General features: G+C 68.4%; 97 protein-coding genes and 2 pseudogenes (1 of these 99 running past the window's edge). 57 read left to right on the forward strand and 42 right to left on the reverse strand.

Annotated elements, in window-relative coordinates; translation table 11 throughout:
* Positions 1-129: 129 nt before the first annotated feature.
* The 3 genes from ACO2Q0_RS20430 to ACO2Q0_RS20440 form a co-directional block, all read right to left on the reverse strand.
* Positions 130-1,089 carry an O-antigen ligase family protein gene (locus ACO2Q0_RS20430; RefSeq protein ID WP_423353364.1) on the reverse strand — a complete coding sequence of 320 codons (960 nt, stop codon included), beginning with the start codon at positions 1,087-1,089 and terminating at the stop codon, positions 130-132.
* Positions 1,090-1,742: 653 nt separating this feature from the next.
* The gene (locus ACO2Q0_RS20435; RefSeq protein ID WP_423353365.1) at positions 1,743-2,549 is read right to left on the reverse strand and encodes a glycosyltransferase family 4 protein; all 807 of its coding nucleotides are present in this window, start codon (positions 2,547-2,549) and stop codon (positions 1,743-1,745) included.
* A 383-nt stretch (positions 2,550-2,932) separates the two neighbouring features.
* Positions 2,933-4,093: a hypothetical protein gene (locus ACO2Q0_RS20440; protein WP_423353366.1), complete on the reverse strand. Its 1,161-nt coding sequence runs from the start codon at positions 4,091-4,093 to the stop codon at positions 2,933-2,935.
* Positions 4,094-4,339: 246 nt separating this feature from the next.
* On the opposite strand from ACO2Q0_RS20440, the gene ACO2Q0_RS20445 reads away from it, so the two are divergent.
* On the forward strand, positions 4,340-5,182 hold the full coding sequence (locus ACO2Q0_RS20445) for a glycosyltransferase family 2 protein (RefSeq protein WP_423353367.1): 843 nt from the start codon (positions 4,340-4,342) through the stop codon (positions 5,180-5,182).
* 251 nt (positions 5,183-5,433) lie between these two features.
* Positions 5,434-6,777 carry a hypothetical protein gene (locus tag ACO2Q0_RS20450; protein ID WP_423353368.1) on the forward strand — a complete coding sequence of 448 codons (1,344 nt, stop codon included), beginning with the start codon at positions 5,434-5,436 and terminating at the stop codon, positions 6,775-6,777.
* A 508-nt stretch (positions 6,778-7,285) separates the two neighbouring features.
* Here the strand turns inward: ACO2Q0_RS20450 and ACO2Q0_RS20455 are convergent.
* The 4 genes from ACO2Q0_RS20455 to ACO2Q0_RS20470 form a co-directional block, all read right to left on the reverse strand.
* Complete coding sequence (locus ACO2Q0_RS20455; protein WP_423353369.1) at positions 7,286-9,211, reverse strand: acyltransferase family protein; 1,926 nt, start codon at positions 9,209-9,211, stop codon at positions 7,286-7,288.
* A 158-nt stretch (positions 9,212-9,369) separates the two neighbouring features.
* On the reverse strand, positions 9,370-10,281 hold the full coding sequence (locus ACO2Q0_RS20460) for a glycosyltransferase family 4 protein (protein WP_423353370.1): 912 nt from the start codon (positions 10,279-10,281) through the stop codon (positions 9,370-9,372).
* Positions 10,282-10,475: 194 nt separating this feature from the next.
* Entirely contained in the window at positions 10,476-11,450 is a 975-nt protein-coding gene (locus ACO2Q0_RS20465) for an NAD-dependent epimerase/dehydratase family protein (protein ID WP_423353371.1), read from the reverse strand.
* Positions 11,447-12,274, reverse strand: a complete 828-nt coding sequence (locus tag ACO2Q0_RS20470; protein ID WP_423353372.1) for a glycosyltransferase family 2 protein — start codon at positions 12,272-12,274, stop codon at positions 11,447-11,449. Before ACO2Q0_RS20470 ends, ACO2Q0_RS20465 begins: the two co-directional genes overlap by 4 nt.
* A 159-nt stretch (positions 12,275-12,433) precedes the next feature.
* Between ACO2Q0_RS20470 and ACO2Q0_RS20475 the strand changes: the two genes are divergently transcribed.
* The 4 genes from ACO2Q0_RS20475 to ACO2Q0_RS20490 all read left to right on the forward strand — a co-directional run bounded on the left by ACO2Q0_RS20475 (position 12,434) and on the right by ACO2Q0_RS20490 (position 15,262).
* Positions 12,434-13,315, forward strand: coding sequence for a glycosyltransferase family 2 protein (locus ACO2Q0_RS20475; protein ID WP_423353373.1), 882 nt, complete (start codon positions 12,434-12,436; stop codon positions 13,313-13,315).
* 15 nt (positions 13,316-13,330) lie between these two features.
* Complete coding sequence (locus ACO2Q0_RS20480) at positions 13,331-14,047, forward strand: acylneuraminate cytidylyltransferase family protein (protein ID WP_423353374.1); 717 nt, start codon at positions 13,331-13,333, stop codon at positions 14,045-14,047.
* Complete coding sequence (locus ACO2Q0_RS20485) at positions 14,047-14,973, forward strand: phosphoglycerate dehydrogenase (RefSeq protein ID WP_423353375.1); 927 nt, start codon at positions 14,047-14,049, stop codon at positions 14,971-14,973. Before ACO2Q0_RS20480 ends, ACO2Q0_RS20485 begins: the two co-directional genes overlap by 1 nt.
* 82 nt (positions 14,974-15,055) lie before the next feature.
* Positions 15,056-15,262 carry a hypothetical protein gene (locus ACO2Q0_RS20490; protein ID WP_423353376.1) on the forward strand — a complete coding sequence of 69 codons (207 nt, stop codon included), beginning with the start codon at positions 15,056-15,058 and terminating at the stop codon, positions 15,260-15,262.
* A gap of 4 nt (positions 15,263-15,266) precedes the next feature.
* Here the strand turns inward: ACO2Q0_RS20490 and ACO2Q0_RS20495 are convergent, their stop codons facing one another.
* On the reverse strand, positions 15,267-15,857 hold the full coding sequence (locus ACO2Q0_RS20495; RefSeq protein ID WP_423353377.1) for an NUDIX domain-containing protein: 591 nt from the start codon (positions 15,855-15,857) through the stop codon (positions 15,267-15,269).
* A gap of 142 nt (positions 15,858-15,999) precedes the next feature.
* Here ACO2Q0_RS20495 and ACO2Q0_RS20500 point away from each other — a divergent pair, with 142 nt between their 5' ends.
* From ACO2Q0_RS20500 to ACO2Q0_RS20520, 5 genes are all read left to right on the forward strand, one after another.
* Positions 16,000-19,005 carry a glycosyltransferase gene (locus tag ACO2Q0_RS20500; protein WP_423353378.1) on the forward strand — a complete coding sequence of 1,002 codons (3,006 nt, stop codon included), beginning with the start codon at positions 16,000-16,002 and terminating at the stop codon, positions 19,003-19,005.
* A 307-nt stretch (positions 19,006-19,312) separates the two neighbouring features.
* Positions 19,313-20,206: a hypothetical protein gene (locus ACO2Q0_RS20505; RefSeq protein WP_423353379.1), complete on the forward strand. Its 894-nt coding sequence runs from the start codon at positions 19,313-19,315 to the stop codon at positions 20,204-20,206.
* Positions 20,203-21,450: a methyltransferase domain-containing protein gene (locus tag ACO2Q0_RS20510; RefSeq protein WP_423353380.1), complete on the forward strand. Its 1,248-nt coding sequence runs from the start codon at positions 20,203-20,205 to the stop codon at positions 21,448-21,450. Before ACO2Q0_RS20505 ends, ACO2Q0_RS20510 begins: the two co-directional genes overlap by 4 nt.
* A complete protein-coding gene (locus ACO2Q0_RS20515; protein WP_423353381.1) occupies positions 21,447-22,373 on the forward strand; it encodes an NAD-dependent epimerase/dehydratase family protein in 927 nt (308 codons plus the stop codon). The genes ACO2Q0_RS20510 and ACO2Q0_RS20515 overlap by 4 nt, the downstream gene beginning before the upstream one ends.
* A 10-nt stretch (positions 22,374-22,383) precedes the next feature.
* Positions 22,384-23,283: an NAD-dependent epimerase/dehydratase family protein gene (locus ACO2Q0_RS20520; RefSeq protein ID WP_423353463.1), complete on the forward strand. Its 900-nt coding sequence runs from the start codon at positions 22,384-22,386 to the stop codon at positions 23,281-23,283.
* Here ACO2Q0_RS20520 and ACO2Q0_RS20525 read toward each other — a convergent pair.
* The gene (locus tag ACO2Q0_RS20525) at positions 23,249-23,812 is read right to left on the reverse strand and encodes a histidine phosphatase family protein (protein WP_423353382.1); all 564 of its coding nucleotides are present in this window, start codon (positions 23,810-23,812) and stop codon (positions 23,249-23,251) included. The two genes, ACO2Q0_RS20520 and ACO2Q0_RS20525, sit on opposite strands and share 35 nt — an antisense overlap.
* Here ACO2Q0_RS20525 and ACO2Q0_RS20530 point away from each other — a divergent pair.
* The 4 genes from ACO2Q0_RS20530 to ACO2Q0_RS20545 all read left to right on the forward strand — a co-directional run bounded on the left by ACO2Q0_RS20530 (position 23,801) and on the right by ACO2Q0_RS20545 (position 27,713).
* Entirely contained in the window at positions 23,801-25,051 is a 1,251-nt protein-coding gene (locus tag ACO2Q0_RS20530) for a glycosyltransferase (RefSeq protein WP_423353383.1), read from the forward strand. The two genes, ACO2Q0_RS20525 and ACO2Q0_RS20530, sit on opposite strands and share 12 nt — an antisense overlap.
* A gap of 832 nt (positions 25,052-25,883) precedes the next feature.
* On the forward strand, positions 25,884-26,972 hold the full coding sequence (gene galE / locus ACO2Q0_RS20535; RefSeq protein ID WP_423353384.1) for a UDP-glucose 4-epimerase GalE: 1,089 nt from the start codon (positions 25,884-25,886) through the stop codon (positions 26,970-26,972).
* A complete protein-coding gene (locus ACO2Q0_RS20540) occupies positions 26,969-27,226 on the forward strand; it encodes a helix-turn-helix domain-containing protein (RefSeq protein WP_423353385.1) in 258 nt (85 codons plus the stop codon). The genes galE and ACO2Q0_RS20540 overlap by 4 nt, the downstream gene beginning before the upstream one ends.
* A gap of 85 nt (positions 27,227-27,311) precedes the next feature.
* Positions 27,312-27,713: a hypothetical protein gene (locus tag ACO2Q0_RS20545; RefSeq protein WP_423353386.1), complete on the forward strand. Its 402-nt coding sequence runs from the start codon at positions 27,312-27,314 to the stop codon at positions 27,711-27,713.
* A gap of 128 nt (positions 27,714-27,841) precedes the next feature.
* Here ACO2Q0_RS20545 and ACO2Q0_RS20550 read toward each other — a convergent pair whose 3' ends face one another.
* The 4 genes from ACO2Q0_RS20550 to ACO2Q0_RS20565 form a co-directional block, all read right to left on the reverse strand.
* On the reverse strand, positions 27,842-32,572 hold the full coding sequence (locus tag ACO2Q0_RS20550; RefSeq protein WP_423353387.1) for a glycosyltransferase: 4,731 nt from the start codon (positions 32,570-32,572) through the stop codon (positions 27,842-27,844).
* Between the two features lie 142 nt (positions 32,573-32,714).
* Entirely contained in the window at positions 32,715-32,879 is a 165-nt protein-coding gene (locus ACO2Q0_RS20555) for a hypothetical protein (protein WP_423353388.1), read from the reverse strand.
* Positions 32,880-34,149: 1,270 nt separating this feature from the next.
* A complete protein-coding gene (locus tag ACO2Q0_RS20560) occupies positions 34,150-36,840 on the reverse strand; it encodes an AMP-binding protein (protein WP_423353389.1) in 2,691 nt (896 codons plus the stop codon).
* A gap of 186 nt (positions 36,841-37,026) precedes the next feature.
* On the reverse strand, positions 37,027-37,983 hold the full coding sequence (locus ACO2Q0_RS20565) for a diguanylate cyclase (RefSeq protein WP_423353390.1): 957 nt from the start codon (positions 37,981-37,983) through the stop codon (positions 37,027-37,029).
* 709 nt (positions 37,984-38,692) lie between these two features.
* Here ACO2Q0_RS20565 and ACO2Q0_RS20570 point away from each other — a divergent pair.
* Both ACO2Q0_RS20570 and ACO2Q0_RS20575 read left to right on the forward strand, forming a co-directional pair.
* On the forward strand, positions 38,693-38,842 hold the full coding sequence (locus ACO2Q0_RS20570; protein ID WP_423353391.1) for a hypothetical protein: 150 nt from the start codon (positions 38,693-38,695) through the stop codon (positions 38,840-38,842).
* Between the two features lie 87 nt (positions 38,843-38,929).
* Complete coding sequence (locus tag ACO2Q0_RS20575; protein ID WP_423353392.1) at positions 38,930-39,142, forward strand: hypothetical protein; 213 nt, start codon at positions 38,930-38,932, stop codon at positions 39,140-39,142.
* Positions 39,143-39,522: 380 nt separating this feature from the next.
* On the opposite strand, the gene ACO2Q0_RS20580 is transcribed toward ACO2Q0_RS20575, so the two are convergent.
* From ACO2Q0_RS20580 to ACO2Q0_RS20610, 7 genes are all read right to left on the reverse strand, one after another.
* Positions 39,523-39,786, reverse strand: a complete 264-nt coding sequence (locus ACO2Q0_RS20580) for a hypothetical protein (RefSeq protein ID WP_423353393.1) — start codon at positions 39,784-39,786, stop codon at positions 39,523-39,525.
* Positions 39,783-40,256, reverse strand: a complete 474-nt coding sequence (locus ACO2Q0_RS20585) for a lytic transglycosylase domain-containing protein (protein WP_423353394.1) — start codon at positions 40,254-40,256, stop codon at positions 39,783-39,785. The genes ACO2Q0_RS20580 and ACO2Q0_RS20585 overlap by 4 nt, the downstream gene beginning before the upstream one ends.
* 313 nt (positions 40,257-40,569) lie before the next feature.
* Positions 40,570-41,865, reverse strand: coding sequence for a type II toxin-antitoxin system HipA family toxin (locus ACO2Q0_RS20590; RefSeq protein WP_423353395.1), 1,296 nt, complete (start codon positions 41,863-41,865; stop codon positions 40,570-40,572).
* Complete coding sequence (locus ACO2Q0_RS20595) at positions 41,862-42,095, reverse strand: helix-turn-helix transcriptional regulator (protein ID WP_423353396.1); 234 nt, start codon at positions 42,093-42,095, stop codon at positions 41,862-41,864. The genes ACO2Q0_RS20590 and ACO2Q0_RS20595 overlap by 4 nt, the downstream gene beginning before the upstream one ends.
* Before the next feature lie 45 nt (positions 42,096-42,140).
* Positions 42,141-42,341 (reverse strand): hypothetical protein, encoded by a 201-nt coding sequence (locus ACO2Q0_RS20600; protein WP_423353397.1) that lies wholly within the window; start codon positions 42,339-42,341, stop codon positions 42,141-42,143.
* Between the two features lie 65 nt (positions 42,342-42,406).
* A complete protein-coding gene (gene trbB, locus ACO2Q0_RS20605; RefSeq protein WP_423353398.1) occupies positions 42,407-43,360 on the reverse strand; it encodes a P-type conjugative transfer ATPase TrbB in 954 nt (317 codons plus the stop codon).
* Complete coding sequence (locus tag ACO2Q0_RS20610) at positions 43,357-43,839, reverse strand: hypothetical protein (protein ID WP_423353399.1); 483 nt, start codon at positions 43,837-43,839, stop codon at positions 43,357-43,359. The genes trbB and ACO2Q0_RS20610 overlap by 4 nt, the downstream gene beginning before the upstream one ends.
* Before the next feature lie 69 nt (positions 43,840-43,908).
* Here ACO2Q0_RS20610 and ACO2Q0_RS20615 point away from each other — a divergent pair, with 69 nt between their 5' ends.
* The 3 genes from ACO2Q0_RS20615 to ACO2Q0_RS20625 all read left to right on the forward strand — a co-directional run bounded on the left by ACO2Q0_RS20615 (position 43,909) and on the right by ACO2Q0_RS20625 (position 50,419).
* Positions 43,909-44,739: a FecR family protein gene (locus tag ACO2Q0_RS20615; protein ID WP_423353400.1), complete on the forward strand. Its 831-nt coding sequence runs from the start codon at positions 43,909-43,911 to the stop codon at positions 44,737-44,739.
* A gap of 118 nt (positions 44,740-44,857) precedes the next feature.
* Entirely contained in the window at positions 44,858-47,920 is a 3,063-nt protein-coding gene (locus ACO2Q0_RS20620) for a TonB-dependent receptor (RefSeq protein ID WP_423353401.1), read from the forward strand.
* Between the two features lie 6 nt (positions 47,921-47,926).
* Positions 47,927-50,419, forward strand: coding sequence for a prolyl oligopeptidase family serine peptidase (locus ACO2Q0_RS20625; protein ID WP_423353402.1), 2,493 nt, complete (start codon positions 47,927-47,929; stop codon positions 50,417-50,419).
* Here ACO2Q0_RS20625 and ACO2Q0_RS20630 read toward each other — a convergent pair.
* From ACO2Q0_RS20630 to ACO2Q0_RS20645, 4 genes are all read right to left on the reverse strand, one after another.
* Positions 50,337-51,929 (reverse strand): asparagine synthase-related protein, encoded by a 1,593-nt coding sequence (locus ACO2Q0_RS20630; RefSeq protein WP_423353403.1) that lies wholly within the window; start codon positions 51,927-51,929, stop codon positions 50,337-50,339. The genes ACO2Q0_RS20625 and ACO2Q0_RS20630 overlap by 83 nt on opposite strands.
* Positions 51,930-52,124: 195 nt before the next feature.
* Positions 52,125-52,715, reverse strand: a complete 591-nt coding sequence (locus tag ACO2Q0_RS20635) for a lasso peptide biosynthesis B2 protein (RefSeq protein ID WP_423353404.1) — start codon at positions 52,713-52,715, stop codon at positions 52,125-52,127.
* Between the two features lie 104 nt (positions 52,716-52,819).
* Entirely contained in the window at positions 52,820-52,942 is a 123-nt protein-coding gene (locus ACO2Q0_RS20640; RefSeq protein ID WP_423353405.1) for a hypothetical protein, read from the reverse strand.
* Between the two features lie 96 nt (positions 52,943-53,038).
* On the reverse strand, positions 53,039-53,659 hold the full coding sequence (locus ACO2Q0_RS20645; protein WP_423353406.1) for a GntR family transcriptional regulator: 621 nt from the start codon (positions 53,657-53,659) through the stop codon (positions 53,039-53,041).
* A gap of 207 nt (positions 53,660-53,866) precedes the next feature.
* Here ACO2Q0_RS20645 and ACO2Q0_RS20650 point away from each other — a divergent pair, with 207 nt between their 5' ends.
* From ACO2Q0_RS20650 to ACO2Q0_RS20675, 6 genes are all read left to right on the forward strand, one after another.
* Positions 53,867-54,295, forward strand: a complete 429-nt coding sequence (locus ACO2Q0_RS20650; protein ID WP_423353407.1) for a hypothetical protein — start codon at positions 53,867-53,869, stop codon at positions 54,293-54,295.
* Positions 54,296-54,349: 54 nt separating this feature from the next.
* Positions 54,350-55,270 carry a DUF7146 domain-containing protein gene (locus tag ACO2Q0_RS20655; RefSeq protein WP_423353408.1) on the forward strand — a complete coding sequence of 307 codons (921 nt, stop codon included), beginning with the start codon at positions 54,350-54,352 and terminating at the stop codon, positions 55,268-55,270.
* Between the two features lie 157 nt (positions 55,271-55,427).
* Positions 55,428-55,553 carry a hypothetical protein gene (locus tag ACO2Q0_RS20660; protein ID WP_423353409.1) on the forward strand — a complete coding sequence of 42 codons (126 nt, stop codon included), beginning with the start codon at positions 55,428-55,430 and terminating at the stop codon, positions 55,551-55,553.
* Positions 55,554-55,570: 17 nt separating this feature from the next.
* Positions 55,571-55,813, forward strand: coding sequence for a DUF3606 domain-containing protein (locus tag ACO2Q0_RS20665; RefSeq protein ID WP_423353410.1), 243 nt, complete (start codon positions 55,571-55,573; stop codon positions 55,811-55,813).
* A complete protein-coding gene (locus ACO2Q0_RS20670) occupies positions 55,813-56,100 on the forward strand; it encodes a hypothetical protein (RefSeq protein WP_423353411.1) in 288 nt (95 codons plus the stop codon). Before ACO2Q0_RS20665 ends, ACO2Q0_RS20670 begins: the two co-directional genes overlap by 1 nt.
* Positions 56,101-56,597: 497 nt before the next feature.
* Positions 56,598-56,843: a hypothetical protein gene (locus ACO2Q0_RS20675; protein WP_423353412.1), complete on the forward strand. Its 246-nt coding sequence runs from the start codon at positions 56,598-56,600 to the stop codon at positions 56,841-56,843.
* A 200-nt stretch (positions 56,844-57,043) separates the two neighbouring features.
* Here ACO2Q0_RS20675 and ACO2Q0_RS20680 read toward each other — a convergent pair whose 3' ends face one another.
* The 4 genes from ACO2Q0_RS20680 to ACO2Q0_RS20695 all read right to left on the reverse strand — a co-directional run bounded on the left by ACO2Q0_RS20680 (position 57,044) and on the right by ACO2Q0_RS20695 (position 60,064).
* Complete coding sequence (locus tag ACO2Q0_RS20680; RefSeq protein WP_423353413.1) at positions 57,044-57,283, reverse strand: response regulator; 240 nt, start codon at positions 57,281-57,283, stop codon at positions 57,044-57,046.
* A gap of 198 nt (positions 57,284-57,481) precedes the next feature.
* Complete coding sequence (locus ACO2Q0_RS20685; protein WP_423353414.1) at positions 57,482-58,072, reverse strand: mobile mystery protein B; 591 nt, start codon at positions 58,070-58,072, stop codon at positions 57,482-57,484.
* The gene (locus tag ACO2Q0_RS20690) at positions 58,069-58,542 is read right to left on the reverse strand and encodes a mobile mystery protein A (RefSeq protein ID WP_423353415.1); all 474 of its coding nucleotides are present in this window, start codon (positions 58,540-58,542) and stop codon (positions 58,069-58,071) included. Before ACO2Q0_RS20690 ends, ACO2Q0_RS20685 begins: the two co-directional genes overlap by 4 nt.
* 457 nt (positions 58,543-58,999) lie before the next feature.
* Positions 59,000-60,064: a serine hydrolase domain-containing protein gene (locus ACO2Q0_RS20695; RefSeq protein WP_423353416.1), complete on the reverse strand. Its 1,065-nt coding sequence runs from the start codon at positions 60,062-60,064 to the stop codon at positions 59,000-59,002.
* 294 nt (positions 60,065-60,358) lie between these two features.
* Here ACO2Q0_RS20695 and ACO2Q0_RS20700 point away from each other — a divergent pair, with 294 nt between their 5' ends.
* The 7 genes and pseudogenes from ACO2Q0_RS20700 (at position 60,359) to ACO2Q0_RS20730 (ending at position 72,131) form a co-directional block, all read left to right on the forward strand.
* Positions 60,359-60,709 (forward strand): hypothetical protein, encoded by a 351-nt coding sequence (locus ACO2Q0_RS20700; protein WP_423353417.1) that lies wholly within the window; start codon positions 60,359-60,361, stop codon positions 60,707-60,709.
* Positions 60,710-60,821: 112 nt separating this feature from the next.
* Positions 60,822-61,121 carry a hypothetical protein gene (locus tag ACO2Q0_RS20705; RefSeq protein WP_423353418.1) on the forward strand — a complete coding sequence of 100 codons (300 nt, stop codon included), beginning with the start codon at positions 60,822-60,824 and terminating at the stop codon, positions 61,119-61,121.
* Positions 61,122-61,132: 11 nt separating this feature from the next.
* Positions 61,133-62,827: a PepSY domain-containing protein gene (locus tag ACO2Q0_RS20710; RefSeq protein ID WP_423353419.1), complete on the forward strand. Its 1,695-nt coding sequence runs from the start codon at positions 61,133-61,135 to the stop codon at positions 62,825-62,827.
* Positions 62,828-62,830: 3 nt separating this feature from the next.
* Complete coding sequence (locus tag ACO2Q0_RS20715; RefSeq protein ID WP_423353420.1) at positions 62,831-63,127, forward strand: DUF3325 family protein; 297 nt, start codon at positions 62,831-62,833, stop codon at positions 63,125-63,127.
* Positions 63,128-63,253: 126 nt separating this feature from the next.
* Positions 63,254-65,368, forward strand: coding sequence for a TonB-dependent siderophore receptor (locus tag ACO2Q0_RS20720; RefSeq protein WP_423353421.1), 2,115 nt, complete (start codon positions 63,254-63,256; stop codon positions 65,366-65,368).
* Positions 65,369-65,600: 232 nt separating this feature from the next.
* Complete coding sequence (locus ACO2Q0_RS20725; RefSeq protein ID WP_423353422.1) at positions 65,601-67,610, forward strand: ParB/RepB/Spo0J family partition protein; 2,010 nt, start codon at positions 65,601-65,603, stop codon at positions 67,608-67,610.
* Positions 67,611-67,885: 275 nt separating this feature from the next.
* Positions 67,886-72,131: pseudogene (locus ACO2Q0_RS20730) on the forward strand (strawberry notch-like NTP hydrolase domain-containing protein).
* Here the strand turns inward: ACO2Q0_RS20730 and ACO2Q0_RS20735 are convergent.
* Positions 72,128-72,430 (reverse strand): hypothetical protein, encoded by a 303-nt coding sequence (locus tag ACO2Q0_RS20735; protein WP_423353423.1) that lies wholly within the window; start codon positions 72,428-72,430, stop codon positions 72,128-72,130. The pseudogene ACO2Q0_RS20730 and the gene ACO2Q0_RS20735 overlap by 4 nt on opposite strands.
* A gap of 149 nt (positions 72,431-72,579) precedes the next feature.
* Between ACO2Q0_RS20735 and ACO2Q0_RS20740 the strand changes: the two genes are divergently transcribed.
* The 6 genes from ACO2Q0_RS20740 to ACO2Q0_RS20765 all read left to right on the forward strand — a co-directional run bounded on the left by ACO2Q0_RS20740 (position 72,580) and on the right by ACO2Q0_RS20765 (position 78,940).
* On the forward strand, positions 72,580-72,939 hold the full coding sequence (locus ACO2Q0_RS20740; protein WP_423353424.1) for a single-stranded DNA-binding protein: 360 nt from the start codon (positions 72,580-72,582) through the stop codon (positions 72,937-72,939).
* Between the two features lie 29 nt (positions 72,940-72,968).
* Positions 72,969-73,373 (forward strand): single-stranded DNA-binding protein, encoded by a 405-nt coding sequence (locus ACO2Q0_RS20745; protein ID WP_423353425.1) that lies wholly within the window; start codon positions 72,969-72,971, stop codon positions 73,371-73,373.
* A gap of 854 nt (positions 73,374-74,227) precedes the next feature.
* A complete protein-coding gene (locus ACO2Q0_RS20750) occupies positions 74,228-75,253 on the forward strand; it encodes an IS110 family transposase (RefSeq protein ID WP_012520537.1) in 1,026 nt (341 codons plus the stop codon).
* 475 nt (positions 75,254-75,728) lie between these two features.
* Positions 75,729-76,199 carry a GcrA family cell cycle regulator gene (locus ACO2Q0_RS20755; protein ID WP_423353426.1) on the forward strand — a complete coding sequence of 157 codons (471 nt, stop codon included), beginning with the start codon at positions 75,729-75,731 and terminating at the stop codon, positions 76,197-76,199.
* A gap of 264 nt (positions 76,200-76,463) precedes the next feature.
* The gene (locus ACO2Q0_RS20760) at positions 76,464-77,396 is read left to right on the forward strand and encodes a DUF2493 domain-containing protein (RefSeq protein WP_423353427.1); all 933 of its coding nucleotides are present in this window, start codon (positions 76,464-76,466) and stop codon (positions 77,394-77,396) included.
* 245 nt (positions 77,397-77,641) lie between these two features.
* Positions 77,642-78,940 (forward strand): type VI secretion protein, encoded by a 1,299-nt coding sequence (locus tag ACO2Q0_RS20765; protein WP_423353428.1) that lies wholly within the window; start codon positions 77,642-77,644, stop codon positions 78,938-78,940.
* A gap of 83 nt (positions 78,941-79,023) precedes the next feature.
* Here the strand turns inward: ACO2Q0_RS20765 and ACO2Q0_RS20770 are convergent.
* From ACO2Q0_RS20770 to ACO2Q0_RS20785, 4 genes and pseudogenes are all read right to left on the reverse strand, one after another.
* Positions 79,024-79,188, reverse strand: a pseudogene (locus tag ACO2Q0_RS20770) (hypothetical protein); the annotation flags it as partial.
* 338 nt (positions 79,189-79,526) lie between these two features.
* Positions 79,527-80,201 (reverse strand): hypothetical protein, encoded by a 675-nt coding sequence (locus tag ACO2Q0_RS20775; protein ID WP_423353429.1) that lies wholly within the window; start codon positions 80,199-80,201, stop codon positions 79,527-79,529.
* A gap of 141 nt (positions 80,202-80,342) precedes the next feature.
* Positions 80,343-81,692, reverse strand: a complete 1,350-nt coding sequence (locus tag ACO2Q0_RS20780) for a GGDEF domain-containing protein (protein WP_423353430.1) — start codon at positions 81,690-81,692, stop codon at positions 80,343-80,345.
* A 203-nt stretch (positions 81,693-81,895) separates the two neighbouring features.
* Positions 81,896-82,579, reverse strand: a complete 684-nt coding sequence (locus tag ACO2Q0_RS20785; RefSeq protein ID WP_423353431.1) for a sugar transferase — start codon at positions 82,577-82,579, stop codon at positions 81,896-81,898.
* Between the two features lie 219 nt (positions 82,580-82,798).
* Between ACO2Q0_RS20785 and ACO2Q0_RS20790 the strand changes: the two genes are divergently transcribed.
* On the forward strand, positions 82,799-84,955 hold the full coding sequence (locus ACO2Q0_RS20790; RefSeq protein WP_423353432.1) for an AGE family epimerase/isomerase: 2,157 nt from the start codon (positions 82,799-82,801) through the stop codon (positions 84,953-84,955).
* A gap of 54 nt (positions 84,956-85,009) precedes the next feature.
* On the opposite strand, the gene fba is transcribed toward ACO2Q0_RS20790, so the two are convergent.
* Positions 85,010-86,095: a class II fructose-bisphosphate aldolase gene (fba, locus tag ACO2Q0_RS20795; protein ID WP_423353433.1), complete on the reverse strand. Its 1,086-nt coding sequence runs from the start codon at positions 86,093-86,095 to the stop codon at positions 85,010-85,012.
* A 183-nt stretch (positions 86,096-86,278) separates the two neighbouring features.
* Here fba and ACO2Q0_RS20800 point away from each other — a divergent pair, with 183 nt between their 5' ends.
* The 7 genes from ACO2Q0_RS20800 to ACO2Q0_RS20830 all read left to right on the forward strand — a co-directional run bounded on the left by ACO2Q0_RS20800 (position 86,279) and on the right by ACO2Q0_RS20830 (position 94,945).
* Positions 86,279-86,842, forward strand: a complete 564-nt coding sequence (locus tag ACO2Q0_RS20800; RefSeq protein WP_423353434.1) for a hypothetical protein — start codon at positions 86,279-86,281, stop codon at positions 86,840-86,842.
* A 523-nt stretch (positions 86,843-87,365) separates the two neighbouring features.
* Positions 87,366-88,388 (forward strand): DUF1612 domain-containing protein, encoded by a 1,023-nt coding sequence (locus ACO2Q0_RS20805; RefSeq protein WP_423353435.1) that lies wholly within the window; start codon positions 87,366-87,368, stop codon positions 88,386-88,388.
* A gap of 847 nt (positions 88,389-89,235) precedes the next feature.
* A complete protein-coding gene (locus tag ACO2Q0_RS20810) occupies positions 89,236-90,393 on the forward strand; it encodes a replication initiation protein (protein WP_423353436.1) in 1,158 nt (385 codons plus the stop codon).
* 1,145 nt (positions 90,394-91,538) lie between these two features.
* Positions 91,539-92,744, forward strand: a complete 1,206-nt coding sequence (locus ACO2Q0_RS20815; protein WP_423353437.1) for an AAA family ATPase — start codon at positions 91,539-91,541, stop codon at positions 92,742-92,744.
* Between the two features lie 91 nt (positions 92,745-92,835).
* The gene (locus tag ACO2Q0_RS20820; protein WP_423353438.1) at positions 92,836-93,855 is read left to right on the forward strand and encodes a ParB/RepB/Spo0J family partition protein; all 1,020 of its coding nucleotides are present in this window, start codon (positions 92,836-92,838) and stop codon (positions 93,853-93,855) included.
* 467 nt (positions 93,856-94,322) lie between these two features.
* Positions 94,323-94,478 carry a hypothetical protein gene (locus ACO2Q0_RS20825; protein WP_423353439.1) on the forward strand — a complete coding sequence of 52 codons (156 nt, stop codon included), beginning with the start codon at positions 94,323-94,325 and terminating at the stop codon, positions 94,476-94,478.
* A gap of 83 nt (positions 94,479-94,561) precedes the next feature.
* Positions 94,562-94,945, forward strand: coding sequence for a helix-turn-helix domain-containing protein (locus ACO2Q0_RS20830; RefSeq protein ID WP_423353440.1), 384 nt, complete (start codon positions 94,562-94,564; stop codon positions 94,943-94,945).
* 590 nt (positions 94,946-95,535) lie between these two features.
* On the opposite strand, the gene ACO2Q0_RS20835 is transcribed toward ACO2Q0_RS20830, so the two are convergent.
* Positions 95,536-96,159, reverse strand: coding sequence for a hypothetical protein (locus ACO2Q0_RS20835; protein WP_423353441.1), 624 nt, complete (start codon positions 96,157-96,159; stop codon positions 95,536-95,538).
* A 309-nt stretch (positions 96,160-96,468) separates the two neighbouring features.
* The gene (locus ACO2Q0_RS20840) at positions 96,469-97,263 is read right to left on the reverse strand and encodes a helix-turn-helix domain-containing protein (protein ID WP_423353442.1); all 795 of its coding nucleotides are present in this window, start codon (positions 97,261-97,263) and stop codon (positions 96,469-96,471) included.
* A gap of 643 nt (positions 97,264-97,906) precedes the next feature.
* Here ACO2Q0_RS20840 and ACO2Q0_RS20845 point away from each other — a divergent pair.
* Complete coding sequence (locus ACO2Q0_RS20845; RefSeq protein ID WP_423353443.1) at positions 97,907-99,409, forward strand: phosphomannomutase/phosphoglucomutase; 1,503 nt, start codon at positions 97,907-97,909, stop codon at positions 99,407-99,409.
* Positions 99,410-99,438: 29 nt separating this feature from the next.
* On the opposite strand, the gene ACO2Q0_RS20850 is transcribed toward ACO2Q0_RS20845, so the two are convergent.
* Together ACO2Q0_RS20850 and ACO2Q0_RS20855 are read right to left on the reverse strand one after the other, a co-directional pair.
* The gene (locus ACO2Q0_RS20850) at positions 99,439-99,852 is read right to left on the reverse strand and encodes a sigma factor-like helix-turn-helix DNA-binding protein (protein ID WP_423353444.1); all 414 of its coding nucleotides are present in this window, start codon (positions 99,850-99,852) and stop codon (positions 99,439-99,441) included.
* 534 nt (positions 99,853-100,386) lie between these two features.
* On the reverse strand, positions 100,387-100,569 hold the full coding sequence (locus tag ACO2Q0_RS20855; protein ID WP_423353445.1) for a hypothetical protein: 183 nt from the start codon (positions 100,567-100,569) through the stop codon (positions 100,387-100,389).
* A gap of 279 nt (positions 100,570-100,848) precedes the next feature.
* Here ACO2Q0_RS20855 and ACO2Q0_RS20860 point away from each other — a divergent pair, with 279 nt between their 5' ends.
* Complete coding sequence (locus tag ACO2Q0_RS20860; protein WP_423353446.1) at positions 100,849-101,946, forward strand: NAD(P)/FAD-dependent oxidoreductase; 1,098 nt, start codon at positions 100,849-100,851, stop codon at positions 101,944-101,946.
* A gap of 17 nt (positions 101,947-101,963) precedes the next feature.
* Here the strand turns inward: ACO2Q0_RS20860 and ACO2Q0_RS20865 are convergent, their stop codons facing one another.
* Positions 101,964-103,277: a lipopolysaccharide biosynthesis protein gene (locus ACO2Q0_RS20865; RefSeq protein ID WP_423353447.1), complete on the reverse strand. Its 1,314-nt coding sequence runs from the start codon at positions 103,275-103,277 to the stop codon at positions 101,964-101,966.
* Between the two features lie 88 nt (positions 103,278-103,365).
* On the reverse strand, positions 103,366-105,204 hold the full coding sequence (locus ACO2Q0_RS20870) for a hypothetical protein (protein WP_423353448.1): 1,839 nt from the start codon (positions 105,202-105,204) through the stop codon (positions 103,366-103,368).
* A 429-nt stretch (positions 105,205-105,633) separates the two neighbouring features.
* On the opposite strand from ACO2Q0_RS20870, the gene ACO2Q0_RS20875 reads away from it, so the two are divergent.
* From ACO2Q0_RS20875 to ACO2Q0_RS20890, 4 genes are read left to right on the forward strand one after another with little or no spacing between them, the layout of a single operon-like run.
* Entirely contained in the window at positions 105,634-107,550 is a 1,917-nt protein-coding gene (locus ACO2Q0_RS20875) for a GumC family protein (RefSeq protein WP_423353449.1), read from the forward strand.
* Entirely contained in the window at positions 107,541-108,287 is a 747-nt protein-coding gene (locus tag ACO2Q0_RS20880; RefSeq protein ID WP_423353450.1) for a polysaccharide biosynthesis/export family protein, read from the forward strand. The genes ACO2Q0_RS20875 and ACO2Q0_RS20880 overlap by 10 nt, the downstream gene beginning before the upstream one ends.
* Positions 108,284-109,045, forward strand: a complete 762-nt coding sequence (locus ACO2Q0_RS20885) for a WecB/TagA/CpsF family glycosyltransferase (protein WP_423353451.1) — start codon at positions 108,284-108,286, stop codon at positions 109,043-109,045. Before ACO2Q0_RS20880 ends, ACO2Q0_RS20885 begins: the two co-directional genes overlap by 4 nt.
* Positions 109,042-110,382 (forward strand): hypothetical protein, encoded by a 1,341-nt coding sequence (locus tag ACO2Q0_RS20890; protein WP_423353452.1) that lies wholly within the window; start codon positions 109,042-109,044, stop codon positions 110,380-110,382. The genes ACO2Q0_RS20885 and ACO2Q0_RS20890 overlap by 4 nt, the downstream gene beginning before the upstream one ends.
* A gap of 16 nt (positions 110,383-110,398) precedes the next feature.
* Here ACO2Q0_RS20890 and ACO2Q0_RS20895 read toward each other — a convergent pair whose 3' ends face one another.
* Positions 110,399-111,487 (reverse strand): glycosyltransferase family 4 protein, encoded by a 1,089-nt coding sequence (locus tag ACO2Q0_RS20895; protein ID WP_423353453.1) that lies wholly within the window; start codon positions 111,485-111,487, stop codon positions 110,399-110,401.
* 375 nt (positions 111,488-111,862) lie between these two features.
* Complete coding sequence (locus tag ACO2Q0_RS20900; protein ID WP_423353454.1) at positions 111,863-112,804, reverse strand: class 1 fructose-bisphosphatase; 942 nt, start codon at positions 112,802-112,804, stop codon at positions 111,863-111,865.
* Between the two features lie 192 nt (positions 112,805-112,996).
* Between ACO2Q0_RS20900 and ACO2Q0_RS20905 the strand changes: the two genes are divergently transcribed.
* The 4 genes from ACO2Q0_RS20905 to ACO2Q0_RS20920 all read left to right on the forward strand — a co-directional run.
* Complete coding sequence (locus ACO2Q0_RS20905) at positions 112,997-113,227, forward strand: hypothetical protein (protein ID WP_423353455.1); 231 nt, start codon at positions 112,997-112,999, stop codon at positions 113,225-113,227.
* Positions 113,228-113,319: 92 nt separating this feature from the next.
* The gene (gene rfbF, locus ACO2Q0_RS20910) at positions 113,320-114,087 is read left to right on the forward strand and encodes a glucose-1-phosphate cytidylyltransferase (RefSeq protein ID WP_423353456.1); all 768 of its coding nucleotides are present in this window, start codon (positions 113,320-113,322) and stop codon (positions 114,085-114,087) included.
* Positions 114,075-115,133: a CDP-glucose 4,6-dehydratase gene (gene rfbG, locus ACO2Q0_RS20915; RefSeq protein WP_423353457.1), complete on the forward strand. Its 1,059-nt coding sequence runs from the start codon at positions 114,075-114,077 to the stop codon at positions 115,131-115,133. Before rfbF ends, rfbG begins: the two co-directional genes overlap by 13 nt.
* 134 nt (positions 115,134-115,267) lie before the next feature.
* On the forward strand, positions 115,268-115,343 hold the start of the coding sequence (locus ACO2Q0_RS20920) for a hypothetical protein (protein WP_423353458.1). 275 nt of this gene lie beyond the right edge of the window; 76 of the gene's 351 nt are visible here — the first part of the coding sequence; it begins with the start codon at positions 115,268-115,270; the stop codon falls past the right edge of the window.

The following is a 115,343-nucleotide window of genomic DNA, read 5'->3' on the forward strand; positions in this document are numbered from 1 at the left end:
GCAGCTCACCCGGCGGCGACGCGCTGCGCTAGCTGATGGCTACGCGCCTCGCCGCCAGCCCAGGACAACCAACAGAGGGGTCAATTTTGGACGCCGATAGGGGGTCAATTTTCAACGCCGTTTGACACACTAGGACGGGGTGGCACCTTCTTGCCGAGATGACGCTCCGATCGCAACTAAGGATCCTCTGCGGCCTCGGGAAGTCCCCGGCCCCTTATGCGCTCGCTGTGCCGGGCTAGGTAACGCCGCAACCGCGGAGACAACACCAAGTAACATTATATAGACTTCGAAGTGATATGGCCCGCCGACGACCTCAGTATATCCGCATAGTTGGATCAAGAGTAAGAACGCCATGATGCCTTTCGCGTTCTGCGGCTCGACGGCGGAAGACCGGGCGAGGACGCCAAAGGTTGCAAGAAGCATAACAAGCGACGCGAGAAGACCGAAATAGCCTACGTCCATGATCATTTGCAGCGCGTAGTTGTGCATACTCGTGCTAAGCGTACGCCCATCGAAAATCCACAGAAAGTCTCGAAAGACGCCGTTGCTAACGTGCCCGAAGAGGCCCGAGCCGAACATCTGCTCGGGCCGTAGCGTTTCAACCCAGCGGAAACCTGCCTCCCAGATTATAGGTCGGCCAGTGCCAGCCCCGAGCTCTCCAGCCCGGGTGGTGGAGCGGGTGATACTTTCAGCGGCCAGGCTCCCCGGTCCAGCCAATAGTGCGTTCAGGGCCAGGGCCGAGAAAGGCGCGAAAGCCACAGCGGAAGCTGCAACAAGGGCAAGCGCTCGGCGGCTCATTAGCGCGTAGCAGCCCATGGCGAGCAGCAGCACCAGCAGCGGCCCCCGGGCGTCGGTCAGAATGAGCGCAAACAAGCTGATGCCCGACACGGGCACGAATACCCACCGCAATTTGGGATAGGCGATCGCGACATGCAGAGCTAAGAAGCTAGATGCAGCCGACACAATGCCGATCGTATTGGCTCCCGTTACTGCTAGCGTCACGGTCAACCGACGCTGAGACAGGCCAACGAGAGATAATATCTGACTAACCGACGACTGCAGGTTTTGCCTTTCACCCAGCTCGCCCACGCCGATGACCTCAGTTAGGCTGAAGTTTACAGCAAAATATACTGGTAGACTTGCGAGCAAACAACACAGGCGAAGCCGCCAAGCGGCGGGACTGCAGTTGTAAAATAGTAGGAAGGAAGCCGCTGCGAATGCTGAGACGGCGCCGGCATACAGAACGCGGGTTATGGGCGTTAGGATGGCGTCCGGACTGCGCAATATGGCGAAGCAGACTAGTAGCAACGTAGACGCGTAAGGAAGCAGAACTCGAAAGCGTACTGGCCGTAGCGGCGCAGCACCCAATGCGTGGTGTGTCGTCGCAATCGCCCCCAAGACTGCGCAATACGCTGCTAGTGCCATTTTATCGGGTATGGCAGGAACTAGCCTCGGAGCGATGTAGGCGATAGGCCAGAATAGCAAGCCTACAGCGAACACATCGATTGACTGATGCGCCATCCGCGGGGGCCTTGAGTCATTCGCTGCCGATCTGACCTTGCGCGCTCGCTGCCTTAGCGGTCTCTGCATAGCAGCATCCGATAACACTTCTGGGCGGTCGGAGGAACCCACCGCCGGCAGACGATACCGCGGTATTATCGTACGTACATCGCGACGTTCGCGCCGCCAAACGCGACTTTAGGCACACCTCGGCAGTGACTTATCCGCACACCGGAGCCGCTTCACGTTGCCGTGCTCCGCTCTAGCGCCTCCATTAACGGGCGCATGGACGCCTGAGAGAAGGCCTCGCGCGCAGCCCTGCGCCTCAGCATGCTTGTTTGATCAGGCGCGCGCGCAAGAGCCTTCATGATGCCTCTCGCGAACGGGTCTGCCGCGTTCGCGACAATGAACTGTTCGGCCACTGAAGGAGGCAAGCCACCGACGCCGACGGCGGTCGAGACGAGTGCTGCTGGCGTGTGCAACATCTCGATTGACTTCAAGTTCACGCCACTACCTTGGAAGACTGGATTAATCAGCACCTTGCTTCCACGAAGGATTGCGCGCGCATCTGCCGGATTCGGCAGTAGCGTAACGCGAGCCACCCTGCATGCCTCGATCACGCTCTTGGTGGGATGGGAGCCTGCAATCCGTATCTTAATCCGCGGAGATGCTTGGCGGAGTTGTGGCACTACCTCACGGAGAAACCAGAGGACACCGTGGGTGTTATTGGCGTTAACGAGATTCCCGAGGTAACCAACGTCCCATTCTGGGCACCACGCCACTTGGCGGGCAAGGGCCTCCCCATAGTCTTGGTCGATGACAGGGGGCAGCCAGTGACCGTGCTCGAAACCTTCAGCCTTCCACGCGGCCAAATCAGCGTGAGAAATGTCGAAAAACTCTCTAGATCGCCCGATAACTTCGCGTTCGAAACGTTGGAGGCCGCTAAGGTTCATCATCGACGAAAGACGGGGCCTTAGCCCTTGCACAAGTTTGGCCTGCTCTCGGGTGTAGATGTACTCGCGATTATGGGAACGGTAGAGGTAGTCCATTTCGAGAGACTTTGAGAGTTGCCACCCAGCAGCCGCGGAGGCTATCCCGTCAACGAGAATGGCGCGTGCGTTGAACCGCCTCACAGCGCGAGTGACTCGAAGCAATTGCTCTCCAGATAAATGCCGCGCCGCAACCCACCCTGGATAGCGGCCAAGCAGCGGAACGCTCTGTCGTAGATTTCTAAACGGGAAAACCTCGATCTCTGTAGCCACCTCTGCAGCTGCAGCTTTAATTGCCTCTCGTTCATCTTGCCACGGCGCGCACCAGCACACGAGCAATACATCGACGCCCATTCTCTTCAGCGCCAACAAGCGTTGAAATACATCCACTCGCCCGCCATGAATGGGCGGGACTGGAGGCTCGCCATATAGAACGAGAACCTTCAAGAAGGTACCGCAAGATCCGCAGCAACTCGGCGCCTCCGTTCAAGCGTCGGCGTCCATGACCGGTGAAGCATTTCGAACGTCCATCCGTCGGCCTCCGCCTGTGCCAAGCAATGTTCCAACACATCCCCGTGTACTGCGCGAACATAGGCTTCTGGATCGCGCGCAGGAACAAAATGATCAAAGAAGGCAGGATGAGCCTCCTGCAACGTCTCCATCAACTCAGGATACGAGTGTTTGCTCGAATTTGCCCAGAAGAGCGCGTCTTGAGGGGCTCGACCATCGAAACCCCATAGCTTCACGTGCTTAGACAAGCTGCACCCTACAGGTAGCAACATCAGGTTGAGTACGTTACCAAGACCTGGCAATGCGAAAAGTTCGGTTACGCACTTATGGACGAGCTGATTAGAAGGCTGCTTGTGAATAGGGATCAGGCGGTGCGCCTCGATCGGGATTTCGCGAGCAACGACACAATGGAAAATATCGGGGTAGATAAACACAACGTCGGGGGACTCTTGCAGCCGTCGAAGTAAGTCAGCGCGAAAAGTCTCCGCAAATTTGGTCGGTCCAAAATGATATAGCGCGTCGGCGGCGACCACGGCGTGTGGGGAGATGTGGTGCCATAGCTCTGCATCACGGACGATGGTGTTGCACACTATGCGGTACCCGTCTTGCCAACTGCAGTTGATTGCCTGCGCAAGCGAAGGACCGGTTCCGAAAAGGTAGACCTTCTTGAGCTGTTCCTTCAGTATTTGCCCGCGCCAAGCTATGAAGTTCTGCTTAGAGCGACTGCGATCAGGATAACCGTTGAAAAAGGCCTCAGCTTCGGCCCAACTCCATGCTTCGTTAGAATTAGTTCTGAAATTCACATCATAAACGCCAAGGCTTGGGCGGAGCCAGGCCGGCACCTTGTGGCCAGGTGAAACGAACGTCAGTACCGGGCCGTAGAACAGTAACCACGGCAAGAAGCTTCCATCTCGCAACAGCAACATCTTGCTGCGAGGCCCGAAATAAAAGCGGGCTCTGCGTTCAAGCTCCCACTGGTCGTCGGCACTGATGCCTGGGGCGTAAAGAAAAACACGACGAGCTAGCAGGGTCCGGCGTAGCCAGTTTACTACACTCGAGGGCGAGAAGCGCAGCTTAACAGAACGAAGCCTCAACAACCCAGCTCTCCAAGGTTAGCAGGCGAGCGCTTATAGCCCGGCGAGCCGGGCAGGTAAACGCGCATAGGATCGAGCATCATCGATCTGCACCGTTGGACTCCTGCCTCGCAGCTACCATTGCGCGCACTGCCGCAGGCTAGTCTGTGTTGCGTCGCAGCAAACCCTCGCGTCGTAGAGGGTACTTTGATAGGTGGAACAACTAGACTCATCCATAGCAGCCAAGCGGCTTAGCGTGAATCAACCATGGCGACCGTTACCGTGATAGTCAGCGCTCACAATCGGCGGCAGCAGACATTATCATGCTTCGATGCCCTGTTCGGCGGCAACAGCGGCACTCACCACATTCGCGTTGTTTTGACGGATGATGGCTCCACAGACGGCACAGCCGATGCTGTTAGGGCGTCGTTTCCCTCCGTCGAGATCGTTGCCGGCAATGGCGCACTCTACTGGAACCGCGGAATGCTTGCAGCGTGGCGGCACGCACTCACCTGCAACACGGACTATTATCTTTGGCTGAATGACGACACGGAATTGAGGCCGGGGGCACTTGACGCCCTCATCGCCCTCCAACAGACGGCTCCACCCAAGACCATCGTAGTCGGCAGGATCGTCGACAGCGAAGGTAAGCCCATATACGGCGCGCTCCGCAGGGTAGAATCGGACATTAAACTCGGCGGTGTCCGCATCTGGCGCCGGATCAGGACGGAGCTTGCGCCACCAGATGAAGGTTCTTCCGACACCTTCCAAGGGAACTGCGTACTGATGCCGTCTAGCGTCGTGGACGATGTTGGCTTGCTTGACCCGGTGTTTTGGCATTCGGAAGGAGACACGGATTACGGGTATCGCGCCAAAGCCGCGGGCTACGACATCCGTCAAGCGGTCGAGCCTGTCGCCATCGGCACATACAACGACGCCTTTGAACAGAAGCGCAGTCGCCTCAGCTTTGACACGTGGCGGTACGTGTTCACCCACCCAAAAGGCCGCCGCTTCAGCGAAACATCAATATACATTCGACGTTACTACGGCCCCTCCTGGAGGTTGCGCCTTCTATTCTTCTACGCACGTATGCTCTTGGTGCAAAAGTAGGCCGCCTGGTTCGAGCCTCCAACTTGCATTTGCAGCCTCATTGATGCCTCACCGGTCAGCAGGCACAGCTATGCGCCGTCGCACCGGAGAGGAAGCACGGCCTCGCGTTGGCGTGAGCGCTCGGAATCAAGCATATTGGAGGTTGGATGAGTAGCCTGCGGTCGTTGGCTCACAGCGCCTGGAACTCACCCACGTTGATGACATGGGCGAGCCTTTTTGTCCGGCTCGGCGGCTTAGCCCTGCTCCTACCCGTGGCACTTGCGACGTTAAGCACGGACGAGGTGCTTGTTTGGCAAACGATCTCCAGCTTAACCGTACTTTTTACCCTCATCGACTTCGGGTTCAATCCGACGTTCGCCAGAATCATTGCAACTGCCCGTGGTGGTGGCACACTGGCTCAACTTTCGCGAGGTAGACGCGGCCAGGACCAGTCACTGGAACACGGAGATGCCCCGCTCGATATTGGGGAAGTTACGGCAACGCTTCGCTGGGTCTATCGCTGGATTGTTGTGGTCAGCACCTTCCTCACGCTGACAGCTGGAACTTCTGCGCTGTTGCGGCCCATCTCGAATCTAAGTGACGCCAGCGAAGCATGGGTGGCGTGGTGTCTGGCTGCAGTGTCTCTGCAAATCTCCGTCTTCGGCGGTGCAAACAGCGCTACGCTTACTGGGTTTGGCTGCATCGCGACCGCACGCCGCATAGACGCCGGGGTCGGCGCGCTGCAGATCCTGACAGCAGTACTCGTCGCCGCAGCTGGTGGCGGGCTGCTAGGAATTGTAGCGAGCTACTCGGCATTCTCGCTGCCCCTCTACTTGGCCTATCATCGCAAGGTGCGTCGTTTAAACGTGCCGCGCTCAGCCGCGCGTCTCAACCCGCTACTCCTCCAGGCTGTGTGGGCGGCAGCTTGGCGCTCCGGTGTTGGCGTCCTTATGAGCAACGGCATCATACAAATGAGTGGCGTTCTCTATGCTCAGCTAGGGAAACCCGCGGATGCCGCAGCGTTCATGCTGCTACTTCGTGCCATCACGGCTGTGAGCCAGGTATCTCAGGCACCATTCTACTCAAAGCTACCAGAGATGTCGCGACTGCGGGCTGCGCGGGAGATCCACGAGGTTGCCGCTCTCGCGTCGGCAGGGATGTCGTTTGCCTTCTGGACATACTCGATCGGCGCCGGAGCACTGTTGGTCCTGGCACCACCACTACTGCAGATGATCGGGAGCTCAGTGCACCTTCCCGCCTACGATGTAACCGCAACTCTGATATTAGCATTCTTCGTTGAGCGCTATTGCGCAATGCATATTCAGCTCTACTCACTTACCCACCACATCATCTGGCATGTCATGAATGGTGTGACCGGTGTGCTAATGATTTGTTCTTCTGTCGCACTCGCGCCCATGGTGGGGCAGCTCTCCTTCCCTTTAGCAATGCTAATCAGCTACAGTGCCTTCTTTGCGTGGCGCGCTTCACAGCTATCCATTAACAGCCTTGGCACTTCGCGCGCCAGATTTGAACTGCGCACCTCGGCGTTTCCTCTGATAGCCCTTCTATGCATGCTAACCGGCGCGCTGTTTCTTCACATGGGCGATCGACAATGAGCTGGCGCGAAGATCTGTACGCGTACTCTCGACGACCCACTCTGCACGTTGAGAAAGATGCGGGCGTTCGATCGCCAATTCACGCGGAATGGGCCCTCGAAGCGTTGTCACATTGTCACCGCCGTCTGCAGGTTGCCGCCCCAACGCCTAGCCACTGAGGTTCGGGCACTACGGTATCGCCGCAACGGGCACTTCGCGAAGGAGCGCGAAACGGTGCCCGCCGATTCGAAACACGGTCAGCGATCATGCTTGCGCTACCACGCTGGCACAGCGCCCGCACCGCCTCCCTAGCTTAACAGCAGCAGACTTATAGTTCGTCAGTAGCTTCTTAGTGTGCGCCAAAGTCTGTCAACGAGCGCGCCCGCGTCTCGCTGCGGCATCGGCCACGCTCGAGAAGCTTTCTGGACACCATTACGGCCTGTTCCACCGCCTGGGCTCACGCGCCGGCACCGCCAGCACACAAAGTTGGTTTCCGGCACTTGCGATGTTCGCACTTATTCGCGAACGCTCAGAAGTACGCCCGAAATAACGGAGCGAGCGACCGCGCAAACTGCGCCGTTAGGTGATTACTGTCTGCAAAAATAGGAACTCCCTCGGACATGTACGGACAAGCTGTGGACGAACAGATGGCTTCATCAGGATAGATGACGTCGACACCAGCGGCCCGTAGCATCGCGAGCCGCGAATAGACTGGCTCAAGGCGAGACTCAAGGTCCGCCCTCGGGGCGTACAATGGTTGTCTTGAAACACGGTGATAGGCCATCGACCTCGAGAGGTTGCTGGAAAGGTCGTAGCCTGGTGTAGCGATTGGTCCGACGATTATGACGTCCTTATTCGCGGCTCGCAGCTCCGCCACAGTCGCGACTAGCCCATCGAGCATGACTTCGAACTTATGGTCCTCTTTCATGCCGGCCTGAAGGTAATATGCTCGGCCATCATAGTTCTCCCAGTGCATAGCTAGGATCACTGTTCTGACGGATGTTTCAGTGATGCGGCGTGCATTCGATCTGTTCAGCCTCAGGCAACTGGCGCTCGTGCTTCGATCCACCAGAGGCGGGCAGTCATTGACAGGTATCAGTAGTCCGCTTTTCCCCCTCTCAGCGAGAACCGCGTCGATAGCCGGCGTATACATCTGGGCATGGGAGTCTCCCCAGATAATTACGTCAATGTTGGCGAAGTCTCTTCGTTCAACCCCAAGAGGACACGCGTAATACCCTTTGAAGGGGATGTAATCAGTCACCGAGCATTTGAACATCGTGCCGCCGACCGCGTTAATCCGAGCTACATCCGGAGAATACCGGCTCGGCCAACCCATATTTGCGGTCAGCGCGACGGAAGCCGCGACGAATGTGGCGGCACCCGCAGCGAAGACTGTGAAGAGCGAGCCGAAGCCAAGGGCACGGCGCCTGAAGGGCACCTCAATGAAGCGCCACGAAAGATAGGCAACGAACACGCCGGCCGCGATCACTCCCGCCGTCTCGAAGCTAGTCAGCTCACGGACAAGGTAGTACCGGGTCAACACGATTATAGGCCAGTGCCAGAGGTAGAGGGAGTAAGAAATTAGCCCGACGCCCACCATCGGCTTGCTTGCCAGAAGCCAAGTGAGGTGGTGACGACCTTCCGCGCCAGCCGCGATGATCAGAGCCGCCCCAAGGCAAGGCGGAACCGCAGCAAGTCCCGGAAACGGCGTCCGATCAGAATACAGTGCGACAGGTACTAACACCAGTACGAGGCCAGCCAAAGCCACGGCGCCTCGGCAGGCCTCAGATTTCATTCGCGGGTAGAAACCGATCGCGAGCAGTGATCCGAGAAGAAGCTCCCACGCTCGAGTCGGAAGCAGGAAAAAGGTAGGCAAAGACTTGTTAATCTGTATTCCGACAACAGCAAGAATTAGGGAGCAGAGCGTGGCCAGCACAAGGACTTGATGTTCGAAGCGTCGGATGAATCGGTGCGTTGCCGCGAGAAGGAGCGGGAAGAAGATATAGAACTGCTCTTCGACGGCAAGCGACCACGTATGTAGAAAGACCTTTTGCTCGGCCGGCCCGTCAAAGTATCCCCCGGTGCGCCAGAAGAAGATATTCGAGCTGAATAAGCTCGCAGCCGCCGCGCTCTGCGATGCTGCCGCGTAGTCCTTCGGCATCAGCACGACGGCCCCGACGACTAGAACAAGCGCCATCATTACGAACAACGCAGGTATTATTCGCTTGATCCGACGCGTGTAAAACGATCGCACTGAATAGCCGCCGGCGCTCTGCTCTTGCCGGATAATAGCGGTTATAAGATAGCCAGAAATTACGAAGAATACGTCGACCCCGACATACCCGCCGCTAAAGCCGCTAACGTTGGCATGGAAGAGAACAACTGGCAGAACTGCCAATGCGCGGAGCCCATCGACGTCGGCTCGGTACGGCATTCTCACTGCGCCATTGGTCATCCATCCCTCCTAGTACCCAAGGCGCACCCGAGAGCGTGCTCCAAGCTCAATGGCGATTCCAACGGCTCGCTTCTTATCAACTGATGTTTGCAGTTGCTGCGACGCACGAGACATTTGCCAAGCCATACCGGGCGACCCGTTCCCGGCACATGGTCCACTTACATGCCAAGCATTGAGGCCCACTCAGCGCCGGCTCTAAGATTCACAGCCTCGATCGCGCTCTTTGCGGCAGCGGCTCTCGCCGCGCGCCGCGCCCGGGACGAAGATCCTTCATGATCATGATATGCCGCTTGGAGTGCAATCCGGAGACCGCTTCGATCGCAGCCCGATGCTCGATACAATCCATCTATCTCGCCTAGGTATTCGCCCACTCCAACGTCTGGGGTAATAATCACACCGACGCCTTCGCTGAGCGCTTCAAGAACTGTTAAGCCGTAGGACTCAAAGGCGCTAGCAACGACCAATACATCGACACCGCTAAAGAAGCTTGCCCGATGCTCATGTTTGACGGCGCCGGAAAACTGTACTGTCCTGTCACCCAGGCTGGCAGCCGCCCGTCGAGCATGCCGCGCATAGCGCTCCGAACCGGGACGGGGAGCTCCACCCACCTTGAGCGTACAAGCAGCATGCGATGAGGATAGAAAGTCTCCAAACGCCTGTACCAACGGCAAGAGGCCCTTTCTTGGGCTGATTTCCGCGAGAAACCCGAAGGTAAAGCGGCGATCACCTGAGCAATCTGTACTTTCTTGGCCACTCAGGCTATCGACAAAATCAGGTATTACCCGACGCGGTGCGCGCTTAGAAACCCAGGAAACAAGCGAATCTCGCTCTACTTTGGATGAGAATACTATGGAGCTAGTCCTGCGAATTCGCTCGTTCTCCACTAACGCCAAGTACGGCAATTTCTTCAAATCACGTGGGCGAGAAAACTCCGCAGCAGCTAAACCGCCGCGCGGCAAGTAGTAGATATTCTGTGATGGGGATAGGTTCTTGTATAACGTGCGAATGGCCGGCCCTCGTTGCCAAGGACCAGCCACGATGATGCTGTCGTACTTCTGAAGTTCGCTCATAGGGAAGTGTGGGCAGGGCTCCTCTGCCGCCGGTAGAACCTTGAGCCTTTCGACGCCCGACCTAAGCCGCCCCAAATCGAACACGTCGGAGGTCGCGCCGAGTTTGCCAAGTTGGTGCGCTAGCAGGCGAATGGATTCGGGAGCCCCCCCCCAGCCCTGTCGAAACTCCTGCACGATGTGGAGAAGTCGCATCGTCAACGCGCCTCTCGCGGGGCACCGGCAAGCAGCCACTCCACCGACTCATCGACTCCCGCCTCGAATGGTATGACAGGCAGCCCGATGAGTGAGAATGTTGGCTCTAGTGGCACGGGGTAACTCTGCGTTAGCCGCTGCACTCGGCCGCTATCGATCGGCACCGGTCTGCCGAGCTTGGCGGCTGCGTCTCCAGCATATCCGAGGAGGTGGAGCAACGCCGCCGGTACGCGAGTCGCCGGTTTGCCGCGAAGGCGCACGCTGAAGGCATCGGCCCAGATAGCGGAGTCCATCACCTCGTCAGCTAGATAGTAGACTTGCCGGCTGGTGATTGCCGGTGGCTTCAAGATAAGATCAACCATCTGCTTAGCAGTATTACGCACAAAGCCATATGATCTCAGAATAGGAGCATCCGCTACGGCTTGGATATAGTGCCCGGATCCTATGTACTTCCAGATCGCAGAGGCAAGCGACGGGTGGTACGGGCCCCAAATCGTAGCGGGACGTACTGTCAACCAAGGAACTTCAGACTGCCACTGAAATAGGAGCCCCTCAGCAAACGCCTTGGCCTCGCCGTAAACCGTGTATGGTTTGAAGTCGAGCGGCCCTCGTGGATCATGGCCGGGCCCGATCGTAAGTTGTGTTGACACATTCAACAATCGCGTAAGCTGTCCATAGCCCTCGATGGCAGCGAGCAGGTTTCTGGTTCCTTGGTGAATGGACGCGAAATCCTCCCACGCTGAACTCTGAATTTCTGCTCGCGCGGCCAAGTGCATGATTATATCAGGCCGGAACTCGGTAAGACTCCGCTCCAAACTTTCGAGGTCGAGCAAGTCTCCCTCGAACCAGCTATTGTCGTGGCGCCGAAACGTCGGCCTTTTCACATCGAAATTGCAGCCAATATGTCCTTCAGCACCGAGCACGTCCATGACGTGAGATCCGATAAAGCCCGATCCGCCGGTGACAAGAACCCTCATCGCGAGCCTCCTCGCGGGCGCCGGAGAGTGGCGATGCGGAATGCATCCACAAAACGGCCTTGAATCGCTGGTCCAAACCGGATGCGCAGCCAGGATTTGACCTCTGCACGGAAGAGCAGCCATCTGAAAGGCAAAGACGGCGGCTCCCCTTCGGCTGCGCACACTGCAGCGATTTCACGTAAAGTCGTTGCTTGGCTCAGAGAAGCTCCTGAAAGCCCCTGATCCCCTGCAAGTACAAGGAGATCATCTAGGAACGCTGCCTCGCAGCGGCGCAAAGCGCGGCGGGTCCATTCGTAATCGCCAGCTATTCTGAAGGCGGGTCGGAAGCCGCCGATGCGCTCGAACAACTCGGAGCGAGCTAGCATCCCAGTATGCGGAATCGCCATGCAGTACTTCATCCGGCGCCGGAGCTTCGCCCATGGCCCCCCAAGCACGTCAGTGACTCGGCCCGCAGCGGACACCATCGCCACTTTGCCATAGGCCACGCCAACGTTGGCTGGCAGTTTGGCTAGCGCCGCATGCAGCCGCTCAACGACCTTCGCATCAGCGATCCTGTCATCGCATCCGATGAACCAAACCCACTTGGACCGAACCTTGGGTAAAGCCTTGTTCCAGGCGTCATAGATTCCATCATCGGGCTCGCTCTGCCAGAATGTCAGTTCGTGACTTCGCTGTTCGAGAAGTTCCTTGGTGCCGTCGTGCGAAGCGCCGTCCATGACTATCAGTTCATCAACAGGGACGGTCTGACATCTAATACTATCGAGGCATGACTCCAGAGTGGCGGCTCCGTTGTACGTCGCAATGACTATCGCGATCGACGTCACTTCACGCCCCCAAAAGACTCACAAAGCTGCTTACCCGTCTGGCAGATCGGGACGCGCGGCCGTCCTATGCGCCAACATCGTTTTCGCCTCAAGCTCAACCGCGGCCGCGGCTTGCAAATGCGTCAACGCTGTGCACTAAGCGTTCGCGCCGAGGGGGCTATGGACGCCAGCATCGTTATTCGCACGTACAACGAGGCCAAGTGGCTTCCGGAGCTGCTCGCGGCGGTCAAAGCTCAGCGGCTCGAGGGCCTTTCGGCCGAGACCGTGATCGTCGATTCCGGGTCGACAGACGAGACCTTGGCGATCGCAGAAGCGCATCAGTGTCGCGTCGTGCACATCGCGAAGGAAGATTTCACCTTCGGGCGCTCTTTGAACGTCGGCTGCGAGGCCGCCCGCGGCGAATCCCTGGTGTTCATCAGCGGCCACTGCATTCCGGTGGGCGAGGAGTGGCTTGCCAACCTGATCCAACCCTTGCGCGAAGGGCGCGCACATTACGTCTATGGGCGGCAGGAGGGTCATCCTCTGACGAAGTACTCCGAGCATCAGCTGTTCAAGAAGTACTATCCCGACCGCAGCGTCATCCCGCAGCAGGACATCTTCTGCAACAATGCCAACTCGGCCTTGCTTAAGCGTGTGTGGCGCGAACAGGCGTTCGACGAGACCCTCACCGGGCTCGAGGACATGGAGCTCGCGAAGCGGCTCGTCGCCACGGGTCGCCGGATCGGCTACGTCGCAGACGCCTCTGTGCTGCACATTCACGAGGAGACGTGGTCGCGGGTGAAGAACCGGTACGAGCGCGAGGCGATCGCCCTTCGGACGGTGTTGCCCGACGTGCACGTCTCGTTCTGGGATTTTCTGCGCTATTTCGCGGCCGGCGTGATGCTGGATTCGGGCCAGGCCATTCAGGACAAGGTCTTCCTCAAACACGCGGGCGAGATCGTGCTCTTCCGGCTGATGCAGTACTGGGGCACCTATCGCGGCAATCATCATCACCGGCGCCTGTCGGCGCAGCGGAAAGAAGCCTACTTCTATCCTCGTTAACCCCTGCTGGATCCCATGACCTCTGAACCGTCGTACGGGCTGGTGGCGCTCCTGCCCATGAAAGCGCACAGCGCCCGCGTCATCTCGAAGAATTTCCGCACTTTTGCTGGCAAGCCCCTATTTCGGTGGATTCTCGACACCTTGTTGGCGACGCCAGAGATCGAGCTCGTGGTGATCAACACCGACGCCCGCGAGATCCTGCGCGAGCATGGGCTGACTGGAGATGAGGGCCGCGTGCTGATCCGTGATCGGAAACCGGAGCTCTGCGGCGACTTTGTGAGCATGAACCTCGTTCTTGCCGACGACATCGCCGCGGTGAAGGCTGACGCTTACCTCATGACCCACACAACCAACCCGCTCCTGTCGCGCGAGACGGTGGCGGCGGCGATTCAGCGCTACCGCGAAGGCGTGGCGGCTGGCGTCGCGGACTCGTTGTTCACCGTGAACAAATTCCAGACACGCTTCTACCGGACCGACGGCAGCGCGGTGAACCACGATCCAAACAACCTGATACGGACGCAGGACCTGGAGCCTTGGTTCGAGGAGAATTCGAACCTCTACCTCTTCTCCCGTGAGAGCTTCGCGGCGACAAACGCCCGGATCGGCAAGCGGCCCCTGATGCATGAGATGGGCAAGCTTGAGGCCGCCGACATCGATGGCCCCGAGGACTGGATGATCGCCGAAGCCATCGCCCGCTATCAGGGCGAGCGTCCTGAGAGCGAGGTCGAATGATGCGCGTCCTGGTCACCTGCCCGCCGATGCTGCGGATGATCGATGAATTCCGACCGATCTTCGCCGATCGCGGCGCGGAGCTCGTCGCGCCCGACGTCGTCCAGACCCTGACCGAAGAGCAGCTGATCGAGCTGCTGCCGACGTTCGACGGCTGGATCTCGGGAGATGACCCGGCGACCGAGCGCGTGCTGACCGCAGGCGTGGCCGGTCGCCTGCGGGGCCTCGTCAAATGGGGCGTGGGCGTCGACAACGTCGACTTCGAGGCCTGTCGTAAGCTCGGCCTTCAGGTGGCGCACACCCCAGGCGTCTTCGGTCGCGAGGTGGCCGACATCGCCATGGGCTATGTCATCGGCCTGGCGCGGGAGACCTTCCGGATCGATCGCGAGATCCGGGAGAAGAAGACCTGGCCGAAGCCCAGCGGCATTTCGCTCGAGGGCAAGGTTGTCGCGCTCGTCGGCTTCGGGGACATCGGGCGGGCGACAGCGCGACGGCTGCTGGCGTCGGACATGATCGTCCATGCCTACGATCCCGGCGCTCCGGAGACGCCCGATTTGGAGGTGACCCGCCTCGCCTGGCCTGAGCGGCTGGAGGAAGCCGACTTCATCGTCTTCACCTGTCCGCTGAACGAGGCGACACGCGGCATGTTCAATGCCGACACGCTGAATCTGGTGAAGCCCGGCGTCAGACTGGTCAATGTTGGGCGCGGTCCCGTTGTGGTCACAGACGCCCTGATCGAGGGCTTGAGAGATGGCCGCATCCATTCGGCGGCCCTCGACGTGGTGGAGGTGGAGCCGCTGGCGCCCGACTCCCCGCTGCGCGATTTCGATCAGTGCATCTTCGGGTCGCACAACGCCTCAAATACAGCAGACGCGGTGCGTCGGGTCTCGCACAAGGCGATCGACCTTCTTTTCGGGTTCCTTCACTAGCTTAGCCATTGTAAGGGCTCGTGTCTCGTCGCCCGCAAAGCGGGTCCGGCGCCGACGCGTGGTCCTCGCGAAGGGGTAGGTGGTGGAGAGCGACAAGCCTGAACTGCGCCGACTGGTGACGGCGCTGGACGCGGTGATCCGGGACGCCAGCGCGGCCCGAGCGGCGTTGCGCCAAGCGCTCGAACCTTCCCCGGCGGAGCCGTCGCCCCAGGCGACGCCAGTCGCCGAGGTCGTCGCTCAGGCGGAGAAGGAACGACCGCGCAACATCGGATGCACCTGGCCCGCCTAGGGCCTCAGCTCCGGAACAGGTCCGGCCGCCGCAATTGCAGCGTCTGTGTGAGGATCAGCACCTTGGCGTCGAGGATCTCGCCGCAGGCCGCCATCCGGGCGAGCTGCTGCAGCGGCGCCTCATGCACCTGGATGAACTCGTTCTCGCTGACGAGGCCGCCGCCGCCGCCGACGCGGTCGGCGACGCCATAAGGCGCCAGGAAGAGGTACGCCCGCTCCGTGGAGACCCCGGGCAGGGTGAACAGCTTGACCACGAACTCGAGATGCTGGAGCCGCACTCCGCCCTCTTCCATCGCTTCGCGCCGGGCGCAGTCTGCCGGCTCGTCGCCGTCAAGGCGCCCGGCGATCGCTTCCAGGACCGGGGGATGGCCCTTGATGAGCACCGGCGCCCGGGCCAGCGTGACCAGCAGCGCGACACGCCGCGCCGGATCGTAAGGCAGGATGCAGATCGACTCGCCGTGATCCTCGGCGTGGCGTTCGAACACCGCCCCGCCCGGGTCGCGAATGGTGGCCAGCAGCATGCGCGCCCAGCCGTCGTAGACGACCCGATAGCTCAAGAGCTCGGCGTCGGCGGAGGCGCAGCTTGTCTTCGTCATCCGCCTCCAACAGCCTCCAGAGGCCGGCCCGTCAACTTAAGTTTGTAATGTCACGTTGCGGTTGACTAGAAGATAGCGGGCAGATGAGTCGCTGGGCCGACGATCTGCGCAACTCGATGGCAGCGAGACCCGTCCCCACCCCATGCGCGTCCTCCTCCTTGAGACGGATCTCTTCAGCGCCGTCGGAGGCGGTCAGACGGTCTACCAGAACTTGGTGCGGCGCCGCTCCGACGTCCAGTTCAGCTTCTTCTCGACCGGCGCCGCCGCCGTCGGCGCGTTGCCGCCCAACGCGACCGCCATCCCGCTGACGGACTGGAACCCGGCGGAGTTCGACTACGGGCGTGACGGCCACTTCCAGCCCGCCCTGTCCGCGGCGCGGCGCTTCGCCCGCTCGGCGCGGCTGGCTGATCCGGCAGGGGCCTTCGACGTGGTCGACGCGCCCGACTATCGCGAGCACGCCCTGTTCATCCGCGAAGCGCTGGCGGAAGAAGGGCTGGCGGTGGGCTCCGTCGCCCTGGCGCTGCACGGGACGATATCTTCCGCGTTGCGGGGCGGTTGGCCTTGGCAGGGTGACGCGCGAAAGATGTTCGCCGCCCTCGAGCTGCGCGAGCGGCTGCAGAGGCAGACCGTCGACAGCCTATATGCGATCAGCGGCGCCTATGCGGCTGAGGTGGCGCGCGGCAGCGGCCGCACGATCAACCTTATCGATCCCCTCGCGCTGATCCGGCCGACCGAGCCGGTGATGGCGCCGGCCGGGGGCCCGCCCGATCTCGTGTTCGTGGGACGGCGGGAGAAGCGCAAAGGCCCCGACCTGTTCGTCGACCTCGTCTGGTCGACCCCGCGCGAACTCTATGGCGCGGCCCGCCTGATCGGCGGCGACGGCGTCAACCATCAGGGACGCGGCGGCGACGAGATCCTCGCCGAGGCCGCGAGACTGCGGGACGTTCAGGTGAGCATCGAGCCGGCCCGGTCCCAAGCGGAGCTTCGCGCGCTCTGCCGCAGCCGGACGGTGCTGGTCGTCCCCTCCCGGTACGACCAGTTCAATCTGGTGGCGCTGGAGGCTCTGCTGGACGGCTGTCCGACGCTGATCTCGCGCGGCGCGGGCGTCGCCGAGTGGGTCGAGACCCATCTGCCCGAGCTTGCCTGGTTGATCGTCGACTTCACCTGCGAGCGACAGGCCGCCGAACTCGCGACCCGAATCTGCCAAGACTATGACGGCGTCCGCGCCGAGGTCGTGCGTGCGGTCCGCGCCGCGCAGCTTGAGCCCGACCTCAGCCGCTTCGAGACGATGTATGCGGCGAGCCGGCCCGCGTCGGCGCCGGCCGTGCAGACGCGGCTCCGCACCTTCGCCCAGCGCGCGACCTTGGCGGCCAATGTGCGCGCCGTCAGCGAGCGCCCCCCCCTGCCGCGCGATCCCATCTTGCGGGCGGGCGCAGCCGCACTCTTCGCCACCCAGAAGGGCGGCCGGCTTGCCGGGCAGGGTTGGTCCCGCGCCGCAGGGGCGCTCCGCCGTACGCGAGATGAGCTGACCGAAGAAGCGGTCGTGGCGCGGTTCCGCCGCCGTATCGCCCGGCTCTACGGGATCAAGGGCGCGGCGTGGCCGGAATTCACCTTGTCGGGCTCGGCCGACGGCGTGCGGGATCGGCTGCTATATCAGGGGGAGAGCGATGCGCGGCAGCGGGCCGAGAAGATCGCCTATGGCCAGCTGGTCGCCTCCGAGCGACGCCTGGAGCGGGTGCACTGGTACGCCGAGCTGGCGCGCCTCGAGCAGGCCGCCGGCAACCGACTGACCGCCGCCGTCTACCAGGCCCGCATCCTGCGCTGGCTGGGCGTCGACCGCTTCTCCAGATTGGCGGACGTCCAGGCGACGCTGATCGAAGAAGGTTTTCCAGCCGAGGCGGCCAGCTTGACGGGGCTGCTCGACGACGGGCCGATGAGCCGCCCCGAGGGCCGCAAGATCCTCGACGCGCAGCTCTCGCAGCACCTGAGCCTTGCCGACAAGCCCTGGGCGCGGCTCGCCGATCGCCGCGCTGAGGCCGAGCCGAAGGTGTCGGTGATCGTCTCGCTCTACAACGCCGCCGCCAAGCTGCCGGGCTTCGTCCGTTTCCTGCGCCAACAGACCCTGCTGCAGGCGGGGCGGGTCGAGGTGGTCTTCGTGGACAGCGGCTCGCCCGCCGACGAATGGGCCGCGCTGGAACCCGTCTGGCGCGAACAGCCGTTCCCGATGGTCTACGCCCGCAGCGCCGAGCGCGAGACGATCCAGGCGGCGTGGAACCGCGCCATCCGCCTCGCCCGCGCGCCCTATCTCGTCTTCCTCGGCGTCGATGAAGGGGTCCGCCCGGATGGGCTGGCGCGCCTTGCCGAACGGCTCGATCATGAGCCCGATGTCGACTGGGTGATGGCCGACAGCTTCATCAACCAGATCGATCGTCGCGGCGTGGTGGACCAGGACGTCATGGCCTACGTCCGGACGGGACTTCGCGGTGCGTCGCACTATCTGGAGTCCACCTATCTGAGCTACGTCGGCGGCATGTACCGCCGAACGATCCACGATCGCTTCGGCTACTACGACGAAAGCTTCCGGGCGGCCGGCGACACCGAGTTTAAGAACCGGGTGCTGCCGTTCATCGAGGTTCGGCATCTGCCGGAGCGGCTTGGGGTCTTCAACGACTTCCCCGATGCTCGAATGACCAATCATCCGCGCGCCGAGATCGAGGATATCCGCGCCTGGTATATCCATCGCACGCCCGCCGGCATGGCCTATGCCTTCGACAACAAGCCGGCGGAGGCGGCCGTGGCCCTGCTCTGCGACACACTGTCGTACCGCAAGGCCTACAAGCGCGAGCTGAGCACCGACGTGGACCTCGCCGCGGCGCTGGCCGGCTACCTGGCGCACCGGCGACCCGACGCGCGCTGGCGGCGCGTGCAGGATCTCACCGCGCAGCTGCGCGGGCGATTCCGTCGCCTCGACACCTGGGGCACGCGCTACCAAGGCATCGGCGCGCAATACGAGCTCGCCGTGACGGTCCAGCAGATCCGCGATCTGGCGGAGCGGCTCCGCCGGGAGCTCGGATGCGAGGTCGCGCCCGCCTTCGACGCCTTCAATGACAATCGCTACGAGCAGCATTTCTGGGTCTGGCGGACTTGACGCCGCCATCCCCGTGAGCGACGGCAGAGTGCGGGAACGGCGAAAGATCCGTCAGGGGAACCAAAGGTCGATGGGTCGGGTGCGTGCCCTTGCTGGGAAGATGCGTCGGCGTCTCACCCACGCTGCATCGGCCCTCCCCCACCCCTCCGCTGATGAGCGCCCGACCGAGCCGCAGTCCTCCCCCGAGCAACCGTCGTCGCCGCCCCCCTCGCCGCCCGAGGTCGCCATGGTCGAGCCGCCGGCGGCTGTCACGAAGCGCGGACCGGACTGGTTGGCGTTCGAGGCCGACCCTGATCCCTTGGCCTTAGTGATCGAGGCCTGGGCTCAGCCGGCCCAAGGCGTGGTGATGTTCGGCCTGGGTTCGCCGAGCCGGCTGGTCCGCGCGGCCCGCGCCGTGGGCCCCAGAGGATGGCTGATCGGCCACGACGACGATCGTGATCGTCTGGGCGAGGCTCAGGCGGCGTTGAACGCCGCGGGATGCGGGTGGGCGCAACTCGTCGGCGGGCCGCGCTGGGCGGGGGCGCCAGGCGCGCTCGTGCAACGCCTGCAACGGCTCGCCGGCATCTCGCCCGCGATGGTCGTGTTCGAGACGAGACCCCAAGGACGGCTGGCGGCCTGGCTTGCGGATGCGCAACCCGAAAGCGCGCCGGTGTTCGTGGGCCGGCTAGATGAGCTGGGCGACGCCGGCGAAGCGCCCGCCCTGGCGGCCGCCCGAAGCCTGGGCTACCAGAGCCTCGACCCCATTACCGCCGAGCTCGTCGCCCTCGACGAGCCCGGCGGTCGCGACCTGACCCTCATGGCTCCCGCCCGGATGGCGCCGCGGCTTCAAGCCTTCGTCGCTCCGCCGGACTATCATGCGCGCCTGCCCCGGGACGGCTTTACGCGAGACCCTGATGGGTACTGGCGGGCCGCCCGAGGTCTGCCGCTGCCGGCCGGCCGCTTCATCCTGGCGGCGGACATCGGCGGCCTTCGGCCCGCGCCCGGCTGGCGCATCGAGGCCTACGTTCGCGGACAACTCAAGGCCGCGTCTGAGACCTCTGACGCCGCGCAGGCGAGGCTCTTCCTCGAGTTGGCCGCTCCTGCCCCGCTGCGGCTGCGGCTGCGCTGCAACGGGACGGACGAGGCCGCCTGGCGGGGCTTCGACGTCTGGCGGCGGGCGGACACAGGCGTAGAAACTTCGAGACGCGAGGACCTGGGATGACCTTTTTCGACATGGCGTGCCGGGGCTGCGGCGCCCGGCGCGTGGAGCCGTTCCTGGATCTCGGCGATCAGCCGCACTGCAACCGGCTCATCCCGGAGCGTCTGGCGGCCATTCCAGAGCCGAAGTTCCCCCTCCGCGCCGGCTTCTGCCACGATTGCACCCTGGTGCAGATCGACCACACGATTCCGAAGGAATCGATGTTCTCCGACTATCCCTATGTTTCCGGCACCACCCGGACCCTGACGGAACACTTCAAGGAGACCGCGGCGCGCCTGTCGGCGACCTTCGGCCTCGGCCCTCAGGACCTGGTCGTCGACATCGGCAGCAACGACGGCACCGCCCTTAAGGCTTATCAGGCGCTTGGCCTTCGCACCCTGGGGGTCGAACCGGCGGCGAACGTCGCGACCCTCGCACTCGAGGCGGGCGTCGAGACGCTGAACCGGTTCTTCAACGAAGAGACCGCGGCGGTGATCCGCCGCGACTATGGGCCGGCCAAGCTGGTCACGGCGGCCGGCGTCTTCTTTCACCTGGAGGAGTTGCACAGCGTCTGCCGCGGCATCCAGCAGCTGCTGGCCGAGGACGGCGTCTTCAGCGTCCAGGCGATCTATCTGGGCGGCATGGTGGAAAAGACCGCCTTCGACCAGATCTATCATGAGCACCTCTGCTACTATACCCTGCGCTCGCTGCAGGCGCTTCTGGCGCAGCATGGGCTTGAGGTGTTCGAGGTATCGGTGAAGCCGATCCACGGCGGCTCGCTGGAAGCTCACATCGGCCATCCGGGCAAGCGACCGGTGTCGCCGCGGGTGGCTGAGATGCTGGCGGAAGAGGCGCGCGCCGGCTTGGGCGAGCTCGCCACCTACCAGGCGTTCGCCGACCGGGTCTGGCGTCTGCGGGACGATCTGCTCGCCGCCCTTCACGACCAGGCGGCGCGCGGCCGGCGGGTGTTCGCCTACAGCGCGCCGGCCAAGGGCGCGACCCTGCTGAACGCCTTTGGCATCGGCCCTGACCTGGTGCAATGCGCCGTCGAGCGAGCCCCGCTGAAGTTCGACCATCTGATCCCCGGCGCCCGCATCCCGATCCGCGACGAGGCCAAGACCGAACGCCCCGACGCCTACCTGATGCTCGCCTGGAACTTCCTCGACGAGTTCATCGTCAAGGAACGGGACTTCCTGCGCGCCGGGGGCGAGTTCATCGTGCCGGTTCCCCACGTGCGCGTGGTCGGCGCCGAGGCGCTCGCCGCGTGAGCCAGATTGTGCTGGTGGGCGCCACCGGCTTCCTCGGCCGCAATGTCCTCGACGCCCTGGTCGCGGACGGCCGCGACGTGGTGGCGGTGAGCGCGTCAGGCGCCCAGCCGCCGGGCGCTCGCACCGGCCTCACCCTCGACGAGCTTGAGAGCTACCAAGGGCTCTCCGAGCAGCCGGTGCTGGTGAATGTCGCCGCCCGACGCTACGACGCCCGGACCTTTTCGGCGGAGCAGGACCTGATCCTGTCCCAGAACCTCGCCCTGGTTCAACGGGTCTATGAGATCTGCGCGCGGCGCGGCATCCGCGAGATCCGCCAGGCCAGCTCCGTGGCGGTCTACCCGGCCGACCGCCAGCTGCTCTCCGACGAGCAGCCGCTCGACCTGAACGCCGCGCCCCATCCCGGCGAAGCCTTCTACGGGTGGTCGAAGCGTTGGGGCGAGATTCTCGCCGGACTGCACCGGCAGCGGCACGGGGCCTCCACCGTCAGCTTCCGCATCACCAATCCATTCGGCCCCCACGACACCCTCGACGCCGGCGCCGCGCACGTCGCCACGGCCTTCGTCCTGCGGGCGCTGGAGCCGGGACCGGAGTTCCCGCTGCGCGGCGGGCACATTGAGCGCGACTTCATCTACGCCGGAGATGTGGCCGCCGCCATCCTCGCCACCCTGGACTGGCGGCGGCGGCAGGAGGTCTACAACCTCGGGCGCGGCGAAAACACGACACTGGCGGAGCTCGCCCGCGCCGTGCTCGCCGCGGCCGGGTCGGACAAGCGCATCGTCGCCGATGAAGCCCCCGCGAGCGGTCCCGCCGCCCGGCGCATCACCGCCGACAGAATTCGCGCCGACGTTCCGGTCGTGTGGCGCTCCTTGGACGAGGGGCTCGCCCTGACCGTGGAGTGGTATCGCCGTGCTCTCGCCCGCTAGTCGCGTCCTTGTGCTTGGCGCGGACGGCTTTGTCGGGGCGAATCTGGTGGCTTGGCTGCAGGCCCGCGGCGTCGCGCACCACGCGATCGGCCGCGCCGCGGGCGACCTGTCCGAGCCGCAGACGGCGGAGGCCGCTTTCCGCGCCGCGCCGGCGTGCGACCTGATCTTCCATCTGGTCACGCGACAGCGGACGGGCCCGGTCCAGTACGACCTCCAGGGCGAGCTGCTCGCGATCAACAGCCGCATCCATCTCAACGTGCTGGAAGCCTGGCGCCGTCACCAACCCCAGGCCCTGCTGCTGAGCGCCGGCAGCTCCTGCACCTATCCCGAGCAGGACGAGCCCCTGCCGGAAGACGCCTTCGGCGCGCCCGGCGTGCATCCCTCGGTGATCGGCTATGCCCAGGCCAAGATGCTGCTGGCCGCCGGCAGCCGGGTCTATGCCGAGCAGTACGGTCTGAAGTACCTGCACTGCGTGTTGGCCACCCTCTACGGCCCGCGGGACCATCTCGCGCCGGAGCGCAGCCATTTCATGGGCGCGATGATCGCACGCGCGGCCCGGGAGAAGGCGGCCGGGGCTCAGGCCTTCACCGTCTGGGGGCGGCCAGATGTGGTGCGCGAGTTGCTGTATGTCGAAGACCAGATCGAAGCGATGATGGCCGCCGCGAGAGTGTTCGAGAACCGGATTGTGAACTGCGCGGCCAACTCGCCCATCACCATCGGGGAGGCGGCCGAGGCGATCCGGAGGGCGCTCGAATGGGAGGCGCCGATCGCCTACCCCGCGGGCACCTTCGTCAGCGCGGGTCGGAAAGTCCTGGACTCCAGCCGGTTCCTGCAGGCCACCGGCTGGCGACCGCGCTGGACCTTGGAGGAGGGGATCAGGGCGGTGCTGGCGGATCAAGCCTCGGCTTGAGCCGCGCGCCGCTGGGCATGCCATAGGGCGCCGCGTGGTCGGGCGCAAAGGCCGGCAAGCCCTCGACGACGCAGAGCGCGCGGAAGAAGGCGGAATGCCCCACCAGCAACGGCGGCGCGCCAGACGCCGCGGCAAGGCACGTCTGCACGGCGGCCCGGGCGCGTTGCTGCAATTCGAGAAACGTTTCGGCCTCTCGGATCGCCGCCCCCGCCAGCCAGGCCTCGAAGAAGCGGTCGTCGGGATCGTCTTCCCGCGCACCTTGCTTGACCCCGAGATTGGCCTCCACGAGCTCGGGCCGGCTCAGCATCGGGCGTCCGGTCCGGGCGGCGATTGCGCGCGCCGTCTCGGCGGCTCGCTGTAGCGGGCTGTGGAAGATGATGCCGAAGGGCAGGCTTCGACACGCCTCGCCAGCCGCCTGGGCCTGCGCCCGGCCGCGCGCCGTCAGCGGGCGATCGAGCGCGCCGATGCAGCGGCGCGCGACGTTCCAATCGCTCTCGCCATGACGCAGGAAGATATAGTGATCGACCATCCGGCGCTCATAACGGGGTCGCGACACGCCGGGCAAGGCGCGAAACGGCGCCTGCAGGCGGCGAGCCACACGCGCGTTTACACCTTCGACGAGCTGTGGGAGCAGACAGGCGTGACCCAGCGCCGCCGTCTTCTCTACCTGCTCAACAGCTTCGACGCCGGCGGCGCCGAGCGGGCTCCCGGCCTGCTGCTCGACGGCGGCGCGTTCGAAGGCTTCGACGTCGACGTGGTGGGCCTCGTCCGGGGCGGCGGCTTCCATATGGAAGACCTGCGACGGATCACGGGACGGGTGGAAGCGCTGCTCGGCGACCGGCGGCTGCGCCCTTGGCACGTGCTTCCGGCGCACCGGGTGTTACGGGACCGCCTCCCGGGCTATGACGCCGTCGTCCTGTCCCTGCCCCAGGCCAATCTCGCAGGACGCCTCGCCGCGCTGCGGCTCAAACGGCGCCCGGTCCTCTACAGCTTCCATCACAACACCCACTTCTCCAATCCGTTGTACGGGCCGATGTTTCGGGCCACCGCCAGCGTGGTCGATGGCTTGCTGGCGGACAGCCTCGGCACGGCCGAGGCCGCCGCGAAGCTCTACGGTCGCCCGGCGCCGTCCGCCTCGATCCTGCCGCTGGTCCGGTTTGATCAACGCCACCCGCAACCGGCCCTGCCCTGGCGGCCGGGACGCCCGCTCAGGCTGGTGACGGCCGGGCGGCTGACGGGCGTCAAGCGCCAGGACGCCCTGATCGAGGCGGTGGCGCGTCTGCAGGCCGCGGGACGGGATGTTCGCCTGACCATCTTCGGCGAAGGCCCCCGACGGGAAGCGCTGGGTCGGCAGATCGCGCAGGCGGGCCTCAAGACCTGCGTCGTTCTGGCGGGGCATGCCGGCGATTGGTTGCAGGCCGACGCCGACGCCTTTGTCCTGTCCAGCCGCCACGAAGGACTTTGCATCGTCGCCCTCGAAGCCATGCATCGTGGGTGGCCCGTGATCGCCGCCCCTGTCGGAGAGCTGCCGCGACATGCGGCGGCTGGTGCGCTGCATCTGCTGCCGTCGGCCGATGGCGCCGCTGTGGCGCGCGCCATCGGCGCGCTGATGGATGCGCCGCAACGTCTCTACGCCATCCGCGCGGCGGGGATCGATTACGCCAACACGCAGTATGGCGCAGGGGTGGTCCGGGACGCCTATGCCGCCTTCAACCGCCGCCTGCATGCCGATGTGGCAGTGCGCCAAGCTCACGGCGGCATCCCCTAGCCGGGACCGCCGATGACGAGGCCTGAGAGACGTCCCGCCGCAGGAAGACGACCGGCGCGGAGCTTCCGTGTCCCGCGCCGGTCCGACGAGCAGCTCACGTTTTGGGGGCGGGCGCTGCTCGACGCTCGCAGCTAAGCTGAACTTGCGGCGGCGAGCAAGGCAAGCAACGGTCCCTTGGAGGCCGCAATGGGCTGGCTCCTGCGCAGAAGACGCCAGGCTTGCGAAAGGAACTCCGGTCCCCACCCTCAGGCTTGCGAGGCGCCGAGGAGATGGGCCATCGTCGACGCAAACCTGTGCAGGCGCCCGTGGTGCAGGTCGGCAATGAAGGCGCCAGCCTTGCCGCATGTGAAGCGGGACTATAATCGAAGCGAGCTGGGCGCGCGGCCAGGCGGGCCGGCCCGAGCTTGATCCCGGGCGGCCCCGGGCGCCAGCCGCGCGATCACCGGGCCGGTGCACGATCGGCGCCCACGGGAGAGCGGAGGCACGATTTGCTATTCTGGGGGTCGCTCGCGCTGGTCGTCGGCCTGGTGGTTGGCGTGCGCCTCATCGCGGCGATTCGACGCTAACGGAAACGTCATACCTCGGTGATATACGCGCCGCTGAGGAACCCGGACCCATCGAACCCTCGGTTCCTGACCCTGCTTGACCCCCGGCGCCCCCGCCGGGGGTTCTTTTCGTCTTCAGGGCGGTCGGCGACGTTCGCCGTCGCCGCGGCCGGATCGGGGTTGGCGCCCGCGCCCGCTTCGCCATAAGCCACGATCATCATCTACGCGTTCGGCCTGCTGCAGCCGCTCGTCGACGCAGCGATCGGAGGCTGCAGCAAGGAGGGCAGATGGATCGGGGATCGAAGCCCGCCGTCCTCGTGACGGGCGGGGCCGGCTATATCGGCGCACATACGGCGAAGGCTCTGAGCGAGCGGGGCTTCTTCCCCGTGGTCTTCGACAGTCTGAGTTCCGGCTTCCGCGAGGCCGTGCGCTGGGGCGCGTTCGTCCATGGCGACATCCGCGACGCCCGCGCCGTGGCCGAGGCGCTGGACGAGTACGGCGCCAAGTCCGTGATCCACTTCGCCGGCCTGATCGAGGTCGGGCGTTCGGTGGTGCAGCCCGACCTGTTCTGGGAAATCAACGTCGCGGGCACGACCAGCCTGCTGACCGCCATGCGCGAGCGCGGCGTGGAGCGGATGGTCTTCTCGTCCAGCGCGGCCGTCTACGGCCAGGGCGGCCGCGGGGCGCTGGAGACGATCCCCGAGGATGCGGTGAAGGCGCCCTCCAGCCCGTACGGCGACACCAAGCTGGCCTGCGAGTGGATGATCCAGGCGCAGTGCAAGGCCTATGGGCTGAGCGCCGTGGCGCTCCGCTACTTCAACGCCGCGGGCGCGGACGCCTCGGGGCTGATCGGCGAGGCGCACGAGCCGGAGACCCACCTGATCCCGCTGGCCATCGCCGCGGCCCTGGGCGACGGCAAGCCGCTGACGGTGTTCGGCGACGACTTCGACACGCCCGACGGCACCTGCCTGCGCGACTACATCCATGTGAACGACCTGGCCGCGGCGCACGTCGCGGCGCTGGAGGTCGAACTGCCCGCCGGCGCCTACGAGGCGGTCAACGTCGGAACGGGCCAGGGCGCCTCCGTGCGCGAGGTGGTGGAGGCCGTTGGCCGCGCCGCCGGCCGGCCCGTGCCGCACAGCGTCGGCGCAAGGCGCGCCGGCGACCCGCCGAGCCTCGTGGCCAACGCCTCGCGGGCCCGGGACCTGCTGGGCTGGGAGCCCAAGTGTTCGGACCTCGACCGCATCGTCGCCGATGCCATGCGCTGGGAAGCACAGCCCGCGTACGGCTCCGGCCGCCGCGCCACCAGCCGACCTGCGACAAGCCCGGTCAGGGGCGAGGCTCCGCGCCTCGCGGCCGAGGGGCGCGGCGGATGACCGGGCGGCGGACATCGCGCGTCGGTCAGATGCAGATTCATCTTCGCGCTTGGCGTGAGTTGCGGTTGCTGACGCAGCAGGAGCTCGCGCAGGCCGCCTCGACCTCGCCGGCCATGATCAGTCGCCTCGAACACGGGACCGCGCGCCCTTCGCCCGACCTGCTGGCTCGCCTCGCCACCGCGCTGGAGCTGCCCGCGTCGGAGTTGCTCCACCAGGATCCGGGCGTCGGCGGCCACGGCCTCCCTGAACGATGAAGCGCTCCTACGACGCCGCCAAGACCGCACGGCCGCCTTGCTTGGCCGGCGGCGGAGCAAGGCGGGGGCGGAAGGGAATGACGTGATGCCCAGGTGGATGGTGTGGAGCTGGCGCCTGGCGCTCGGCGCGGTGCTCCTGGTCGCCTTCGTCGGCGCCACCGACGCCAACGAGCGATGGGCGGCCCTGCAGCTGAAGCCCGACCAGGTGAACCACGGCCTGCTGTCCTTCGCTCTCACCTTCCTGCTGCTTGCGTCGTTTCGACGTGCGAAGGCGTGGCAGGTGGCGCTGGTTGTTCTCGCCGCCGGCTTCGGCCTCGAGGGTCTGCAGGCGTTCGGCTACTTCGCCGGCGACGCCCAGCTGAAGGATCTGGTCTCCGACATGGTCGGCGTCGCATTCGCAGCCTTGCCGGTGGCGGTCGGTCGCAGTCAAGGACGGCGGGCCGCGCAGGACAGCGTCGTCCCGCCAGACCCCGCAACGCGTCGGTGACGCCGTCCTGAGACGCCGAGGTCGGGGCAACGCCTTACGGCACGACCGATCCGGCGTCGTCGCGTGCGACGACGCCTCGCGCGGCGAGGGCCATGGCTTGGCTCGAGCGCCGCCGCCGCCGCTGGGCGTCAGACGGGCGCGTCCGTTAACAGGCCGTCGAGGGAGGCGCGAGCGCGGGCGCGAGCGTCGGGATCGGGCGCGATCTCCAGGGCGGCGGCAAGATCCTCCCGCGCAGCGCCAGGCCGCCCCAGCTTCGCTCGCGCCTGCGCCCGATTGAAGCGGCTCCAGAAGGGATCGAAGCCGTTCGCCAGAGCCTCGCCGTACATCTGCTCGGCGCGGTCCAGGTCGCGATGCAGGATCTGCAGCGCTTCGGCGGCAAGGTAGAGCATGGCCGCCGAGGTTTCGTCGGCCGCCAGCGCCAGATCCGCCAGCTGCAGGGCCTGTTCTATGGCTCCTGCATGGAAGGCGGACCAGGCGAGACGCTGGACGGCGTCCAGGATCGTCCTCATCTCCTCGGACGTGGACACCGCGAGGGCGAGGAACAGGGTGTCGGGCGCGCGGACGAGATGCTCGGCGAGCGCCTCGTCCTCTAGGACCAGGAGCCGGGTTCGCGCAAGGCGGCGCCGGTCGCAGGGCGACCGCTCGGCGGCGTGCAGCGCCTTCCGCACTCCCGCGGGCGCGTCGCCGGTGAGCCGGCCATACTCGGCGCGCGCGTAGGCGAGGATGCCGGCGGCGGACCGGCGGGCCGGCAAGCGCAGGCCGACCCCCGCCGTCGCGGCGCTGCGCAGCGCGACGTCCATCAGCAACGCTGCGGCCTCGCGATCCTCGCCGGCGGATCGCTCCCAGGCTGACGCCAGCGCCAGCACATGGTGGGGCCTCGCCGGCGCGCCGCGCTCGCCAATCCGCAGAAGAGCGGGCGTGAACGCAAGAAGGCGGCCGAGAGGTTCACCGCGCTCAACGCGTGCGGCGAGCGCCCGAAACAGGGCGAGTCCTCGACCCTGTTCGGCGAGGCGCCCGATCTGTTCGATGTCCAGATTCTCAAGGTCAAGGCCGGCGTCGGCGAGCCGCTGCTCCAGGTCGGCCGTGGCGGCGCCCTGCCCCGCCGCCTCCAGCTGATCCCGTTCGTCGAGCACGGGACTGAGGACGTGCTCGCGGTCAGCGGAACGCCGGGCCAGGCGAGCCGCACCCAAGCGCAGCTCCAGCTCGCGGTTGGACATGGGCGCACCGTCTCTCTGCGCCGCCAGGGCGTCGGCCGCCCGACGCTGACACCAGTAGGGGTCATAGCCGTCCGCCTCGGCCTGCCGGTAGGCTGCTTCGGCCTCGAGGTGGGCGCCGCGTCCGCTCAGGTGCTCCCCGAGCAGGTACCGCATGTCGCCGAGCGCCGGCTCGAGCGTCAGCGTCCGGCGCAACTCATCACCCGCCCCGCTGATGCCACCGGCGTTGTAGATCGCCCAGAGGCGTTGCCGCAGACCATCCAGCGCCGCGCGCCGGGTCCCGTCTGGCGCCGCAGGGTCCTGGAGGATGGCGTTCAGTTTCTTGAGGCCCTCCGCGCCGTCGCCGCGCAACAGCAGAAGCCGGCCCTGCTGCACGAGGCACCACTGCGCCTCGTAGCCGAGCTCGGCGGCCCGTTCGTAGTGCGAAAGGGCGATCTCCGGATCCTGTCCGCTGAGCCGGGCGCACTCCGCCAGGATATAATGGGCAGCCGCCGCGGCCGGCGCCGCCTCGAGCGCGTCTCGAGCGATTTCGGCCGCGGTCGACAAATCCTGAGCCTGAAATGCGGCCCAGGCCAGCTGCTGCAGCCCGTCGGCGACCACCGCGCGCTGCTCGCCGTCAGCCAGCGCCTGCGCCATGCCGAAGGCGCGCCGCGCGTCCTGGATCTGGCCGCGGCGCCCCTGAAGGACGCCCACCAGGCGCCAGGACCAGAAGGGGTCGAAGCCGAGGTCGACCGCCCGGCTCGCCCAATCCGCCGCCGCGTCCAAATCCTCCGCGCCGGCCTCGAACTCGATCAGGCTCGCCAGGTAGTAATAGTCTCCGGCCGCCTTCTCCGGCCAGGTCGTGATGACCTCGCGGGCGAGCGCCAGCGCCCATTGCCGCTCGCCGGCGTGGAAGGCGCGCCAGAGACGATCTCGGATGCGGAACTCCTCGCCGGTCAAGACGATGTGGCTGGCGGCAAGTTGCGCCGCCTGCGCGCGCAGGCGTGCGGCCGCGCCCTCCTCGCTGGCCAGCTCGGCCTGGGTCAGCAACACCTCCACCGGGTCTGCGCCTGCGCTCAGCGCCTTGCGCAGCTCGCGCGCGGCGTCGCGCGGTCGCGTCGAGCCAGGTCTCATGACTGAGCGCGCGCGTTGCAGCAGCAGGTCCGGGTGTGTCGGCGCGACCGCCAGCAGCGCCGTCAGCAGCGCGTCGGCCGTGGCTGTCAGCCGGTGGGTCGCCGCCGCGCGCACCGCCTCGAGGCCGAGTTGGACCCAGCGTTCGACGTACGGCGGCGGGGCGGCGCGCGGCGGCCGCGTTCCGGGCAGCCAATCCAGGTAACGGTCGAGCTTGCTGCGGACATCGAAACTCGGCGCCCCCGCCTGCGCGGCGGCGCGCAGCTGCGCCTGCGCGGTGGGATCGTCCAGATACGAGAGAATCAAGGCCGGCCAGCGCTCGAGGTCGTTCTCGATCAGGCAGGCAGCCTGGGCGGCCTGCGGCACGCCGCGCACGCCAAGGGCAGTGCTCATCAACGGTGCGCCAGACGCCAAGGCGTCCACCGCCTTCACGGACGCGCCGGTGCCTGCGGCCATCGGAGCCAGGACGAGGGCCGCCGTCTGGTACAGCAGGCGCAAGGTGAGCTCGTCCACCCGCCCAAGCGCCGTGAAGGCGCCGCTGGTCTCGGGCTCGGCGCAAGCGCCGACGACGATGATGCGGGCTGCGCCCTCCAGCTGTGGGGCCATGGCCCGCAGCGCCTGGGCGGCCTGCTGGTTGGGACCGTAGCGACTGCCGACGAACAGCAGCAGCGGAAGATCGTCCGGGGGCAGGCTGCAGAGCGCATCCACCAGCGGCCGGACGTCCGCGGGAAGCGGTCTCAAGGCGGCGGTGTCGAGGCCCACCTCGATCGCTTCAGCCGGCGCCCCCCAGGCCGTGAGCCGCTGGGCGTCCTCGACGCTGAGCGTGGCGACGTGGTCTGCCGCCTTGAGCCCGTCGAGCTCCATGCGTCGTGTCGCCCACCGCAGCCACGCCGGGGAATGCTTCACCTGGTCGGAGAGGATGTCGTGCGCCGTCACCACCCAAGGGCGGCCGTGGCGGCGGGCCGCGTCCGCCACGAGCGGCGCCCAGAACGGATACTCGACGAACACGATGTCGGAGCTGCGGACGAGGTGATCGATCCGCTCCGCGAGCGCGGGGTCGTGCGCCGCAGCATCGGCGAGCCGCAGATAGATGTCTTCGTCGTTCTTCGCGCCGAGCGCCGCCGACCGCCGCATCTGCGCCTGCCGCGCCGGATCGGCGCTCGCCCGCTCAAGGACGGGAACAGCTTCCCAGAGGACGTTGCCCCGACGGATCGGCGGGTGCCGGGTGTCCTGGAGGACCCGGACCTCAGCGGCGCTTTCGGCCAGGACATCGATGAGGCTGTTCACGCGCTGGCTCGCGCCACTGCTCCGCTGCAGCCCGTCGCCCCAGGGGTAGAGCACCGCCGCGTGCAGCTTGCGCGCGCGGGGTCGATCCGCCGCGCCGTCGATCAGGGCGGCCGCGAAGCTCTGCGGATTGTGGGTTGCGACCCAGGAGGGCGCCGCCTCGGCGGCTTGCGCAGCAAGCCGCCCGTAGTCGTCAGCGCAGTCGACCAACGCCTTGGCGAGCGCGGTCGCGTCGCGATCTGGCGCCACCCGCCCGGCGCCCGTCGCCTCGACCTGATCGCTCATCCAGGTGTCCGCGGTGCAGATCACGGGCTTGGCCGCGGCCAGGGCTTCGAGCAGGACCCCGGACGTCCGCGCTTCATAGATCGCGCGCCAATAGGGCAAGGCGACGATGTCGGCGTCCTGCAAGAGGGCGTAATAGGCGTCGCTCTCCAGCGGCGCGTGAAGCAGACATACGTCGGAATGCCCCTCTGCCGCATATTGCGTGATGGCGGGGACAAGCAGCGGCGTCGGATCGTTGACCTGGAACGTGAAGCGGAATCGATCCTGATCGCCGCGCAGTTTCAGGATGCGCACGGCGTTGAATAGGTCGAGCAGGCCTTTCTCGTCCCGCGCGTTGCCGAGGCTGACCACATGCAGCGGTCGGCCCTCCGGTCCGGCGGCTGCGGCCGCTCTCAGCCGCCCTGTGTGAGGGATCGGCAGCACCTCCACCGGCAGGCCGTACAATCTTTCGAACTGGTCGGCGAGGCGGCCGCTGTCCGATGCGAGCCGGACACGCACGCCCCGGCCGATCGCCGCCCGCAGGCGCTTGGCGGCCTCGTCAGACAAGGGGTGGTCGTAGTGCGCCGGCTCGTAGCGGAGGAGCAGCACCAACTGCCCGCGCCCGGCGGCCATCCGCTCGGCATAGCCTGCGAACCCGAAGAACTGCCGCCGCGTGATCATGTGTCCGAAGACGATGTCGTCGGGCCCGAGCGCCGCCGGCGGCGCCGCCGCGGCAAGCTCGGACAGGAAGACAGCGTTGGCCGCAGCCGTCGGGTCCTCCGCCGCCGGCGTCCCCCAGATATCGTGGCTAAAGGTAGGTCGGACGGCCAACTGCGCGGCGATCAGGTCGCTGGCGCTGCGATGGCCAAGGCACACGCCGACGTAGCCGCGGGCGGCCGCACCCTCAAGCGTCGCCGCGTCGTACTCGAAATGATGGCCTACGAAGTCCTTGAGCGATGGATCGACGATCCACAGTCGCTTTACCGTCACCGCTGCCCCCGCCCTGTGCGACTGAGGCCGGTGCGCGCCGGCCGCAGCACCCAGGCCTTAGCATGCCCGGAAGCATAACGCCGTGCGTCTTTTGTACGCTGAAGGCGTTGCAGGCGACGCTGCTTCCAGGGCGGGCAGCCTGCTAGGCGGTGGTTCCCGCCAGGCGCTCCAGCGTCTTGGCGTGCAGCCGCCACGAGGAAACCTGCGGCACATAGAGACGGCCGCCGCCTTCCAGGGCCAACACGTCGAGCCGGATGAGGCCGCTGCGCGGCCGCCTGGTGGGAGAGGAGCTGCGAAAGGGTGTCATGATATTCCCTCGGCGTTCATCACGGCGAACTCCGAGGTCCAACAGCGGTTCCCACGTAGCGCGGCCTTGCCCCGGATCGACACCTCTGTCGTCTGCTGAAGGCGCAACAACCTTGCGTGTCCAAGCCGCCCGCAGACGATCGGACATCAGGTGAGTAACGAGGAGCGGCTCCACCTCCGCCGCCGCTGGGCAGGCCCATAACGGAGGCCGACGACGGGCGCACCTTGAGGTCGCCGGGGGGCTTACCCGCCGCTGCTGCGGGATCTCGCTCATGTGCGCCCTGGGTTTGGCCAAGGACCGACGGATGCAGTCCGCGGCGCGCCGCGCGACGGCGGACGACGCCCCTGGCCGAACCCGCAGCTCCGTCTCCGACTGCGCCGAGATCCTGCTCGATACGCCTTGGAAGCGGCCGCCCCCGCTCGACCCACCGCAGCTCTACTTTGGCGAGCGCCTACTCCGGCGACGCATCTCTGAGTGGAACCTTGGGTCGGGCGGCGCATTTCGTGGCTGCAGGCGTCGGCTCCGAGACGAGGCCCAGCATCGGAAGAAGCGTCCCGGCGGTGACCAGACGCCGGGACGCGATCCAAGGTCGAAGTGAGCCGGCTAAGCCAAGGCCACGCCGAGCCGACCTCTCAATGACGCTCCCCGACGTGCCGCTGAGCTTCCGGCGGCAGGCCGCCAAGCCGGGCCGACGACACCGTCGACGTCTGGCGCTCGAAGCGCCGCGGTCGCAAGCTTCGCGATCGACCTCGGGCAGATGCTCGGTGATGACGGGCGATCGAGGCTATCCGACAACCAGCTCAGAAGACGAGCAAGGCCAAGGCGCCCCCGCCCGGGCTGCGAGGCGGCGCTCCGCAAACAGCACGCGCCCTCAGGGTCTATCAGGGGCTGACGGGCGCACGTTGCAGGGACGGCGTTGGATTTTCCGCCGCGCGGGGGGCTCGCCGAAGCCGCATCGGATCGCGCGCCTGTCGCTGGAGACTGAAGCCTTGCCCCACCGTCCTGCTGTCGGCGGGCGAGGGGCGCTGCCGCCCCACTCAGGCGCCCAGACCGCTCTCAAGCCCGCCACGGCGCCTTCGGGGTTGGCGCCTGGTCTGCGAGCCGCTCATGTCATGGGCATGGCGGATCGATCCGTCGCCGCGCTGCAGCAAGCCCGTGAGGGCACAGCTTTAACCGCTTAGATGACGTGGGGACGCGGCTTGCGGACGCCGCCATATCGACCTCCATCGTCGCTCCGGTGGAGGTCGATCCCCACCAGGCCTTCGCCAACTCATGGCCGCGGGCCGGGCGGCGGCGGCAGGCCCGCCGGGAGATTCTTGTACCAGAGGGGTCCCCATCCGGCGCCCATCGCCTGGAAGACCGGCTTGTCCGTCTCCACATCACCCCAGCTGCCGAGCTGTACGATACAGTCGCAACCCGCCGGGGCGCTTAGGTCGGGGATGTGCACGAGTGTTCGGCCGCGCGCCGCCGCCGCGGCGGCGAGATACGGCGCGCTGGATGGTCGCCCTTGGACGCCGATGACGTTGAAATGACGCAGGACATAATCGAGCAGCTGGACGTTCACTAGCCAGGAACACCAGTGCGGCTGGTCGGCGAAGGAGACCTGGCTCTCGCCCGCGAGACGGCGGCGTCGCGGCTGCAGCGCCCGCAGGATGCTGTCGGTCAGCTGCTGGGCGAAGGCGTCCCGATCGATCCCGTCGAAATCCCAGCCATGGATCGCGCGTGTCGAACCATGACCCTGCACCTCCCAGCCCGCTGTCACGGGGCTGAAGGCGTCGGAATAGGCGATGCGAACAGCCGGGGTCTGCAGGTAATCGCAAAGGTCAGCGAGATCCTGCGCAGCGGTGGCGACGAGGGCGTGACCCGGCGCGAGGTCGCATGCGAGGCGATGATGCTGAGCGCTGTAGCCGGCCCACCGCAGACCTAGGAGATCCGCCTCGGCCCGCGGGCGGAACTGATGGCTCAGGCGCGGATAGGCCATGTCGTTCTCGGAGCCCGGCCAGAAGAGCGTGACCGCGTCGTCGATCAGCAGCAAGTCGGCGTTCCGGATCGTGGCCAGCGCCGCTTCAAGATCGGCGTATTTCGAGACGTCCGGGTCTCGGGCCCGGAAATAATCCGAAAAGACCAGGTCGGAGAGCAGCACCCCGGGCGGCGGCGCGCAAACATGCTGCACTTGGAGGTGGTGGAAGCGCGACAGGCGCGCCAAGGCCTCGCCGGCCAGCGCCTGCAGCGGATTAGCGTCGCACAATGAGACGACGCGCAGATCCGGTGCAGTCGCTTCGTCGGTCGCCGCGTCGGTCGCCGGCGTCAGCAAGTCCGAGAGTGACGCCCCGCGGGCAATCGCCCGCTCAATGCGAGCTCCCCCTACGTCCCCACGCAGCTCAAGCACAAGGTTCACCCGACCCAGCGAGTCCAGCTGGTCACGGATCGGCTGCGACCAGTCGAGCCCCGGGAACAGCTCGCGCAAGGCCTCCGTCCGGCGCTGGCTCGTATGCGACCGTCCCGCGGTGCGGGCGCGCCAGTGCGCCAATGTGAGCGGACGATTGATCTTGCCCGAGGAGGTTTTGGTGATGAACCGGGGGGGAACGAACCTCACCTGCGTGGTCTCGACGCCACTCGCAGTCGCCAACTCCGCTCGCGCCTCGCCGTCGCGATCGCGTCGCCAGAACGCCGGGTCTTCAACGAGCACCAAGGGCCGGTCCGTGCCGAGGGCGGGATCGGGCTCAGCGAGGCTGGCGATCCGTCCGGCCGCTTGCGGCAATCGCTCGGCCAGGCGCGCATCCATATCGCTCAGCAGGAATTTGCGGCCGGCGACATTGGCCAGGTCCCGGGCGCGCCCTCGCAGGTAGACCTCGCCGTCGAGGATGACGCCCAGGTCGCCGGTGGCGAAGAACCCGTCCTCATCGCGGTCCAAGGGTCGGTCGAGATAGCCCTCGAGCGCATAGGGGCTGCGGACGTGCAAGGCGCCCTCGACCGCCTTGATCTCCACGCCCGGGATGGGTCGACCGCAGCTCACCACCCGCTCCCCGTCGATCTCCCGCACCTCGGGCGCAGCGGCCTCACTCACGGCGAAGATCGCCTCGGCCATGCCCCAGCAGTTGCGGATTCGCGCCCAGGGCGTCGCCGTGCGCTCGCAGAACCGACGGAGCGTGGCCTCTCGCGTGGGCTCCGAGCAGGAGATCCAGCGCTTGACCCTCGTCGTTGCGCCGGGCGCATCGGCCATGACCTCGAAGGCGAAGTTCGGCATGTAGCAAACGGCCTCGCCATGCCGGCGCAGGAGCCGCCAGAGAAGCTGAGGTTTCCGGACCCAATCGACCGGATCGAGCAGCGCGACCTGCGCGCCGGCGGCCAGCGGGGCGAGAAACGCCGCGACGAACCCCATGTCGTGGTAGAGCGGCAACCAGGAAACGACCGTGTCGCGCTCCGAGAGCTCCGTGACCTGGCCGTAGGCCTCGAGGTGTCGACGCACCAGCTCGAGGTCAAACCGCATCGGCTTGCGGTGACCGGTGGTGCCCGAACTCATCTGCAGCACGGCGCCGGCCTGGGGAACGGCGAGATCGCGGGCCGGTCCCAGGGGCAAGCTCCACAGGTCAATCTGCGGCGCGCCGGGGTCCGGGTGCCGGCAGGCCGGCTCGGCGCAAAGCAGAAGCGACAGACCCGCGCTGCGAACCGCTTCGGCGATCTCGGCTTCCCAGTAGCTGCGTGAGAGCTTCTCGGTTGGAAACTGCAGGAACATCGGCTCGCCGCCGGCGGCGAGGACCGCGAACCATGCCTCGACGGTCTCAGGTCGGGTTCGGCCGATCACGCCGACGCGGCACCCGGCCGAGCTGGACAACAACGGCAGGATGGCGCTGAAGACCCGCCCATGGAACGCCAGCGGCTGCGCGTCGGGACCATAGAAGATCAGCCGGCCGCCCAGCGGCTTCGGCCCCGCGAACCAACCTGCGAATCGGCTCTGCATCGCGCGTCCTCCCCGCCTGACTAGGCCACAGACGCTCGGCCGCGGCCAAGTCCGCGGCGCGGCTGCCGCTGGCGCCGCGGCATCGGTGCGCGGCAGGCGGTCCGAGCGGGTGACCCGAACCCGAGCACCGCTCCGCCCCGCGAAGCCTGCGCGGCGCCTTGCGTCGAGAGCCGTTCGAAGCGGCCGTTAGACGCTGTGGTTCAACACGCAGCGATTGCGCCCGGTGCGCTTGGCCGCATAGAGCGCGATGTCAGCCTTCGCGAGCCATGCCTCGCCGCTGCTGAGATCGGCGGTAGCCATGGCCACGCCGAAGCTGGCGGTGACGCTCAAGGGAGGCTCATGCGGGATGACCAGCGCCGCAATGGCCGCGCGCAGTTCTTCGGCCACCCGCATCGCGCAGTCGCCCTGGTTGAGAACCACCCCGAATTCCTCGCCACCGATGCGGCCGACCAAGCCACGACCGCTAAGCACCGCGCGGCATTGCTCGGCCACGGCCCGCAAAACCAGGTCGCCGGCTGGATGTCCGAACGTGTCGTTGATCGCCTTGAAGTGATCGATGTCCAGCAGCAACAGGGCGCCGCCGCCGGCCTGGAGCACCCGATCGGCCTCGGCGAGGAAGCCCCTGCGCGTGAGTACGCGGGTCAGATGATCCCGCTGGGCGATCATGCGCAGCTCGAACTCCTCCACGACCAGCGCGGCAAGGTTCTCCAGAACGTCCTGATGCCGCTCGTCGAACGCCCGTGGAACCGTATCGATCGCGCAGAGCGTGCCGATATTGTAGCCGTCCGGGGTCGAGAGCGGCGCCCCCAGATAGCTGCGAATATGCGGCGGGCCGGTCACGAGTGGGTTGCCCGCGAAGCGATCATCCTGGAGCGCGTCGGGCACCATCATCACATCACGCGCGCCGATGGCGTGGGCGCAGAAGGACACGTCCCGCGCCGTCTGATGGGTGTCGAGCCCCTGCTGAGCCTTGAACCACTGGCGGTCGGTGTCCACGAGCGACACGGCCGAGATGGGGACCTGGAGCGCCGATTGAACGATATTGGTGATGCGGTCGAAAGCGGGTTCAGGCAGCGTGTCGAGAAGGTCGTAGCGCCGTAGCGCCGCCAGGCGCGCGGGCTCGTCAGCGAGCTTGTCATCCATAGCGCGGGGCCGTCACCTCAGGGTCGCCGGCGTTGGCGGGGAATCTGAGAGCCAACCTAACCCACGCCTGGGGTCTGGGCGAGTCATGCAGGGACGTAGTCTCCGATCGCATAAATCTTGGGCATGAATTCGATGGGGCCTGATGCGGCGTGGGCTCGTCCCCCACCGGTTTGTCCAACAGCAGGTCGTTATTGATACTGATAAGGCGAGACTTGGTCGGCTTGACGTCTCCGCCGGGGGCGCCACGCCAACGCCGCCTGTCAACAAGATCCTCCGAAGGACCTTTCGCTAGGACGACGTCCTGAAGGTCTGCGGACACGATGCCCTCTCCGCCGAGGTCGCAATTCGACCAACGCTGAGGGGTCGGCTCCGTCGCGCGCATCGCAACGTTGACCTCGGGATATCGCGGCGCACCACCATCAAAGCCCGACGCCTACGATGATCGGCTGGCGACGGCCGCTCTCGCCTAAGAACGGTGGCTTGCCGAGGCGGCCGCTGCATCAAGTGTTCTGCAAGGAGGAGGCGCAAGCCGGACATCATCGCTCCGGGGGCCGCGGCCGGCCCATGAAGATCGTCGACCCATTTCGGGCCGCCTTCCGCCACGCATGTCGCGCCAACCTTCGCCGCGGGCAAAGGACCTTGAACTTCTGCCACGCCTCTGCGTTCCGGGGTTGAGATCGGCGGAGTCCGGTCCGGGGAGGATGCGACGATGGGTGCAGCGGCGGGTCCATCGACCTGGATCGAACGGCTCGGCTACGTGCGATGGGGCCTCGTCGGCGTTATTGGCCTAGATGTACTGCTCTGGGCGGTGATCATCGAGGCGGCGCAACTTGCGGTCGAGCATCGCGTGCTGGGCTGACCCGGTCGGGTCGCGCCCGTTCAACTTCCTGTGGAGAACTCGTTGGGAGGGGTTGGCGGCTCAGCGCGCCCCGGTTGAGGATACAGGATGAGCGATAGGTACGCCGTGCGACCCGACCGAGGAGGCTTCTCCGTGGTCGATCTCTGGACCGGGTTGGTGGCCGAGATCGCGGCGACGCCGCAGCAAGGGCTATCCGCCGCCGACGCTGGACACACGGCGCAGGTGATGAACGAGCGCCTGCAGCGCGACGAACCCTCCGCCGTTCTCCGCCTCGGGCCGCGCGCGGCGCCTCGCGGCTAGGCGCGCCTGCAGCGCAGGCCGCTCGTTCAGCGGTGGAGCGGCGCCAGGTCACCGCCAGCAGCGAGATCGAAGTGGGCCCGCCCTTCCGGTGAGGGCCGTCACCGAGAACGAGTTGCCGGCTCATCGGCTTGCGACGCTGGAAGTCGAAGGTGATCTGGCCCGCCGGCGCCGGCGCCGAGACTTCTTCCACGCCTCGACTTCCCGCGCCTTGCAGGCCACCCCTCCGGCCGAGACCGCGTAGGGCTCGGGAAAGTCGCTGGCCTTCTGGAGCCGCCAGGCCGCGGTGCGGCTGATGCCCACCCGCGGCTGCGCTTGCCTCCAGGAAAGATAGCCGCAGTCGGGCTAATAGGGTTGAAGGTGGTCCGTCCAGTGGATCATGGTCAGGTCTCCGGCTCGCGGCGCGAGCGTCTCAGGTTGGTCTGCTGGGCGTGCGCCCAGGCCCGCAGCGCGCCACGCGGGTACCAGGGCTTCCGCCGGATGTGCTGGCAGGGCGGTCCGTCGCCCCCAACCGACCAGAGCCTCGCCAGCGTGGCCGGCTTCATGCGAATCCTGAACCGGGCGAGGTACGCAGACGCCTCCGCGCGGGTCAGCAGGTCGTCGTCCGCTTCACCCGATCCCGGCGCATCGCAGTCAGGGACCGTCACGGCGCGCGTCCTCCGGCCTGGCATTGGCGTGCGCTGCGCACGCCGCGGCCCGCCGTCAGGGCCAGATAGCAGTCGACAACCGCCTCGACGTAGGCGCGCGTCTCCGCGATCTCCGGAACCCGTCCGAGCCGCCCCACGCGGCCCGGGCCTGCATTGTAGGCGGCGAGCGCCAGGCGCAGATCGCCGAAACGTCGAATCTGGCGCGCGAGGTAGTCGGCGCCGCCCAGTAGATTCTCCTGCGGGTCGAAGCGATCCCGCACGCCGAGGTCGTCGGCCGTCCCGGGCATCAGTTGCGTGAGACCCGCGGCGCCCACCGGCGAGACGGCGGCGGGCCGATAGCCACTTTCCACGATCTGCTGGAGCGGCCCCTCCCAGGGCATGCCGGAGCCGCCTGCCGCCGCCGGTCCAGCGACCAGCAGGGCGCAAGAGGTCACGGCGGCGGAGAAGCCGCACACACGTATCCGGCGCATGTCCGAAGTCCTTGATCTCGCGCCGAAATCGCGCGCTGCAGATCAAAGCAAGCAAATCTCGCCGCGGCCTGTCAACATCACGTCCGTAGCAGGGGCGCGAATATATTCAGCCGACTTCCGGGTGAGTTGCAGGCGCTTCGTAGATTGGGTTTCGCCAGCGGCATAATTCTTGGCGACGACTTAAATCGACTTACGCACGCTTGGCGGCCGCCGGGTCGCTCGGACACGTCATCCAGCAATTCCGTCGGCAGCGGAAGCTCACCCAGACCCGAGCTCGCTCGGCGCGAGCGATCAAGCGCAGTGTGTAAGTCCCCTACCGTCGACGACGTTGCGGGATCGGCCTCGGGAGGCGATTGCCTTCCGCCACCGCCTGCATCGACTTCGCGCGCTCCGTAACGGTCGTGAGAAATCGGCCGATCACTGGTCCGCTGAATCCGCAAGCTGCGACCTCCTCGGCAACCTGAGGGGCTTTTTCGAGCACGCTTGCTGTCAATTTCTGGGCCCGCTGACGCACAAACGGCGCGCCGATGCCGACCTCCTTCGCGAAATCCTCCCAAGTGTCGGGCGTAAACTCTTCCAACATGGAGCGGCGGCCGATCTTCATTGCCAGCTTCGCGTGGACGTCGGGATAGGCCGCCGTGCACATCAGGTCGTAGAGCGGGGCAAGGTCGATCCCGCCCGTAGCGTACAAGAGGCTGAAGTTCTTGCCGTGGGCGTCGGCATTGCCAATCAGCACGTTGAAGATGGCTGCGTCCGCCAAACGCAGGACGGCAGGCGCAGGCAAGACGCAGGCGCGCCGAACAAGATCAAAGCAATCACGGAAGATGGGGCCGCCTTCGGCCGCGTACTTCTTCTCGGGCGCGACGCCGAGGGCCTGGCAGAAGTCTTCCTGATGCAGACGCCGAATAGCGCCGTCGGCGGTGACGTCGCGATCGTAGCGTTCCACGATGAGATAGGTCTTCTCAGCGGTGCGCCTTGGTTCAACGTGCGCTACGCGGAGGCCGACGGCTTTCGCCAGGCGCATGGCGAAAGCTTCGTTTTCGGTTGAGCCCTCGAGACGCGCGACCGCGGGCTTGAGGATGTGCGTGCTGGGTTGTCCCACCGCTGGCAGAGCGACGCGCCCATTGATCATCACGATCGGCAGCTTGGCCTGCGCACCCGCAAGGGAGAGTCGGATGCCTTCTCCGGCCAGCATAGGACGGGCAGGGAGCTTGTTGATCGTCGCCACGAGGGCTTCGTCATCGAGCGCTTCCGATGCTGTGAGGCCCTTGGTGGCTGGTGGGTCTTCTCCGGCCGGCCACAGCGTGAGAGCGCCGGCCACGTCTCCGCCAAGATGTTCGAGAAGGCGAAAGTCGTTCTGCACCGAGACACCCAGCGCATGCGCGGCCGCGTCCCGTTGTCCCTCATCTGGCAACAAGCCGGCGAAGAATGGCCGCGTCTCACGTCGATTGAAGGGCTCCTCGCGCTTCGGGAGCGAGAGGGACAGCGCTGGCTTCGTGGCGTCCGAGATCCAAGCGGGATCGTACTCGAAAGCCAGATCGCCGTGTTCGTCGATCCGTAGGAGACCGGTGAGACGCCCATCCCACCACACGCCAAGGTCCTTGATCATGGCTGGTGCGTTTGGTTGGCGCGGACGACGCGGCTGACGACATCCAGGTCGAGCCCCAGGACGTGGAGGACGGCCAGAACGCGATCAAGCTGAACGGTGTTCTTCCCGCCTTCAAGATCCACGATGAAACGCAGGCCGACTCCCGCGGCCGCAGCCAGTTCAGGCTGGCGCAAGCCCAAGGCGCGTCTTGCTTCCCGGACGGCGTTGCCGATGTCGGTTGGGCTGGACATGCAAATTTCCCGTACGGGTAGTTTGCATAGATTTAAGGCTTCAAGTCAAGAAAATTTCCCGTACGGGTAATTCTGAATCTTGGACCGGCCAAAGCGGCATGAAATTTCCCGAACGGGAAATTTCCGCATCGTGATGCGGGCGGCCGGGGCCGAACCGGCACGAGCCTTCCGTCCAGGCGCCGGCGCAGACGCCGGCAACATCGAGCCGATCACGTTCATCATGATGATGATGCTGAAGACGATCATCTTGGGACGCCGACGTGCGGCCGCTCGCAAACAACCCGGCCGTGATCGCGCTGGTTCGTTTCAGGTCAGGCCACGGGGTCCAGGCGGTATCCGCCGTCGACGAACCCGCTGACCTGAAGGATGGCGTCGACGCTGCGTCCGCCCGGCGTACGCCTTAGGTGGACCAGGACATCCAGAGCCTGGGCGATGGCCCGCCGGGGTGGTTGTGCGACCACTTCCTGGAGCAGGTCCTCGAGGCGCAGGAGCGCTTCGGGGGCGGAATTCGCGTGGATGGTGGAGAGCCCGCCCGGGTGGCCGGTGTTCCAGGCCTTCAGGGTCTCCAGCGCGGCGGCGCCGTCTCGCATCTCGCCGATGACGATGCGGTCCGGGCGCATCCGCAGGGCGTCGCGCACCAGGTCGACGACGCCGATCGGCTTGGGGTGGCGGCGGGTGAGGACGCTGACCCGGTCCCAGGCGGAGCACTGGAGCTCCGGCGTGTCCTCGATCAGGAACACCCGGTCGTCGGTGAAGCCCGGCTCCGCCAGAAGCGCATTGGCCAAGGTGGTCTTGCCCGAACCGGTCCCGCCGCTGATCAGGATGTTGCGGCGGTCCACGACCGCGGAGCGCAGGGCCCGCGCCTGGGCGGGGACGAGCACGTCCTGCGCGACGTAGTCCTCGAGACGCCAGACCACGGGCGGCCGCTTGCGGATTGAAAAGGTCGGCGCCGACGACACCGGCGGCAGGAAGCCCTGGAAGCGCTCGCCGCTGGGCAGCACGCCGGACAGGCGAGGATCCTCCCGCGTCACCGGCTCTCCCACATGCTCCGCCACGAGCCGTATGGCTCGCTCACGTGCGGCTGCGCTCAGGCGCTCGCCTGTGTCGCGTCGGCCGTCGGCGACGTGGTCCACCACCAAGCGGCCGTCAGGATTGGCCAGAACTTCGACGATCTGTGGCTGGACCAGCGCCGAGAGCACCGCGTCTCCGAGCGCATGCCGCAGCGCCTCGAGCTTCCGGCCGGCGGCGACGTCCTCGGCGCTCACAGGTCGACAGCCTCGAAGGTGCGCGCCTCCGGCTCCACCGTCGTGCTCGAGGCCGTCTCGGGCTTCGCGTCCGCCTTGAGGTCCCGCAGCGAAGCGCGGGCTATGCGGGCGATGGTGTCGTCGATGAAGCGGCGCACCCGCACCTCGACCGCGGCCTGGAGCAGCGGGTCCCGATCGGCGGGCCGTTCCGGCAGCACCGTGAACAGTTCGCGCGCGAACTGCGCCATCAGCTCCTGCAGGAAAGTCATGTCCCGAGCCATGGACCGCCCGTGGTCGCGCACCGCCCGCTCCAGGGCGAGCAGGCGGTCCTCGGGATCGCCGGCAAGCCGCCGGGCGAGCCCTCGGGCGATCACCCGCTCGGCCGCGCGGCTGATGGAGCCCCCGCTCGCCGCCGCCTCGTCGGCGAGCGCCTGGGCGACCCGCGCATCCTCGAAATAGACCTGCACCCGCTGGCCGGGCGCGGCGACCTTCCTACTCATGGCGCTCGCGCGCTGAGGGACTTCCACGCCTGGAAGCGGTCCGAGGCGAACGCCGCCGCCTTCCGGCGTGTGGAGGCGGGCTGGCGCGCCGCGGGCACGCTCGTCGGGCATCCCGAGGTGCAGGCGGCGGCGCGAGAGGTGCTGGCGCGGCGTCCGGCGCGGCGCCGACGCGATTGGGGACGGGTCTGGCTGCCGACGACCGTGGCCGGCGTGTTCAGCCTGTTCCTGTTCGGCTGGGCGGACCGCGAGTTCGCGCCAGGTTACCGGACCGGCGTGGGCGAACAGCGGCTGCTGGTGCTGGACGACGGCTCACGGGTGCGGCTGAACACCGACAGCGCCGTGCGGGTGGTGTTCTGGGGCGATACCCGTCGAGTTTACCTGAACCGGGGCCAGGCCTTCTTCGAGGTGGCGCACGATCCGGCGCGGCCGTTCCTGGTGGACGCCGGCGACGCCGAGGTGCGGGCGCTGGGCACGCGGTTCGAGGTGCGGCGGGAGCGGGACGACGTGGCGGTGACCCTCGTCGAGGGCCGCGTGCGGGTCGAGGATGATCGGGGGCACGTGGCCGAACTCGCGCCGAGACAGCAGCTGCGCGTCGGCGAGGGCGGGATCAGTGACGCGCTCCCCGTCGCCAGTGACGCAGTCAGCTGGACCACCGGCCGGCTGGTCTTCCACGACACGCCGCTGGGCGCCGCCGTCGCGGAGGTGAACCGCTATTCGACGCGCAAGCTGGAGCTGCAGGGTGTCGGCCAGCTGGCGGACGAGCCCGTGAGCGGCGTCTTCGACGCCGGTGACGTGGAGGCTTTCGCCGCCGCAGTCGGCCAGGTCTACGGGCTGCGCCGCCTGGAGGGCGCAGGCGACGGGATTCGGCTGGCCCCCGCCGGCCCGGGCTCCGCCGGCTGAATATTTTTCCGAGGGTGTTCGGCGTCTTCTTCCGACTCCACCCCATGACGACGGGATTGGCCGTGTTCGGCCGGGCTGCTGTGGCCCGGCGGGTCCTCACCGTCGCTGTGGGGGAAGCATGATCAAGGGATGGATGGAGCCCGCCGCCGCGCGCCGCCGGCTGCTGCTGGGCGCCGGGCTTGCGGCCCTGCTCGCGGGGGCCGCCCAGGCGCAGACGCTGTACGCCATCGAGATCCAGGCCGGGCCGCTGGACGCGGCGCTGCTGTCGCTGGCCAAGCAGACGGACCAGCAGCTGTTCTTCCCGCGGGAGATGGTGGCGGGCCGGCGCGCGCCGGGCCTGAAGGGCCGCTACACGCCGGAGGCGGCCCTCGCCCAGCTGCTCGGCGCCACGGAGTTGGAGGCCCGTCGCGCCGGACCGCAGGTGCTGGTGGTGCAACGGCGGGGCGCCGAGGCCGCCCAGGCTGCGCCCGCGGAGGCGAACGGCCGCCGCCCTTTCGTCGCCGGTGATGCGGAGCCGCCTGTCGCCTTCGGACCGCAGGACGCCCACGGGGCGGCCGCGACTACTGTCGATACGCTCGAGGTGACCGGCACGCACATCCGTGGCGGGGCCACGGCGTCGCCGGTTCGGCGGGTGGACGCGGCGGAGCTCGCGCGCAGCGGCCACGCGACGGTCGTCGACGCTCTGCGCGCCCTGCCCGAGGTTTACGGGGGCGGGGCGGCCGAAGGCACAGTGAACAACGGCGGTGAGCGCCCGCCGCGCAATCCGGGCTTCGCCACAGCTCTGAACCTGCGGGGCCTGGGGGCCAACGCCACCCTGGTGCTGGTGAACGGACGCCGGGTGGCGCCGTCGGGCACCTTCGGCGACTTCGTGGACGTCTCCACCATTCCCTCAGTCGCGGTGGACCGGGTCGACGTGCTGCTGGACGGCGCATCGGCGCTCTACGGCTCGGACGCGGTGGGCGGCGTCGTCAACTTGGTGCTGAAGCGTCGGATGGACGGCGCCGAGACGCGCCTGATGGCGGGCGTCGGCGCCCGCGGCGAGCCCGCACAGTTCCAGCTGTCGCACATCCTCGGCCGCACCTGGTCGGGTGGTGGCCTGGTGGCGGCTTACGAGGGGCAGCGCCGGGATTGGCTGCCTGGCGACACGCGGGACTTCACCGCCTCGGCCGACCTGCGGCCCTTCGGCGGACCCGACCTGCGGGACACCTTCGCCTTTCCCGGCAACATCCTTGGCGCCGATCCGGTGACCGGCGCGCAGGTCCCGCTATACGGGGTCCCGCCGGGACAAATGGGGGTCGGCCTGCGGCCCTCGGACTTCGTAGCCGGCCGGATCAATCGCGGCGAGGGCCGCGAGGGCATGGACGTGCTGCCGCGGCAGACGCTGCACGCCGTCTATCTGGCGGCCGAGCAGGACCTCGGCGGCGGACTGGAGGTGGAGGGCGACGTGCGCTTCAGCTCGCGCCGCTACAAATCCCACCAGGGACCCGCCTTCGGCAGCTTCACAGTTCGCAGCAACAATCCCTACTTCGTCTCGCCGACCGGCGCCTCCAGCCACGCCTTCGCCTATCTCTTCTCCGGCGACCTTCCAAATCCCCTGGCCTATGGGGCGGCCGAGTCGCTGAACGCCTCCGTTGCGGCTCGCTATCGGCTGCCGCGCGACTGGCAGGCGGAAGCTTATGTCTCGGTCGGCCAGGCGCTCGAGGAGACCCGCAACGGCGGGCTGATCAACACCCTCCTCCTCAACGAAGCGCTGGGCGCGATCGCGGATCGGCCCGACACCGCCTTCAACGTCGCACGCGACGGCTACTTCAACCCCTTCACCGGCGTGCGCGGCGCGAACAGTCCCGCGGTGCTGGCGGCGATCGGCTCAGGCTTCACCAACTCGCGCAGCCGCACGCGCATGGGGGTGGTCAGCCTGCAGGCGGACGGGACCGTCATCGACCTGCCGGCCGGACCGCTGAAGCTGGCCGTCGGCGTACAAGGGCGGCGGGAGGGTCTTCGCCGGCGCGGCGTGAACTACCTGGCCACCGCCGCGCCGACGCCCACCGCCGGCACGGACCTGGAGCGCGACGTCTGGGCGGGCTTCGCGGAACTGCAGGCGCCGCTCGTGTCGCCGGAAATGGCGGTGCCGGGCGTCGCCCGCCTGGAGCTTTCCCTCGCGGGCCGGCTGGAACACTACGAGGGCACCGGCCGCGCGGCCAATCCCAAGGTCGGAGTGCTCTGGGCGCCGAACGAAGACCTGCAGCTGCGGGCCACCTACGGCCGCTCCTTCCGGGCCCCGGCGCTGCGTGAGACCGGCGATCCTGAGCGCTACAATCCGCAGCTCCTGAACCTGGGCGCCGGCCGGCTGCTCACTCTGACGCTCACCGGCGGCAATCCCGACCTTGAGCCGGAGCGGGCGGAGAGCTGGACGGCGGGCCTGGACTGGCGGCCCGTCGCCCTGCCGGGCCTGACGTTGAGCGTCACAGGTTTCGACATCGACTTCCAGGACCGCATCGATCAACCGGTCAGCCGCAATCTCGCCAACGCCCTGCAGGACCCTACGCTGGCGGCGTTCATCACCAGGATCTCGCCGGCGACCAATGCGGCTGACCGGGCGCTGATCCAGGGCTATCTCGACAGCCCGTTCCTCAACACGTTGAGCGGCGTCTTCCGCGCGGAAGACTATGGCGCGATCGCCGAGAACCGCTTCGTCAACACGGCCAAGCTGCGGGTGCGGGGCTTCGACGTCGGCGCTGGCTATGTCACGGACTTGGGCGCAGACCGGCTGGCGCTGCGGGCGAACGCCAGCTACCTCGCCGACTTCATCCAGCAGATCACCCCGGATAGTCCGAGGCTCGACCAGGCCAACGTCGCCAACTTCCCGCCGCGGCTGCGGGCGCGGGCCACGGCGGATTGGACCCGCGGACCGCTCACCCTGGGTCTCGCCTTCAACTGGGTGAACGCCTACCGCGACAGTCTTGGGGTTCGGATCGAGGATCAGCCGACCTTCGACCTGCAGGCGCGGTGGACGGGCCCGGAGGAAGGGCGACTGAAGGGCGTCAGGGCGTTGCTGACCGTGCGCAACGTGCTCGACCGAGACCCGCCCTTCTACGCCAACCCGCTGGGACTCGGTTACGATGCGGCGAGCGGCGACCCTATCGGCCGCTTCGTGTCCCTGCAGCTGACCCGCGCCTGGTGACCGGCCATGCGCATCCTCCCGCGACGCGCCGCCGGCCTGGCGACGACGGCGGCGTGCATCCTTGTCACGGCGACTTCAGCGACCGCTCGGCCCCTCGCGGTCGAGGATCTGCTGCGCCAGGAAAGCCTTGGCGCAGCCGCGTTCGACCCTACAGGCCGTTGGCTCGTCTTTGAGCAGCGCGACCGCTACGACACCGCGCCCTCCTACGACCTCTACAACGCCCAGGCGCTCGCCCTCACCCGGCTGAAGATTGTCGATGCGCACGCATCCGCACCTGCGCCTCGGGATCTGGCGGAGGCCGGGCGCGGCCTGACGGCCGCGGGATTCTCGCCGCGCGGCACGCGCTTGGCGGTCTACCGGCTAAGCGGCCGCCGGTGGATGCTCGGCGTCATCACCTTGGCCACCGGGGCGATCCGCTGGCTCGATGTGACGCCCGAAGAAGTGCGCCGCGGCCGGGTGCTGCAGTGGCTGTCCGAGGACGCGTTCCTATTGCTCGAGCGGCCGGATCAGCGGACACCGTCAAGCCTGGCCGCAGGGTTCCTGCTCAGCGACCGTCTGCCGGCGCTGTGGGCCGCCGCCGCCGATGGCCGCGGGGCCCATACAGCCTTCGGCAGCGGCCGCTATCTCGACATCCGCGAGCGCGGTCCCGGCAACCGGCTGATCCGGGTGGACGCCGGAACCGGCGCGACGACGCTCCTTGCCGAGGGCCGTTTCATCGATCTCGAACTGTCGCCCGGCAAGGACCGCGTGGCGCTGTTCGAGAGCGGCGCCGATTTGCAGCCCCGCGGCGATAGTCCGGTCCGCGGACTGGCGGGAACCGAGACCGAGGCCACGCGGCTGTCGATCCTCGACCTCAGATCCGGGCGGATGACAGCGCCCTGCCCCGACTTCGACATCCTGCCGAACCTGTTGTCCTGGTCGCCGAGCGGCCGATCGCTGTTGCTCTACACCCGCGCGGCCCATGGCCCCTGGTCGGCGGGCCGGCTGCGGCTGCTGCAGAACGGACGGCTGGAGACCGTGGGCGCAGACCTGACGCCGCAGCTCGACACAAATCCCGTGTCGATCTGGACCGACTGGCTCGGCGAGGCGCCCGTGGTGCTCGGCCGTCGCCGCGGCGCCCCCCGCGACGACTGGCACGTCGTGGGTCCTCGCGCGTCGTTGAACCTGACCGGAGGCCTGCCCGAGGCGCCGGACCGGCGTCTGCGGGTCGCAGGCGGATCGAGCCTCATGGTGCTGGCTGGCGACTCCCTCTGGCGCGTCGGCGCCGGTCGCCCAGCGGAGCGCCTGGCGGCAGGCGCCTCGGCGCTTCCGTTTGCAGCGTTCAAGCGGGCGGAGGGCGGCCGGCTCGTGCGGGCTCCCACGTCGGCGGCCTGGGTGCGCCTTGGCGACGGGGCCGTGGCGCGGCTATCAGGCGACGGGCTGTCCAGGACGCACCTCACACTGGACGGCGAGAGCCCCGAACTCGCGCCGAGCGGCGCAGCGGCGCTGCGGCGTCGCACCGACGCTCAGGGCCGAACGGCGCTCGACCTCGTGCGCCCAGGTGGGATCGCGCCGCTCGCGCTGGTGAATGCCGATTGGGGCGAGGTGGACCCGCTGGTCGCCGAACCCATCCGTCACCTGGGACCGGACGGCCAGCCGCTGGTCAGCTGGCTGTTCCTGCCGCCACGCGGAACCGGTCCCGCTCCGCTCGTGGTCCGCCCCTACCTGGGCGACAACTACCCGGCGCCGCCGGAGGACCGCGACCTACAGGCCGGGTTCCTGCAGAACCTGCGCGTGCTGACCGGCCGCGGCTATGCCGTGCTCGCGCCGAGCCTGCCCAACCCTGGGGGGATCATGTCCGATCCGGGGACTGGGCTGGCCGGAAGGCTCGACGACATCGTCGATCTGGCGGCGAACGATGCGCGCTTCGCCGGGCGCGTCGACTTCGACCGGGCGGCGCTGATGGGTTGGAGTTTCGGCGGCTACACGGTGATGAAGACCCTGACCCAGACGCGGCGCTATCGCGCCGCCGTCTCCGTCGCCGGTGTCAGCGACTTCCTGATCCACTGGGGCCAGCCGGGCGTCGAGAGCTTCGTAGCGCCCGAACAAGGCTATCTGGGCAACTGGATCACAGGCGGGGTGGAGCGCACTCAGCCCTCGATGCTGGGGCCGCCCTGGGCCGAGCGCGACCGATATCTGCGGAACAGCGCCCTGCTGGAGGCGGACAAGATCGAAACGCCGCTTCTGATGCTGCATGGCGCCTTCGACCTCATCGATTCCGCGCAGTCGGCGGCCATGTACACCGCGCTCTTCCGGCAGGCGAAGGACGCCCAACTCGTGATGTACTGGGGGATGATCCACACGGCGAACGCTCCGGGTGACGTTCGGGACATCTACCGGCGCGTGTTCGATTTCCTGGACGAGCACCTGGGGCCGGTCAGCGCCGCCCACGCCCCGGCGCATCCGCGGTCCGGGTCTGCCAGTGGCGAACCCAAGCCTCCACCGCGGCCGCCCACATGACATCGGCGCCCCGAGCCGCGCCGCTGATCAGGGCGCCCGGATCTAAGGCCTGTGCGACGGCGCCACGGTCGAGGACGCCCGCGTCCGCCAGAACCCCGTCGACGAGAAAGGGCTCAAGGGCTTCGCGGCTCTGGGCGACGAGCTGCTGGAAGTAGGCCGTCGTGCTCCCCTTCACGTTGCGGTCGTAGATCGCCTGCGGAATGCGGTCCCGAAAGGCGGCGCGGGCGAACGGCCGGTCGTAACTTGCGCCGGCCAGCAGCGGCGTCGGCACGCCGAGCGCAAGCTCCACAACCGGCTGCGCCGCCAGCGGGAAGAGGTGGTCCGCCACTCGGGCGGCCCGGCTGCCGCCATTGTAGGTCTGGGTGTTGGCCAGGGCTTCGATGTGCAGCTGCTTGCCCGGCGGCAACCCCGCGCCGCGAGCGGCCGTCGTCCAGGCGTGCAGCGGATCGCCCACCGCACGACGGAGCGCGTCCGTTGTCAGGGACGAGATAGGGTTGGGCGGCGCCGCGGCGACGCCTCGCGCCGCCTGGCGCAGGACCGACCAGATCGAGGTCCGCAGCCGTCGGGCTACGTTCGGCAGCAGCGGGCCCACGAACACGCCCATTCCATCGGTGCGCCATCCGTCTGCAACGATGAGGGCGCTCGGCATCTGGAAGAAGACCCCGTCGCCGCCCTGGCCCGAGAGCACGGCGTCCGATCCTGTCCCGACGAGAATGTCCGTCAGGGTCCTGTCGTGCCGAGCGTCGACGCCCATCACCGCAGGCCAGGGGCCGTCTGCGAGATCCTTAAGATCCGCTTCGTCGATGACGCCGGGAACCCAACGACGCACCTCGACCGACAAGGCGGCGCGCAGGGCGACGGCGGCGGCGAAGCGTCGTTCGTCCGCTTCCGGGCGCGGGAAGTCGAAGTAAACCGCCGTGGCCGCGCGTGGCGACAGACCTTGAGCGGCGAGGCTCCCGGCGACGATGGCGGAGTCCAGTCCGCCGGAGAGCTCCAACACCACCTTCCGGCTCCGGACGAGCGCGGCGGTACACACATCCACCCGGCGCACCAGCTCGGTCTCGAGATCGCGGGGGCCTGCGCCATGGGGGGCGCAGTAGTCGGCGGGCCGCCACACGGCTTCCTTGGACGGCGGTTCGCTCAGCCGGATGCACTCGCCCGGACCGGCGGCGACGATGCCGTCCATCAAGGGAGCCGTGGTGCAGACTTGAGGCGCGACGACAAAAGCGCCGATCCGATCCCAATTCAGATAGGCGTGCGGGGCGCTGAGCTCGGCAGGCGCGCGAGAGAAGTCCGACGTCAGGACATGTAGCCCGGGCGCCAGGCTCCAGGCGTGGAGTTCGAACGCGCCGGACGGATCGCGGTAGGCGCTCGCCGGCCCGTCCGCCGCGGGCGCCCAGATGGCGACGAAGCGGCCCCAGGCGTCTCGCGCGAGAGCGTGCGCGTCGGCCGCTGGCGGTGCGGAAGGGGCCGGCGGCTCAAGGCCATGGCGGCCGAAGATGTCGCCCACGATGACTCCGCGGCTACCGCTGTAGGCTTGGACGGCAAGACTTTCCGTGGTTGTCCAGAGGGACCAACCCGGGCCTTCTCCGCGGCGGCGCCAAGCTTGGTCGCGATCCATACGAGCGGCAAGCTTTGCGACATGCGCGAGGCGGTCCGGGTCTCCCGTCCGCCAGGTAAGGGCGAGAAATGCGCCCGGCACGCGTCACACGACGAGGATCGGGGCGAAGCCCCGGGTGCGGTCCAGGTCGTCGTCGAGCACCACGTCCGCGCACTGCAGCCAGCAGTGCGCCGAGAACGGCCACGTCCGGACCCCGAACACCCAGAGCGCATCAAGCCCGCGCGAACGTAGCCGCCGCAGCAACAGGAAGGATCGCAGAAGGCACTTGCCGGACAGCGGCGCGTACGGCGCCCACCTCTGAAAGGCGCCCGCGACCGCGGCCACCTCGGCCGTCATGGTCGGAGAGTTGGACAGCTGCTCCCGCCTTGCCTGCGCGACGATCGCGTGGAGGGGCTTGCGGCGGTAGTGTCGGAGGACCTCCGACACGCCGTGCGTCATCTCCAGCAGGTCGCGCCCGCGCATGACCCCTGGCTCACGCGCCAACAGGGACTGTTGGGCGGGAAAGTAGTGACGCTGCGGCTCGGGGCGCGCCGCCTCGCGGGCGTCCACGAGGCCGGCCGCCCGGAGATCGTCCGCAACATCTTCTGCCGGGGTCACGAGGGCGCGGCGGTCCGACGAGAGAGCTGCGCCCGCACCTGGCAGGCAGGCGTAGGCGTCCGCACGCAGATCGAGCAAGACCAGGTCCTCTTCGACGGCGAGGGCGTGGGTGTGGGGGGTGAGCCAAAGGAGCGGCGGCATGGCGGGCGCGGGCCCGCCGCAGGGCGGCGGGCCCCGTCGACCTATTCCTCGAAGCCGACGTTGGGCTGCAGCTCGCCCTCGTAGCCACGGATGGCGTTGGTGGACGCCTTGGCGCTGCCGAGGCAGATCAGGCGCGACACAGGCGCGGACAGACGCAGTTGCATGGCGGTTCTCCGTTGCAGTCAGTCGTCGGATGACGACGGGGAGAATTCCGCGCCTCGCCTGCTCTCTATTCAATCTATATTCGGTCTATTCGCGAACTATAATCTGGACGCGTGCCGGACATAGATTTGCAGCAGCCGGTCGGATGCCGCGATGCGGCGACCATGATACTTTCGAAGGGCCTGGGCGATCTCGGCCGGCGCTTCGTCGGTGAAGGCGCGCGCAAGCTCCAGGGCTTCTTCGTCGAGCTCGTCGAGGAGCCGAGCCTCGGTCCGGCGGACGGGGCCGAGCTGGGTCGCGACGCTGCGATAGGCGGCGTGGAGCACCGGCGAGCCCCGCGCGTCCACCCAGGCGAGGAAGAAGCTCTCCAGGGCGATCACCGGGTCCGCGGAAAGCGCTTCGGCCTGCGGCGGGGTATGGCGCACGGCGCGCTCCTGGGCGAGCAGCATCAGCAGGTGGGACTGGCTCAGCCGGTAGAGGTCGGCGACGTCGCCGCCCGTCAGCCGGCGGGCGAAGAACCCCTGATGGCGTCGCTCCTCGACCACGCCCTCGCCGGCAAGGCGCGACAGCGCCTCGCGGACAGGCGTCGCGCTGAGCTTCAGCTCGTCGGCGACCGCCACCACGGGAATCCGGTCGCCTGGGGGAAAGCGCCCTTCCAGAAGACCGCGGCGCAGGGCGTCCAGTGCGGTTTCGAAGGCCTCTTCACGCTCCCTCCCCATGACCCACTCCAAACTGACTGGACGACCATAGGTTGTCGAAAGCCCGCTCTTGGCAAGCGCATGCCGTCGATGTTCCGATCTTCTTTCGCTGATCCGCAACTTTATTGCGGATCACACGCAAGGATATTGCGGGTCTTCCGAACTACTGAAACCTAAGGTCAACGCCCTGTGTTCTGGCCTCATCAGTTCAGGTCACGGATCGAGATCATGCGGGTCGTGGACACTTGGGACGGCGATGCGCCGCCGAGCGTCGAGCAGGTTCTTCGGCGAATCGCCTTCCATATCCGCCAGCGCATCGCCGAGCCCGGCGTCGCCGAGCGGGTCGCGGCAAGGGCGAGGATCACGCGCAAGACGCTCAGCCGCTATGCCGCCGTCGAAGCCCTTCCGACATCCACCACCGACCCGCGAGCCGCGGGGCCTCGACGCCTGGACCTGTTCATCGCCATCTGCCGGGCGCTGGACGAGAACCCCGGCAAGGTGCTCTGGGCCGCGACGCTCGCCGCCGACTACCCGGCCATGCGGACCCTGCTCGAAGCCGACGTCCATCTCCATCGAGAGCTCCGGATCATGGCCGGGCCCGGCGGGCCGCGCAGCCTGGCGCTGCAGCTGGTGCAGCGGGCTCCCGGCGACGACTAGGCTGCGAAGCGGGAGGAAGGGCCCGCGGCTTCGCCACACGAACGGGAGGCGAGCATGCATAGGTCTAACGCCCAGCTGGGCACGCTCCACCACATTGTGGCGGTCCTCGGCGGCGACCTCTACGCTGGCGGGCGGCGCGCCAACGTTCCGGCGCCGGGCCACAGTCGCGCAGACCGGTCTGTCTCGCTGCTGCTGTCCGAGGGGCGCCTCGTCGTCCACAGCTTCGGCGCCGCGACCTGGCAGGAGGTCCTCGACGATCTCCGCGCCCGCGGCCTCCTCGACGAGGGGCGGCGGCTGGTGGGCGCCAGCGGCTCTGCACCCGCCGCCCCGGCGGAGGACCTTCCGCACCGCGCCGACCGGATCGCGGCGGCCGAGCGGCTCTGGCGGGAGGGAGGATCGATACGGGCAGGATCCGCCGCAGCGCTCTACGGCGCGACGCGCGGCTTCGATCTGACGGTGGGCTGCGGAGCGCTCCGCGCGCACAGCGCCGCGCCGGCCGCCGTCTATCGTCCAGGGGCGCGGCGACACCCGGCCCTGCTCGCCGCCGCGCACGACGCCTGCGGCCGTCTCACCGCCATTGAGGTGAGTTACCTGACCGAGGACGGACATCGTCGGCGGATGCGCACGCCGCGGAAGCTCGTTGGGGTCTATCCGGCCGGATCGGCCGTCCGCCTCAGCCCGCCGGCGGCGACCATGCTGGTGGCCGAGGGGCTCTTCACCACCCTCTCGGCGATGCGCCTCTTCGGGCTTCCCGGATGGGCGCTCCTCAGCGCCCACAACCTCGCCCGATGGACGCCGCCGTCCGAGGTGCGGGAGGTCGTCATCGCCGCCGATCCAGGCGCAGCCGGTGGGACGGCCGCGCTCCGCCTGCAGGCTGCGCTCCGGAATGCAGGTCTCCGAGGCCAGGTCCGCCCCCCGCCCTGGGGCTATGAGGACTGGAACGCCCTGCACCTCGCGGGACACGGCAGGACCTAGCCGCCATGGGGACGCTTGCCACGGGACGCGACTCCCGCCCGAGTCCTGCGTCTTGACCCGGGGACTCGGCGCCATGGCGGAGCTGGTGGATTTCGTGGAGCGGCGGCGTGCTGGGTCGCGGCTTGGCCGTGGCCCAAACGGAGATGCTTCGCCTCCGATGCAAGAGCAGGCCGCCACGCAGCAGGCGCCCGTCGTCGTCCTGTCTGAAAGCGAGCTGTCGACCGCCGTGGAAGCGCTGCGCCGGAAGGTGCTTGCCCACGCCCCGCTCTGGGCGGTGCGCTGATCGTTCTCCGGACGTCCGTGGCGGAACTGGACCACAGCCGGCGCCTTTCCTCCGATCCCAGGAGGAACGACATCGCCGACAGCAAGACCGATGTGGGCGAGCCCGACCGGAGCCGGGTCTCCGGCGCCGAAGCCTATGAAGTGCGGGACTTCGCCGGGGCGCACGGCATCACGCCCGATCAGGCTCGCGAGCTGATCCGGCCACACGGCGACGACCGGGACGCGCGGGACCGCGCGGCCCAGCGGCTGAAATCGAACTAGTGGCGTTCGGTAGACGCAAGCCGGTCGAGATCTTCCGCGGCCAGGCGACCATCCGCCTGTCGGGGCGGGAGATCGCTGGGACCTACGAGCTTGCCGGCGACGCGGGACAGCTGCGCGGACGCGAGCGGCTGCGCCTCGTGTTTCTCACCACCCCCGATGAGGCGGAAGCCGTGTTCCGCGCCCGTGACGGCCGGATCGCGATCGACGGCCGCAACTTCAAGTTCGAGGCCCTGGCGCATACGGTCGGCGACAGCCGCGTCTGGACTGACATCTCGCTCGGCGGCTAGGCGGCTCGTCGCGCGAACTCCGTCCGTTCGCGGAGGGCAGGCTGAACGCCTACGGGACGGTCGAGAGGTGGGGCGCGGACCGCCCGATAGCGCATCGATCGCGCCGACCTAGGAGGTCCCCGTCGTCCCCTCGTCGGCCTTGGATGAGCGACGCTCCCTTAGAGCCCCTTCGGCCAGCAGGAGCCGTGTCTCTGCAATCTGCAGAAGCGCACCCCGAACCGCCAGCTGCACGGGTGTCCCGTAGGGCCTTCGTAAGCGGCTCCCAAGAGCCAGACCGCCCCTAGCCAGGTCCGGCCCTGAGCATGCCTCGGCGCCCAAAGCACCAAGGACGGACGCATGGGGCCGGCGCGCTCGCCGGATGCGCATGTACCGAGCTCGCAATCTGACACTCCGAAGGAACGCTTCCGCCGCGAACATCGGGATGGCCGGGCTTCTTCCAGGTCCTGCGGCTCTACCCCTCGCGCTTCGTCGACAGGCATGCGGCAGTGGCGTACGCCATGACCCGCGTCGAGGCGCCCCAGCGGCATGTCTGGAAGCAGCTGACCGAGGCGCTCGGTCTCGCAGGCGCCGACGTGGGCGACGAGATCACAGCGCCTCGAACGCCCGAGCCTCTGTCGTTCGCCGTCGAGCGTGTCGAGCAAGAGGAGCGGCAACGCTATGTCCTCCCGCGCCTCGATCAGCCTGCGCCCGGCGCCGCCCTCGTCGGACCTACGGCGTCGGCGAGGCCACCCACGCGAGCTTGACGCTGTATTTCTACAGCGACGATGCCCGACAACGCGCTGCACAGAGCGAACCCCGGTGGCGGGAGTGGCTAAGCGAAATCGTCGCGCGCAGCGAGCGCTCTCCCACTCATACCCGACGTCCGCCGGGCCGCTTCTCGCCGACCCCGACGTCTCACATCAGAGGTCGACTTGCTCGGAGAGCGCTGGTGCGTCATCCGCCTCTAGCCGAGATGGCGGCCCTTGAAGCCCGCCCCGACAATCCGACCGCTTTGGTCCGGCAGCACCATGTCGGTGAACAGCAGGTCGATCCTCTGATCCGAGGCGAGTACGGCGAGCGCGGACCGCGTCGTCGGCGCCTCCAGGACGACGTAGCCCGGTTCCGTCAGGATCATCACGCTGCAGCTGCGGATGTCCGGATTGTCTTCGACCACAAGGACGACCTCGGCCTTCGAATTCCTCACCGGCAAGCCAACGGCTATGTGACCCAGTACCCGACCTGGTCACCCTTCGGGATCAACGGCGGCTACTACTACGGGAAAGTCACTTATACCTTCTGACCGGCGGCGGGGCGTCCGCCCAGGGCGCCCCCGCTCATCCGGATCCTCTGGGGAAATGCTAGGGGTCCTCCGGGCGGTGGTGAGCCAAGCGGATGCGCGATGTTAGGACCGGGCAAATTCCAGCAGAGGGGCGAGGTCGTGATTATCAGCGGCGCGCACGCCGGCGATGTAGCGCCTCCGCAGTTCGTCGGCGGCGATCAGGCCGCCGCCGCCCCAGCTGAACCGATCACCCCCGAGGGCGACGATCAGGAGATCCGCGGCCAGACGTGCGTGGCGACCGTTCCCGTTGGGGAACGGGTGGATCCAGGTGAGCCGCGCATGGAAGCGAAGCGCGATCTCGTCCGGCGGGTAGGTGTCGTGTTCGATCCAGTAGCGTACATCGTCGAGCAGTTGGCGCAGATCGACACCGATCCGATACGCCTCGACACCGATGTTGCGTTCTGTGGTTCGAAAGGTCCCGGCCCACTTCCAGACGTCCTGGAACATCCGTCTGTGCAGTTGGAGGAGGAAGCCTTCATCAAGCACATCGCGCTTTCGGCTGAAGGCCCAGCGATCGGCCTCAGCGATCCCGAGCTGTTCCACCTCATTCAGTTGATCGCGGTCGGTGATGTAGCTCGGGATGAGGTCGTGCCGCTCCTCCGGCGCGAGGGGCGTCGCCGCATCGTCCTCAGCGTCGGTGAGCGGGTCGCTCATACATCCGCCCAGAGGCGACGATCATTGCGCAGAAGCTCTTCGGCCAAGGCCTCGCGCGCCCGTTCCATGCGCTGTTTGCTGACGCCCTGGTTCTCAAGACGCATGGTGTGATTGGTCCGCGCGAGCTGCAGATCGGCCAAGAGCCGGGCCCGATCCCTCACCACATCTTCAAGCGGCTTCTTCGGAACGAGCGCATAGACGAGCTCGCAGTCGAGTGCTTCAGCGGCGTGGCGCAGGCTCTTGAGCGTGACGACTTCGTTGGCCTCGGCGCGTTCGAGCGCGGCGACGCGCGGCTGCGACACGCCCAGCCGCTTCGCGAATTGGCCGGTCGTCATGCCAAGGGCTTCCCGGATCGCGCGAATCCATCCGCGCTCCGGGCGAATGAGTGGGTCGAGCGCCCGCAAGGGCTTCAATTGCACATCTAGCGCCCAGCGTGCGAGCGAGTTGAGGTTCTTCCGTGCGGAACTCATAAGTTCTGATCTCCCCTTCTATCTATAACTTATATCTTCCGATCGCGCAATCAGTATGGAATTTAGGGGTTATAATTTCCAGCACTTCATTGAATCTACAGGTTATCGTTCTTCTCTTCGTCAGGCCTAGCCCGATGGCGTCGGCTTCAGCGGGACTTGCGCCCGATGCGCATTCGAGGGCGTCCGAGGTAGGATGAAGAGGTCGCGTCCGGCCAGGAACGCCTCCTGCGCTGGCCTAAGTCCCTTCCCTTGATCCCACGGCCGGCGCGCTCTGTGTCGCGGCAGGAGCGGACATCGGCTCGCCTCCGCAAACAGCCATTCGCGTGTCCCCACGCAACGCCCCGTCACCAGCCCTGCAGGACGTCGGCTATGGGCGGGGCGCGGACCTTGGCTCCGGCCGGAAGCCCCGCCGGCGCGACCGAATGCGGCGCCTCTGCCCCGGGGGGATCGGCCCCGCTCAGGCGCCCGCCACGGCCGCCGGGATGATCCCGTCGGCCAACAGGCGGTGCAGCGCGCCGATGTGATCCCCTTCCCGGGGCGCCGTCGCATCGGAGGTCATCACCACCGTGAGGCCCAGGTCGGGCACGATGTAGAGCATCTGACCGCCATAGCCCCAGGCGAAACGTACCTCGTGCCCCCCCGCCTCGCTCAAGAACCAGCCGTAGCCGTAGGAATTCCCGCTCCACGGCGACACGGTGCGCGGCCGCCAGCTTTCCGCAATCCAGGCCTCGGGCACGATCTGGCGTCCGCCGGCGCGGCCGCCGTTCCGATAGAGCTCGCCGAAGCGGGCGAGCGCCCGCGGGGACAGGAGCATGTCGTTGCCGCCGAAGTAGACGCCCTGGGGATCGCGAGGCCAGGCGGGAATCTCCACGCCGAGCGGCTCGCCCAGCCAGTCGCGGGCGAGCTCCAGCGTGCTGCGACCCGACGCCCGGGTCAGCATCGCCGACACGAGGTGGGAGCTGCCGGTCGAGTAGAGCATCCGTCCGCCCGGCGCGTCGACGAAGGGCCGCGAAAGGGCGTAGCGCACCCAATTCGGGCTCGAGACCCAGCGCCCGTAGTTCGGCCCTGAAGTGCGTTCGAGCCCGGCCTGCATCGAGAGCAGCTGGCCGACGGTCAGCGCCTGCAGCCGGGGGTCCGGGTCCGCCGGCGCATCGCGCTGGAGCACCGAGAGGACGGGCTGGTCGGCGCCCGTCAGCACGCCCTTCGAGATCGCGATGCCGACGAGGGCGGAGAGGATCGACTTCGAGGCGGACTTGACGTTCACCGGCCGATCGAGCGGCGGACCGCCGTTGAACCGATGCTCGGCCAGCGTCTCACCGTGCCGCAGGACGATGAGCGCGCGGAGGCGGGGAAGCTGCGCCGCGTCGCGCACGACCTGCTGCATGCGCCCGGCGTCGAGCCCGCGGGTGGGCGGCGCCTCGCAGGCGACGGGGAGGTTGCCGGACGCGCCGGGTTCGGCCGAACAGCCGCTTGTCGCCAGGCAGGCGAGCGCGAGGGCGGCGGCAAGGGTCGTTTGGCGCATGGGCGTCGAGATGGGCGAGCTTCGATGGGTTTCGGGGCGGCGACAGGGCGCGCAAAAGCTGTCGGAAGATGGGCCGCCGGCGCCTCGTCCGCGACGCGCCGTGAAGGCCCGCCGGGAACCCGACCAGCGCCCCATGAATTCGTCGGAGCGAAGCTGTATCATCCAAGGGGCCCGGCATGCGACCGGACCCGTAGGTGCGGCCATGAGGGCCGCCTACGGCCTGCTGCTGGCCTTCCCAGTCGCCCTGTTCAGCTTCGCGACCGCTACCGACATCCCTATCTGGGCACCGCCGAGATGCAGTGGAGCAACTTCTCGGCCTGGGCGATCACGGTCGAGCTGATGTTCGGCGGCGTGGCGCTCGTCTTCGCACTGCTGGCCCTCCTGGCCGGGTTCCGCTCGCTCCGCCGCAGGCCGCGTCTGCTGCACGCGGCGGCGCTGGCCGTGATGTGTCTGCTGGGGCTGATCAACGCCTTCAAGCACAGCCAGGACGCCTGGAGCTCGGTGGAGGCCCTTGGCCTGACGCTGTCGATCCTCACCGCCATGGCCGCGCTCGCCGCCGGGGCCATCGCCTATTCGGGCGCGACGACAGTCTCGGAGTGGGCTTGCCGCGGCGGCCAAGCCGGCGCGGTGAAGCCAACATCTTGAACAACTAGACGCTGCCGCTGCACCCAGTTAAGAATGCGAGCCGTTCGCAAATTCATCCAGGGCCACTCAGCGCGTGACCGATTTGGCAGCCCGCAGCCGGCTCAATCCCCCGATGCAGCCCGGTTTGCGAAGGGCGGCGTCGGCGATAGGCCGTCACCTGGCCGCGCTGCTTGGCGGCTGGTGGTTCGCCTATGGCTTCGTGGCGCTGGCGACCTTCGGACTTCGGGCCAGCGGGATGGCCTTCGAGGACGCCCGCCTGCTGTCATGGATGCTGGGCTTCCTGGTGCTTCTGGGCGGCGTCTGCTGGGCCTATGCGCCGCGCAGCGCCTGGCTGCCGTGGCTGGTGCTTGGGGGCGGCGGAACGGCGATGGGCGCGGCGGCCTGGGCGCTGGCGCGCCTCGCGACGAGCTAGGAGCAGAGACGATGGGCGACTCCTTCCGTCAGGCCATGGCCTACATGCACACTTGGCTGGGCCTCGTGCTCGGCTTCGTGCTGATGGCCTGCTTCTTCTTCGGCTCCCTGTCGGTCTTCGATCGGGAGATCGACCGCTGGAGCGTTCCTGAGAGCCGTGGCGCCGCCCAGCCCCTGCCCTCCTATGACAAGGTGATCGCGCCCATGATCGCGGGCGTCCGGCCCGACCCCGCCGACCTGCGGCGCGCGGCGGGCGAGGTGATCGGGCCGGCGCCGCCCGGCGAGGCGCTCGCGGCGACGCAGGTGTTCGTGAGCATGGGTCATCGGGACTCCATGCTGAACGTGTTCACGACCTACGACCTGCCGAACAAGCCTAAGGACCCCAACCTCGACCACGTTCATGCGTTCGGGCGCGCCATCATCGATCCCCGCACCGGCGCGCGCCTGCCGCCCGAGCTGGAGGAGCGCCTGCACCTGGGGACCGGCTTCTTCTTCCCCATGCACTACGCCTTGACGCTGCACTGGAAGAACGTCGGCTACTGGATCGTGGGCGCGGCGGGGATGGGCATGCTGGCGGCGCTGGTCTCGGGCGTGGTCATGCACCGGCGCATCTTCCGCGAGTTCTTCACCTTCCGACCGGACAAGGCGCGCCTGCGGGCCACGCTGGACCTGCACAACATGACCGGCGTGCTGGCCCTGCCCTTCCTGTTCGTGATCACCCTGTCCGGCCTCTTCATCTTCGCCGGCATCTACCTGCCGAGCGGCCATGACCTGATGCACGAGTGGTCGGAGCGGCAGGAGCTGGCTTCGATCGCCTCGACCGGCTTGGCGGCCGAAGCGGCAGACCGGCCGGGCGGTCTCGCCTCGGTGGACGCCATGGTGCGCGAGGCCGAGGCGCGCTGGGCCAAGGAAGGGGTCGGCGGTCGCGTGGGCACGATCGAGGTCGTGCACCTCGGCGACGCCAACGCCTATGTGGGGATCAGCCGCGACAGCGTCGACCAGGTCGCCGATCCCCAGACGCTGTACTTCGACGGCGACACCGGCCGCCTGGTCTACGTGGAGCCCAAGGCGGGCCCCGTCGAGGCGACCTACGACTTCTTCTACGGGCTGCACTTCCAGTTCTTCAAGCACTGGACGCTCCGCTGGCTGCTGTTCGCCTCCGGCCTCACGGGCTGCGCCTGCATCGCCACGGGCTTCCTGTTCTACGTCGAGAAGCGGAAGAAGAAGCACGCGGCGGCGGGCTCATCCGGGGCCTGGGTGGTGGACGCCCTGGCGGTGACGACCGTCACTGGCATGCTGGCGGCGACCGGCGCCGTCATGCTGGCCAACAGGCTGCTGCCGACCGACATGCCCGAGCATAGCCTGGCGCAGAGGCTGATCTTCTGGGGCGTGTGGCTGGCCGCTCTGGCCCATGCTCTCGTGCGCGCCCGACCCGTGGCCCGGGGCGCGGCCAATCCAGCCTGGGCCGAGCAATGCTGGACGGCCGCCGTCCTCGCCATCGGGGCGGCGCTCGCCAACTGGACCACGACCGGCGATCACCTGGCCGCGACCCTGTCGGAAGCCTACTGGCCGGTCGCCGGCGTCGATCTCGTGCTGCTGCTTAGTGGGGCGGCGGCCGCCTGGACCGCCTGGCGGCTGCAGCGGCGCGCCGCGGAACGGCGGCGGGCGGCGCCGGAGGCGGCCTATGGCGTTGCGGCGGCGGAATAGGCGATGACCGAGACCACCCTGCACGGTTTGGCGCTCGCCCTGGCGATCGCCGGCATGGGGGCCTTCGCCCTGTCGCTGGACGCGCACTGGCGACGGTTCGCAGGCCGGCGACCGCTCGCGAGATCGGCGCGGGTCGGTCTGCGCGTCGGGGGCGGGAGCCTGATCGCCGCCGCCTTCGCCGCCTGCCTGGCCGCCGATCCTCCCACCATGGCCGTACTGGTCTGGGCCACCATGCTCACGATCGCGGCGGGGCTGGTCGCCGCCGCGGTCACGGTCAAGGCGTGGGGGCGCTCGGACTAAACGCCGTCGCCTCAGGCAGCGCTCTCGCGTCTAGATGAAAATGAGTTGCAATTGCGTCTTTGCAGCGGTAGTCGCGCCGAAGCTGGGCTGAAGGACGGCTCAGGGGATGCGAGCGGGGTCTTTGATATGAGCTTGAAGGCATGGCTGCTGGCGGGCGGCATCGGCTTGGCGATGGCTTCCCCGGCGAAGGCGCAGGAGGCGGCGGTCGAGGAGCTGGTTGTCTACGGCCACGCGGACAAGTCCACCAACGCCGCCCTCGGCCTGGAGCTGACGCCCCGCGAGACGCCGCAGTCGATCACCGCGATCACCAAACAGCAGATCGAGGACCAGGCCCTATCGAACGTCTCCGACGTTCTGGCCTTCGCGACCGGCATTTCGGCCAAGGCGGTGGACCGCGGCCGCAACACCCTGTCCGCCCGTGGCTTCGAGATCACCAACTTCCAGATCGACGGCGCGCCGTTCCAAACGGGGAATGTCGGCTTCGACGAGACCTCGACGGCCATCTACGAGCGCGTCGAGATCGTGCGCGGCGCCACCGGCCTGCTGAACGGCGCCGGCGAGCCGTCGGCCTCGATCAACCTGATCCGCAAGCACGCGGACAGCACCGAGCTCACCGGCGACCTGCGGCTCGAGGCCGGCTCCTGGGATCGCTTCGCGGCCACCGGCGACGTCTCGTTCGCCCTGAACTCGACGGGCTCCGTACGCGGCCGCATCGTGGCGCAGGGCTACACCCAGGACGCCTTCATCGACCTCGAGGAGACGCGCGGCTACGTCTTCTACGGCGTGATCGACGCCGACCTCGGTGAGCGGACCACCCTCAGCCTCGGCGGGGCCTACCAGCGCGACGAGCGCAGCGGCGTGATGTGGGGGCAGCTGCCCTACTGGTTCAGCGACGGGACGCGCACGGACTGGCCGCGGTCCAAGACCACCGGGACCGACTGGAACCAGTGGGACACCGAAGATCAGACCGCGTTCGCCATGCTCAAGCACCGCTTCGGCAACGGATGGTCGCTCCGCGCCGACCTGGGCTATCACCGCCAGGTCGAGAACTCGAAGCTGCTCTGGATTTCCGGCTATCCGGATCCGGTGACCGGGCTGGGGATGGATGCCGGCGGCTACTGGTACGACAGCCGTCCCAAGCAGTGGAATGCCGGCCTGATGGTGCAGGGACCGTTCCAGCTGTTCGGTCGCGAGCACGAGCTGGTCGCGGGCGCGATGTACAATCACCTCCGCGGCGGCTGGACCAATCAGGATCCGACGTCCGGCTGGGGCCCGGCGCCCAACTTCCTCACCTGGACCGGCGCGTCCTATCCGGAACCCGCGTGGGGCCCGCGCTACAAGATGTCGGACCAGGGTACGACGAAGCAGGCGGCGGCCTATGCCGCTGGCCGCTTCAACCTGACCGACGATCTCAAGGTGATCCTGGGCGGCCGCCTCAGCAGCTATGAGCGCAACGAGAAGGTCGCGGCCTATACGCCGGTCGCCTACACCATCTCGCACGACGGCATCTTCACGCCCTACGCCGGCGTCGTCTACGACCTCACCGACGCGGTCTCGGCCTACGCCAGCTACACGAGCATCTTCAAGAACCAGACCGCGCGCGACCGCAACGGCGACTACCTCGACCCGCTGGAAGGCGACGCCTATGAGGCCGGCCTGAAGGCCGAGTTCCTGGGCGGCCGGCTCCTGGCCTCGGCGGCCGTGTTCCGGGTCGAGCAGAACAACTTCGCCGTCCCGGATCCGGGCTATTTCGTCCCGGGCACGACCGATCCGGCCTCGCGCGCCGCCCAGGGCACGGTGTCCGAGGGCTACGAGATCGAGCTCTCCGGCCAGATCACGCCGCAGTGGGGGGTCAACCTCGGCTGGACCGACTACGACGCCGAGGACGCGGACGGCGCAGACGTCGTCGCCCACCACCCGCGCCAGATGCTGAAGCTCGCCACCGTCTACGACCTCCAGGAGGTGCTGCCGGGCCTGCGGGTCGGCGGCTCGCTGCGCTGGGAAAGCCGCCCGCCGCAGATCGCCACGAACCCCGGCACGGGGATCGACGGGCGCGTAGGCCAGCCCGCCTACGCCATCGTCGGGCTGATGGCGGAATACCAGATCAACGAGCGCGTCTCGGCCCAGGTCAACGTCAACAACGTCTTCGACAAGACCTACTTCAGCAACAACGCCTGGTTCGCCGGCTACATCTACGGCGAGCCTCGCAACGCCCGCATCACGCTGGAGTATCGGTTCTAAGTCGCCGAAGCGCGTTCATCCCGCGCGTCGCGCAGCTTGGCGGCGGCGGCGGGAGCGCAGGCCTCCGCTGACCGTGGACGTGCTTTCGGCGCGCAGCTGGGGGTTCGCCGCCGGCACATTGCGGACGCCGCGTGTCGCGCGGCCGCGTCGCTCAGCTCGGAAGGGAAGGAAGGGCTGGGGCGGGCGCCCGGCGCGGGGATGGTCCCCGGTCCGCCGGGCGGAGACCCTGCCGATGCCGAAGCCTCGCCTGTCTGCGACTGTAGAGCGGCTGCCTGCCGCCTTCCCGCTTCGCGATCTCGCAATCGCCCCTGAGAACCTCCGCGCCGAAGAGCCGCCCGATGCGGACATCCCGCAGCTCGCCGAGACCATCCTGGCGGCAGGCCTGCTGCAGCCGCTGACCGTACGGCCAGGGCGGCGGCGGGAGAAGCCGGCGATGGTGCTCGACGGGCGCCGGCGCTGGCTCGCCCTGGCGTCGCTGCTGGAGGCCGGTCGGATCGGCGACGACTACGCGGTCAGCGCCTTCGTCGAGACCGATCCCGCCCGCCAGGCGGCCGCCCTCGTGCTGACCAACACCGGCGTGCCCGCCCATATCGCCGACGTGATCACCGCCATCGGCCGCATGCTGAAGGCCAAGCTCACCGTTGGCGCGATCGGCTCGGCGCTCGGCTATACCGAGCTGGACGTGAAGCGCCTGGCCGCCTTGGCCGCGCTTCATCCCAACGCGCTGGCGGCGCTGAAGTGCGGCCGCATCACCCTGCGCCAGGCGCGGCTCCTCGCCCGGCTTCCCGATCGCAAGGAACAGGGGGACCTCGCCCAGGACGCCCTCGACGGTCACGGGCTCGCGGAATGGCGGATCGCGCACCGGCTCGATCAAGGACGGACGACCGTACAGGACCCCCGCTTCCGGCTGATCGGCGCGCAGCGCTACGCCGCCGCCGGCGGCCGGACCGAGGCCGACCTGTTCGGGGAGCGTCCGGACGTGCTGCTCGACGGCGAGGCGCTGGACGCCGCCTGGCTGGCGCGGGCGCAGGCGCTCGCGGCAGAGCTGTCGGCCGACGGCGTGGACGTCCGGATCTCGCCGCAAGCCGAAGAGGTGGACATGGCGCTGGAAGCGTTCGGCTACGCCTATGGCGCCGGCCTCGACGCCGAAGGCCTGGAGGCCTGGCGGTCGGCGCAATCGGCGGCGGGCGAGGCCCAGGCGAGGCTGAGCGACCGCGACCTCGCAGACGCCGCGTGCGACGTCGAGATCCGCGCCTTCCTCACGGCGAAGCTCCGCGCGCTCGTGGCGGGCGAGCCGCCGCGCCCGGTCACACTCGTACAGGTGTTCGCCAGCGTGCGCACCGGCCTCGACCTTTCCGCCTACGGGCCGCCGGCCGTTGCGGCGGACGAAGAGCCTGAACCGGACGAGGCGACTGACGAGATGGCCAGGCCGGCCGGGACGGCGAGCCGGCCGCCGACGGCGCCCCCGCCGACGCCGGTCGCCACGGCGCCGCCGCCGGAGATCGAGGGGGTGAACCACGCGCTGCACGAGGTCCGCACCGACACCGCCACCCGGGCGCTGATCCGCGCCCTGGCCGACGATCCGGGCACGGCGGTCACGGCCCTCGCGGCGCGGCTGTTCAGCGTTCTCGTGCTGCGGCAGGGCCTCGGCAAGGGCTCGGGCGCGCTCGCGCTGCACGCCGAGCCGTACAGCCGCCCGCGGACCTCCCCTATCGCCGTCCTCGACGGGGAGGTGCGCCAGCGCCTCGCCGACCGTCGAGTCGCCTGGGACGCCTCGGGTCTGTCGCCGATCGCCTGGGTCGCGGGGCTGGCGCATGGCGAGCGCATGGCGATGCTGGCCGAGCTCGTCGCCCTCAGTCTCGATCTGCGGGAGGAGCGGACCACCTCCGCTCGCGGCGCCGCCCGCGCCGAGGCCGTGGAGATCGCCGCGCTGTGCGGCGCCGACGTCGCCCTCCACTGGACGCCGGACGAGCCGTTCCTCGCCGCCCACCCGAAGGCCAAGCTGCTGGCGATGCTCGACGACATGGGCGCGCCGGACAGCCGCGCCGGCGGCTGCCGGAAGGACGAACTGGTGGCGCTGGTGGCCGAACGCGCGGCCGAGCGCGGCTGGGCCCCCGCCTTCCTGTCGTGGGCGGCCGAGCCGCCGGCGGAGGCGGACGCGGGGACCGAGGCGATCGAGGCGGCGCCGGGTTCGGATGCGCCGGACGTATCCCTGGACGGGGCGTCGGCGATCGCCGCCTGACCGACCGCCCGACGGCGCCGCCCGTCGCGAACGCCGGGGACCCCCGCGGCTTGGAGCGGCCGCGGCCCCGGGGTGGGCACGTCTAGGAGCGCTCTGCGGCCGGTCCTTCTTCAGGAGCCGCCTCCCACCTGTGCGCCCGTCGGGCTGACGGCGCCCTTCCGCTTGGCCGGCGGGAGGGCGCCGTCGTTCTGGGGAGCGGGAGGCAGGACGGCGTCGGGCAAGCCCGGCGGACCGGAGGGAGGCGCCCGCCGCGCCGGGCCACGGGAGCTCCCCTCATGACCGCCCTGCCCCTGTTCGCCGCCCACGGCCCCGACGATCGTCCCGCGAACCTGCTCGCGGCCGCCCGCGCGCTCGCGCCGCACGTCGCCCGCGGCCGCGCCTTGGATCGCCGCCTCGTGTCGGGCGTGCTCACCACCGCCTTCGGAGCGACCGACGCCGAGGGGGCGTGGGACTGGCGGGACGCCTACGACGCCGTCGAGGCCGCCATGGTCCTGCAGGTCCGGAGGCTCGGCGCGCAGGTGGGCCGGCTCGAGGACGCGCCGGAGGACATCGTCGCCGTGCTGGACGGCGTCGCGTCACTGGGCCTCACCCACACGCGCCGCTCCGAGGAGCAGCTGGCGATGGACCAGTTCTCCACGCCGGCGCCGCTGGCCGGCGTGCTCGCGCTCGCCGCCCAGGTGCGGCCCGGCGACCGCGTGCTCGAGCCGTCGGCGGGCGTGGGGATGGTGGCGGCGGTCGCCGAGGCTTGCGGCGCGGCCGTCCCTCAACGAGCTCTCCGACCGTCGCGCGGGGCTTCTCGATGGGCTGTTCGCGCAAGCCGTGCGGTCGCGGCGCGACGCGGCGCTCCTCCCGGACCTTTTGGCGGACGCGGGCGGCTTCCACGCCGTCCTGATGAACCCGCCGTTCGCCAGCCTCGGCTCACACCTGCTGGCTGGCCTGCGCTGCGCCGCCGACGGCGGGCGGCTGGCCGCCATCCTGCCGGCCGCCGCTCTGTCCGATGCCGGACTGATCTCGCTGCTGCGGCGCGAAGGCCGCATCGTCGGGCGGCTGGCCTTGCCGCCACGGGCTTTCGCCCGCCACGGCACGGGGGTGGAAACCGGCTTGCTGGTGATCGACCGCGGGCGCGACGACGCCGAGGCCGACGTCCCGCCTTGCGAGCCCGCGGGCGACCTGGCGACGGCGGCGCGGTGGGCGGCGGCGCTGCCGCCGCGGCCGACGGCGCAGGCGCGGCCGGCCCGTGCCGCGCCCGCAGGCTTCTCGCCGCGCGTACGGGCTTCGGTCGGCGCGGGACTCCGGTTCCTGGAGGACGCCGCCGCGCTCGACTATGCGGTCGCGCCCTGCTCCGGCGATGGCCGCGACGTCGGCCTCTACCAGGCGTGGCGCGGCCGGCTGGCGTTCGCCGCGGCGCAAACCCACCCCACCCCGCTCGTCGAGGCCGCGGCCATGGCGAGCGTCGCAGCGCCCGCGCCAACCTATCGCCCGCGGCTTCCTGCGGCCTTGGTGGCCGAGGGACGGCTGTCGGACGGGCAACTCGAGACGGTCGTCTACGCCGGCGACGCGCACGCGGCGCGGCTGCCGGGCTGGTGGCAGGCGGGCGACGCGCCGCACGAACTGCGGCTGGCCTCGGAAGGCGCGGACGGGGCCGTGCAGCTGCGGCGGGGCATGTTCCTGGGCGACGGCACGGGCGCCGGCAAGGGTCGGCAGATCGCCGCGGTGATCGCGGACAATATGGCCCAGGGGCGGGTCCGCGCCCTCTGGCTCTCCCGCAACGAGGCGCTGCTGGAGGACGCGCGCCGCGACTGGCGTGCGATCGGCGGGGCGGCGCACGACATCACGCCCCAGGCCCGCTGGAAGCAGGCCGAGGCGATCGGCCTGGAGCGCGGGGTGCTGTTCACCACCTACGCCACCCTGCGGCAGCCGGCGCGGGGCGGCCGCCCCTCGCGCCTGGACCAGATCACCAACTGGCTGGGCCCGGATTTCGACGGCGTCATCGTCTTCGACGAGGCCCATGCGATGGCGAACGCCGCCGGCGGAGTCGCCGGCGGACGTGGGCCGAAGAAGGCCTCCCAGCAGGGGCTTGCCGGCTTGGCGCTGCAGAACCGGCTGCCCGATGCGCGCGTGCTCTACGTCTCAGCCACCGGGGCGACGGAGCCGGCCAACCTCGCCTACGCCGGACGCCTGGGGCTATGGGGCGGTCCCGAGGCGCCCTTCGTGACCCGGGCCGACTTCCTCGAGGCGGCCGACGCGGGCGGCATCGCCTTCATGGAGCTCGTCGCCCGCGAGCTGAAGGCGCTGGGGCTGTACGTCGCCCGCAGCCTCTCCTTCGAGGGCGTCGAGTACGAGCCCCTGGAGCATCCGCTGACGCCGGAGGACGTGGCGCTGTGGGACGCCTGGGCCGACGCCTTCCAGACTATCCACGCCAATCTCGACGCGGCGATCCGCGCGGTGGGGATCTGCGATGAGGAGGGCAAGGTGCGCAGCGGCGCGGCCCTGAGCGCACTGCGCTCCGCCTTCGAGAGCGCCAAGCTGCGCTTCTTCGGCCACCTGCTGGCCGGGCTGAAGGCGCCGACGCTGATCGCCGCCATCCGCCGGGACCTCGCCGAAGGCCGCTCGGCGGTCGTGCAAATCGTCTCGACGAACGAGGCGGTCGCCGCGCGTCGGCTGGCGGAGATCCCCGCCGAGGAGTGGAACAACCTCGCGGTCGACCTGACGCCCAAGGAATACGTCCTCGACTATCTGAAGGGCGCCTTCCCCACCGCCCTAATGCAGGCGGTCGAGGGCGAGGACGGCGAGACCGTGCTGGTTCCCGCGCTCGAAGACGGCCGTCCCGTGCACAGCCAGGCGGCCTTGCGGCTGCGCGACGAGACGATCGCCGGGCTGGCCGCCCTGCCCGCCGTGCCGGGCGTGCTCGACGCCGTGCTGGAGGCGCTCGGCACGGGCGCCGTGGCCGAGATCACGGGTCGGTCCCGGCGGATCGTGGCGCGGGAGGGGCGACGGGTCGTCGAGCGCCGCGGCCCGTCGTCGGCCAAGGCCGAGACCGACGCCTTCATGGACGGGCGCAAGCGGGTCCTGATCTTCTCCGACGCCGGCGGCACCGGCCGCAGCTATCATGCCGCCCTCGACGCGGTGAACCGCAAGCGCCGCGTGCATTATCTGGTGGAGCCGGGCTGGCGGGCCGACGCCGCCATCCAGGGCCTGGGGCGCACACACCGCACCCACCAGGCCTGCGCGCCCCTGTTTCGGCCGGTGACCACCGACATCCACGGGGAGAAGCGCTTCCTCTCGACCATCGCGCGGCGCCTCGACTCGCTCGGCGCCCTGACGCGGGGCGAGCGGCGGGTCGCCGGCGCCGGCCTCTTCCGCGCCGACGACAATCTCGAGAGCCCCTGGGCCCGCCGCGCGCTGCTGGTGCTCTACGGCGCGCTGGCGCGCGGCGAGCTGACCAGCATGACCTTGGCGGCCTTCGAGGCGAAGACCGGTCTGAAGCTGCTGGACGCCGAGGGGCTGCTGAAGGGCTCCGACGAACTGCCGCCGATCACCACCTTCCTCAACCGGCTGCTGGCGCTGCGCATCGCCGACCAGAACGCCCTCTTCGCCGACTTCGGCAAGATCCTGGCGGGGCTGCTTGAGCGAGCGGCGTCGGCGGGCGAGCTGGACCACGGCGTCGAGGACATCGTCGCCGACGAACTCCAGGTGCTCTCCGAGGAAACGGTGCGGACAGACCCGGCGACGGGCGGCGAGACCCGGCTCCTGGCGTTCTCGCTGCGCACGCCGCGTCGCTTCCTCGGCGCGGACGAGGCTCTGGCAAGGGCCGAGGCGCTCGGTCCGGCCGCGATGCTGGCGGTCAACGGCCGCTCGGGCCGGGCGGCCTTGGTCGAATTCGGCCTGACCGTCACCGGGGACGACGACCGCCTGCTGCCGGCGGTTCGGCTCCTGCGGCCGGAGGATCGGAGCCTGACGCCGCAGAAGGCCTTCGAGGAGTCCGCCTGGACGGCCGCCGACCCCGAGACCTGGCGCGCCGCTTGGCAGGCCGAGATCGACGCCGCCGATCCCTGGCGGCAGCGGGAGATCGTCCTGGCGACCGGGTTGCTTCTGCCGGTGTGGGCCCGCCTGCCGGTGCGCAGCGCCCAGGTCCGGCGCGTGAAGGCGCCCGATGGCCGCCGGTGGCTCGGCCGTGTGCTGGACCCGTCCCAGGTGGCCGCCCTCAAGGCGGCGCTGGGCGTCTCCAGCCTGGCCGAGGCCTGGTCCGACGGGGCGCTGGTCCTGCGCGAGACGCTGGAACGTGGGGTGCAGTTGGGCCTCTCGGGCGGGCTCTGGCTGCGCCGCGCCCGCGTGATGGACCGTCGCCGGCTCGAGGTGGTCGGCGGCGCGCCCGAGCGGGCGGCGCTGACGGCGCTCGGCTGCTTCACCGAGATCATCGCCTACGCGCCGCGGGTCTTCGCGCCGGTGGACCGGCCCGACATCGTCGAAGCTGTGTTGCGCCGGCACCCGGTCGTGCAGGCGCTCGAGCCGGGCGCCTAGGCGTCGGCCGCGCCGGGCGCCGCGGCGTCGATGTCGGCCTGTTCAGCGTCGCGCGCCGTCCTCCCGACGTTGAGCCGGATGTAGACCGCAGCGCCCGGCGCGCCCTGCAGCGCGGCGGCGGCGGCGTCGCGGGCCTGCGCAAGGCTGTCGACGGCGGCGCACAGGAGCAGCTCGGGGCCGGCCTTCCGCGGCCGCAGGACCAGGATGTTGCCGGCCGTCGCCGGCAAGGCGTCGAGGTCGGTGCGCCGGAACCGGTAGCGCGCGCCCGAGGCGCCGGGGACATCCAGGATCTCGCTCATGCGGAGGGGGATAGCGGCGGGCGCGGCGCCTCGCCAGCCGACAATGCGCGGCCGTCCGTCACGGCGGAGGGAGCAGGATGGGAGGGCTTCGAGGGGCGAAGCTGGGCCGGGAGGCGGTCTCGCGGCGGCTTCGGACCAAGGAGACTGACATGCAGAACGTGATGTTCATGGGCCGGCTGGCGGCCGATCCGCAAGTCACGGAGGACTTCGGCAAGGCGGTGTTCCGGCTGCTGGAGAACCGCGGGCGGGACGCCGCCGGCGTCGAGCGCGTGGTGGGCGTGAACTGCGTCAGCTGGGCCAAGGGCCTGAACGAGAAGGTCGTCGCGCCGGGGCTCGCCTCCGGCTGCGAGGTGCTGGTGGTCGGCGCGTTCGTGGACGCCCTCTACGAGGCCCGCGACGGGGGCCGCCGCGCCGCCAAGGAGCTGGTCGTACGGCGGCTCACCGTCCTCGACTGGGCGCGTGACCGCGAGGGCTCGGCCGAGGCGTCGCAAACCGAGATGGCGGCGTAAGGCCGCGGTTCAGATCCAGGAGAACTCCCATGCAAAGCGTCACCGTCGAAGGCTATCTGGCCGCCGATCCGTCGATCCTCACCGCCCAGGGCTCAGGCAAGAAGCGGGCGAGCTTCCGCCTGCTGGAGACAGCCCGCTTCCGGCGCGGCGATGGTCAGCCGGGCGAGCGGACCACCGGCTTCAACTGCGTCTGCTTCAACGAGGCCGCCGCCGAGGGCTACATCGCACCGTTCGCCCGCAAGGGCTCACGCGTGGTGGTGACCGGTCACGTCGAGAACGACACCTGGACCGGCCAGGACGGGCTTGTGCATTACGACCTGCGGCTGGTTGTGGAACAGCTGCGGATCAAGTCCCGGCGCGAGCCGGCAGAACCCGCCGAGGAGGCCGAACGGGCGGAGACGGAGCAGGACCTCGACGACGAGATCCCCTTCTGACACGGCGTTCGCATCGAACGGCATGGCCGGTCCTTTGGGGACCGGCCATGGTCCTGTGTCGGGACCGCGCCTTGGCGGTGACGAAGCCTTCCCGCTGGGGCGGCCCGGCCGCGAGCGGCGAGCCCCAGCTCGACATGAGCGAAGCCGCGCCGGCGCCGCCGGCGCGAGCGAGGATCGTCCGACGGGCGCCGCCGTGGGGGCCGGCTTGCGACATCATCGCCGGGTCGCGAGCCGGGAGCCACGGCAGACCGGCCGCTGCGAGATCGTTCCAGCCAGCAAGTCCGCCAGCGTTCAACCACAGGCCTGAAGGCCAGGGCCGCCCGGCCGCTGGAGGCATAGCCCCTCCGAGGCGCGCCATTGGGCTGCGCTCCACCGCGCTAGGGCCTGTCGACGGCGGCGCTTGGAAGCAATTCGTATAGGGCGAGCGCGCGGCGGCTGCGCTAAGCCCGATGGGTCGGGGGATCGAAAGGATCTCCCATGATCAAACATCCCGAGCCGCGCAGCTTCACCCCGGACCCTGTGGGCCCCGCCTCCGGCGCCCGGAGGACCGCGGTCGCGGAGGACGCGCGGCTGCGCGACCGCTGCCATGATCGAGGCCTCAGCACCGAGGCCGATCCGCTGGGGGCGCGTGGGTCACGGGCCTCTCCTGGCCCCGCGGCCTTCAAGCGCAGGAAGGGGCGTGCCCCGGCCTAGGGGCCGGGGCGAGCTCTACGCGCCGCGCGCCGCGGCGCCCGGAGCCCCTGACGGGTCTCCGCCCTGCGGGTGACATGGGGTAACAGCGGCTCGGGCTGGGCAGGTTGATCCTGCGCCGTAGTTCGGTGTCCGCTCCGCCTTTTCACCTCGGGGGAGCCCTCATGACGAGCTACGTGGGTCTGGACGTCTCGCTGGCCGAGACGAGCGTCTGCATTCTGGAAGCGGACGGCGCAGTGCGCTTTGAGGGGCGGGTGAAGAGCACGCCGGAGGCGCTGGTCCGCTGCCTCGCCGAGCGGGCGCATGACGCCCAGCGGATCGGCCTGGAGACGGGCCAGACGGCGGGCATGCTGGTGCGCGGGCTTCGCGCCGCCGGCTTGCCGGTGATCTGCATGGAGACGCGCCACGCGCACAAGGTGCTGTCCGCACGCACCCACAAGACCGACCGTAATGACGCCCGCGGACTCGCGGAGCTGATGCGCGTGGGCTGGTACCGCGAGGCCTGGGTGCGCGGCGCTTCGGCCACCTACATCCGCAGCCTGCTGCAGGCGCGCAAGATGCTGATGCAGACCAAGCGCACGCTCGAGAACACCCTTCGCGGCGCAGTGAAGCGGTTCGGGGTGATCACCACCAAGACGGCCGGGCGGGGCTTCGCCCAGCGCGCCTCTTCGGCGATGGCGCAGGATCCCGCTTACGCCGCCTACGCCCGTCCGATGCTGGAGGTGCTCGCGGGCGTCGTGGCGCAGATCCGCACCTACGACCGGCAGCTGCGCGTCATCGCCCGTGAGCATGCGGTGAGCCGCCGGCTGATGACGGTGCCGGGCGTGGGTCACCTGACGGCGCTGGCGTTCCTGTCGACCATCGAGGATCCGACCCGCTTCAAGCGCTCGGCGGACGTCGGCCCGTACCTGGGGCTGACGCCGAAGATCTACCAGTCGGGCGAGGTCGACCGATCGGGCCGGATCACCAAGACAGGTGACTCCATGACCCGCAGCTACCTGGTGGAGGCCGCCAACGTGCTGTTGGTGAAGATCGACCGGCCCGTGCCGCTGCGGCTGTGGGGGCTGCGGATCATGGAGCGCGCGGGCCTGAAGAAGGCGCAGGTGGCGGTGGCGCGGAAGCTGGCGGTCCTGATGCACGCCATGTGGTCGGACGGAACGGAGTTCGAGTGGGCTCAGGCTGGCGCCTGAGCCCACTTCGTCGCAGCTCCCTCGGGAGGCGTCCTTGCCGGGACGCATGCGGAGGCCGACCTCGCAGCGATCGTCGCAGGCCTTGGGACTCGCGCGGCAGTGACATTGAGGCGGCTTCAGCAACGGAAGCTCATGTTGAGGCGGCATGTCCGACCTCGGAACGAACCTTGTGCCCGGCAGCGGTGATGACCTGAGGATCAGCTGGAGAGGCTGAGGAGGCCTCGATCGCAGCACAGGCTGGGCGTGCCCGCGCGGGAGGCGCGGTCGGGCTCGGCATGCCGGCGCTGGCGCGCCGTCACCAAGTCGCCTGCGGCGTCTCGGCCGTACCGGTTTGATCCCTCACGCGGAGTGGAGGAAGCATGGGGTACGAAGCCCCTTGACGGCGGTGGCCGCTGTTAACGAACGATCCCTCACGCGGAGGCGGAGGGAGGGCCGGCGCCGGGCGAGCCGATCGGGCTCGTTCGGAGTTACGCCCATGTCCACCGCCAGCCCTTGGACCAAGGATCGGGTCGACACCCTGACCCGGCTTTGGCGGGACGGCCTCAGCGCCGCCCAGATCGCCGCGGCGCTGAGCGGCGTCACGCGCAATGCGGTCATCGGCAAGATCCATCGCCTTGGCCTCAGCGGTCGCGCCAAGCCCGCCGTACCGGGCCTCCGCCGCCCAAAGGTTCGCGCGGCGCCGGCGAAGCTGCGTCGCAGGGCTGCGCCCGCCTGCCGTGGAGCCCAGGGGCCTGTCCTCGAGAGTCCTGGGTTAGCCTCAGTCGCGAGCGTCACCGCCCATGCCTGCCGCTGGCCCATCGGGGATCCGAAGGCGGAGGACTTCACGCTCTGCGGCGCCCGCGCGACGCGGGGCCCGTACTGCGGCCCGCACGCCGCTATCGCCTACCGCCCGCTCAAGCGAAAGCCGCCGCGGGATCACCTGCTGAAGCTGGACGGTCTGGCATGATGTCAAGAGCCAGGTGGAGCGGCGCGTCAGCACCCGGCGCGCGATGCACGCCGGACGGCGCGCCCGCCTGGCCGGCGGGCGCAACACCCCACACAACGCCCTCCAATCCTATCACGTCACCCCGGCGGTCAACGGCCTGACGGCCGTTCCCCTCCGCTCCGCCTGCGGCTCCGCTCCGGTGACCGCCCGGGACCCGACGTGGGCGGGGAGAGGGTCGTTGCGCATGGGCGCAAGCGACGGCTTTAGCTCAATGGAGACATCGCCATGACCTTCTCCCTTCATGCCTTCTCATCTTCCGACACGACCTTCGACGTCCAGGCCGCGGCGCTGGAAGATCCCCGGCCGCATCCCACGGAAGCGGCCCTCGTCCAGCTTGGTCACGCCCTGGCGACGGAGCTTCTCGACCTCATCGCCGACACGGCCTTGGAGGACGTGCAGACGATCCTTTGCGAGAGCCTCATCGGCGCCTTCCACTCGGCCGCGGGACGGATCGAGCGCGAGGCGGACCGGGCTCGCGACCGGATGCGCGCGCTGGAGCGCGACTTCGACGGCTCGGAAATGGCCGACACCGAGTTGCAGGAGGCCACGCGGGCGACGCGCTCGGCGGACGTGGCCCAGGCCGCGGCCGAACTGATCCGCGACGCCGCGGCGGACGCCTACACGGTGCAGACCGGCCAGGTCTGGACGGCCTGGCGGGGCAGCCGGCGCGGCACGCGGCTTACCGCTGCGGAGCTCGAGGCCAAGCAGGTCGTCCGGGCGGCGGAGAAGCGCCGAGCCGCCGCGGGCGAGGTCAGCGGTCCGATCGTGGCCTTCCGGGCCGCGCCTTCCGCGGACGGCGCCGAGGACGCGCGGCGGATCTTCGATGCTCTCAACTGGGCCAAGGCTCAGTGGCCCGACATGGCGCTCGCCACGACCGGCGCCCGGGGCGCGGAGCGGCTGGCGATCCGCTGGGCGCAGCAGAAGCATGTGACGCTGGTGCTGGCCCGCGCCGACTTCGACCGGCACGGCAAGTCCGCGCCGTTCCGGGCCAATGACGAGCTGCTGGCGCTGGAGCCGACCTGCTGCCTAACCCTGGCGCAGTCGCTGGACGCGGATCGTCCCGGACGTACGCAACCGTTCGGGCCTGCACTGAACCTGGCCCAGCTCGCGCAAGCCCGCGGCGTGCGGCACTTGGCGATCCAAGCCAAGGCGGCATAGCCTCGGCTTTCTCTCGTCTGTTCACTCGCCCGCTCGGCTCCGGCCGGGCGGGCTTCTTCCTTTGGCCGCTCCGTGGCGAGACTCAGCTACACGGCAAGCGGATCATCCAGGCTTATCTGTTGACGGCTGTTGATCATGCTTGTCGATGTTTGACGGTGACTTGAGAATTTGGGTTTAGGGCAAGATAAAAGAGGTGTTTTCCTGGGCGCTTTGTCTTAGCTTCTCAGGAGCTTAGACGCGGGCGCATGATCGTGAGCGACGTGTCACAACGCGCCGCGCCGTTCGGCTGTGGAGGCGGTCCGATGTTGGTTCGCGAGGCCCTGGAGCTCAGTGAAGGCGCCCGCGCGCCCGCCGCTCGACACGCGGGATCGGTGCGCCTCCCAACTCAGCTCAAGAACGATCGCCTCCCTGTCCGCAGTTTAATGGTGCAGGGATTAGCGGCGTCCCGGCTTTTCGCGATCGGCGATCGGGCGGGCATCCTGAGGAGCGCCCAGCGCCGTTCAGGCCGCGCGTTCCGCATGGACGTCCGTCAGCGGGTCGTCGTGAAGGCTCTGGTCTCGAAGCACGCCGGCAAAGGCGCGGCCAGGGCGGCGGCCCTGCTGGCCCACGTCCACTATCTCGGTCGCACCGGCGCAGGGGCTGAAGGCGCGGCCGCCGAGTTCTTCAACCGCACGCAGAGCGGCATCGACGCCGCCGGCGCTGCCGGCGCCTGGGCAGCCGACCGGCACCATTTCCGGTTCATCATCTCGCCCGAACATGGCGACAGGATCCACGACCTTGCGGGCTACACGCGGGAAGTCATGGCCCGTGTCGCGGCCGATCTCGGCCAGGCGGCCCTCGAGTGGGTCGGGACCTGTCACTTCGACACGGATCAGCCGCATGCTCACGTGCTGATCCGGGGCCGCAAGGCGAACGGCAAGGACCTGGTGATCCCGCGCGACTACGTCGGGTACGGGTTCAGGGCCCGGGCGCAGGAAGTGGCGCAGGAACTGCTCGGGGATCTCTCGCGTACCGAGGCGGAGCGTCGGATCTGGCGAGAGACGCAAGCGAACCGCTTCACTGGGTTCGATCGGCGTCTGCTGTCGGCCGCCGACGACGATCGCCTGGTCGACGACGGCGTTGGGGCCGGGGAAGCGTGGGCGGCCTTAACGCGCGGGCGACTGCGACATCTCGAGGCCCTAGGCCTCGCCCGACGCGTCGGCAGGAAATACCGCCTGGGCGAGGAGATCGAGACGAGACTCCGAGCCCTCCAGTTGCGTCAGGACGTGATCCGCACCCTGCATCAACGACGCCTGGAGACAGGCGCCGAACTAAGAGAGCTGCGGTCGGGCGCTGTGCGAGGCCGGATTGTGCAACGCGGCCAGCACGACGAGATCGGCGGGGTCACTTGGCTCGTCATCCGCGACCGTTCGGGCTTGGAGCACTATGCCCGCCTGGCGTTGGGGCAGACGGCGCCTGACCTCGGCCGATCCGTGACGCTCGCCGCCGACCAACGGGGGGCGCGCCTGCTCACGAGCGGCAAGGGCCTTGATAGGGGGCTGTGACAAGGCGCGCCTACGATGAGACCTATGGCGGCGTTCAGTTCCGCCTCGCTCCCATCGAGGTGGCCGGTGAGCAGTCTGACCCAGACCAAGCTGGCGACAAGCTCGGCGATGAGCATAGGACCGACGCCGGGATCGGCGCGCCCGCAGGCCGGCGCCTTCCGCACGATCTGGGCGATCTGATCCCTGCGGGAGGTGGCGTAGGCCGTGAGCGCGCGCTGTGTCGCCGCCTCGGATTGTCGCGCTGGAATTTGTTGGTATCAGGCACCTGGAGTACGAACAATTCGGTCGGCTGCAGACGAACAACCCTGATCCGACACGACACGGGAAACACGATGTTTCTGCCACTTTTCAGCGGGTTACGTCGAAACCGAGCAACACGCTGAAACAGGCTGAAAACCGTTGCTGGTGGGCCCGCAAGGACTCGCGCCGGTTCAGCCGCCCCGAGCGCAGGCGTCGCGCGCCGCTGGGCGCGCGAAATGGTCGAGCAGGGGCGCGTGGCGGGCGAGCCCGAAAACCCGTGTACGCCCAAGATCGTCAGCCACCGGAGCGGCCATCGGATCGCCGCCGCGCGAAGCGGATTGCCAGCTCATCCGGGGGCGAAAGCCTCGGCGACGAAATCCAGGATCGCGCGACGCACCTCAGCGTACGGCAGCGTTCGGGTGACCGGACCGTCGACATCGGCGCTCAGGGTGACGCTTTCTGCGCCATCCCGGGCCACGGTCAGGCTGCGCGCACGCTCGCCCACGGGGTCGAGCCGCAGGATGATTAGCCGGTAGATCCGCGCCTCTGCCGCTTCCGAGACATCCAGGTCAGCGCGGTGACCGCGCGCGGCGACGGCGGCCTCCACCTGCCGCAGCATCGGCTCAAGCTCGCGCTCCCCAAAGGCGCGGAACGCCTCCTCCGTCGTCGCGTCGAACCCGGCCTCGCCGGCGGTCTGACGAGGGGGGTTCGAGATCAACCGATCGAGGGCGGCGTTGAGATCCTCGTCGTGGTCGATCGGCGTCGGCGAGATAACGGCGGCGGGGCGCGCCGCCGGTTCAAGCTCGCTGGTTCCCAGCCCGATGCGGGCCGGCGCGTCGCTTGCGGCGCGCTCCGTGCGAGGCTCTACGGTGGCGAACGTCTCCGGCTCAACCGCCGCCGCAACGGGCGATGAAGTGGCTTGGGCCTGTTCGCGGCTCGGGCGCAGCACGAAGCGGACGATGATGGCGGTGATGGCGATGAAGGCGGCGATGCCGAGCAACTCCCGAAGCGTGTCGCTCATCGACGCTGTACTCCCCACGACCGCGCTCCAATCCGCTCGGACCGCAGCGTCATCCCTAAGGCTGCAACCCTGTGTCGTGCAAGCGACGAACGAAGCACGGTGTTTGGCGACAGCCGGTATGTGAAATCCTTGAGCTGAGGCTTATCCGCCGCTCGCCGCGCCTCCGGCGAACACCACCCGATCGCGTCCGCTGCGCTTGGCCATGTAGAGCGCGACATCCGCCTGGGCGAGCAAGGCGTCAAGCTGCACGTCGCCGTCGGCCCGTGTGGCGCCGCCAACGCTGACGCGCATCGTGAGCGCCAGCTTGTCCACGGCCACGGGCGTTGCGGAGATAGCCTGCCGGAGCCGCTCGGCGATCGCCGAGCCTTCAACGTGATCGGTGTGAGGCAGCAGGACGGCAAATTCCTCGCCGCCGAGCCGCCCCAGCAGGTCGTCTTCCCGCAAGGCGGCGCGGCAGCGATCAGCAGCGACACGCAGCACCTGGTCGCCGGTTGGATGCCCATAGGTGTCATTGACGAGCTTGAAATGATCCAGGTCGATCATCAGCAGGGTCAGCGGTTGGGCGGCGGCGCGACAAGCTTGAGCTGCGGCCCTCGCCTCAGCCATGAAGCCGCGACGATTGGCCAGGCCAGTGAGGGGGTCGGACGCGGCGAGGTTGGCCAACTCGGCCTCGCGCCGGCGCGACTGGGTCACATCCCGGAGCAGCCAGATGCGGCCGCGACCGCTCTCGCCGCGCATGGGCTGCACATCGATGCTAATGTGCTGTTCGCCGCGTTCGATGACAAAACTTGCATTTCGCATCGTGTCGTTGGTTATCTCGGCGAGCGCCTTACAGGCCGCTGCGGCGTCAACAGCGGACTCGCACAGACGCTTCAAGCCCGCCTCGATGAGTCCCGCGTCGACCCGCCCCGATGGCGCCCCGAGGAGGCGTCCCGCGGTGACATTGACCAGCGCCGGCTCGTCTCGACCCCGGAAGATGATCACGCCGGTGGCAATGCTCTGGAAGACCTCAATGAACTGCCCTTGCAGTTCTTGCTCGCGGCGGCGTTCAGCGGCCGCCTTGACCGCGACCGCCGCGGCGGTGGCGAGGCCGTCTAGGCTGCGCTCCAGATGCTGCCGCATGGCGCGATCGAGTGCGCCGGCGCCTGCCGCAGCCCACAAGACGGCCAAGCCCACCTGTGACCCATCCTTTCGCGCCTGGGCGCGGAGCAGCATGGCAGAAGGCGAAGCTTCCAGATCTGCTGTCCAGGCTGCAGGCGCGGCCAACGTCTCGGGCGAGACAAGCTTGGAGCTCGCAAGCGCGGCCCGGAAGCCGGCGTCCAGCTCCGTCGTCGTCGCGCCAAGCTCCGGCGCTGCGCAAACGCTGGTCGCCGTCTGAAGGCCGGGGTCAGTGACGAAGACGACAATCCGGTCCGCGCCCAGGAGCGCTTGAAGGGCTCCGGTCCAGGCGCGGAGCGACAGGTCCGTGCTCAGCGGCTCGGGCGGACTCACGCCCTGCCTCCCAGCCTGCAACCATGCTCACACCCTCGCCGCCTTGCGCGGAGCTGCATCCGGGGAGAGGGGAAGTGGAGCCGCACGATTGAGCTTCCGAGTTTGGCCGCCTGTTGCGGAGCTTGGAAGCTTCGGACGCGCAGTCACGCGGCGTCAAGATGTTCGATCACCGATCGATCAGCGGCAGAGAGCCGCGCTGACGATCAGGCTGAGCCGCGCGCGAACAGAACCGCCGGGATAGTGCCGAAGAAGATGCGAGCCTTCAGACCGAACGTGCGGCGACGAACATAGAGGTAATCGGCGGCGACGCGTCGACGGTAGGTGGTGGAACTGCGGCCGGAGATTTGCCATAGCCCGGTCAGGCCCGGCCGAACCGAGGCGTAGTAGACGAAGTACCGCCCGTACCTCGAGACCTCCGCAGCCACGATCGGTCGCGGGCCAATGAGCGCCATCTCGCCGCGGATCACGTTCACCAGCTGCGGCAGTTCATCGAGGCTCAGCTTCCGCAGGACGCGCCCAAGCAGGGTGATGCGCGGATCGTTGCGCAGCTTGTGATCGCGTTCCCACTCGGCGCGCGCCGCAGGATCTGAGTCCAGCAGCCGCTTGAGCCGCGCGTCGGAGTCGAGCACCATGGAACGAAACTTGAGGCAGTCGAAGGGACGCCCCCCCTGCCCGATCCGACGCTGGCGGTAGATCGGCGGGCCGCCGTCCTGCAGCCAGACGGCCAGCAAGACCGCCAGCAGCACCGGGGCGGCGGCAAGCAGAATGGCGCAGGACAGCACGATGTCGGCCACACGCTGCGCCGACATCTGCCATTCCGGACGACGCGTCACAGCGGCGAACGCGTCGTCGCCCTGCCATGCGCCCGCGATCTGCGCCTGATACATCCCCGAGCCCCATGCCGTAGGTTCACGTCACAGCGGTCTTAATCGGGCCAGCGGACGCGGGCGAGTCGCAAATTGCCGCGCGGCGTGAATTTTCTGTTGCAGTGCACAAGAACTGATCGCGCGGCGCCTCAGGCGAGGTATTGAGCGGCGACGGCGGTCTCGACCACTTCCGCCCAGGGCGAAGACGATCTAGTGGCGTGATCGGTTAGGGGGCGTAGAATGTCGTTATATCCGGTTATCCTCTGCGGCGGCTCGGGCACGCGCCTGTGGCCGACGTCGCGACCGCAGACGCCGAAGCAGTTTGCGCCTCTTGTGCAGGCGCGCTCCACATTCCAGGACACCGTGCTGCGGGTGGCCGACCTCCCCGACCTCGCCCAGGTCGTCGTCGTGGCAGGGACGACGCACATCGAGCTCATCGCCGAACAGTTGGCGCAACTTGGCGTCGAGGCCCAGCTCCTGCTCGAGCCGGCCGGGCGCGACTCGGCAGCGGCCATGGCGGCGGCGGCGGCCTGGATCGCCGGGCGCGACGCTGGCGGCGTGGCGATCTTCCTTGCGGCCGACCATCATCTGCCGGATCACGCCGCCTTCGCCCAGGCCATCTCGACAGGGGCCGACGCCGCCAAGGCCGGCCAGATCGTCGCCCTGGGCGTCCAGCCCACCGCGCCTTCCACGGCCTATGGCTACATCAAGCCTGGCGAAGGCCTGGGGCCTGTGCGGCCCATCGCCCGGTTCGTCGAGAAGCCCGACGCCGCCACAGCCGAGGACTATATCCGCGACGGCTACCTGTGGAACGCCGGCAACTTCATGGTCCGCGCCGATGTGCTGCTGACGGAGCTGGAGACGTTCGCGCCGGAGGTGGGCGCCGCGGCACAGGCGGCGGTCACGAGTAGCGCGCAGAACGGCTCGGCGCTGAAGCTCGGCGAAGCCTTCCTGGAGGCGCCGCGCATCTCGATCGACTACGCGGTGATGGAGAAGACCGACCGCGCTGCAGTCCTGCCCGTCGCCTTCGAATGGTCCGACCTCGGCGCCTGGGACGCGGTCCGCGACGCCTCGCCGCAAGATGGGGACGGCAACGCGAGCCAAGGCCCCGTCACGCTGGTTGCGACCCGGGGGGTGATCGCCCGCACCCGCCCTGGACAGCCGCTCGCCCTGGTCGGCGTCGAGGATCTTGCGGTCATTGTCGAGGCGGATGGCGTCCTCGTCGCGCGCCTGGACGCCGCTCAGCAGGTCAAGGCCGCCGCCGAGCGGATCCTCACGGAGCCGCCGGCGCCCGCGTTCGAAGACCTCGCGACCGCCGCCTCAGCGTTCGACGACTGGCTGTCCGGCGTCGCCCTGCCCGTCTGGGGCGGCGCGGGCGTCGAAGCCCGCCATGGCGGCTTCCACGAGACCCTGGAGCGTGGCGGCGTCGCGCCGGCCGTGCCGCGCCGCGCCCGGGTGCAATGCCGCCAGGCCTTTGTCTTCGCCCGCGCCGCCGCCGCGGGTCGGCCGGGGCCCTGGGCGGCGACCGCGTCGCGCGGCTGGGCCTTCTTCAACGCGGCCTATCGGAGGGCTGACAGCCTCTACCGGACCCGCGTTGACAGCGCGGGAGCGCCCCTCGATGACGACGCTTGGATCTATGACCAGGCCTTCGCGCTCCTCGCGCTCTCAGCGCTCGACGCCCCGGCGAACGAACAGACGCCGTTCGATCCACGGGCGACGGCGCTTGCCCTGCTGCAAGCCCTGGACGCGCGGCGTCTGCCGCAAGGCGGTTACCTGGAAGCGGGTCCCCACGCCTACTCGTCGAATCCCCACATGCACCTGCTAGAAGCCAGCCTCGCCTGGCTGGATCGCGGCGAGAGCGCATTCCGGCCGACGGCGGAGGCGATCGTCGCCTTGGCGCAAGAGCGCTTCGTGGAGGCCGGGGTCGGCCTGCGGGAGTTTTTCGACGCCGACTGGCGGCCGGCTGCCGGCGAGGCGGGCGCCTGGCTCGAACCCGGGCATCAGTTCGAATGGGCTTGGCTGCTTGTACAGTGGAGCCGGATTTCCGGCGATCAGGCGGCGGCCGCGCTGGCGCGCGAGCTGTTCGAGATCGGCCTCAAGGGCGTGGATCCCCAACGTGGCGTGGCGATCAATGCGCTCTGGCCCAATCACACTCCGCGAGAGGAAGCTGCGCGGCTGTGGCCGCAGACGGAATACCTCAAGGCGGCCGTCGCGTTGCAGGAGCCGGAACACGCCTTGCGCGCCGCCAATGGTCTGTGGCGATATCTGCGGCCGGATGCGCCGGGGCTTTGGCGCGACCGCATGGATGGCCTTGGCCGGCTCGACACGGCGCCTGCGCCGGCGAGCTCGCTCTACCACATCTATATGGCTGTCGAGGCGCTAGGCGAGTTCGGGTGACCCTCGCAGGATCGGGGGCGAGGCGCAGCCCGCCCGCGTCCTGCCCGCCCTCGCCTACTCGGCGGCGAAGGCCGTGATGCCGATCTTCGGCGCCAGCTCGCCGGCGGCGTAGCGCTTGGCCATGGCGGACAGCGGGATCGGCTTGATCTTGCCGGCGTGGCCGGCGGTGCCGAACTCCTCGAAGCGCTGGATGCAGACCTTCCGCATCGCCTCCTTGGCGGGCTTCAGGTAGCCGCGCGGGTCGAACTCGCCCGGCTTCTCGGCGAACACCTGGCGGATGGCCGCGGTGATGGCCATGCGGTTGTCGGTGTCGATGTTGATCTTGCGCACGCCGTGCTTGATGCCGCGCTGGATCTCTTCCACCGGCACGCCCCAGGTCTGGGGCATCTCGCCGCCGTACTTGTTGATCAGGTCCTGCAGGTCCTGCGGCACCGACGAGGAGCCGTGCATCACCAGGTGGGTGTTCGGCAGGCGGCGGTGGATCTCCTCGATCACGTGCATGGCCAGAACGTCGCCGTCCGGCTTGCGCGTGAACTTGTAGGCGCCGTGGCTGGTGCCCATGGCGATGGCGAGCGCGTCGACCTCGGTGGCCTTCACGAACTCGACCGCCTGGTCCGGATCGGTCAGCAGCTGGTCGTGGCCCAGCTTGCCCTCGAAGCCGTGGCCGTCCTCCTTCTCGCCCATGCCGGTCTCCAGGCTGCCCAGCACGCCCAGTTCGCCCTCAACCGAGGCGCCGACCCAGTGGGCCATGTTCACCACATTGCGAGTGACCTCGACGTTGTAGTCGTAGTCCGCCGGCGTCTTGCCGTCGGCCTTCAGCGAGCCGTCCATCATCACCGAGGTGAAGCCGTACTGGATCGCGGTGGCGCAGGTGGCTTCGTTGTTGCCGTGGTCCTGGTGCATGCAGATCGGGATGTGCGGATACATCTCCGCCATCGCGTCGATCAGGTGCTTCAGCACGATGTCGTTCGCGTAGGACCGGGCGCCGCGCGAGGCCTGCATGATCACCGGCGAGTCGGTGGCCTCCGCGGCCTCCATGATCGCCAGCGCCTGTTCCATGTTGTTGATGTTGAACGCCGGCACGCCGTAGCCGTGCTCGGCGGCGTGATCCAGCAGCTGTCGGAGCGTGATCCGAGCCATCGCATATCCCCCTGCCTTAGAATGCGGCGGACCTTAAGCGCTGACCGGCAAAGCTCAAGCGCGTCGGCGCGTCCGCGGCGATCCGCCTCGTCCGTGCGCGGTCGGACGGCGCCTGCGCCTTGATCCCCATCAAAGCCGACCGTTCGCGACCACCCTATCGGACGGCCAAGCCCGGGATCATCGATGTCACCCCATTCCATCGCCGAACTGATCGGCATCGCTGTTTTCGTCCTTTTCGCGGCTATCGCTGCCTGGCTATGGGATCAGCCCTGGCGACGCGGCCTTCGGCACCCGGTGCAGGACCGGTTTGCAGATCGCGCCGAAGCGATGCTGTCGGATGTCTTCGCCGACGCGCAAGCCGGCGGTAGCCCGGAGCGCGACGACGGCGACAACCTGATCTTCCGCGCGCAAGCCGAGCGCGACCTCGCGCCGCGCCTTGAATCGCTGGTTACGAGGCTCTCCGCCCACGGCGTGCAGGCCACATTCCGGCGCGAGCAGACCGATGACGCGCAGCAACCGATCTACCTTCTGGAGATCAAACCGCCGAACCGCGCGGCCGCCTTCCCGGCAAGCCTGAGCTTTCGGCCAGGCCACGAGCGCGATCTTCTCATCGTCTATGGCGGCGACATCTCAGGCCCGTCCGATCACAACGGCCACGATGCGCAGGTCGGCTGGCGCGAGATCGACTGGCGCGATGTCGAGCCGGTGCTTCTCCGTTTCACCGCGCGGGTGGTCAGGGCGGGCTGAGCTCCGCGTCATCCAGCTCAGGCGGAAGCAGGTCCGAGGCGGCGTCGGGCGGGGCAGCATCAGCGCGCGTCGGCGCGATAGGGGCCAGTTCAGGGAGGGCCGTCGCCGGCGCCGCGCCTGGACGTGGCGGCGCCGGAAGAGCGCCAATGTTTGGCGCGGCGGCGACACTCGCGCTCGCTGGCTCGCAGATCCCCGAGTCCAAGGACGTGCGGCCACTCGCCAGTCCCGCGTAACATTGCTCTTCCTGGTAGGCTCCCCGCCAGGCAAAGGCCAAGCTTACAAGCAGGATGATCAGCGGACCAAGCCAGATGAGCCGGGACTCACGACGCAGCGTGACGCGGGGCTGTTGTGCGCCGCTCGTCCGCCGCGCAGCCGACGGCGGCGACGGTGTTCTGGCCGGACCCTGCGACGCCATAGGATTGGCCTGTGCTCTGGAAGGCTCTGCCTTGGAGGACGCATCGCCGCGCGTCAAGCGCCGCTGCGGGCCTGGCGGAGACAAAGGCTTCCTGTTTATTCCTGCGCCATGAACGATCGCGACCGGGGGCTGCCCGACTATGTGATCGCGCTGGCCAAGGCGGAGGACGCCGTCAGTCGCCTGGACGAGCTCGCCGCGACGCCGTTGGGGCGGGGAGCCTTGGAACGGCTAGCATTCCAGGAGGCGGCAGCGTGGTCGTGGAATGCGGGCGCCCTTGTCCACCTCGAAGATCTGGTGCTGCACGAACACGGCCTCGATGTCCGAACGCCAGACACGGCTTTGACGCGAGCTCATGGCGTCCTGCGGTTCTGGCGAGAAGCGCAGGGCCGCCCACACCGAGACGTGCTGACGGTCACGACTCTTGCGAAGCTGCTTGGCGATCGGAGGGTCACGAGGGGCGCCGCAGCCGAGCTTCGGCCGCCGCCTCGACGTGGTCTCGCCTCCGACGGTCCGTCGCAGAGCGATCCGCTGATCGCGCTCATGCTCGACGCTGAAAGCGTCACCACGGAGGATGATGGCGAGGCGCTGGCGGCGTGGTTCGCGCTCGAGGAGCGGGCGCCTCGCGCGTGGCCCGCCCTCCTGCGCGCGGCGATCCTGCGCGAAGCTTGGCAGACCATCGATCCGCTGCCGCGGCGCGGGTTCGTCGGGAATGTCCTCATCGACGCGGTGCTCCGACGCGAGCGGCGAATACGTCGCCACGCGCTCCTGGTGGAGATCGGTCAGCGGGAGCTCGTCGCCAGCGGGTTTCGGCGCAGTGGATTGAGGGACCGCGCTGCGCGTCTGACCTGGCAGCTTGAGGCGATGGCCGCTGGCGCAGAAGCCGGCCGACGCGAATATGAGCGCCTCTCGCTTGCCCGCGACATCGCGCTCCAACGGGCCAAGGGCCGCCGAAGCGACTCACGTCTCCCGGCCCTGATCGATCTGCTGTGCAGCCGACCAATTGTCACCGCCGCCATGGCCGCACAGCGTCTTGGGATCACCGAGTCGGCGGCCCGCAGCTTGATCGGCACCTTAGGGTCCAGCGTTGTGGAAGTCACCGGCCGGCGACGCTTCCGCGCGTGGCGGCTGTGACGTGACGCTATATCATCGGCGCCGTGGAGCCGAAGTCCTCGGACGTCGACGGCGCCGCATGCTCAACACAAGCCCGGCAAAGCTGCGCATGGGTAGGAAAGACTTAGGCTGGCTATATCTGCGTAACTGCCAGCACGTCGCTGTTTCTCCTTTGGAATTTTCGGCTCCGACTGATGCACGATCGGCCGGCGTTTGGAGCTCGAGAGAGGGCGCAGCGTCTTGTGAAACTGTCCCACGGGTTGCTCAAACGCCCGCGGACATCCGCGCACCGGCAAGGCAGCGTCCCGCGCTTAATCGCCGTGCGTCGCCCCTGACTCGCAACGAGAAGGTGGTTCGAGTTCACTGCGTGACAATCCGGCGCGAAGCGGCCCTTGCCCCCGACCGCCGCGTAGGGCCGACCCACCTGGCCCACGCGCGTGAAGCCGGCTCAGCGCGGGCGCGGGATGGCGAGCAGACCGTCGATTGAGTGGCGGTAGGGCGCCGACGCGAGAACTTCCGCGCGGCCCCGCTCACGGTCAACTGCCGGCCGCGACGTTGAGGAGCGTCCTTGCAGATCAATCTTCGAAAACGCCGCTGCGAAGGCAGCGGGTTGATTCAGAGATTCTCGGATTCGGATTCCTGCGGGCATTGTTGTGGTCGTTCAGCGGGTTAGTCTTTCCGACCTGACCGGATGGGGGACGCCGCCTGACCGGATGGGGGGTGAATCCTGACCAGCCGGGGGATCACACCTGACTTCAGGGGGGTATCCTGACCGGGTGGGGGCGGCGGAGCTCGGCCGCATCTATCCTGACTTGATTTCTAGATGATGGTCAGGAAAGCTCCAGCGCAGAACGCCCCGAGATTCTCGATGAATGACATCGTCAATGACGTTCAGGAAGCCTCGGCCGGGGAAGAGATGCCTGGCCGGGCCATGCGTGTGGCCGAAGCGCTGCGTCGGCGCGAGACCAATGAGTTCGTCAAGCCGGGCAATCTCGTCGAAGTTCGCTTCGTTAAGGGCCAGTCCCTCAGCCTTACGGCCTCACGGTTGCTGGCGTTGATGATCCTCGCCGCTGGGGGCGACGCCTGGCGGCCGATCGCGCACAAGATGCGAAAGTCGGATATCCGCCGGGGTCACAAGGGGAACGAGCGCATCGCTGACATGCTGGAGGAGTTGCACCGGACCCTCTTCGCCATCGACGACTTGTCTTGGCGGGGCAAGAAGGCGACGAAGCGTTTCCCGCTCATCCAGTCGTCGCGGGAGGAGGTGGAAGAAGATGGCGGCGAGCGCGGCTGGATCGAATGGGAGTTCACACCAGACGCCCGTCGCCTGATCCGAGAATCCGAGACCTATGCGGTGCTGAACCGCCAGGCCGTACTGGGATTTCGCTCAACATACGCCCTAAGGCTCTACGAGATGGGCGCGCTGCGGATCCACCGGCGGCAGTCGACTTGGCGCGGCGACATGATGGCGCTCCGCGCCGCCTTCGGCATTGCTCCCGAACTGTATAAGGATTTCGCCCAGCTGCGGCGAAAGGTGTTGGAGCGGGCAAAGGCCGAAATCGATCAGCTGGCGCACTTCACAGTCGATTGGCGAGAAGTGCGCCGCGGCCGTGCCGTTGTCGAGATTGAGTTCCACTTCCAACCGAAGGGCGCCCCTGAGCAGCTCGCCACCGTCGCGGAGAACGAGCGGCACTCGACGGGCCGGAAGGCGCGCCGGGAGGACACCATTGAGGTTGTCATCGCGGAGGTCCCAACCCCCCGACGGCCGTCGCCCGGGCTCTCGGCGCCGGTCGTCACGCCCCCTCCTCTCCCCGCCCTCGAAGGTTTTCCGGAGGGCTCGATCCGCTGGACGAAGGCGTTTGCACAAGTGGCGCAGGCCCACGGCGGCGGTTGGGACATCGACCTGATTGCCGGGGCCTATCGGGAGCAGATGGGCGATCGGCTGGCGCGGCTCACTGGCGCCAAGCTCATGAAGTCCTGGACGGGCTTCTGTCAGGCCTTCGCAGCGCGTCGCGGCCGCCCCTAGGCGGAAATTGCACGGGTGCAATCGGTGTGGCGCGTGCTGCGGGCCTGCCCTTGGCCACGCTCTATTCGCGCACGGCCAGTCGTTGCACGCCCTGCCATTCGTCTCGGGCAGGCAAGCTTCGGATGTCGGCGCACCGGGCGAAGGCGTTTGCATGAATGCGGACCAGTCGGGCTTGACCTGACCGCGGACGGCCATTGGCGGCAGGCCTATGGGGGCTGAAGGGCGGAACACTCTTGAAGTCCGGAGCCCTTTCGCGGCCTCGTAAGCCGTCACGGCCGCATCATTGCACCGGTGCAATCCGCTTCGCACCGCACGACCGGGCTTTCGGTCGCGAAACAGCCTTGCGCACGTAAGTCGCCAGCCGCGCGCAGCAGTTCTCGTTTTCCAACGCCGTCACACAAGCGCCGTCGGCGAGGGGTCCAGGCCCGGGAGACCGCCGTGTCGTGCATGTTTGAGGCCCCGCCGCCGCCACCTTCCCTGGAGCCGTGCATAGGCGTACGTCGCGGGATGCGTACGGCGGCCGCTTGCACGATGCCCTGGAGCTTGTTTGGTCGCTCAAGGCCATCAGCGTGTTTGCGAGCTGCTCTAGTGCTCCGGGGTGTGCGCGGCCGTCCGTGGCCGATATTCTCAGCCAGCACCCATCGCGGCGGCGCTCTTCGCTGCCGGCCCCTCCCGGGGTGGCCCGGCCGCGAGCCGGCGGAGACATACATGTCCGTGTGTGCGGCCGGGCTGAAGCTTGGCGCCGCGCACGGTTGCACCGGTGCAATTTGGATGGTGGTTCGACTCGCGCCGTCCTAACGAAGCGTTCCGCCGCTGCCCGATTAGCCGCGGTGTGGCGCTCGGTGGGGAGTGGCGTAACGGCGGAGGCATTGGGGCGCGTTCGCCCCCTTCAAGGCCCCCACCCGGTCAGGGTGGGCTGAAGGGCGGATCGGTCAAGGACCTCGAACGGCGTGAGCTGCGCTCCCGCTTAGCGTCGACGCCCCCAACGGGTCAGGACCACCCCTCGTCAGGGGCGCAGAATCAGCTTTTCCTTGCCGTCCAACGTTAACAGCCGATTCACCAATCGCACTTACATCGCGCTAGATGTAACTTTCGAACTTAGGGCCGACCGGGTCCGGAATTCGAAAGTGCGGGGAGGCCTGCTGATGATGAGCAACTTGGCTGAGATCCACGCTTCGCCTCTCGCGGGCCCCGTGGCGCAATTGGCGCGTCGCGCGTCCAGCGTGGTCTCCAATCTGCGGGACGCCGCGCGCGCCGCACGGTCGGGGGCGCGGCGGGAGCCGACCTTTTCGATCAGCGAGGCTGCGCGTCTTGTTGGACGGACGCCCGCGGCCGTGCGGGAGGCCGAGAAGGACGGTCGCCTGCCGGAGCCGTCGAGAACGGAGACCAATCGCCGGATCGGTTATACCCTCGCCCAGGTCAATGACATGCGTGGCGTGTTCGGCACGCGTCCCTGGCGGGCGCCGGAGGATCCTTGCGCCGTGGTCGCGGTGCAGAACTTCAAGGGCGGAGTGGGAAAATCCACGATCTCCGTCCACCTGGCGCAATATCTTGCCATCCAAGGCTACCGCGTCGCCTTGATCGACTGCGACAGCCAAGCTTCGGCCACGACGCTCTTCGGCTATGTTCCGGACCTGGATCTGAGTGAGGAGGAAACCCTCTACCCCTTCCTGCGGCAGGAGGAGATGACCTCGCTCGACTACGCGCTGAAGAAGACTCACTTCGATGGCCTAGAGCTCATACCGGCCAATCTGCGCCTGTTCCAATCGGAGTATGAGTTGGCCGCGCGGATGGCGAGGGGAGGGGGGCGGCTGCTGGATCGCCTCGCTCAGGGCATCGCCTCTGTCGCCGATCGGTTCGACGTCGTGATCCTCGATCCCCCACCCGCACTGGGCGCGATCTCGCTTTCCGTGCTTCGCGCCGCCAACGCCCTCGTGGTTCCTGTTCCGCCGACCGTGATGGACTTCTCCTCAACTGCGGCCTTCCTGGCGATGCTGGACGAAACCCTTGAGGAGCTCGCCACGCGGGACCTCGCGCCTGCCCTGAACTTCATCCGGGTGGTGGCGTCCAAGGCCGATGAGAACAAATCGATGCAGAAGGAACTGATCGCCCTCATGCGACAGGTCTTCGGTCACGTCATGATCCGTACGCCGCTCAAGGACTCGGCCGAGATCGACAACGTCACGGCGCGGCTGATGACGGTCTACGAGCTGGACAGCCCCATGACCAGCAAGGCCGTCCGGGATCGCTGTTTGACCTACCTCAATGGCGTCAATGAGGAGATCCTCGTCGATATCCGAGCCACCTGGCCGAGCCACACGGAACGGCTGCGCAAGGAGGGCCTCGCTTGAGATCGGGATCAGGGCGATCGGGCGCAGACCGCTGGACAGCTACCGCGGCGTCGAATTGCACCTGTGCAATCGGGCAGGGGAGGGCGTGACGATGAGCAAGAACCGCGGCTTCGCGGCAGGTCTGGCCGGGGCGCTCGACAGTGAGGCCCCGGCGGCGGAGCAGCCGCAGGGCCGCCTCGGCATCGGGGTCTTGGCCGGGCGGAGCAATCGACTTGCCGAACTGGCGTCGGGCGCTGTCGTCGCCCGGCCCGTCGAGCTAGTGGACCCCGCCCGGTGCCGGATCTGGGCGGAGCACAATCGTGACTACGAGCGGTTGGATGAAGCCCGGTGCAGCGACCTGATCGAGAGCCTGAAGGCCCAGGGACGACAGGAGATTCCCGCCATCGTCCGTCGGGTCAAGGATGATTCCGGCTTCGATCTCGAGGTGATCTGCGGAGCCCGCCGGCATTGGACGGTGAGTTGGCTGCGGGCGCACAACTACCCCGAATTCCGCTTCCTCGTTGAAATACGCGAGATGACGGACGAGGAGGCCTTTCGGGTCTCGGATCTGGAGAACCGGACGCGGGACGACCTCAGCGACATCGAGCGCGCCCGAGATTACCTCCGGGCGCTTGATCGTCACTACCAGGGGCGTCAGAAGACCATGGCGCAGCGCCTCAATGTTTCCGAGGCATGGCTGAGCCGATATCTTGATCTTGCGCGCCTTCCCCCCGACGTGGTGGCCGCCTTCCCCGATCCCCACGCTCTAAGAATCAAACACATCACGTTCCTGAAGCCGCTCCTGAAGCCGGACGCTCAACGCGGTCGGGTGCTTGAAGCCGCACGTGCGCTGGCAAGTCGAGGCGATCAGCGGCTGTCGCCCCAGGACGTCATCCGCCGCCTCAAGGATGCAGCCGAGCCGCCGAGGCCGTCGGGCGCCCCCAAGAAGTCAGGATCGCCACCCGAAAGCCTCGTGCGCAATGCTGCGGGCAAGCCGATCCTGCGGATCGATGCGCAGAAGCGGCAGGAAGTGCGTCTGACCCTCATGCCCCGAGGCGGCGCGACACGTGAGCAAGCAGAGACCGCCCTTCGTGACCTCCTGACGCGGTATTGGCCGCCAGAGCCGATCTAGCCCCTGGGCGAACAGGGCCGGGCTTGAGGTCGCGCCGACGGAAGCTGCGACTGTCCGGCAGGTTTGGCCCCAAGCTGACCGCCATCGAAAGCCGTTGCCGGGCTTCGACCTTGCGGGGGCGCAAGTTGCGCACCGGAGACCTCGGTCCGAGCCATCGCGCGGCTCGGCAGCTGGGCCGACGCGGTGGGGTGGACGTTGCCGCTACGCCACAAGATAGGCATCCGGAGCACGTTTGGCGTTCTGGCTGGATCGCGATGCTCGCACGCGAGGTCGGGCGGCGATGCTTTGAGCGGCCGCATCGGCTTGACAGCCGGCTTGAGTCGGCAGCTGTTCGTCCCGAACCGAGCGTCGCAAGGTCGGATCCCAGCGAGGTGCCGTGTCATCCAACCTTTGTGTTCGAGGACTGCGGGGGCGGCGGACCCTTGAACAGGGAACCAAGCCCGAACCCGAGCCTTTTGTCTACCATGATGGAGCGGAGCCATATCGGCGGCCAGGACGAGGGTGAGTTTTTCCTCCCGCTGGATCGAAAGAGCCTTGGTTTCGCCGCGGTCGCCATTATCACGGCGGCGGCGGCGGCGGCGGTCGTAGGTTGGGTGCAGCTCGCGGCAACGGCGTTGACGTAGCAACTGCTGGGTTGCAAGCCTGTGCGACGCGTTGAACCCAATACTGGCTGGGGAGAATGCGCCAGCAGAGTCGCGCGGTCTGAATGCCCAAAGCTCCCAAAGCCAGTCACAGTGTCGTCGCCCTGGAACTCGGCCGACGTCTTCGCCTGCAACGGCTGGCCGCCAAGCTGTCACAAGCGGACTTGGCGAGCCGCCTAGGCTGCTCTCAACAGATGATTGGCAAGTATGAGGCCGGTCAGGCGATCCCGCCGGCGGATCGACTGCTCAACTTCCTGAGGCTCACCGGCGACACGCGACCCGCGTCTATCCCGCCTGACTTCGGTGGGCCGCTCGCGGAGATGTTCTTCGCTACGCCGGGCGGCCGCACGCTCGCCGCCGCGTTCGTGCGGATTTCTCCGCAACAACGGCGGGCGCTTGTGGCGGTCGCCCAGGAAATCGCGCGTACCGGTGGGTCTCAGACGGACTGACGCGGAGCGCCCAGCGGGCTCAGCCGCGGAGTTACGGGCGCCGGCACGCCCTCGGGCCAGCGAGATCGCCCTGCGACGAAGACCCTCAAGTCCAGCGATCGCGGGCGCATTCGAGACGGCTCGTCAGAGCCGTCGAAATGGAGCCGCATCGGCCAAGACTCTTCCGTCTGCGCACCTTTGTCCGCGCTACTTGAGGTGCCCATCCGCTTTACGATTCGAAGGCTGTTCGCTGCGAGCTCACTCATGTTCAGGGGGGAACCAGCGCCGGGGAGATCCAGCTGCTTGAATGTTTGCTCCGCATATCTCGTGGCTGGGAGCGTGGAGGGCCGTGGTGTCGCTGCTATCGCGCCAGAGCAAGCTTATGGGTGCTCTCCGGCTCCAGGACCGGGGGCCCACGAGCTAGGCTGGCGAGCCACACTTCATTTCGCACCACGCGGGAACGAATGGAAGACGCGTCAACCTACATAGAGCGAGCGAAACGGGCCGCCGCAGATGCGTCGGCGGAGACGAACATCGAAGTTCGCGCAGCCCTCTTGAGGATCGCAGAGACGTGGCTCCTGATGGCCGAGGGCGTCGTGCGGCGCCCGGCATCAGTCGACGCTGTTGAACGCCCGACGACGGACGACGCCTGACTGATCGCCCGCGAAGCGCTCAACCCGTCCGTCGCTGCCGCGCAGCTGGACGGTCGCGCAGCTGCAAAGCCGGCTTCGCGCAAGACGCCGGACCTCACGGATGCGGAGATGGGCAAACCGGTCGACGGAGATTACGCGGCCTTCCAGATCCCTTGCCTCGACGACGTATATGACTGCCGGCATCTGCAGATGCCCTATCAGCTTGGCAGTAGCGCGTCGCGGCCATGGCCCCTTGATCGAGAACGCACACCGGCCGCTGATCGCGGGTTGGCGATGGGTTGAGCTACCTGCCTCCTTAGGCAGCTTGACCGTACGCAGTTTCGCGGGGTGGCGGGGCAAGCCCGCTTCGATGATGAAGAAATCATGGATCGTCTCGAAGACTTCCGCCGAAATCTTGCGGAGAATGAACGCCTCGCTGCACAGGCGAAGACCGCCGAAGAACGCGCGAGCTACGAGCGGATCGCCGCGGGGTGGCGAGAGCTGATCCGAGCTGAGGAGATAAGTCGGGTTCGCGGTCTGTAGTCCACTTAGCGGCTTCCTGCCTCGCCGGCGAGCCTGCTCGCGGAAGTCGCGCTTAGACAAAGAAAGCCCCGGAGTTGGGCTCCGGGGCGGAGGTCAGATCGTCCGTGGCGCGGCCGAGGGCTGGCCGCACTCGTTCAACACATCCAGCGCTACCGGGTTCACCTGGCGCTGCAGCTCACGTCGTGCAATCCGATCGCCACGGCTCAACCGCATGGGCGGTCGACCTGCGCCGGCATACCTTTGCCCCAACTCAGCACCGCCGCGCTGTAGGGGTCACCGACCTCCTACGAGGCGGCGTTCAAGGCGGCAAACGGGCTCCACCCACGACCCCGGCCCTCCCACCGGGGTTCTGAAGCTTCGCGGGCGAACCTAGAGGCGGTCCCCGAACGTCGTGATCCGGCGCCACACATCGCTTCCGGTCACGAAGTCGTCCCCACGCGGAAGAACGGTGACCTCGATATGCCCGCTTCGCCGCAAGCCGTGGGTGTTCACCAGATCCGGCGCCAGCTCGAGGAAATCGCATTGCAGCGGCGCCCGTTGGACAACGCCGATGACGACGCAGTCCTCGTGGCCATAGGGGATCGCGAAGCGGTAGCTGTCCCCGTCCTGCTGGGCGGAGGCCACGTGCAGTGCATAGTGCGCGCCTTTGATGATCGCGTAGAGGTCGATCCGCGCGCCAGCCCGCGCCCGCGGCTCGCCGTCCTGCGGGAACGCCGGATGTCCACCCGTCATCTGGATGAAACCGGCGACGACGTTCACGGCGCCGTCCGCCATCGCGTTGCGGATCTTGCGTTCCCGCGGATCGAGGTCCGGCTCGACGCCAAGAGCAAGCCAGGCCTCGTCGACGTCGAGCAGTTTGGCGAGCAGCCGGATTTTGTCCGGACGCGGCCGCGCCACCCCCGTGAACCACTTGCTCACGGTCTCATTGCTGACGCTGGTCTCGAAACGCTGATTCAGCTGCTGGCGCACCCAGGCCTGACGGCCGTGATTGTAGGCGGGGACCTGGGAATTCTGGTCACAGGCCTTCTGCAAGCGGAGGGCGAAGGGGCGATCGCGCATATTGCGCTGGAGCGGTCCGGAGACGACGGGATTGGCCTCAGCCCCATTGTGCGGCCGATCGGCATCCTGGAGCGTCGGCGCGGGGGCGCCGCTGCGTTTGGTCAAGAGTGTCCCCCGATCAGGCCGGAGCGCCCGAACGCCCCGCGACGTACGACGGCAGGGCGTGAGGCGCACTCTGACCGGATCTTGCCCCACGGGCAACACTTGTCCCACGGTCCAAGATGGCTCCATGCCTTTGGGAGTCCAGGCTCCGCAAAGAGCGGACATGTCGGCGCGTTGCACCTCGATGCGGCAATTCGGTGCGGTTCCGACAGCGGGCAGCGGCAAACGACGTCTTCAGCGGGTGCGGCTCGCGACATCGAGATCGCAAGATGCAGGCGAAGGCGGCTCCACCCTTGATCCTCCGACGCACGGCCGCCGCTCCGCCCCCGTAACGGCGATGCAGACCGCCGCAAGCGGCGAGGAGAGGGGCGCCACGCTTGCTCAAGAGGTCAGAACGGACTTGGGGCGGTGTCCCTGCGGCCTGTCGATCGTCGGCCCGGCTAGGGGCGGCGGCGCTCAGCGATCCGGTCCGAGGCGATCGCTGGTCGCCATCTTGCGCTGTCCGATGGGTGCGAGTGCTGAAGAGCCGATCATCGTTGGTCGAACAGGCGCCCTGTGATGGACCTTGGCCACGGCGGCGACGTAAGAAGTCACGCCGCAGCCTGTGAGCCGCGGCGCTTCCGTCGTGCACCTTGCCGGAGTTCCGATGCTGCCTGCCCCTCGCGCCGACCTCGTCGCCAATACCTTCGAGTACGAAATCCAGCCGCTGGTGAAGGCGACCGGCTTTCGCGAGTACGACGCGCGATGGCTGTTCGGGCCCGAGATCAACCTCCTGGGCATCCAGGCGCTGGGCCTGGGCCTCGGGACCTACATCCAGGAACTGGGGCAGAAGCGGATCGTCGTGGGCCACGACTTCCGCGCCTATTCGCTGTCGATCAAGCAGGCCCTGACCATCGGCCTGGTGGCGGCGGGCTGCGAGGTGCTGGACATCGGCCTGTCGGTCTCGCCGATGGCCTATTTCGCCCAGTTCGACCTGGACGCGCCGTGTGTCGCGATGGTGACCGCCAGCCACAACGAGAACGGCTGGACCGGGGTGAAGATGGGCGCCCAGAAGCCGCTGACCTTCGGGCCCGACGAGATGGGCCGGCTGAAGGAGATCGTGCTGAAGGGCGAATGGGTTCAGCGCCCCGGCGGGTCGGTCGAGCATGTGCCCGGCGTGGCCGAGCGCTACATCGCCGACGTCGCCGGCCGGGCGAGCCTGACGCGGCCGCTCAAGGTGATCGCCGCCTGCGGCAACGGCACGGCGGGCGCCTTCGCGCCCGAGGCCCTGCGCCGCATGGGCGTCGCGACGGTGATCGAGATGGACTGCGATCTCGACTTCACCTTCCCGAAATACAATCCGAACCCGGAAGACAGCGTGATGCTGCACGCCATGGCCGACGCGGTGCGCAGGTACGGCGCCGACGTGGCCCTGGGCTTCGACGGCGACGGCGACCGCTGCGGCGTGGTCGACGACGAGGGCGAGGAGATCTTCGCCGACAAGATCGGCCTGATGCTGGCGCGCGACCTGTCGGCCCTGCACAAGGACGCGACCTTCATCGTCGACGTGAAGTCGACCGGGCTGTTCGCCACCGACGGAGTGCTGAAGGCCAACGGCGCCAAGACCGTCTATTGGAAGACCGGCCACAGCTATATCAAGCGCAAGACCGCCGAACTTGGCGCCCTGGCCGGCTTCGAGAAGAGCGGGCACTTCTTCTTCAACCCGCCGATCGGCCGCGGCTACGACGACGGCCTGGTGGCGGCCGCCGCCATCCTGTCGATGCTGGACCGTAACCCGGACAGGAAGCTGTCGGACCTGAAGAAGGCCCTCCCTGTCGCCTACACCTCGCTGACCATGAGCCCGCATTGCGCCGACGAGGAGAAGTACGGCGTCGTCGACGACGTGGTGCGCGAATACACCGAGTTCGCCAACGCCGGCGGCACGATCCTGGGCCGAAAGATCACCGACCTGGTCACCGTCAACGGCGTGCGCGTGGCGCTGGAGGACGGCTCGTGGGTGCTGGTCCGCGCCTCCTCCAACAAGCCCGAGCTGGTGGTGGTCGTGGAGAGCACCCAATCGGAAGACGACATGCGCCGCCTGTTCCGCGAGGAGGTGAAGCCGCGCCTCGCGAAACGGTCCCAGGTCGGCGCCTACAACCAGGAAATCTGATCCGGCAGGCGAGCCTGCCCACAGCAAAGCTAGGCCGCGGCTCGCGCCTCAGCCCGGGCCCGGGCAAGCCGCCTCCGGTAGAGTCTGGGGGAGCAGCCGCTGATGCGCGCTCCCTCGGCTGTGGACCATCCGGCCGCCCAGAGCAGAAGCACGTCGCGGGAGAGCGGCGCCAGCGTCTGCAGCCAACCGGCGGGCCCAACCGGGGGCAGGTCGTGGGCCCGTGCGTTAGACGGCGCCTCGTGCAGCGGCCCCTCAACGGCGGCCGCGGCGAGATAGATGTCGCGTACAGCACGAAAGAGCGCGCGGGGTGGTAGCGACTGTGACCCGGTCGCGCGACGGTGCAGGGCGAGGGACAGAGCGGCCGCCACCAGGGCGTCGGCCTCGCGTGTCGAACCGGTCAGACCCATCGCGTAGCCCCGGAGCTTGGGAAGGGTTCGACGCACGACGGCCCCGCGACCCCGCAACTTCGAGGCGCGAGGGTCGGACCTTGCGCGGGCCCGGAGTTGCGTTGACCAGAATGGCAAGGCGCGGCTCGACGATGCGGTGGCGGAGGTGACTGCTCCGAGCAACGCTCAAGGCTGTGGGAGGTTGCTGAGGGCTGGCGTTGGGCGCCCCCTTGCGGATGCGGAGCCCGACGCTCGTTTGGCACAGCGTGCGCAGCCGCTGAGACGCAACGGCTCTGTCCCTGGAAGACCGGTGGGGCTGACCCAGCGTGGGTCAGCCCAGCCTCGCGCCTGTGAGGCCGCCCCAGTCTCTGCGCGCCACAGCCGCCGCCAATGATCGGCGCCGCAGCATCATTGCGCTTCATCACCGACGATCCGAGCTTTGGGGGAGGCCGTCGTGGGCCCGGTCGGCGTCTTCATGCGGCTTTGAGCGGCAGACAGGCGGCTCGGTCGCGCCGGGGCCGATCAGAGCGGCGACGTTCGATCCTCGAGCCTCTCGCCCGCTCGGTCACCCGCGCGCCGCACTCGCAAGGCTCATTCCGTCTCAGGATCGGCGCGATCGAGCCGCGTCCAAAGTTGTTCTTGCAGATCGTGTTCCACAGCCGTGGCGCGGGCCTCGGCCGCAAGCCGAAGAAGTTGATCGCGGGCCGTACCTGGCGGCAGCTTTTCAGCCTGGTCTTCGTAGATCTTGGCCTTGAGGCGCTGACGCTTGATCATTGACATCGTTCGCCCCCGCCAGACCCCTTAGCCGCCGCCGAGCCTACATGAAACGCCCCCGACAATGCCTCAACCTCGACCGAAACGGGCGTCGATTCCACGGGTCGTCATCTCGCGAGCCCCTCCAGGCGCGACCTTAGGCGCCTCGCGTTGAACGACTGTCTCGCGCGCCGCCAGTTCCGGTCATGAGCCTGGCGCAGCCCGAAGGGCCGCCTCGGCACCTCGCCTTCGCCCGAGCTGCGCGCTGTCCTCATGCGGCCGATAGGCTAGACTGCCAAGATGGAGTTGGATGTTGTCGTGGTGGGCGCTGGCGCGGTCGGCTTGGCGGCGGCGCGCGCGCTGTCGCTTGCGGGCCGACAGGTGATGGTGTTGGAGGCGGCTCAGGCCATCGGCTCCGGCATCAGCTCACGCAACAGCGAGGTGATCCACGCCGGCATCTACTATCCGCAAGGCAGCCTCAAGGCGCGGCTCTGCGTCGCCGGCCGCCGAGCGCTCTACGCCTTCTGCGAACGGCATGGCGTGGCCCACCGTCGCTGCGGGAAGCTGATCGTCGCCACCGAACCCGATCAGGTAGCGGCTCTCGACGGCGTGGCGGCCCGGGCGCGGGCCAATGGCGTGGAAGGGCTGCAGCTGCTCGACGAGCGCGAGGCGCAACGTCTGGAGCCCGCGCTGCGCGCGCAAGCGGCGCTGTTGTCGACGGCGACGGGAATTTTCGATACCCATGCCGATATGTTGGCCTTGCTTGGGGACGCGGCGTCCCGCGGCGCGGAGCTGGCCTTAGGCGTCAACGTGACCGGGCTTGTTCGGGAGCCGAACGGCTGGGGCCTTCTCATCGAAGGCGAGAGCCAGCCGGTCGCGTGCGCCAGGATGGTGGTCAACGCGGCGGGGCTTGGCGCTCAGGCGCTGGCGTCGAGAACCGAAGGCCTGCCGGCGGAGCACAGGCCGCCGCTGTACTACGCCAAGGGCAGCTACTTCGTGCTTCAGGGCCGCTCGCCGTTCGGTCATCTGATCTACCCGCTGCCGGAGCCCGGGGGCCTGGGCGTCCACCTCACCCTAGACCTAGGCGGTGGTGCGCGTTTCGGCCCAGACGTCGAGTGGGTGGATGTTCCCACCTATGACGTCGATCCCCGGCGCGCGCAGCGGTTCTATGGCGCTGTTCGCGCTTACTGGCCGGCGCTCCCCGACGCGGGCCTCCAGCCCGGCTACGCTGGCGTCCGACCGAAGCTGTCAGGATCGGGGGCCGATCGGGACTTTGAGATCTCTGGACCCGCTGATCATGGAATGCCCGGGCTCGTAAACCTTTTCGGCGTGGAGTCGCCGGGCCTTACGGCTTCGCTCGCCATCGGAGAGCACGTGGCCGACCTGCTGTCCGCCTGAGGCGTCCAGGCCGGCGATCAGCCGTTGGCGAAGATCTCCGGGGTGCGCCGCCGGGCAAGCGCCTGTTGGCCGACTGCGGCGGCGATCCACGCGGCGGCCGTGGTCAGGGCTGCGCCCGCAGCGCCGGCTGCGGGGATCAGCAGCAGGGCCCCCAGGACACACAGCGCCAACTGTGCAAGGCTCAACCCCATGAGCGTTCGGCCGTGGCCGCTCATCGCCAGCAGCACGTCGCTTCCGGCGCAGAACGCAACGGCGAGCTGCGCCAGCGCCATGATCTGCACCGCGAGCCGGGCCTCGGGCATGTCGGCGTTGAAGAGGCCGAGCAGCGGCCCCGGCGCAAGCAGCATCACCAGGATTGGCGGCGCGCAGAGCGCGAGCGCCGCCCGCCGAACCTGTCGCATGTCCCGCCGTATATCGGCGTATGCCCCTCGGCGATGATCGGCGGCGATCCGCGCCGCGACCATGTAGCCCAAGCTGGTGACGACGTTGGTGGTGAGCATGGCGAGCCGCAGGGCGACGCTGAAGCCTCCGAGCACGGCGGCGGAGACATGCGGCGCGAGGGCCAACCCCGGAAGCGACGCCAACACCGCCGAGACGAGCTCAACGGGGTAGAAGCTGCGAGCGGCCTTGAGCAGGCTCGGAAGCGGCTCGCTGTCGAGGGTCTCCGCCGTCCGCCGCGCGGCTGCGGCGCGCGCGCTCCGCCAGCGCCCGGCTGCGGCCCCGAGGGTCCACGCCGCGGCGATGACCTGCGCCCCGACGATCGACCACAGCAGCAGCTCAACGGACGCCCCGCCGGGGAGCGCGGCGGCCACGGCCAAGGCCGCCAGCATCAGGAGCGGTGGCAGAGCGTTCATCAGGAACTGGCCCCAGCCGCCGCGGTCAAGGCCGATCAGGACGTAGCCGCCGACCACCGTGACGAGATGGAAGGGCAGGCTCATCGCCGTGATCCCGAGCGGCCGCGCCACATCGGGCTGGCGCAACGCCGCGGCGAGGGGTTCGGCGGCGGCGTAGAGGACAAGGCCGCAGCAGACCCCGCAGGCCAGGGCGAGACCAAGAGCCTGGACCAAGGTCCGGCGAGCGAGGTCGGGGCGCGCCAGCGCCAGGTCGGCGGCGAGATGGCGGGCCGTGGGGCGCTCGAGGCCCAAACGGCCGGCGGTTGAGACCAGCGACTGCACTGTAAGGCAGAGAAAGAAGATGCCGAGCGCCGCCGGCCCCAGTCGATGGGCGGCCAAGGCGAACAGACCGAATTTGCAGGCGACCTCCAGGCCCCGGACGCCCACGCCTGAAACCAGCCGCGATGCTGCGGCGACAATCTGCTCAAGCCGGCTCATCGGCCGCCGCGGCTGTTCCGGAGGCAAGGGCTCCCCGTGCGCCGAACGCGAGCTTGCGGGCAGGCCGTCACGTCGGGCGCCGCGAGCGCTAGTGAAGTTGCGCGTGCGGCGGCGGCTGACGTTCGCGGACGCGCTGCTCGAGAATGGGACGCAGCGCCGCGCGGCGCAACGGGTCCGTCGCCACCAATCCACGGCGCACGCGAAGTCCCTGGCTGCCGACGTCCACATGCCGCGCGCTGGCCCGGCGAGCCCGGGGCATCTGCAGCGTGGGCGCGGTGCTGCGCGCGGCGATCACGCCAAGATCAGGACGCCGCATCTCCAGCCGTCGCGTCGGGCCGCTCACATCGGCCAAGCGCCGGAAGATCGCGCAGAGCGCGCTCTCGGACGCTGCGCCCGACGCGACGGGCGCGAGCGATCGGCGCATCGGGCCGGAGGCGGCGGAGCCCGCGTCCGCCGCGGGCGACGCCTGGTCCTCCCGCTCGACCGGCGGCTTCGCGGGCAACGGCAGGAAGGCCGCCGCCGGCACCGTGAGCCCGTCGGTCAGGCGCCAAGGTCGCTGCAGGACGCGCACCCGGCAAACGGCAAAGGTCGGGGCGGCTGTGTGCGCGGTCTCGATCTGGAGCTCGGTGCAAGCCTCGCCGACCGCCATCGGACGAAGCACCGGCATGTCAGCCGCTCGGGCTGCGTCCGCAGCGGCCGGCGCGTCCGTGTCCTCTTGAGGATCAACAGCGTTCGCCGAAGCCCGGGCGTCTGGAAGAGGTGACAGCTGGAGGTCAGCCACGGTCTCGCTTAACGAGGTCGCGGCGCCATTGAGGCTCTTCGCGGCGGGCGCATCCCTCGGTGTCGCGTCCGTCGTCCGCTCAATATCCGCCGCGGGCCCATCGTCGCCCGGCGTCCTGGCCGCCCGGCGAACCCGCAGGCGGGCTTGGGTCGGCGCACGCTCAGCGGTCGACGTCTGGGGAACAGCTTCGCTTCGATCATCGCTGTCAGCGAGCGCGGCGGCTGGAGGGCGGATCAGGCGGGCCTCGTCCTGGGCCGCTGACGCTGCGGCGCAGGTCGGCGCAGGCGCGGATCCAGGCCGGTCCGACGTTCCGGTCGGCTCGGTGGAGAACGGCGCCGGCATCGACCTTGGCTGGCGCGACGCCTTCGCACGGGCGGGCCGCCGCAGGGCTCGCGCCAAGCCTGGCTGGATGGGCGGCGGCGCCGTGTCAGCGTCGCCACCGTTCGTGACGTCGGGCCACCGCAGCGCGGCCCCTGACATCTTCGCTTCGAGGTCCGCCGGCGCGGCGAGCGATAGGTCAGCCGCATCGATCCCGGCGGCGGCCTGGCTGGCCGGCGCAGCGCGCCCGGGGATCTGCGCCTCCAGCGCGGCGCCTGCCGACCCGGCTGTCGGGGCCGAGGCTGGAGTAGGGGCCGCTTCACGGGGTTCGCGAAGCAACCGTCGCATAAAGGCGGACCGCGAGGGCGGCGGCGGGCTCGGCAAGGCCGCCTCGTGCGCCTGCGCCAGGCCCGGGTCTGTCGATCCCGCGCTCGTGGCGGCGACTCCGCCTGGCGGCTGAGGCTCGCGGTCCGCGGAGGACGGCTCCGCCGGCCTCCCCGCCGGCGCGCCGCCCTCGACCTCCGCCATGATGGCGGCGGAGGCGCTGAGGCTTGCAAGGTCGGGGCTGTGAGCGCGGGCGCCAACCGCCGCAGCGCCCGAGAGCAACCACTCGCGGAAGGCGTCTTGGCCAGCTGGCGTATCGAGCTGAACCCGCAGCTGACAGAGAAGGCTTGGCGGCGCAGGCGCATCCAGACGCGGCGGGACAGGCGGGCGCCGGGGGCGGATGCCCAGCACCTGTTCGACAAACTGCTCGAGCCGCGCGCGCAGGCCGGACGCCCAGTCGCGGTCGAGCCGCCACAAGCGCCGCTCGGGCGCTTGCTCGCCCAAATCCGCTCCAGCCTGATTCAAACACCCGCCCCTGGCGTCACGACGCCCGTCTTCTACTTCAATCTAGTTAAGCTGAGGTTTCCGAGCAACCCTCCCGCGGCGACCCCCACAAGTAAATGTTGCCTGTCGTGCAGACGCGGACTGCGACATTGCGGCGCGACGGGATGTTTTCGTTAAGACCTGAGGTGTAGTAGAGCGGCCAAGAGGTCGCGGCCTCGGGGGGCTGCTCAACTATGTGTATCTGACAAAATGCTTGCGGGGGCGCTGGCAAAACCGCCGGTTGTAGACATCGGCCTGCGCTCCGCGCCGGGCGACGGACCGACGTGGACTGCGCCAAACCTGAGAGATGTCCTCGTCCAGGTCTTCTACAACGCACGGCTGATCCGGCTCTGCCTGGTTCTTGGCCTGGCGCTCGGGCTGTGCGCTGCGTTGATCGCCGTTCGCCGTCATGGCGCCGAGGCGGTGCTGATGGTCACCGCCAGTCCCGAAACGCTCACGGAGAATTTGCTCGGCTCCGCTGGGCTGACGCCGGCGCTGCAGCGCACGGTCCGCTCGGACGTCGAAATCCTGCGCAGCGAGCCCGTGCTGCAAGCTGCGGCGCTCAAGCTCGATCCCGACTTGGCGCAGGCTCGGGAGTCCAAAAGGGTGCGCGCGGCGGCCGATCTGCGGGCTCGGCTCGGCGTGGAGACCCAGCCGGACAGCAACCTGATCCGGGTGAAGCTCGCCGACGAGTCGGATGCGATGGCGGTGAGGGGGCTGAGCGCCGTGCTCGACGCCTACATGGAGCAGCGTCGCCGGATTTACGCCAACGCCGCGGCCGAGCTTCAGGAGAAGGAGGTCCGCCGGTATCAACGACTGCTCAGTGAGACCGAGACGCGTATCAAGGCGGCCGAAGCCCGCTTTGACGTCATCGACATCGACCAAGATGTCGCGCTGCTCACCACCCGCGCTGACGCGCTCAGCCAGCGGCTGGATCAAGCCCGCGAGCGAGCCCGAGCTGTCGACGGCGAGCTTGCCACCACCCGGGCCCGGCTGAACCGAGCCCCGGGCCAGGTGTTCGAGAGCCGCGAGAGCTCCAACGCCCGCCCCAACGACGAGGCCCGCAACACGCTGCTGAAGTTGAAGCAGGAGCGCGCGCACCTGGCTGCACAGTACCAGCCGACTTGGCCCGCGATCCGGGAGCTGGACGCCAAGATCGCCGTGGTCGAACAGCAAATCCGCAATAACGCCCGCACCGACACCCTCACGCAGAAACAGGTGCGCAACCCTGATCTCGACCAGCTGAACAGCCGCGTCTCGGCGCTGAGCATCGAGCGGGCCGGCCTGAGCCAACAGATCGCCGATCTCTCCGACCAGACCCACCGCCTGCGCGCGCGCACCCAGACGATCCGGCAGGCGCAGGACACGTTGCGCGGCCTGTTGCGGCAGAGGGACGTTCTCGAGGGCGTCTACAAGCAGCTTTCCCTAGAGCAAGCGAGCGCGAAGCTGCAGAACGACGCGGTGGCGACGCGCCAGGCCACATTGCGGATGGTGCAGCCGCCCACCACGGTTCGACGCCGTCCGAGCTCGGCCTTGGTGCTGGCCCTGGGCGGCTTCGTCGTCGGACTGCTGGCGGCCGGCGTCGCGACTCTCGTGGCCACCGTCATGCGGCAGGAGTTCATCGATCCCGTCGAGGCTGAGCGCGCGCTTGGGCTGCCCGTGATCGCCGACGCCCCACGCGCCGCGCTGGAGCCGCCGTTCGACCCGCCGGATCTGCGCGATCTCGGGGCGGCGCTCGCGGACGGCCGCCGCGACCTGCAGGTCCTGCAGATCTCCAGCCCTGCCGACCCCCCTGCGGCGACCGCCGCGGCGATCGGCCTGGTTCGTCAGTTCGCCGACGGCTGGGGACGTCGCACGCTGTTGATCGACCTGGAGGGCGGCGCCTTCGCCGCTTCGGTGAACGACGCCGAGGCCAGCGCCGAGATTGTCCTGGCGGGGGCGGTTTGGCAGGTGCTGAAGTTGCGTGGTCGGCCGCTCTGGATGCTGGCGCAGGACAACAATTCGCCGGCCGCAGCCTTGATCGATCCCATCCGCCCGACCGAGAACGTCCAGGAGATGCTCACCCGCCTCAAGGAGCACTTCGAGACCTTGGTGGTGGTCTCGCCCGCCGCATTCGGCGATTACGGCGCCCGCCGCTTCTATCCCCTGGCGGACGCCCACCTGCTCGTGCTGCGGGCGGAATCGACAAGGGTGCTGAGCGCCCGACGTCTCAAGGAGATCGTGGAAGGCGCCGGCGGCGTGTTCCTCGGCCTCGTATTCTTGGACCGCCGCTTCCACATCCCGTCATGGCTCTACCGATGGATCTGACGCTTCGGACCCGCGCCCGTCGCGCGGCCGCCTGTCTGGCGCCGGTGTCGGCGGTGCTTCTTGTCGCCTGCTCCACCACCCAATCGATCCGGGCGATCGAGCAAAACCCGGCGGGTTTTGCGTCCTGGAGCGTCGAGGCCCCTGAATATCGCCTGGGGGCCGGCGACCGACTGAAGGTGGAGTATCGGCTCACCCCGGAGAACAATGGCGAACTGCTCGTGGCTCCGGACGGCTTTGTCGCGAGTGCTGTGACCGGCCGGGTCCGGGCCCAGGGCCTGCGAGTCGACGAGCTCGAAACGGCGCTGGTCGCCGCCGCCGCACGCAATCTCATCAATCCCGAACTGGTCGTCAGCCTCGCCGAGGCGCGCGCGGCCCGCATCGTGGTGGGCGGCGCGGTGCAGAAGCCGGGGGTCTATCCGATCCCGCCGCGAGCGACGGTGCTCGAGGCGGTGATGCTGGCGGGCGGCCTCGAGCCCGAGAGCCGGATGAATGAGGTGGTGGTCCTGCGCGTCGGCGCCGACGGCCGGCCCAGCCTCAGGACCGTCGATCTGCGAGGGTTCGTATCTCGCGGCGCCGCCGGCGAAAATATCGAACTGCGCTCGGAGGACCTCATCTTCGTGCCCCGGAGCCGCATCGCCGAGATCAACCTCTGGGTGGAACAGTACATCAATCGCACCTTGCCGTTCGGCCGCTCGATCAACCTGACGCGCACGACCGGGGGTGGCTACACGCCGTGACGCCGTTCGCCCGCACCTTTCTCGGCGTCCGGTATGACGTCCTGGATCTCGACACGGCGGCCGCTCAGGTCGCTGCGGCCGCCCGCCGTGAGCGGGCGTTCCGCTATGTGGTCACGCCGAACTCGAAATGGATTGTCCGAGCGCATCGCGGCGACGCCCGCGCCCGGACCGCCTTCGAGACCGCGTGGCTCAGCCTCAACGACAGCCGCATCGTCGAACTTTTGGCGCGAGAGTGGTTCGGCTTTCGCCTGCCGACCGTCACCGGCAGCGATCTCGTGGCCCGGCTGTTCGAGAGGTCGATCACGCCCGCTTCGTCCTTGGTGCTTGTGGGCGGCTCGGCGGAGCTCGAGGCGAGGTTGCGGCGGCGCTTCGGCGTCCGGGACCTGCGCCGCCTCGATCCACCCATGGGCCTCTACGAGGACGATGCGGCGCTCGACGCCGCGGCGCGGTTCGTCTGTGAGGCGCCGGCTGACTATGTGTTCCTCATCTGCGGCATGCCGCAGGCCGAGATGATCGCTGAGCGCGTGGCGGCGCGGGGCGACGCAGGCGGCGTCGGCCTGTGCGTCGGCGCAGCGATCGAATTCCTGGTCGACCTGAGGCGCCGCGCGCCGCCCGCCTGGCGGCGCGCTGGGCTGGAATGGCTGCATCGGCTGATCGCCGATCCCCGCGGTCATGCCCGCCGGGTGTTCGTGGAATCTCTGCCCGTCCTAATCGTCGCGGCGCAAGCGCGTTGGCCAAGGCGCGGCGCCGCCGGATGATTCCGCGCTCCGCGGCGCCGACGGCGGGGCGTTCCAGCTCGGCGATCTCCGGCAGCGGCCGGTTGGCCGGCGTCATCGTTCTGGCGGTGCTGCCCCTGTTCGCGCAGAGCTTCCAGTATACGATCGAGCTTCCACTGCTCTACGCCCTCTCCAAGGGCTGGCCGCTCGTGACCCTGCCGCTCACCCTGATCGGTCTTGCGCGGGTGACGTTTCCCGGCCGGGCCCTCGCGCTCGTGACCTTCGTCTGGATCTACGGCGTCACGCCTTGGATGAGCCAGATCGTGCTTAATAACACCCTTCCTGGGGCGGTGGCTTCCACGGTGAAGGTGTGGGCCTTCGCCTATCTGTTCAGCCTGCCGGCGCTGCTGGCCTGGCTGAGGCCATCGCCCGACGACCTGCGCCGCATGGTGCTCGTTCTCGGCGCCGCCACCTTCCTGCTCCTCGTCGGTCTTTGGGTGACGCTGCCGGCCAGCGCCTATCAGGCCAACACGATCGAGGCCAAGATCCTGTTGTGGGACCCAGAGCGTGGACCGCGGATCAACCTGCCGATGTTCTTCGGATTGCTCCTGCTGTTCACCCTCAATCGCCACATCTGGCTGCGTCGTCGTCTCTGGCCGGCGGCTCTTCTCATCCTCGGCTTCCTGCTGCTGATGATGATCTACAAGGCGCGGATGTCCATCGCTGCGGCCGGCGGCGCGGTATTGATCGGCGCCGCGCTCAGCCTTGGCCGCTGGCGGTGGGCCGCGGTGCTCTCGCTCGTCCTGGCGGGCGCGTTGGCGGCGCCGTCGCTCCTCGTCTACCTGGGCAGCGCCGAGTTCGCGGCTCGGCTCGGGGGCTCCTTGACCGCGCGGCAGGCGGAGGCCAAGGCGGCGGTGGATTTCCTTAACGCTGAGCCCTGGCGATGGGTGACGGGCGTGGGCAATCTCACGCGGGTCGGCGACATCGGCATGGCGGAAATCCTGCAGACCACCTACTTCTTCGTGGTCGATCTCGGCTGGCTCGGGGTAATCTTCGAATTCGGTCTTGTCGGGGCGCTGCTGATCGCGGGTCTATGCCTTGCGACGCTGCGCCTCTGCGCCATGCTCCAGAGCTCGGAGCATGCCATGGACCGCGCCTTGCTCGACTACGTCGTCTACATCCTGCTGACCTCCTGGATCTATCCGGTCGTCTATGCGCCCGGCGAACTCGCCGTTTGCGCCGCCCTGGCCATGTACTTCGTCACAGTGCGGAGCGCGACGCAGGCTGCGCCCCTGGCCGGCCCAGCGATCATGCCGCAGCCCGCGCGGCGTGGGGATCGTCCACCGGATCTCCGAGGCGCGGCCTCAGCCAAACATTGAAGGCGTTCGCGGGAGCTCAGGCCGTCCTGAAGCGGGCGTGACGCAGCTGCGCGAGCCGTCGAACGGCGAGCTTGCGATCGAAGGTTATTACCAACTGGGCCGCCACCAGCACCAGGAAGCCGATCCCTAGCCAAGCTTGGGGGGCCCCCAGCGCCAGCAGCGCGCCGGCGATGGCGCCCAGAAGCAGCGAGCCGCCGCAGAGAAGGCCGACGACCGTCGAGACCCCGAACCCGGCGTCAAGCAGCAGGTGATGCAGGTGGTCACGATCCCCGCGAAAGGGGTTCGCGCCGTTTGCGGCGCGCCGAAGCATGACCACGATGCTGTCGGCCAGGGCGGGGGCGAGGCAGAAGGGCACGAGCAACAGGCTTACGGGATGGGCGGGGCTGTGCGTCAGGTTGAGCGCAGCCCAAGCCAGCAGCAGACCCAAGAACTCGCTTCCGGAATTGCCGAGGTACACCCTCGCCTGTTTCATCCAGGGCGAGCGCAGGTTCCACATCAGAAATCCGGAGACCGCGCCCAGCGGCGGGCCCAGCACGACCACAAGCGCGGCGTTGCCGTTCGCAGCGGCGGCGATCATGAACATCAGCAGTGCGCCGGCGCCCAGGCCGCCGGCCAGTCCATCGATCCCGTCAGTCATGTTCACGGCGTTGATGAGCGCGACCACGCCCAGCAGGGTCAGGGGAAAGGCGAGGGGGCCTAACGGGGTGTCCGGCAGGTTGAAGATGGGTCCGATGCTGGTCACCGTCAGCTGGTCGCCGACGATCATCAGAGCCGCTGCGGCGGCCTGGATCGGAAACCGAAGCTTCCAGGAGAGATCAAGCTTGTCGTCGAGCATGCCGGCGACGAGCAGCAGGGCCGCCCCCAGGGTGAGACCAAGAGCTGATTGGCCGAGCGCCAGCGACACGGACGCGGCTGCGGCGGCGATGGCGAAGCCGCCGACGACCGGCACCGGCCGCACGTGCAGCTTGCGGCTCCCGTCGGGTCTGTCGACAAGCCCGAACGCACGCGCCGCGGGTATGAAGGCAATCATCAACAAAATGGTGAAAATGAACGCGGGAAGTGCGGGGAGTGCTGATGCAAGCAGGCTCACCCGGTCGTCGATCATACGTTTACTTCCACCACGGCCCTGCGCTACGGCCAAGCCTGAGTTGAAGTCTGGTAGTGAATGGTTGCCTCTGAGGCAACTGGGTCGGGGTGCCGCAACGCTCAAATTGAGTAAGCTGCTGGCCAGGCTGGATGCGTGAAACGCCTCGGCGCCGCGTCGCTGGCGATCAAGCCCAGCCCGAGGGATGTCGGACGGCGTCAGCCGCTCGACATCCCGCCGAAAGGCCAGAGATCAGCCGAAAGGCAAGCCGAGCCGGCGCTCCAAGGCGCCCTGCGGGGCGCCCGGACCAGGCTGCATGCGCGTCGCGTCGCCCGTCGCGCCAGCTGCGCGTTCACAGAGCGCGCAGGAAGAGGGCACGGGAAGGATCGCGATGCGTCAACCCACGTCGCGAACGCGTTCGACCTCTTCGGCTGAGCCCAGCACGATGGCGGTTCGGGCATGCAGGCTCGGCGGCGTGCGGTCGAGCAGCGGACGGACGCCGTCCGTTGCGCGACCGCCGGCGCGCTCCACGAGGAGGGCCATGGGATGGCCCTCGTAGAGCATGCGCAGCTTGCCGGGCCGATCGGGCTCGCGCGCGTCCCACGGATAAAGGAAGACGCCGCCCCGCATCAGAATGCGATGGACATCGGCGACCATCGAGCCCACCCAGCGCATGTTGAAGTCCTTGCCGCGCGGCCCCTCGCGGCCGGCCAGGCAATCGTCGATATAGGCGGCCACAGGGGCGCGCCAATGCCGCCGGTTTGACATGTTGATCGCAAATTCCTTCGTCGCGGCCGGCACCTGCAGGGACGGCTCTGTGAGGATCCACGCGCCGTGCTCATCGAGGCTGAACGCCATCACCCGCGCATCGAAGCTCAGGACGAGCATCGATTGCGGGCCATACACGGCATAGCCGGCGGCCAACTGGCTTCTTCCGTCGCCAAGGAAATCTTCCGCATGCGCGGGTCGGGTGTCCGGCGCCCGCCGCAGGGAGAAGATGGTTCCCACCGAGACGTTGACGTCCACATTACTCGAACCATCGAGGGGATCGAAAGCGACGAGGCAGCCTCCCGTACGGCCGGTGGAGATCGCCTCGGCCTGTTCCTCCGACGCCAGAGCGGCGACGTGCGCACATGCCGAAAGGCGTGCGGTCAGAAGTTCGTCGGTGAGGATATCGAGGGCCTTCTGGTCCTCGTCCTGCACGTTCACGGTCTGCGCCGCGCCGAGCTGGCCAGCCACGGCGGCGCTGCGTACGAGACGACTGATCTCGGCGCAGGCCTCACCGAGCACGCCCAGCACCTCGCGAACCGCGGAGGGCGCGGCTTCGTCCTGCAGCACCGCTTCAAGACGTCTCGGCATGATCTTCCCCCAATCGAAGCTGGCCCCGCGGGCCGCAGGACGGCGCGGGCGGGGGTCAAAAGGAACCCCTCGCTGCGCTGACGTCTATGTCGCATGCGCCTGCCGCTGTATCGGGCAGTCTCGCCTGCCTGTTCAAGCTATTCTCGATCCATGGACTCACCTTCTCTCGACTTGGTCATCGCGCGCCTGCGGGACGCCTTCGGCCGACAGTTTGACGACGGGGCCCTCGCCCTTATCGAGGCGAACCTTCGCGCGATCACGCGCGGATTGAGCGAGGATGACGCCGGGCTGCTGGAGATGATCGCCTACGACTTCGCGCGGGCGGCCGAGCAGTTGCCGGCGAGCGCGACCCCGAGCGACATCGCCAGATTGGCCGATGAGATCGCCACCCGACGCGACTGATCGCACAGGTCGTCGATCTCTGCTCAGGCCGCCGCCCTCTGGTTCCCCGGACAAGGCGTCGCTATGAGGGGCCGGCACACAGGGGGGGCGAGTTGAAGACGGTGATTCTGGCCGGCGGGTTGGGGACGCGGATTTCGGAGGAAAGTCACCTGAAGCCCAAGCCGATGATCGAGATCGGCGGCCGGCCGATTCTCTGGCACATCATGAAGCTGTACTCGGCGGCCGGCTTCAACGACTTCGTCGTGTGCCTGGGCTACAAGGGCTACGTCATCAAGGAGTACTTCGCGAACTACGTGCTCCACAGCGCGGACCTGACCGTCGATCTCGACAAGGGCTCGATCGAGTACCACGCCACCAATCACGAGCCCTGGCGGGTCACCTTGGTCGAGACCGGCGCCGAGACCATGACCGGCGGCCGCCTGAAGCGGGTGGCCAAGTATCTGACGCCCGGCGAGGCGTTCTTCTTCACCTACGGCGATGGCCTGTCCGACGTGGACCTCGGCGCCCTGGCGGAGTTCCACAAGGCGCACGGCAAGGCCGCGACCATCACCGCCGTCGCGCCGCCCGGGCGTTATGGCGCGCTGGAGCTCACGGACGGCCGCGTGCAGCGCTTCACCGAGAAGCCGCCGGGCGACAACGGCCTCATCAACGGCGGCTTCTTCGTGCTGCAGCCGGAGGTGATCGACCGGATCGACGGCGACGCCACGTCCTGGGAAGCGGCGCCCCTCGAGGGTCTGGCGCGCGATGGCGAGCTGATGGCCTACCGCCACGACGGCTTCTGGGCGGCCATGGACACCCTGCGCGACAAAAACCACCTCGAGGCCCTCTGGGCGTCGGGAGAGGCGCCGTGGCGGCGGTGAACCCCGGCTTCTGGGCGGGCAAGCGGGTCCTGCTCACCGGCCACACCGGCTTCAAGGGCGCCTGGGCGGCGATCTGGCTCGCGCGGCTGGGCGCCCAGGTGACGGGCCTGGCCCTTCCGCCCGACCAGACGCCCAACCTGTTCGAGATGGCCGGAGTCTCGCAACTCATCGAGTCGCGCTTCGTCGACCTGCGGAACCCCGACGCGGTGGCCGCCGCGCTCGCCGGCCACAGCTTCGACCTCGTGCTGCACATGGCCGCCCAGGCCATCGTTCGGACGTCGATCAAGGATCCTGTCGGGTCGTTCGCCGCCAACGTCATGGGCACGGCGCACCTGCTGCAGGCCCTGCGCGACCAGCCGGAGCTCGGGGCCGTGCTCGTGATCACGTCGGACAAGGTCTACGCCAACGCCGAGACGGGCCGCGCCTTCCAGGAGGGCGATCCCCTCGGCGGCAAGGATCCCTATTCGGCCTCGAAGGCGGCGACGGAGATCGTGGTTCAGAGCTTCGCCCGGACCTATTTCGACGCCTGGGGCGTGCCGGTCGCGACCGCCCGGGGCGGCAATGTCATCGGCGGCGGCGACTATTCGCGCGACCGGCTCACGGCGGACATCGTCCGTGCGGCGCAGGGCGGCGAGGCCGTCGTCCTGCGGCACCCGGAGGCGACGCGACCCTGGCAGCATGTGCTGGACTGCCTGGCCGGCTACTTCCGGCATCTGGAGGCGCTGGCGACCGATCCGGCCACGCCGCGGGCGCTCAACTTCGGGCCCCGGCCGGGCGGACCGTCCGTCACGGTGGGCGAGCTCGCCACCTTGGGCGTGGAGGCTCTGGGCGGCCAGCCTTGGCGGCACGAGCCCGATCCGAACTCCATCGAGGCCAAGTCGCTGGCCATCGACGCGAGCCTGGCGCGGCAGGCGCTGGGCTTCGAGAGCCGGCTGGACGCGCCCGAGGCGGTGGCCCTGACCATGGACTGGTATCGACGCCAAGCCGCCGGCGAGCCCGCGCGTGGCTTGTGCCAGGCGCAGATCGCGGCCTACGAGGCTCGTTAGGTGGTGATCGATGACGTGAGGTGCAGGCTCGGCCTGCGCTCGGGTGAGCGACCGCCGCCGCTCACAGCGTGGCGAGAGGACGGGTGTCCCGCCGGGGGTGGCGACATCGGAGCGCTGCCGCTAACCTCGGCCCTATGAACATGTTCGTCGACATGCCCGGGGCCTCCGGCGCGCATTACCGGTTCCGGCGTGTCGATGTTGGCGCTCTGC

This window comes from Phenylobacterium sp. VNQ135, assembly GCF_049445735.1.
In the GTDB taxonomy this organism is placed as follows: domain Bacteria; phylum Pseudomonadota; class Alphaproteobacteria; order Caulobacterales; family Caulobacteraceae; genus Phenylobacterium.

Coding starts and splice junctions, on each gene's coding strand:
- ACO2Q0_RS20435 (WP_423353365.1), bottom strand. CDS start 2,549: ATGGACTACCTCTACCGTTCCCATAATCGCGAGTACATCTACACCCGA.
- ACO2Q0_RS20445 (WP_423353367.1), top strand. CDS start 4,340: ATGGCGACCGTTACCGTGATAGTCAGCGCTCACAATCGGCGGCAGCAG.
- ACO2Q0_RS20455 (WP_423353369.1), bottom strand. CDS start 9,211: ATGACCAATGGCGCAGTGAGAATGCCGTACCGAGCCGACGTCGATGGG.
- ACO2Q0_RS20460 (WP_423353370.1), bottom strand. CDS start 10,281: ATGAGCGAACTTCAGAAGTACGACAGCATCATCGTGGCTGGTCCTTGG.
- ACO2Q0_RS20465 (WP_423353371.1), bottom strand. CDS start 11,450: ATGAGGGTTCTTGTCACCGGCGGATCGGGCTTTATCGGATCTCACGTC.
- ACO2Q0_RS20475 (WP_423353373.1), top strand. CDS start 12,434: ATGGACGCCAGCATCGTTATTCGCACGTACAACGAGGCCAAGTGGCTT.
- ACO2Q0_RS20480 (WP_423353374.1), top strand. CDS start 13,331: ATGACCTCTGAACCGTCGTACGGGCTGGTGGCGCTCCTGCCCATGAAA.
- ACO2Q0_RS20485 (WP_423353375.1), top strand. CDS start 14,047: ATGCGCGTCCTGGTCACCTGCCCGCCGATGCTGCGGATGATCGATGAA.
- ACO2Q0_RS20495 (WP_423353377.1), bottom strand. CDS start 15,857: ATGACGAAGACAAGCTGCGCCTCCGCCGACGCCGAGCTCTTGAGCTAT.
- ACO2Q0_RS20500 (WP_423353378.1), top strand. CDS start 16,000: ATGCGCGTCCTCCTCCTTGAGACGGATCTCTTCAGCGCCGTCGGAGGC.
- ACO2Q0_RS20510 (WP_423353380.1), top strand. CDS start 20,203: ATGACCTTTTTCGACATGGCGTGCCGGGGCTGCGGCGCCCGGCGCGTG.
- ACO2Q0_RS20525 (WP_423353382.1), bottom strand. CDS start 23,812: ATGGTCGATCACTATATCTTCCTGCGTCATGGCGAGAGCGATTGGAAC.
- galE (WP_423353384.1), top strand. CDS start 25,884: ATGGATCGGGGATCGAAGCCCGCCGTCCTCGTGACGGGCGGGGCCGGC.
- ACO2Q0_RS20540 (WP_423353385.1), top strand. CDS start 26,969: ATGACCGGGCGGCGGACATCGCGCGTCGGTCAGATGCAGATTCATCTT.
- ACO2Q0_RS20545 (WP_423353386.1), top strand. CDS start 27,312: ATGCCCAGGTGGATGGTGTGGAGCTGGCGCCTGGCGCTCGGCGCGGTG.
- ACO2Q0_RS20555 (WP_423353388.1), bottom strand. CDS start 32,879: ATGACACCCTTTCGCAGCTCCTCTCCCACCAGGCGGCCGCGCAGCGGC.
- ACO2Q0_RS20560 (WP_423353389.1), bottom strand. CDS start 36,840: ATGCAGAGCCGATTCGCAGGTTGGTTCGCGGGGCCGAAGCCGCTGGGC.
- ACO2Q0_RS20565 (WP_423353390.1), bottom strand. CDS start 37,983: ATGGATGACAAGCTCGCTGACGAGCCCGCGCGCCTGGCGGCGCTACGG.
- ACO2Q0_RS20570 (WP_423353391.1), top strand. CDS start 38,693: ATGGGTGCAGCGGCGGGTCCATCGACCTGGATCGAACGGCTCGGCTAC.
- ACO2Q0_RS20575 (WP_423353392.1), top strand. CDS start 38,930: ATGAGCGATAGGTACGCCGTGCGACCCGACCGAGGAGGCTTCTCCGTG.
- ACO2Q0_RS20585 (WP_423353394.1), bottom strand. CDS start 40,256: ATGCGCCGGATACGTGTGTGCGGCTTCTCCGCCGCCGTGACCTCTTGC.
- ACO2Q0_RS20590 (WP_423353395.1), bottom strand. CDS start 41,865: ATGATCAAGGACCTTGGCGTGTGGTGGGATGGGCGTCTCACCGGTCTC.
- ACO2Q0_RS20595 (WP_423353396.1), bottom strand. CDS start 42,095: ATGTCCAGCCCAACCGACATCGGCAACGCCGTCCGGGAAGCAAGACGC.
- ACO2Q0_RS20600 (WP_423353397.1), bottom strand. CDS start 42,341: ATGATCGTCTTCAGCATCATCATCATGATGAACGTGATCGGCTCGATG.
- ACO2Q0_RS20610 (WP_423353399.1), bottom strand. CDS start 43,839: ATGAGTAGGAAGGTCGCCGCGCCCGGCCAGCGGGTGCAGGTCTATTTC.
- ACO2Q0_RS20620 (WP_423353401.1), top strand. CDS start 44,858: ATGATCAAGGGATGGATGGAGCCCGCCGCCGCGCGCCGCCGGCTGCTG.
- ACO2Q0_RS20625 (WP_423353402.1), top strand. CDS start 47,927: ATGCGCATCCTCCCGCGACGCGCCGCCGGCCTGGCGACGACGGCGGCG.
- ACO2Q0_RS20640 (WP_423353405.1), bottom strand. CDS start 52,942: ATGCAACTGCGTCTGTCCGCGCCTGTGTCGCGCCTGATCTGCCTCGGC.
- ACO2Q0_RS20645 (WP_423353406.1), bottom strand. CDS start 53,659: ATGGGGAGGGAGCGTGAAGAGGCCTTCGAAACCGCACTGGACGCCCTG.
- ACO2Q0_RS20650 (WP_423353407.1), top strand. CDS start 53,867: ATGCGGGTCGTGGACACTTGGGACGGCGATGCGCCGCCGAGCGTCGAG.
- ACO2Q0_RS20655 (WP_423353408.1), top strand. CDS start 54,350: ATGCATAGGTCTAACGCCCAGCTGGGCACGCTCCACCACATTGTGGCG.
- ACO2Q0_RS20660 (WP_423353409.1), top strand. CDS start 55,428: ATGCAAGAGCAGGCCGCCACGCAGCAGGCGCCCGTCGTCGTCCTGTCT.
- ACO2Q0_RS20675 (WP_423353412.1), top strand. CDS start 56,598: ATGACCCGCGTCGAGGCGCCCCAGCGGCATGTCTGGAAGCAGCTGACC.
- ACO2Q0_RS20685 (WP_423353414.1), bottom strand. CDS start 58,072: ATGAGCGACCCGCTCACCGACGCTGAGGACGATGCGGCGACGCCCCTC.
- ACO2Q0_RS20690 (WP_423353415.1), bottom strand. CDS start 58,542: ATGAGTTCCGCACGGAAGAACCTCAACTCGCTCGCACGCTGGGCGCTA.
- ACO2Q0_RS20695 (WP_423353416.1), bottom strand. CDS start 60,064: ATGCGCCAAACGACCCTTGCCGCCGCCCTCGCGCTCGCCTGCCTGGCG.
- ACO2Q0_RS20700 (WP_423353417.1), top strand. CDS start 60,359: ATGCAGTGGAGCAACTTCTCGGCCTGGGCGATCACGGTCGAGCTGATG.
- ACO2Q0_RS20705 (WP_423353418.1), top strand. CDS start 60,822: ATGCAGCCCGGTTTGCGAAGGGCGGCGTCGGCGATAGGCCGTCACCTG.
- ACO2Q0_RS20710 (WP_423353419.1), top strand. CDS start 61,133: ATGGGCGACTCCTTCCGTCAGGCCATGGCCTACATGCACACTTGGCTG.
- ACO2Q0_RS20715 (WP_423353420.1), top strand. CDS start 62,831: ATGACCGAGACCACCCTGCACGGTTTGGCGCTCGCCCTGGCGATCGCC.
- ACO2Q0_RS20720 (WP_423353421.1), top strand. CDS start 63,254: ATGAGCTTGAAGGCATGGCTGCTGGCGGGCGGCATCGGCTTGGCGATG.
- ACO2Q0_RS20725 (WP_423353422.1), top strand. CDS start 65,601: ATGCCGAAGCCTCGCCTGTCTGCGACTGTAGAGCGGCTGCCTGCCGCC.
- ACO2Q0_RS20735 (WP_423353423.1), bottom strand. CDS start 72,430: ATGAGCGAGATCCTGGATGTCCCCGGCGCCTCGGGCGCGCGCTACCGG.
- ACO2Q0_RS20740 (WP_423353424.1), top strand. CDS start 72,580: ATGCAGAACGTGATGTTCATGGGCCGGCTGGCGGCCGATCCGCAAGTC.
- ACO2Q0_RS20745 (WP_423353425.1), top strand. CDS start 72,969: ATGCAAAGCGTCACCGTCGAAGGCTATCTGGCCGCCGATCCGTCGATC.
- ACO2Q0_RS20750 (WP_012520537.1), top strand. CDS start 74,228: ATGACGAGCTACGTGGGTCTGGACGTCTCGCTGGCCGAGACGAGCGTC.
- ACO2Q0_RS20755 (WP_423353426.1), top strand. CDS start 75,729: ATGTCCACCGCCAGCCCTTGGACCAAGGATCGGGTCGACACCCTGACC.
- ACO2Q0_RS20760 (WP_423353427.1), top strand. CDS start 76,464: ATGACCTTCTCCCTTCATGCCTTCTCATCTTCCGACACGACCTTCGAC.
- ACO2Q0_RS20765 (WP_423353428.1), top strand. CDS start 77,642: ATGATCGTGAGCGACGTGTCACAACGCGCCGCGCCGTTCGGCTGTGGA.
- ACO2Q0_RS20775 (WP_423353429.1), bottom strand. CDS start 80,201: ATGAGCGACACGCTTCGGGAGTTGCTCGGCATCGCCGCCTTCATCGCC.
- ACO2Q0_RS20785 (WP_423353431.1), bottom strand. CDS start 82,579: ATGTATCAGGCGCAGATCGCGGGCGCATGGCAGGGCGACGACGCGTTC.
- ACO2Q0_RS20790 (WP_423353432.1), top strand. CDS start 82,799: ATGTCGTTATATCCGGTTATCCTCTGCGGCGGCTCGGGCACGCGCCTG.
- fba (WP_423353433.1), bottom strand. CDS start 86,095: ATGGCTCGGATCACGCTCCGACAGCTGCTGGATCACGCCGCCGAGCAC.
- ACO2Q0_RS20800 (WP_423353434.1), top strand. CDS start 86,279: ATGTCACCCCATTCCATCGCCGAACTGATCGGCATCGCTGTTTTCGTC.
- ACO2Q0_RS20805 (WP_423353435.1), top strand. CDS start 87,366: ATGAACGATCGCGACCGGGGGCTGCCCGACTATGTGATCGCGCTGGCC.
- ACO2Q0_RS20810 (WP_423353436.1), top strand. CDS start 89,236: ATGAATGACATCGTCAATGACGTTCAGGAAGCCTCGGCCGGGGAAGAG.
- ACO2Q0_RS20815 (WP_423353437.1), top strand. CDS start 91,539: ATGATGAGCAACTTGGCTGAGATCCACGCTTCGCCTCTCGCGGGCCCC.
- ACO2Q0_RS20820 (WP_423353438.1), top strand. CDS start 92,836: ATGAGCAAGAACCGCGGCTTCGCGGCAGGTCTGGCCGGGGCGCTCGAC.
- ACO2Q0_RS20825 (WP_423353439.1), top strand. CDS start 94,323: ATGGAGCGGAGCCATATCGGCGGCCAGGACGAGGGTGAGTTTTTCCTC.
- ACO2Q0_RS20830 (WP_423353440.1), top strand. CDS start 94,562: ATGCCCAAAGCTCCCAAAGCCAGTCACAGTGTCGTCGCCCTGGAACTC.
- ACO2Q0_RS20845 (WP_423353443.1), top strand. CDS start 97,907: ATGCTGCCTGCCCCTCGCGCCGACCTCGTCGCCAATACCTTCGAGTAC.
- ACO2Q0_RS20855 (WP_423353445.1), bottom strand. CDS start 100,569: ATGATCAAGCGTCAGCGCCTCAAGGCCAAGATCTACGAAGACCAGGCT.
- ACO2Q0_RS20860 (WP_423353446.1), top strand. CDS start 100,849: ATGGAGTTGGATGTTGTCGTGGTGGGCGCTGGCGCGGTCGGCTTGGCG.
- ACO2Q0_RS20865 (WP_423353447.1), bottom strand. CDS start 103,277: ATGAGCCGGCTTGAGCAGATTGTCGCCGCAGCATCGCGGCTGGTTTCA.
- ACO2Q0_RS20880 (WP_423353450.1), top strand. CDS start 107,541: ATGGATCTGACGCTTCGGACCCGCGCCCGTCGCGCGGCCGCCTGTCTG.
- ACO2Q0_RS20890 (WP_423353452.1), top strand. CDS start 109,042: ATGATTCCGCGCTCCGCGGCGCCGACGGCGGGGCGTTCCAGCTCGGCG.
- ACO2Q0_RS20895 (WP_423353453.1), bottom strand. CDS start 111,487: ATGATCGACGACCGGGTGAGCCTGCTTGCATCAGCACTCCCCGCACTT.